89 protein-coding genes (1 of these 89 running past the window's edge) are annotated in these 115343 nt (G+C 54.8%); 39 read left to right on the forward strand and 50 right to left on the reverse strand.

The features are described from left to right. From ACYVHB_RS18925 to ACYVHB_RS19000, 16 genes are all read right to left on the reverse strand, one after another. Window positions 1–721 (reverse strand): hypothetical protein (locus tag ACYVHB_RS18925; RefSeq protein WP_461053346.1); only part of this gene is annotated, 721 nt, incomplete at its 3' end. 632 nt (window positions 722–1353) lie between these two features. Next, on the reverse strand, window positions 1354–2595 hold the full coding sequence (locus ACYVHB_RS18930; protein WP_461053347.1) for a NupC/NupG family nucleoside CNT transporter: 1242 nt from the start codon (window positions 2593–2595) through the stop codon (window positions 1354–1356). Between the two features lie 125 nt (window positions 2596–2720). Beyond that, window positions 2721–3296, reverse strand: coding sequence for a Uma2 family endonuclease (locus ACYVHB_RS18935; RefSeq protein WP_461053348.1), 576 nt, complete (start codon window positions 3294–3296; stop codon window positions 2721–2723). A 112-nt stretch (window positions 3297–3408) separates the two neighbouring features. Continuing rightward, window positions 3409–4233, reverse strand: coding sequence for a class I SAM-dependent methyltransferase (locus ACYVHB_RS18940; RefSeq protein ID WP_461053349.1), 825 nt, complete (start codon window positions 4231–4233; stop codon window positions 3409–3411). A 98-nt stretch (window positions 4234–4331) separates the two neighbouring features. Then, window positions 4332–6596, reverse strand: a complete 2265-nt coding sequence (ppk1, locus tag ACYVHB_RS18945; RefSeq protein WP_461053350.1) for a polyphosphate kinase 1 — start codon at window positions 6594–6596, stop codon at window positions 4332–4334. Window positions 6597–6765: 169 nt separating this feature from the next. After that, window positions 6766–8766, reverse strand: a complete 2001-nt coding sequence (gene gyrB, locus ACYVHB_RS18950; protein ID WP_461053351.1) for a DNA topoisomerase (ATP-hydrolyzing) subunit B — start codon at window positions 8764–8766, stop codon at window positions 6766–6768. A gap of 428 nt (window positions 8767–9194) precedes the next feature. After that, window positions 9195–9599 (reverse strand): hypothetical protein, encoded by a 405-nt coding sequence (locus tag ACYVHB_RS18955; protein WP_461053352.1) that lies wholly within the window; start codon window positions 9597–9599, stop codon window positions 9195–9197. A gap of 104 nt (window positions 9600–9703) precedes the next feature. Next, the gene (locus tag ACYVHB_RS18960; RefSeq protein ID WP_461053353.1) at window positions 9704–10915 is read right to left on the reverse strand and encodes an alanine dehydrogenase; all 1212 of its coding nucleotides are present in this window, start codon (window positions 10913–10915) and stop codon (window positions 9704–9706) included. A 123-nt stretch (window positions 10916–11038) separates the two neighbouring features. Continuing rightward, on the reverse strand, window positions 11039–11476 hold the full coding sequence (gene tsaE / locus ACYVHB_RS18965; protein ID WP_461053354.1) for a tRNA (adenosine(37)-N6)-threonylcarbamoyltransferase complex ATPase subunit type 1 TsaE: 438 nt from the start codon (window positions 11474–11476) through the stop codon (window positions 11039–11041). A gap of 266 nt (window positions 11477–11742) precedes the next feature. Then, on the reverse strand, window positions 11743–13134 hold the full coding sequence (locus ACYVHB_RS18970) for a RagB/SusD family nutrient uptake outer membrane protein (RefSeq protein WP_461053355.1): 1392 nt from the start codon (window positions 13132–13134) through the stop codon (window positions 11743–11745). Then, on the reverse strand, window positions 13080–14249 hold the full coding sequence (locus tag ACYVHB_RS18975; RefSeq protein ID WP_461053565.1) for a TonB-dependent receptor domain-containing protein: 1170 nt from the start codon (window positions 14247–14249) through the stop codon (window positions 13080–13082). Before ACYVHB_RS18975 ends, ACYVHB_RS18970 begins: the two co-directional genes overlap by 55 nt. Before the next feature lie 272 nt (window positions 14250–14521). After that, complete coding sequence (locus ACYVHB_RS18980) at window positions 14522–16282, reverse strand: phospho-sugar mutase (RefSeq protein ID WP_461053356.1); 1761 nt, start codon at window positions 16280–16282, stop codon at window positions 14522–14524. 67 nt (window positions 16283–16349) lie between these two features. Continuing rightward, complete coding sequence (locus tag ACYVHB_RS18985; RefSeq protein ID WP_461053357.1) at window positions 16350–16583, reverse strand: DUF2442 domain-containing protein; 234 nt, start codon at window positions 16581–16583, stop codon at window positions 16350–16352. A gap of 227 nt (window positions 16584–16810) precedes the next feature. Then, window positions 16811–17287 carry an RES family NAD+ phosphorylase gene (locus tag ACYVHB_RS18990; protein ID WP_461053358.1) on the reverse strand — a complete coding sequence of 159 codons (477 nt, stop codon included), beginning with the start codon at window positions 17285–17287 and terminating at the stop codon, window positions 16811–16813. After that, window positions 17288–17698 carry an antitoxin Xre/MbcA/ParS toxin-binding domain-containing protein gene (locus tag ACYVHB_RS18995; protein ID WP_461053359.1) on the reverse strand — a complete coding sequence of 137 codons (411 nt, stop codon included), beginning with the start codon at window positions 17696–17698 and terminating at the stop codon, window positions 17288–17290. A gap of 113 nt (window positions 17699–17811) precedes the next feature. Then, a complete protein-coding gene (locus ACYVHB_RS19000; protein ID WP_461053360.1) occupies window positions 17812–19029 on the reverse strand; it encodes a DUF4249 domain-containing protein in 1218 nt (405 codons plus the stop codon). Window positions 19030–19222: 193 nt separating this feature from the next. Here ACYVHB_RS19000 and ACYVHB_RS19005 point away from each other — a divergent pair, with 193 nt between their 5' ends. The 9 genes from ACYVHB_RS19005 (at window position 19223) to ACYVHB_RS19045 (ending at window position 34180) form a co-directional block, all read left to right on the forward strand. Further along, window positions 19223–21619, forward strand: a complete 2397-nt coding sequence (locus tag ACYVHB_RS19005) for a TonB-dependent receptor (RefSeq protein WP_461053361.1) — start codon at window positions 19223–19225, stop codon at window positions 21617–21619. A 75-nt stretch (window positions 21620–21694) separates the two neighbouring features. Further along, window positions 21695–22471 carry a DUF5958 family protein gene (locus ACYVHB_RS19010; protein WP_461053362.1) on the forward strand — a complete coding sequence of 259 codons (777 nt, stop codon included), beginning with the start codon at window positions 21695–21697 and terminating at the stop codon, window positions 22469–22471. Between the two features lie 19 nt (window positions 22472–22490). Next, complete coding sequence (locus tag ACYVHB_RS19015) at window positions 22491–23807, forward strand: DUF4249 domain-containing protein (RefSeq protein ID WP_461053363.1); 1317 nt, start codon at window positions 22491–22493, stop codon at window positions 23805–23807. A 21-nt stretch (window positions 23808–23828) separates the two neighbouring features. Next, complete coding sequence (locus ACYVHB_RS19020; protein ID WP_461053364.1) at window positions 23829–25124, forward strand: DUF4249 domain-containing protein; 1296 nt, start codon at window positions 23829–23831, stop codon at window positions 25122–25124. 22 nt (window positions 25125–25146) lie between these two features. Then, the gene (locus tag ACYVHB_RS19025) at window positions 25147–26400 is read left to right on the forward strand and encodes a DUF4249 domain-containing protein (RefSeq protein WP_461053365.1); all 1254 of its coding nucleotides are present in this window, start codon (window positions 25147–25149) and stop codon (window positions 26398–26400) included. A gap of 111 nt (window positions 26401–26511) precedes the next feature. Next, entirely contained in the window at window positions 26512–27732 is a 1221-nt protein-coding gene (locus ACYVHB_RS19030; protein WP_461053366.1) for a DUF4249 domain-containing protein, read from the forward strand. A gap of 24 nt (window positions 27733–27756) precedes the next feature. Next, window positions 27757–30237, forward strand: a complete 2481-nt coding sequence (locus tag ACYVHB_RS19035) for a TonB-dependent receptor (RefSeq protein WP_461053367.1) — start codon at window positions 27757–27759, stop codon at window positions 30235–30237. Window positions 30238–30346: 109 nt separating this feature from the next. Continuing rightward, window positions 30347–31657 (forward strand): DUF4249 domain-containing protein, encoded by a 1311-nt coding sequence (locus ACYVHB_RS19040; protein ID WP_461053368.1) that lies wholly within the window; start codon window positions 30347–30349, stop codon window positions 31655–31657. Between the two features lie 126 nt (window positions 31658–31783). Continuing rightward, window positions 31784–34180 carry a TonB-dependent siderophore receptor gene (locus ACYVHB_RS19045; protein WP_461053369.1) on the forward strand — a complete coding sequence of 799 codons (2397 nt, stop codon included), beginning with the start codon at window positions 31784–31786 and terminating at the stop codon, window positions 34178–34180. Between the two features lie 36 nt (window positions 34181–34216). Here ACYVHB_RS19045 and ACYVHB_RS19050 read toward each other — a convergent pair whose 3' ends face one another. From ACYVHB_RS19050 to ACYVHB_RS19060, 3 genes are all read right to left on the reverse strand, one after another. Then, window positions 34217–35866, reverse strand: a complete 1650-nt coding sequence (locus tag ACYVHB_RS19050; protein ID WP_461053370.1) for a D-alanine--D-alanine ligase family protein — start codon at window positions 35864–35866, stop codon at window positions 34217–34219. Between the two features lie 187 nt (window positions 35867–36053). Then, window positions 36054–37589, reverse strand: a complete 1536-nt coding sequence (locus ACYVHB_RS19055) for a RagB/SusD family nutrient uptake outer membrane protein (RefSeq protein WP_461053371.1) — start codon at window positions 37587–37589, stop codon at window positions 36054–36056. 28 nt (window positions 37590–37617) lie between these two features. Beyond that, window positions 37618–40692 (reverse strand): SusC/RagA family TonB-linked outer membrane protein, encoded by a 3075-nt coding sequence (locus tag ACYVHB_RS19060; RefSeq protein WP_461053372.1) that lies wholly within the window; start codon window positions 40690–40692, stop codon window positions 37618–37620. Between the two features lie 439 nt (window positions 40693–41131). On the opposite strand from ACYVHB_RS19060, the gene ACYVHB_RS19065 reads away from it, so the two are divergent. From ACYVHB_RS19065 to ACYVHB_RS19090, 6 genes are all read left to right on the forward strand, one after another. Beyond that, the gene (locus ACYVHB_RS19065) at window positions 41132–44353 is read left to right on the forward strand and encodes a SusC/RagA family TonB-linked outer membrane protein (RefSeq protein ID WP_461053373.1); all 3222 of its coding nucleotides are present in this window, start codon (window positions 41132–41134) and stop codon (window positions 44351–44353) included. 22 nt (window positions 44354–44375) lie between these two features. After that, window positions 44376–46232, forward strand: a complete 1857-nt coding sequence (locus ACYVHB_RS19070) for a RagB/SusD family nutrient uptake outer membrane protein (protein WP_461053374.1) — start codon at window positions 44376–44378, stop codon at window positions 46230–46232. Window positions 46233–46375: 143 nt separating this feature from the next. After that, complete coding sequence (locus tag ACYVHB_RS19075; RefSeq protein ID WP_461053375.1) at window positions 46376–47089, forward strand: hypothetical protein; 714 nt, start codon at window positions 46376–46378, stop codon at window positions 47087–47089. Window positions 47090–47123: 34 nt separating this feature from the next. Beyond that, window positions 47124–50573 (forward strand): VCBS repeat-containing protein, encoded by a 3450-nt coding sequence (locus ACYVHB_RS19080; protein WP_461053376.1) that lies wholly within the window; start codon window positions 47124–47126, stop codon window positions 50571–50573. Next, a complete protein-coding gene (locus tag ACYVHB_RS19085; protein WP_461053377.1) occupies window positions 50573–51895 on the forward strand; it encodes an McrC family protein in 1323 nt (440 codons plus the stop codon). The genes ACYVHB_RS19080 and ACYVHB_RS19085 overlap by 1 nt, the downstream gene beginning before the upstream one ends. A gap of 13 nt (window positions 51896–51908) precedes the next feature. After that, on the forward strand, window positions 51909–53228 hold the full coding sequence (locus tag ACYVHB_RS19090) for a gluconate:H+ symporter (RefSeq protein WP_461053378.1): 1320 nt from the start codon (window positions 51909–51911) through the stop codon (window positions 53226–53228). 22 nt (window positions 53229–53250) lie between these two features. On the opposite strand, the gene ACYVHB_RS19095 is transcribed toward ACYVHB_RS19090, so the two are convergent. Next, window positions 53251–56397, reverse strand: a complete 3147-nt coding sequence (locus tag ACYVHB_RS19095) for a PA14 domain-containing protein (protein WP_461053379.1) — start codon at window positions 56395–56397, stop codon at window positions 53251–53253. A 391-nt stretch (window positions 56398–56788) separates the two neighbouring features. Between ACYVHB_RS19095 and ACYVHB_RS19100 the strand changes: the two genes are divergently transcribed. The 4 genes from ACYVHB_RS19100 (at window position 56789) to ACYVHB_RS19115 (ending at window position 61034) form a co-directional block, all read left to right on the forward strand. Next, the gene (locus ACYVHB_RS19100) at window positions 56789–57778 is read left to right on the forward strand and encodes an alpha/beta fold hydrolase (protein WP_461053380.1); all 990 of its coding nucleotides are present in this window, start codon (window positions 56789–56791) and stop codon (window positions 57776–57778) included. 131 nt (window positions 57779–57909) lie between these two features. Further along, window positions 57910–58935 (forward strand): SDR family NAD(P)-dependent oxidoreductase, encoded by a 1026-nt coding sequence (locus ACYVHB_RS19105; RefSeq protein ID WP_461053381.1) that lies wholly within the window; start codon window positions 57910–57912, stop codon window positions 58933–58935. Between the two features lie 30 nt (window positions 58936–58965). After that, window positions 58966–60441, forward strand: a complete 1476-nt coding sequence (locus ACYVHB_RS19110; RefSeq protein WP_461053382.1) for a carotenoid oxygenase family protein — start codon at window positions 58966–58968, stop codon at window positions 60439–60441. 8 nt (window positions 60442–60449) lie between these two features. Then, a complete protein-coding gene (locus ACYVHB_RS19115) occupies window positions 60450–61034 on the forward strand; it encodes a class I SAM-dependent DNA methyltransferase (RefSeq protein ID WP_461053383.1) in 585 nt (194 codons plus the stop codon). 104 nt (window positions 61035–61138) lie between these two features. On the opposite strand, the gene ACYVHB_RS19120 is transcribed toward ACYVHB_RS19115, so the two are convergent. From ACYVHB_RS19120 to ACYVHB_RS19155, 8 genes are all read right to left on the reverse strand, one after another. Beyond that, the gene (locus ACYVHB_RS19120; protein WP_461053384.1) at window positions 61139–62218 is read right to left on the reverse strand and encodes a glycosyltransferase family 2 protein; all 1080 of its coding nucleotides are present in this window, start codon (window positions 62216–62218) and stop codon (window positions 61139–61141) included. A gap of 205 nt (window positions 62219–62423) precedes the next feature. Continuing rightward, window positions 62424–62999, reverse strand: coding sequence for a phosphatase PAP2 family protein (locus ACYVHB_RS19125; protein WP_461053385.1), 576 nt, complete (start codon window positions 62997–62999; stop codon window positions 62424–62426). Window positions 63000–63092: 93 nt separating this feature from the next. Beyond that, window positions 63093–63665, reverse strand: coding sequence for a pentapeptide repeat-containing protein (locus ACYVHB_RS19130; RefSeq protein ID WP_461053386.1), 573 nt, complete (start codon window positions 63663–63665; stop codon window positions 63093–63095). 40 nt (window positions 63666–63705) lie between these two features. Then, entirely contained in the window at window positions 63706–64635 is a 930-nt protein-coding gene (locus tag ACYVHB_RS19135; protein WP_461053387.1) for a sugar phosphate isomerase/epimerase family protein, read from the reverse strand. A 122-nt stretch (window positions 64636–64757) separates the two neighbouring features. Further along, window positions 64758–65753 (reverse strand): tryptophan--tRNA ligase, encoded by a 996-nt coding sequence (gene trpS / locus ACYVHB_RS19140; protein ID WP_461053388.1) that lies wholly within the window; start codon window positions 65751–65753, stop codon window positions 64758–64760. A gap of 1 nt (window position 65754) precedes the next feature. Further along, on the reverse strand, window positions 65755–68022 hold the full coding sequence (locus tag ACYVHB_RS19145; protein WP_461053389.1) for an NADP-dependent malic enzyme: 2268 nt from the start codon (window positions 68020–68022) through the stop codon (window positions 65755–65757). Window positions 68023–68115: 93 nt separating this feature from the next. Then, window positions 68116–68415 carry a hypothetical protein gene (locus tag ACYVHB_RS19150; protein WP_461053574.1) on the reverse strand — a complete coding sequence of 100 codons (300 nt, stop codon included), beginning with the start codon at window positions 68413–68415 and terminating at the stop codon, window positions 68116–68118. Next, window positions 68372–68893 (reverse strand): DUF6932 family protein, encoded by a 522-nt coding sequence (locus ACYVHB_RS19155; RefSeq protein WP_461053390.1) that lies wholly within the window; start codon window positions 68891–68893, stop codon window positions 68372–68374. Before ACYVHB_RS19155 ends, ACYVHB_RS19150 begins: the two co-directional genes overlap by 44 nt. Window positions 68894–69026: 133 nt before the next feature. Between ACYVHB_RS19155 and corA the strand changes: the two genes are divergently transcribed. Both corA and ACYVHB_RS19165 read left to right on the forward strand, forming a co-directional pair. Further along, window positions 69027–69977 (forward strand): magnesium/cobalt transporter CorA, encoded by a 951-nt coding sequence (gene corA / locus ACYVHB_RS19160; RefSeq protein ID WP_461053391.1) that lies wholly within the window; start codon window positions 69027–69029, stop codon window positions 69975–69977. 66 nt (window positions 69978–70043) lie between these two features. Continuing rightward, complete coding sequence (locus tag ACYVHB_RS19165; protein WP_461053392.1) at window positions 70044–70499, forward strand: hypothetical protein; 456 nt, start codon at window positions 70044–70046, stop codon at window positions 70497–70499. Window positions 70500–70566: 67 nt separating this feature from the next. Here ACYVHB_RS19165 and ACYVHB_RS19170 read toward each other — a convergent pair whose 3' ends face one another. After that, the gene (locus ACYVHB_RS19170; protein ID WP_461053393.1) at window positions 70567–71679 is read right to left on the reverse strand and encodes an SMP-30/gluconolactonase/LRE family protein; all 1113 of its coding nucleotides are present in this window, start codon (window positions 71677–71679) and stop codon (window positions 70567–70569) included. Between the two features lie 181 nt (window positions 71680–71860). Between ACYVHB_RS19170 and ACYVHB_RS19175 the strand changes: the two genes are divergently transcribed. Further along, window positions 71861–72958 carry an L-dopachrome tautomerase-related protein gene (locus ACYVHB_RS19175; RefSeq protein WP_461053394.1) on the forward strand — a complete coding sequence of 366 codons (1098 nt, stop codon included), beginning with the start codon at window positions 71861–71863 and terminating at the stop codon, window positions 72956–72958. A gap of 116 nt (window positions 72959–73074) precedes the next feature. On the opposite strand, the gene ACYVHB_RS19180 is transcribed toward ACYVHB_RS19175, so the two are convergent. Both ACYVHB_RS19180 and ACYVHB_RS19185 read right to left on the reverse strand, forming a co-directional pair. After that, complete coding sequence (locus ACYVHB_RS19180; protein ID WP_461053395.1) at window positions 73075–73485, reverse strand: DoxX family protein; 411 nt, start codon at window positions 73483–73485, stop codon at window positions 73075–73077. A gap of 35 nt (window positions 73486–73520) precedes the next feature. Next, window positions 73521–74162, reverse strand: coding sequence for a methyltransferase domain-containing protein (locus ACYVHB_RS19185; RefSeq protein WP_461053396.1), 642 nt, complete (start codon window positions 74160–74162; stop codon window positions 73521–73523). A gap of 101 nt (window positions 74163–74263) precedes the next feature. Here ACYVHB_RS19185 and truA point away from each other — a divergent pair, with 101 nt between their 5' ends. The 4 genes from truA (at window position 74264) to ACYVHB_RS19205 (ending at window position 77965) form a co-directional block, all read left to right on the forward strand. Further along, the gene (gene truA, locus ACYVHB_RS19190) at window positions 74264–75028 is read left to right on the forward strand and encodes a tRNA pseudouridine(38-40) synthase TruA (RefSeq protein WP_461053566.1); all 765 of its coding nucleotides are present in this window, start codon (window positions 74264–74266) and stop codon (window positions 75026–75028) included. A 55-nt stretch (window positions 75029–75083) separates the two neighbouring features. Continuing rightward, window positions 75084–75548 carry a RidA family protein gene (locus ACYVHB_RS19195; RefSeq protein ID WP_461053397.1) on the forward strand — a complete coding sequence of 155 codons (465 nt, stop codon included), beginning with the start codon at window positions 75084–75086 and terminating at the stop codon, window positions 75546–75548. Between the two features lie 55 nt (window positions 75549–75603). After that, window positions 75604–77019: a glucuronate isomerase gene (uxaC, locus tag ACYVHB_RS19200; protein WP_461053398.1), complete on the forward strand. Its 1416-nt coding sequence runs from the start codon at window positions 75604–75606 to the stop codon at window positions 77017–77019. Window positions 77020–77110: 91 nt separating this feature from the next. Then, the gene (locus ACYVHB_RS19205) at window positions 77111–77965 is read left to right on the forward strand and encodes an alpha/beta fold hydrolase (protein WP_461053399.1); all 855 of its coding nucleotides are present in this window, start codon (window positions 77111–77113) and stop codon (window positions 77963–77965) included. Between the two features lie 297 nt (window positions 77966–78262). On the opposite strand, the gene ACYVHB_RS19210 is transcribed toward ACYVHB_RS19205, so the two are convergent. The 3 genes from ACYVHB_RS19210 to ACYVHB_RS19220 are packed head-to-tail and all read right to left on the reverse strand — an operon-like array spanning window position 78263 to window position 81295. Further along, window positions 78263–79729, reverse strand: coding sequence for a hypothetical protein (locus ACYVHB_RS19210; protein WP_461053400.1), 1467 nt, complete (start codon window positions 79727–79729; stop codon window positions 78263–78265). Continuing rightward, window positions 79698–80285, reverse strand: a complete 588-nt coding sequence (locus ACYVHB_RS19215; RefSeq protein WP_461053401.1) for an RNA polymerase sigma factor — start codon at window positions 80283–80285, stop codon at window positions 79698–79700. The genes ACYVHB_RS19210 and ACYVHB_RS19215 overlap by 32 nt, the downstream gene beginning before the upstream one ends. 38 nt (window positions 80286–80323) lie before the next feature. Next, window positions 80324–81295 carry a hypothetical protein gene (locus ACYVHB_RS19220; RefSeq protein ID WP_461053402.1) on the reverse strand — a complete coding sequence of 324 codons (972 nt, stop codon included), beginning with the start codon at window positions 81293–81295 and terminating at the stop codon, window positions 80324–80326. A 300-nt stretch (window positions 81296–81595) separates the two neighbouring features. Between ACYVHB_RS19220 and ACYVHB_RS19225 the strand changes: the two genes are divergently transcribed. After that, on the forward strand, window positions 81596–82792 hold the full coding sequence (locus ACYVHB_RS19225) for a hypothetical protein (RefSeq protein ID WP_461053403.1): 1197 nt from the start codon (window positions 81596–81598) through the stop codon (window positions 82790–82792). A 209-nt stretch (window positions 82793–83001) separates the two neighbouring features. Here the strand turns inward: ACYVHB_RS19225 and ACYVHB_RS19230 are convergent, their stop codons facing one another. The 3 genes from ACYVHB_RS19230 to ACYVHB_RS19240 form a co-directional block, all read right to left on the reverse strand. Then, a complete protein-coding gene (locus tag ACYVHB_RS19230; RefSeq protein ID WP_461053404.1) occupies window positions 83002–84279 on the reverse strand; it encodes a metal-dependent hydrolase family protein in 1278 nt (425 codons plus the stop codon). Window positions 84280–84361: 82 nt separating this feature from the next. Continuing rightward, complete coding sequence (locus tag ACYVHB_RS19235) at window positions 84362–84790, reverse strand: hypothetical protein (protein WP_461053405.1); 429 nt, start codon at window positions 84788–84790, stop codon at window positions 84362–84364. 56 nt (window positions 84791–84846) lie between these two features. Next, window positions 84847–85302, reverse strand: coding sequence for a DUF4920 domain-containing protein (locus ACYVHB_RS19240; RefSeq protein WP_461053406.1), 456 nt, complete (start codon window positions 85300–85302; stop codon window positions 84847–84849). 61 nt (window positions 85303–85363) lie between these two features. Between ACYVHB_RS19240 and ACYVHB_RS19245 the strand changes: the two genes are divergently transcribed. After that, window positions 85364–87415, forward strand: coding sequence for a M13 family metallopeptidase (locus ACYVHB_RS19245; protein ID WP_461053407.1), 2052 nt, complete (start codon window positions 85364–85366; stop codon window positions 87413–87415). 62 nt (window positions 87416–87477) lie between these two features. Here ACYVHB_RS19245 and ACYVHB_RS19250 read toward each other — a convergent pair whose 3' ends face one another. Further along, window positions 87478–88536, reverse strand: coding sequence for a spore photoproduct lyase family protein (locus ACYVHB_RS19250; protein ID WP_461053567.1), 1059 nt, complete (start codon window positions 88534–88536; stop codon window positions 87478–87480). 286 nt (window positions 88537–88822) lie between these two features. Between ACYVHB_RS19250 and ACYVHB_RS19255 the strand changes: the two genes are divergently transcribed. Then, window positions 88823–89350 (forward strand): DinB family protein, encoded by a 528-nt coding sequence (locus tag ACYVHB_RS19255; RefSeq protein ID WP_461053408.1) that lies wholly within the window; start codon window positions 88823–88825, stop codon window positions 89348–89350. Window positions 89351–89416: 66 nt separating this feature from the next. On the opposite strand, the gene ACYVHB_RS19260 is transcribed toward ACYVHB_RS19255, so the two are convergent. The 4 genes from ACYVHB_RS19260 to ACYVHB_RS19275 all read right to left on the reverse strand — a co-directional run bounded on the left by ACYVHB_RS19260 (window position 89417) and on the right by ACYVHB_RS19275 (window position 94513). Then, a complete protein-coding gene (locus ACYVHB_RS19260) occupies window positions 89417–90208 on the reverse strand; it encodes a YtxH domain-containing protein (protein WP_461053409.1) in 792 nt (263 codons plus the stop codon). Between the two features lie 164 nt (window positions 90209–90372). Continuing rightward, window positions 90373–91446: an aminotransferase class V-fold PLP-dependent enzyme gene (locus ACYVHB_RS19265; RefSeq protein WP_461053410.1), complete on the reverse strand. Its 1074-nt coding sequence runs from the start codon at window positions 91444–91446 to the stop codon at window positions 90373–90375. Window positions 91447–91526: 80 nt separating this feature from the next. Then, a complete protein-coding gene (gene serA / locus ACYVHB_RS19270) occupies window positions 91527–93446 on the reverse strand; it encodes a phosphoglycerate dehydrogenase (RefSeq protein WP_461053411.1) in 1920 nt (639 codons plus the stop codon). A 17-nt stretch (window positions 93447–93463) separates the two neighbouring features. Beyond that, on the reverse strand, window positions 93464–94513 hold the full coding sequence (locus ACYVHB_RS19275) for a YheT family hydrolase (protein ID WP_461053412.1): 1050 nt from the start codon (window positions 94511–94513) through the stop codon (window positions 93464–93466). Between the two features lie 223 nt (window positions 94514–94736). Between ACYVHB_RS19275 and ACYVHB_RS19280 the strand changes: the two genes are divergently transcribed. From ACYVHB_RS19280 to ACYVHB_RS19295, 4 genes are all read left to right on the forward strand, one after another. After that, a complete protein-coding gene (locus ACYVHB_RS19280; RefSeq protein ID WP_461053413.1) occupies window positions 94737–95624 on the forward strand; it encodes a sugar phosphate isomerase/epimerase family protein in 888 nt (295 codons plus the stop codon). 227 nt (window positions 95625–95851) lie between these two features. Beyond that, window positions 95852–97042: a glycosyltransferase gene (locus ACYVHB_RS19285; protein WP_461053414.1), complete on the forward strand. Its 1191-nt coding sequence runs from the start codon at window positions 95852–95854 to the stop codon at window positions 97040–97042. Further along, window positions 97035–97685: a glycosyltransferase gene (locus ACYVHB_RS19290; RefSeq protein ID WP_461053415.1), complete on the forward strand. Its 651-nt coding sequence runs from the start codon at window positions 97035–97037 to the stop codon at window positions 97683–97685. The genes ACYVHB_RS19285 and ACYVHB_RS19290 overlap by 8 nt, the downstream gene beginning before the upstream one ends. A gap of 68 nt (window positions 97686–97753) precedes the next feature. Beyond that, on the forward strand, window positions 97754–98983 hold the full coding sequence (locus ACYVHB_RS19295; protein ID WP_461053416.1) for a glycosyltransferase family 4 protein: 1230 nt from the start codon (window positions 97754–97756) through the stop codon (window positions 98981–98983). 78 nt (window positions 98984–99061) lie between these two features. On the opposite strand, the gene ACYVHB_RS19300 is transcribed toward ACYVHB_RS19295, so the two are convergent. Continuing rightward, complete coding sequence (locus ACYVHB_RS19300; RefSeq protein WP_461053417.1) at window positions 99062–100900, reverse strand: ABC transporter ATP-binding protein; 1839 nt, start codon at window positions 100898–100900, stop codon at window positions 99062–99064. A 78-nt stretch (window positions 100901–100978) separates the two neighbouring features. After that, complete coding sequence (locus ACYVHB_RS19305; protein WP_461053418.1) at window positions 100979–102031, reverse strand: glycosyltransferase family 4 protein; 1053 nt, start codon at window positions 102029–102031, stop codon at window positions 100979–100981. A gap of 392 nt (window positions 102032–102423) precedes the next feature. Here ACYVHB_RS19305 and ACYVHB_RS19310 point away from each other — a divergent pair, with 392 nt between their 5' ends. Then, window positions 102424–103362, forward strand: coding sequence for a glycosyltransferase family 4 protein (locus tag ACYVHB_RS19310; RefSeq protein ID WP_461053419.1), 939 nt, complete (start codon window positions 102424–102426; stop codon window positions 103360–103362). 77 nt (window positions 103363–103439) lie between these two features. Here ACYVHB_RS19310 and ACYVHB_RS19315 read toward each other — a convergent pair whose 3' ends face one another. Together ACYVHB_RS19315 and ACYVHB_RS19320 are read right to left on the reverse strand one after the other, a co-directional pair. Next, entirely contained in the window at window positions 103440–104279 is an 840-nt protein-coding gene (locus tag ACYVHB_RS19315; RefSeq protein ID WP_461053420.1) for a S41 family peptidase, read from the reverse strand. Between the two features lie 177 nt (window positions 104280–104456). Next, window positions 104457–105083, reverse strand: a complete 627-nt coding sequence (locus tag ACYVHB_RS19320; protein WP_461053421.1) for a hypothetical protein — start codon at window positions 105081–105083, stop codon at window positions 104457–104459. Between the two features lie 108 nt (window positions 105084–105191). Here ACYVHB_RS19320 and ACYVHB_RS19325 point away from each other — a divergent pair, with 108 nt between their 5' ends. Next, on the forward strand, window positions 105192–106532 hold the full coding sequence (locus ACYVHB_RS19325) for a DUF4249 domain-containing protein (protein WP_461053422.1): 1341 nt from the start codon (window positions 105192–105194) through the stop codon (window positions 106530–106532). Window positions 106533–106739: 207 nt separating this feature from the next. Here ACYVHB_RS19325 and ACYVHB_RS19330 read toward each other — a convergent pair whose 3' ends face one another. Beyond that, window positions 106740–107153 (reverse strand): DUF2267 domain-containing protein, encoded by a 414-nt coding sequence (locus ACYVHB_RS19330; RefSeq protein WP_461053423.1) that lies wholly within the window; start codon window positions 107151–107153, stop codon window positions 106740–106742. A 14-nt stretch (window positions 107154–107167) separates the two neighbouring features. After that, entirely contained in the window at window positions 107168–108601 is a 1434-nt protein-coding gene (locus tag ACYVHB_RS19335) for a GH1 family beta-glucosidase (protein ID WP_461053424.1), read from the reverse strand. A 172-nt stretch (window positions 108602–108773) separates the two neighbouring features. On the opposite strand from ACYVHB_RS19335, the gene ACYVHB_RS19340 reads away from it, so the two are divergent. After that, the gene (locus tag ACYVHB_RS19340; RefSeq protein WP_461053425.1) at window positions 108774–109796 is read left to right on the forward strand and encodes a hypothetical protein; all 1023 of its coding nucleotides are present in this window, start codon (window positions 108774–108776) and stop codon (window positions 109794–109796) included. Between the two features lie 184 nt (window positions 109797–109980). On the opposite strand, the gene ACYVHB_RS19345 is transcribed toward ACYVHB_RS19340, so the two are convergent. Together ACYVHB_RS19345 and ACYVHB_RS19350 are read right to left on the reverse strand one after the other, a co-directional pair. Next, on the reverse strand, window positions 109981–110397 hold the full coding sequence (locus ACYVHB_RS19345; RefSeq protein ID WP_461053426.1) for a hypothetical protein: 417 nt from the start codon (window positions 110395–110397) through the stop codon (window positions 109981–109983). 271 nt (window positions 110398–110668) lie between these two features. Further along, window positions 110669–113992 (reverse strand): methylmalonyl-CoA mutase family protein, encoded by a 3324-nt coding sequence (locus ACYVHB_RS19350; RefSeq protein WP_461053427.1) that lies wholly within the window; start codon window positions 113990–113992, stop codon window positions 110669–110671. A gap of 230 nt (window positions 113993–114222) precedes the next feature. Here ACYVHB_RS19350 and ACYVHB_RS19355 point away from each other — a divergent pair, with 230 nt between their 5' ends. From ACYVHB_RS19355 to ACYVHB_RS19365, 3 genes are all read left to right on the forward strand, one after another. Further along, complete coding sequence (locus ACYVHB_RS19355; RefSeq protein ID WP_461053428.1) at window positions 114223–114480, forward strand: helix-turn-helix transcriptional regulator; 258 nt, start codon at window positions 114223–114225, stop codon at window positions 114478–114480. Further along, a complete protein-coding gene (locus ACYVHB_RS19360) occupies window positions 114477–114908 on the forward strand; it encodes a hypothetical protein (protein ID WP_461053429.1) in 432 nt (143 codons plus the stop codon). The genes ACYVHB_RS19355 and ACYVHB_RS19360 overlap by 4 nt, the downstream gene beginning before the upstream one ends. Before the next feature lie 95 nt (window positions 114909–115003). Continuing rightward, on the forward strand, window positions 115004–115343 hold the 5' end (the start) of the coding sequence (locus ACYVHB_RS19365; RefSeq protein WP_461053430.1) for a TraB/GumN family protein. The gene runs 527 nt beyond the window's last position; 340 of the gene's 867 nt are visible here — the first part of the coding sequence; its start codon is at window positions 115004–115006; the stop codon falls past the right edge of the window.

The raw sequence follows: 115343 nt of genomic DNA on the forward strand, positions 1-115343 counted from the left end.
TGCCTTCGGGGGATCGGTAGCCGATGCTCAGGGGGTAGGTGCCCGCCGTGGTGACGTTGATGGTGACGGTGCGCACCTCCTGGTTGTTGCCCGAGCAGACCGGTGCAAAGCTCGTGCAGCCGCCAACCGCGTTAGTAACCACGATAGTACTGTCTTCTTCTGTCGAATTCAGCGATGAGCGCACGCGTAGTTGGGGTGTGCTGGCCTGTGACCCGGAACCAGTACGCGCTTTAGGCGAGGAAGGGGACAGCGTTCCGGGTTCCGTAGTGAGACACAGGGTCGCTTTGGTTTCAAATAAACTCTGCGCGTTAGCCTGCTTACTACCGCGCAGAAGCCGGAAACAGGTTCTGTCAGCGGCAGCGGTGAAATAGCCCTTAACCTGATACGTAGCCGTTGCTCTGGTCGGGTAGGTCAGTTCCCCGCTGACCAGTTCCGACAGGTCGCTTTCCGTCTGCTGAAACCCTTCCGGAGCTAATAGTTTAAGGGAATAGCCAGTGGCACCGGGCAGGAAAAACATTAAATTAGGCGGGATGTCGAGTAGCTGCGCTGTAATAGTTAAGATAATCGGCTCACCAACCGCAATTTGCTGTTTGTTGCAGGTTAGCGTGAAACGGATCGGGTCAGCGCTGGGACGATCCGTTGGAATGGCTGGCAGCCATTGTGACTTGTAGGAACGGACAACCGATAGCGAAGACTTCCCCGGAGTAGATGTGTACCGCAAACCTGGGCCGTCGGTTGGAGAAAAAGCATGCCCGGACTGGAGCGATAGTAGGACTGTAAGTGGACAGAGTAGCCAGTTAAAAAAAAGTATACATTGTTTCATAAGTACCGCTGAAGTCCTGCTAAAAGATGGATATAGAGTAAGCTATTCGCTCAGTTAATCCCGTAGCAAAAGGTTAGCCAATTAGTGAAAAGAATATACAAATAGTATAAATAATGTGTATTTAACGGTCAATACGGTATGTATTATGACGAAATATGGTACTTTTCGGTGGATTTTAGGGGGCGGCATTTGCATAGAACAGCACTCGGCATCCAACCCATCGAATGTTGCATTAGCTACCGCGAAGGCACGACACGTAGATAAATGAGGTAACTGGCAACAGGAGTCTGCTGAATTCGGAGGGGTATCAGAAGCTGGCGGTGACGAACAGCGCTGTTAATAACCGGTCAAAAAGTACGTCGGGCGGGTCGCCGGGAACTACAGGCGTGTTGTTAACCTGCTCAGGAATGGAGGCTTAAGCCTGTTCTGTTTTGAGTGGCCTGTAGGGGAAATTGAACGGTATCAGTACCGTAGCAGCGACAACGGTATGCGGGGCCTTTTTGAGTAAATATGTAGTTGGTATTACTTCACTACAGCAATAAACCCGCTAATGTGGCCGACATATAGCTGGCTAAGGTACCGCAGATCAGGGCTTTAAAGCCTAAACGGGCGAGGTCGCTCCGGCGGCTGGGGGCCAACTCGCCGATACCGCCAACCTGAATAGCAATTGAGCTGAAGTTGGCAAAACCACATAGGGCAAAGGAAACAATGGCGATGGTTTTGGGATCGAGCGTCTGCTTAATTTTGACCAGATCGAGGTAGGCCACAAATTCATTCACGACCATTTTGGTGCCCATCAGCGCCCCGGCTGCTTCAATGTCTTTGCTGGGTACGCCCATTGCCCACGCAAACAGGGAAAAGAATTTGCCGAGTATCAGGTTCAGGCTTAGGTTGCCCATTCCGAAGACGTAAAAACCGACGCGAAACAGTAAACTATCGACTAATGCGATGAGGGCGATAAATCCAATGAGCATGGCAATGACATTGAACCCAACTTTGAGCCCCTCGCTGGCACCGGATGCAATGGCGTCGAGCAGATTGGCATGCGTTTTTTTGATCGCGATCTTCACGGTTCCCTGCGTCTCCGACACCTGTGTCTCCGGCATCACAATCTTGCTGATGACCAGCGCTCCCGGTGCGGCCATAATGCTGGCTGCCAGTAGGTAAGGAGCCGGTACGCCGAGCGAAATGTACACCGCCAGTACCCCCCCCGCAATGCAGGCAAACGAGCCGGTCATACTCGCCAGCAGTTCAGAGTTGGTCATGCCACCGAGGTACGGCTTAATCATGATCTGGGCCTCGACCTGCCCCACAAACGTACTGGACACGTTCGACAGTGCTTCGGCCCCACTTACGCCCATGAGCCACTTCATGGCCCGCGCCATCACCGCTACCACACGTTGCATGATGCCGAGGTGGTAGAAAATATTGACCAGCACGGCCACGAAAATGATGGTCGGAATGACTTTGAAAAAGAAGATGAAACTGTTTTCGGGGCCAAAAGTCCGCGTCAGTAGCTCGGTGTTGACTAAGGGCGAAAACACGAACTCCGCACCTTTATTGGCTTTCTGGAGCAGCCGGTCCACGTAATAACCCAGTCCCTGAAAGAGTTGACGGCCAATGTCGGTCTTGAGCACAAAGACTGCCAGTCCGAATTGAAGGGCCAGCCCAACACCAACAGTACGGTAATTGATCGCTTTGCGGTTGTCGGAGAGGGCATAGGCAATGCCCAAAATTAAAACGATGCCAATCAGGCCGGTAAAACGATCCATTCAGTGAAGACGCAGTCAGGGGTGACGAGGTGCCAGTTAGGTGGCGAAGATAAGTAAAAAAGGGTGCAAGTGGCTGAAATAAGCACGTACACCCGCTTCACTTGCCGTACAAACCCGCCCTTGCTTCAGCCCAGCGTCGTTAGGTCGAGACTGAAGCCCGGCAGCACGTCTTCACCGGATAGCTGCCCTAAGCCATTAACTTCCGCTGTTTCCTGACCGGGGCGGTAGATATACGTCTTTTGCTCGTCGGGATCAATTAGCCAGCCTAACCGGCACCCATTGGCCATCCAGTCGTCCATTTTCTCTTTCGCATCTTTCATGCGGTCGTTGGGTGATTTCAGTTCGAGCACAAAATCAGGGCAAAGCGGTACAATTTTCTGGCGTTGCTCCGGCGTCAGCAAGTCCCAGCGGGCCTGCGCAATGGCCGACACATCGGGCGACATAATGGACGTGTCGGGAAGCCGGAACGCCGTTGACGAGTCGAAGAACTTACCAAATCTGGCTTGCCGATTCCAAAATGCAAAGTCAGCACTGATCTCAAAGTTTTTGTTGCCCGTTACTCCACCCGTGTTTGCCATAAATACAATATCACCGTTTTTTCGGCGCTCAAACTTCAGGTCCGGGTTGTCCTGACAAAAGCGGGTGAACTCGTCATCGTTCATGCGCATATCTTCCGGCAAATGCACCCGTATCGATTCCATATGATAAGTGGACTAATTCTCCTACGTGTAAAGATAGGGATAAATAAAACAGACGGAAGCCCGAAACAGAAGCTCTGAAGGACTCTGTTTACCCCTCCGCCGTCGCTGTAAATTACGCTTTCTGCTTCCAGGTAGCAATCATCAGCGGCCAGGCACCTGTGTAATAATCACCATCATTGGCCTGCTGGGGCAACTCCCTGAAAAAACGCTCACTTTGCTCCTGATTCGTGACGCCAGCTTGTAAGGCAATGGGTAACAGGCTCTGATAAACCGCCGTAAGCATCGGGTGTATCCGTTGCAACTGGTCGATAATACCGTAGACGTCGGTTCCGGTGGGCGGTCCAATGCCAGCCTCAACGAACAGCTGGGGCATTCGGCTCCCAATCCGGTAGTCTTTTCCGCCAGCCTCGAAGGTGCGCAGCAACACATTCTTAAACTCCCCGAAGGCCCAGGTCGTGGGATACATGTGCATGAAACTCATGTCATAATCCTGAATCAGCAGCGTACCGCCCGGTTTCACGCAGGCCCACAAACGGCGTAGCGCGTCGACCGGGTTTTTGAGGTGAATCAGCACTAAACGTGCGTAAACCAGGTCATAGGGAGCGTTGGGGAACCCGGTTGCCGTTTCCAGGTCCATCGCATGAAAACTAAATTGACGGCCAGCCGTTGCGGTTAGAACACGAAGCGCTTCTTCACCGACGGTCGAGTCGACGTCGATGCCCGTCACGTGGCCCGCTGGCCCTACCCGGCTTCCCAACAACCGCATCACTTCGCCGGGGCCGCACCCCGCATCTAAGCAATTCATGCCCTGCTGAATGCCGATGGCGTCTAAAGCCCGCACCGTGGAGGCTTCCCAGACGGCGGCCTGAACCCGTAATCGCTGATATTCGGCTGAGGTGTGCCCCATCAGGTAGGCACTGGTGAGCGTAGTTTCCATGAGGATTGAGGTGGTTTTAGCAGTAGTTGATCCGCTTACTACTGCTAAAGTTACCGTCCCAATCCCAGGCTGATTGCATCGACTGTGTAAGCGGTTGATCACATATCGGCAATGGCACGCTCGGCACCTTCCTGATACTCTTCCTCGATCTCGGCGATCTCGGCTGGTTTGACAGTCGGGTCAAATAACCGCGCGTTCGTAGTCTCTTTCTCGGTCACCTCGAAGAACCGCTCGTGAATATCAAACGGCTGGCTACCGGCCGGAACGGCGCACTTCTTAAAATCACCGTCTTCTTTCAATTCGTAGGCGTTGACGTTGTCGCGCAGATTGTATGCCAGAATTAAAATAGCCTGCTGTTTTACGCGCGGATCGGCCAGAAAAAACAACGATTCGATGCGCCGGTCGAAGCTCCGCACCATCACGTCGGCGCTACCCCCGTACACCTTGGCGTCGCCGTTGTTATGAAAATAATAAATTCGGGTATGTTCCAGAAAATCGCCGACAATCGACCGCACCGATATGTTTTCGCTCAGGCCCGCCCGCTGCGGGCGCAGGCAGCAGATGCTGCGAATGATGAGCCGCACAGGAACGCCCGCCTGCGACGCTTTGTAGAGCGCGTCGATCACCAGCTTGTCTTCCAGTGAGTTTGCTTTGATGCAGATGCCGCTGGGCAAACCGTGCTGGGCATTATCCGTTTCCACCTGAATCAGCCGCAGTAACTGCCCGCGCATGTCGCGCGGAGCCGTAATGAGATACTGGTACTCGTTGGGCAGTGAGTGGCCGGTGATGACGTTAAAAAACTCCGAGATGTCGTGCGTATACGTTTCGTTGGTCGTCAGCAGGCCAATGTCGGTGTAGAGTTTCGAGGTGTCTTCGTTATAATTACCCGTGGCCATGTGGGCGTAGCGCACCACGCGGCTCCCTTCGTTGCGCACCACCAACAGCAGTTTGGTATGGGTTTTGAAGCGGCTGATACCGTAGATAACGAAGCAGCCCGCTTTTTGCAGCCGCTGGGCTTCGCGGATATTATTTTCCTCGTCGAACCGCGCTTTCACCTCAAACAGCACTGACACGTGCTTGCCATTTTCGGCTGCTTTCAACAGCGCTTCCGTCACGCGCGACCGTTTGGCTAAGCGGTACACGGTTATTTTGATTGCCAGTACGTTGGGATCTTCGGCCGCCTGTTCGAGCAGTTGCAGCACCGGCTCAAAGTTATTGTAGGGGTGATGCAGCAGGAGATCACGCTGTTTGATGACCTCAAAAATGTTGTCGTTTTTGTCACGGCCGAACCCCAGGGGCGGCACTGGCGCGTGCTGCCGGGGCATGTCGTCCTTAAACTCAGGGTTGCCAATGATTTGCCAGAACGCCGAAAAGTCCAGCAGGGTATGCGACTCAAAAATATTAAGATCGTCGATCTCCCACCGCTTTTTGAGCAGGTTCAGCATCCAGGGTGATCGCACGCCACCGCTGCCGTCGGCTTCAACTTCTACGCGCGTCACCCGGCCGAGCCGCCGGTTCTTAATTTTCTGGCGTACCTCGTCGATAAAATCAACTTCGTCGTCGTCGTTCTCGTCGAGCGTAAAATCGCCGTTGCGCGTGATACGGAACAGATTGACCGACGTGATCTCGACGTTGCGGTATAACTTTTTGATGTTCTCCCGGATAATGGCCTCGATTGGTAAAAAGACAATCTGAGATTCGCCGACTTCCTCCCGCTCAAATGACAGAAAGCGCGGCAGGTTGGCCGGAATCTGAACGAACGACAGCCGCTGCCGGTCGTCTTCATCCTCCGAGCGCAGGCTTTGCAGGTCGGCTCCTTCGGGGTTCTGGGTAACAACGCCAAAGATCAGCACCTTCGCCAGCAGCACCGGAAATGTGTGCGTGTAGTCGTACAGCATCGGCGTCAGCGTCGGGTAGATGGCCCGGTCGAAGTAGTTTGTCGCTTCGGCCTGCTCGTCGGGTGTCAGATCAGCGTAGCTGCCCAACTGAAGTCCGTTCTCCGTAAAAAGTGGCAGCAACTGATCGGTAAAAACAGTTTGCTGCTCCTTAAAAAACTGCTGCGACGCGCTGAACAGCGCTTTCCGGAACGGTATCTCGCGCAGGCCGGAATAATCGACGCGCTGCTTATGGTAGTCGAGATAGTTGTACAGGCTACCGACGCGAATCGAAAAAAACTCGTCGAGGTTAGACGCTGAAATCGCCAGAAATTTAAGCCGTTCCATGAGCGTCCGGTCTTCCAGCGGAGCTTGCTGACTGCGGGCCTGGTCGAGTACGCGCTCGTTAAATTTCAACCAGCTCAAATCGCGGCTCAGGTAATTGCTCTGGTCAATGACCGTGCTGACTTTTTCGCTAACCTTAGCCATTTTGTCGGATGGTATTGTGGCTTTATCGGGCGTACGCTGAGTAAATCGTGAAACGAGGTTACCTAATAGTGTACGGTTCGGGTTTATGGAATAACGCATACGGATAGCAAAGGACGTTGAAATAGAACAAAAAAGCGGGCGTTTCGGCCCGCTTTCTGTTATCATTCGGTTAAATATCGATCTTGGCGTATTTGGCGTTTCGTTCGATGAACTCACGTCGGGGCGCTACGTCGTCACCCATCAGCGTCGAGAAAACGTGGTCGGCGTCGGCGGCCGATTCCACCGTCACAAGTTTAAGGCTCCGGCGGTCGGGGTCCATCGTCGTGCTCCAGAGTTGCTCAGCGTTCATTTCGCCCAGTCCCTTGTAGCGCTGCACGTTCACGTTTTCCTCCCGGCCACTACCGGCTAATTCTTTCACGGCTGCTTCGCGCTGTGCTTCGGTCCAGCAGTACCGTTCTTCCTTGCCTTTTTTAACGAGGTAAAATGGCGGCTGAGCAATGTAGATGTAGCCATTGTCAATCAGCGCCTTCATGTTGCGGTAAAACAGCGTCAGGATGAGCGTCCGAATGTGGCTGCCGTCCACGTCGGCGTCGGTCATGATAATGATCTTGTGATAGCGAAGCTTATCTAAGTTCATCACCGTCTCGTCGTCTTTCTTTTCGAGCCGGATGCCGAGGGCCGTCCAGATGTTCTTGATCTCTTCGTTCTCGTAAATCCGGTGCTCCATCGCTTTTTCGACGTTCAGGATTTTACCACGCAGGGGCAAAATGGCCTGAAACGCCCGGTTGCGGCCTTGTTTGGCTGTGCCACCGGCCGAGTCCCCCTCCACTAAGTACAGTTCGCACTTTTCGGGATCGGTGTCGGAGCAGTCGGCAAGTTTGCCGGGCAGACCCATGCCACCCATGAAGTCCTTGCGCTCGGTCATGATGCGCTTGTAGGCAAGGTCGGCGGCAATCCTGGCCTGGGCTGATACGAGCACTTTCTTGACGATGCCTTTGGCGGTATTGGGGTTTTCCTCCAGCCACGTTTTCAGCAGGTCGGCCATAGCCTGGCTCACCGCACTAACCACGTCCTGGTTACCCAATTTGGTTTTGGTTTGCCCTTCAAACTGCGGCTCGGCCACTTTCACCGAGATCACGGCGGTCAGGCCCTTGCGGAAGTCTTCGCCGGTAAACGTCACTTTACCCGAGTTCTTTGGCAACACACCGGGATTCTTGTCGGCGTACTCTTTCAGCACCCGTGTCAGCGCCGAGCGGAAGCCCTGCACGTGCGTACCCCCTTCAACGGTGCTGATGTTATTGACGTAGGACATAACGTTCTCACCGGCCTCGTAGTTGTACACCAATGCCACCTGCACGGGCGTCGGCCCTTTGAGGTTTTCCATGTACACCGGCTTCATGCCGTCGAGCGCGGGGCGCGTCTGGTCCAGGTACTCCACGAACTCAACTAAGCCACCCTGCGAGTAGAAATCGTCTTTGTTGGTCGGCTCGCCGTTTTCGTCCAGTTCGCGCAGGTCGTTCAGGAAAATGTGGATGCCTTTGTTCAGGTAAGCCAACTCACGCAAGCGACCGGCTACCGTGTCGTATTTATAAACGCTTTCGGTGAAGATGGTATCGTCCGGCTTGAAATGAACCGTGGTGCCCGAGTCGTCGGCGTCACCAATAACGCGAACGTCATACTGCGGAAAGCCGGTTTTGTATTCCTGCTCAAAGACTTTACCGTCGCGGTGCACTTCCACGCGAAGGTCGGTCGAGAGCGCATTGACGCAGGATACGCCCACGCCGTGCAGACCGCCGGAAACTTTGTAGGTGTCTTTATCAAACTTACCGCCAGCGTGCAACACGGTCATCACCACCTGCAGCGCCGAGACGCCCATTTTCGTGTTAATGCCCGTCGGGATGCCCCGGCCGTTATCCTGTACGGTAATGGAATTGTCGGGGTTGATGGTAACGGTAATCTTGTCGCAGTAACCCGCTAATGCTTCATCGATAGCATTATCGACAACTTCCCAGATCAGGTGGTGAAGCCCGCGAATACCCACGTCGCCAATGTACATGGCAGGGCGTTTGCGAACGGCTTCCAAACCTTCCAGCACCTGGATGTTGTCGGCACCGTAGTTGCCTAATGCAACTTCAGCGGGGGCGTCTGCTTCAATCAGTTCGTTGGTCATATCAAAGGTCAAATAATGTCAAAAAAATCGGTAGCAAAGCGGCACAAAACGGTGTGTGCGTATATGCGTATGCAGATTGTAAAAATACAAAAATTTCTCGTCTTTTCCTACCCGTCCCGGTAAGATTCAATTAATATAAATAAAAATGAGCCACTGGCCAAACGTTGGTCTATACGTTGCCTGTGCGGGGTTTTATGGCTGTGCAAACCGGACCCTGCGCCCCGCGCCACCCCGCAGCCGGATAGGCGTAAACAGGTTACGGAGACGATGTTCTTTCCGGAGGACGTTTCCTCAAAAAGTATTATTGTTGACACCGAAAAACCAGCGATTCGCCTTCGTTGCGGAGGTTGCTGCCGAGCCTGAATACGTACTGCAAAAAAGAAGCCGAACCACATTGATTCGGCTTAAAAAATAAACCCGGAGCAAGGCTAATCTTCGGGATAAGGAATGTAAACAAAACCGGCAAAGTCACCATGAACAACAAACAGGCAACAGTATTCGTCGGGCTTTTTATAGTTCTCTTTCCACAGTTCGACCGAGTCCGGCCCAATAAGCTCTCGCTGAATGAACTCGTCTAAAAACGACGCCTTATAATTCCACTGGTTGTCCATCTCCGTGGCTCCGATGAGCAACTGGCCTACGGGAATATCGCGACGCGACGCCACAAATACCGGGAACTCCGAAAAGCCTCGCGTCCTGATCTGGTACGACGCATCCTTGAGTTGATCGGACACTTTTATGAAATCCGACGAAATCGCACCCATCAATTGCTTATTGACATCGTACGAGTTGGCATCGTCGAGCAGGGTATTTTCGTTGCTGTGGTTAATCATGATTCAGTTAGTGAGTCGATGAGTTGGTCAGTCCGTTAGTCCATCCGGTGGGATTTTGCGTCAGCTACTCACTGACTGACCAACTTATCAACTGGTCGACTGTATTAAAATCGAGCAGCCAGCAACAGGTCTAAATCTTTGAAACGCAGGTTGAACTTGCGGGCGATGTAGGCGTTGGTAAGCGTACCCTTATGGGCATAAACACCTTTCATAAACCAACGGTTCGCATACATCATCTGTTCGATGCCGCCCGTGGTGCCGGTTTCCAGCAAAAACGGCAGGAAGATGTTGCTCAGGGCCATGCTGGCGGTGTAGGCCACGCGGGCCGCAATGTTAGGCACGCAGTAGTGAATGACACCCATGTGCTTGAAGGTGGGGTGCTTGTGGGTGGTCATGCGCGAGGTCTCGAAGTTGCCACCCTGATCGATGGACACGTCGATAATGATCGAGTCGGGTTTCATCCGGCCCACCATTTCCTCCGTCACCACGATGGGGCTGAGACCATCGTCGGCCCGCATGGCCCCAATCACAACGTCGGCCCGCTGAATGGCTTCGGCCAGCGTATCAGAGTCGATGATAGAGGTATACACATGCTGCCCAACGGCGTATTTAAGTCGCTGTAGTTTATAAAGCTGCTTATCGAACACCTTTACGTCGGCCCCCATGCCGAGGCAGGTACGAACGGCGTATTCGGTAACGGTGCCCGCGCCGAGCATCACAATCTTCGTGGGCGGAACGCCCGTGATGCCACCCAGAATGATGCCCCGCCCGTTGTCGGCATTGGTCAGGTACTCGCCCGCAATGAGCATAACGGTACTACCCGCAATTTCACTCATGGATCGGATGATGGGCATGCCACCACCCTGATCTTCAATGTACTCGTAGCCGAAGACGGTCAGGTTCTTTTCGTTGATTTTCTCAAAGTAGGTGCGTTCGTGCGCGGGTAGGTTGAGCGCCGAAATCACCGTGCTGCCCGACTTGACCATCTCGAATTCACCATCAACGAGCGGTTCTATTTTCAGAATAAGATTTGCTTCGTAGACCTCGTTGGGCGAGTAGGCAATTTGCGCCCCGGCTTCGCTGTACTCGTCATCCGGAAATTTAGCTTTCTCACCCGCTCCCTTCTCCACGATCACCTCATGACCGTTACGAACCAGAATGGACACCGCTTCGGGTGTGAGCGCAATGCGGTTTTCCTGAAGCGACACTTCTTTAGGCAAGCCGATAAGCAGGTTGTTCCGGCTGGTTTTTACGGCCAACGGCGATTCTTTCGGGTATAGGGCCGTTTGCTTGGCCAACTCTTCAAATCCGGTCACTTTACATACGTTTGTAAGTTTGTGGTTTGTAGTTTGTGGTTTGTGGTTAGCTGACCGCACCGGCGGACCGGCACGATTAATTTCGCGTCAGCTAACCACAAACCACAAACTACAAACCACAAACTAATTAACTAACTCCGTTTCAACCGTTCGACTGTCATCTGTTTCAACCCGTAGGCGAATCTGATAATAGGCAGCGGGCCATAATGCACGAATGCGTTCGGGCCACTCAACAAAACAGTGAGCTCCCGAGTCAAAGTACTCTTCAATGCCAATGTCCAATGCCTCCGCTTCATTACGAAGTCGGTAGCAATCGAAATGGTACACGGGTTTGCCTTCATGCGTGGTGTACTCATTCACAATGGAAAACGTAGGGCTTTGCACTAAGCTTATCACGCCTAATGTTCGGCATAAGGCTTTAATAAGCGTCGTTTTGCCCACGCCCATGTCTCCCTCGAACAGCCACACCCGCTGACCTGCTGCGCCGGACCGTCGCCCCTCCGTCAGCAGCCGGTGGGCTACGGTATCGAGTTCGTCGAGTTGGTGGACGTGCAGCGTCATTCGTTTGGGCTCAATGAAGCCGCAAAGATAGCAATTTTTAGACGGACCACTTGTTTCGCACGGGGCGGCTGAGCAGCCGGTTGTTATGCATTACAGTAGCAAAAAGTGGGCAGTCGACAAGCTATACTTGCCCACTGCCCACACGTGTATTTGAGTTTGTAGGTTTATAGCTGGCTAACGCCTGGAGGCTTGTGCCGGGTCACTGACGGTCGGCCGCTGTCGTGCGGTCAACCAACTACAAACGCTCACCCAACGAACTCAGTAACTTAATAACCCGGATTCTGCTTCAGCGTCGCTTTCCCGTCGAGGAAGCTGTTGTTGATTTCATCGACGGGCAGCGGGAAATACTCGTGCTTGCCTTTAACAAACGTAGCCCCGTTCAGATACGGGCGTTTCTTCGACTCAACGGCTAAGTAGCCATTGACGTAGTCGCCTGCAATACCCCACCGAACCAGGTCGAAGAACCGGTGGCCTTCCATCGCAAACTCCAGGCGTTCTTCGTGCCGAACCGCTTTCAGGGCTGAAGCTTTAGACGCAAAAACGGGCGAACCAGCCGGGTATTCGTTGACGACGTAATTAGCCGCCGGTTTACCATCCGGCAGGGTGACCATCGTGCTGGTTTTGGCCCGTTTGCGGATTTGATTGACCAGTTCGCGGGCTTTGTCCGGGCTTTCAACTTCGGCCAGCCACAGCAGTACGTGTGAATACCGAATCATGCGGTAGTTGTTGGCAACCCGGCGTTTGTTGGTCGAGTGGGAGTTGGTGCCTTCTTCGCCCTTGTAGTACATCCATTTTTTGCCTGTGTACGGCCCGCCGTAGTTCTGGTCGCGCACCCAGGTAACGCCCTGCATCAGGCCCCAGTCGAGGAAGGGAATACCCCGGCAACCGACCGTATGATCCAGACGCGGATCGACGGGGGTTTGCATGTCCGGCGTGTAGGCATCCGTAATTTTCAGGCCCTGATCGTTTTTCAGGTCGGTGTCGTTGTAGGTATCCAGCAGCGGCAAACCGGTCGCGTCGGTCTTGTAGGCATTGACTAAGTTGAGCGAAGGCTGATAGAAGCCGCAGCAGCCGCCCCCCGGTGCCCCGGAGAAGTACGGCCAGTTCAACTCATCGCCGGTGTTCCCGTTGTTCCCGTTTGTTCCATCATTTACCGAAAACTGTATCTCGAAAATAGACTCCGCGTTGTTGTTGGTAGCCGCGCGATGGTTGTCTAAGAAGTCGACTAACCGGTACTTTCCACCCGCAATAATACCTTCCAGCAACGGTTTGGCTTCGGCATATTTCCGCTGAAATAGATACGCCTTTGCCAGGAAAGCCTGCGCTGCGTATTTAGTCGCCCGGCCTTTTTGCGTCTGATTGACCGGCAGATTGTCGGCCGCGAATTTGAAATCGGCTTCGATGTTTGGCCAGATGTCTTTATCATTCGGTACTTTGGTTGAGCTGGGATCGGTAGCCTTGTACGTTTTATCGTCGATGTACGGCACCATGTTCCACATCTTTTTGGCTTCGAAGTGATAGTGACCGCGCAGGAAACGGGCTTCGGCAATAACCTGTGTTTTATCGACATCCGGCATATCCGTCGCCAGCGCCACCGTCTGAATCACTTCGTTGGTGCGCGAGATGGCGTCGTACACATGACGCCACTTGCCGCGCATGCCGGATACCCCACTTTGGTGGCGCTCATGGCGGGCAAACGGGTCGCAAACCCAAACTTAATGGAGTTCGGGTCGTTGTTAATTTTTAGCACTTCGTTGCGGTACGTCGAGAAGTTACCACCGACTGAGTACCGCAAATTGCCACCGGCTGCCTTTCCGTTGTAGTTGATAATCAGGTAAATGCCTTTGTTCTGCATGTCGCCGATGTTCGTAAACGGAACGGTAGCAATACCCTGCGTCTGGGGAATGTCAATCTGCGTCAGCATATCGGTCGTCTTCTTGATGTACCAGTCGAAAACAACCTCGATTTTGTTGTTCAGTAGGCTGGCATCCAACCCGATGTTGGTGGATGTTGTGGTTCCCCATTTCCCGTTCGGGTTGCTGAACTGCACCAGGTCGAAGCCCGGCACGATGGACGATTTCGCGCCGTTGATGTCGTAGTGGTTCTCAATGGGCCGCGATTCATACAGCGTATAGGCATTGTAGATGTTCGGGATGTTCTGGTTGCCCGTGGCACCCCAGCCCGCCCGCAGTTTCAGGTCGGAGATGAAGTTGATGTTTTTGATGGCTGGAATCTCCGTTAACCGAACGCCCACGCTGGCCGCCGGAAAAACGGCATAGCGGTTGGCGGCACTGAAGCGCGACGACCCATCGCGACGCAGCGTGAAGTCAGCCAGCAAAAACTCTTTGTAGGCGTAGTTGACCTTGCCGAACAGCGAGAACAGCCGGGTGCGGTTAGCGCCCCGACCACTGTTTTGCAAGCCTAATGGGCTGCCCGCGTTCAGGTAGCGGTAGTCGAGGTCATCGAAGGCGTAGCTGCTCCGGGTGGCATCGAAAATGAAGTCGTACGTAGCTACTGATTCTGTACCGCCGAGGATATTGACCGTGTGGTTGCCAAACGTCCGGTTGTACGTCAGCGTGTTATACCACGTCCAGGAATTGTCGTACCGGTTTTCCGAGCGGAAGCTATTGGCATTCCGGGCTTCGGTCGATTCGGGGTCGCGGGGCGTAAATTGATCGAAGTTGTAGGTGTTGTACTCAACCCCAAAACTGGTTCGGAACGTCAGGCCCTTATCCGGCGGTCCTGAGAATAAGCCCCCGTGTACAGCAGTCAGCTAAGTAAAAGCAGAGGGAAATTATGGTACGCTCGTTGTAAAGAGTTTATGTAATAATTTGATTATAAGTTAGTTAGAGTTGTTTTTAAGTAAATACTATTAAGTAATTATGCTTAAAGCTGTGTTGGTGCTGTTTCTAATCAAATCTTTTCTTGAATTCGTGATAAGTAGATAATCTGCCACTCAAAAAAGGCCAGTCCTATACCCCATAAATGGAGCACAGGACTGGCCTTTTTTGAGTGGCGCTTACTGTTAGGTGCTGAAAGAAAAATTTACACTAATTGCAATTCGTCAACCACACGCTGCACTTTGGCTTTCAACTGAGCATACGTTTCGTCGAAGGCGTCTTTGCTGGCGAGCGGCTCCACTACGCTGACGTAGAACTTGATTTTGGGTTCGGTACCGCTCGGCCGGGCTGATACTTTGGTGCCGTCGGCGGTGAAGAACTGAAGCACGTTGGACGATTCGATACCCATGCTGCCCGATTTCATGGCCGTCGACTGTCCGGTTTTGGCGTCTAACCGCATTAGGCTTTTGTAGTCGTCCACCCGCACCACCGGCGACCCGGCAATTTCTTTAGGCGGGTTGGCCCGGAAGTCGGCCATCATCTGCTGAATGGCTTCGGCTCCCTCTTTGCCTTTTTTGGTCAGCGACACGAGCGCTTCGTAGTAGAATCCGTTTTCCTGGTACATCGCCATCAGCAGGTCGAACAGGCTCAGACCCCGGTCTTTGGCCGACGCCGTCAGTTCGGCAATCATGGCGCAGCTCGCAATGGCGTCTTTGTCGCGCACGAAATCGCCGATGAGGTAGCCGTAGCTTTCTTCGCCCCCGCCAATGAACTGCTCCCTGCCTTCGAGTTCGCGGATGACCTCGGCAATGTATTTGAAGCCCGTGAGTGTGTTGTAGCACTTGACGCCGTAGCGTTCGCACATTTTGTCGATGAGGTCGGTAGTGACGATGGTCTTGGCCACGAATTCCTTGCCCGTCAGCTTGCCCGCATCCTTCCAGGCGTTGAGCAGGTAATAAATTAGCAGGCTGGCCATCTGATTGCCGTTCAGCAACTCAAACTCACCGTGGTGATTGCGGGCACCCGCACCCACGCGGTCGGCGTCGGGGTCGGTGGCCATCACCAGGTCGGCGTTGAGCTTGTTGGCTAAGTCGAGGGCAAGCTGCATGGCGGCCCGCTCTTCGGGATTGGGCGATTTCACGGTCGGGAAGTTGCCGTCGGGCGTGGCCTGTTCTTCTACAATATGCACGTTGGTGAAACCGAGCGCTTCGAGCGTACGCGGCACGAGCGTGATGCCGGTGCCATGAATGGGCGTGTAGACGATGTTCAGATCGGCCTGCCGCTTAATCACGTCGGGGTTGACGGCGTTGGATTTGAGCCGTTCTACGTAGGGCGCGTCGATTTCCTCATCGATCATCTGAATGCGATCTGGTACACCGGCAAACTTGATGGCATCAATCGACGTGATTTTATTCACCTCGGCAATAATGGCTTTGTCGTGCGGGGAGACCACCTGACCACCGTCGTTCCAGTACACTTTGTAGCCGTTGTATTCGGGCGGGTTGTGCGAGGCCGTGACGACGATCCCACTCTGGCAACCCAACTGCCGGATGGCAAACGAGAGTTCAGGCGTGGGGCGCAGGGCAGAGAACAGGTACACTTTGATACCGTTGGCGGTGAAAATATCGGCCACTAACCGCGCAAATTCGGGACTCATCCTTCGGCTGTCGTGGGCAATGGCGACGCTGATATCCTCACCCGGAAAAGCCGCGAGTATGTAGTTAGAAAGTCCCTGGGTGGCGGCTCCGACGGTGTAGCGGTTCATGCGGTTGGAACCCACGCCGAGCACACCCCGTAGCCCGCCCGTCCCGAACTCGAGGTCGCGGTAGAAGGCGTCGGTGAGTTCGGTGGTGTTGCCTGAGTCGATTAGGTGCTGAATTGATGCTTTGGACTCTGCGTCGTAGGGGCCGCTGAGCCACTGGTCAACGCGCTGCTGGGTTGGAGAGTCGAGGGTTTGGGTTGTCATCTGTTTGATATGAAATATATTACGGGCAACGATGTGTATTTATTGATGCCACCGTTTTGATTGAAAATTAGTGCGAAAACGTCAGAAATCCGTTAGCCGTCAGGTCTTCATCTAACTCCTCCCAGTGAATGCCACAGCCACCGGCAACCAATTCGTATCGGTTACGTTGCTCGGACGTAGCCTGTTGTAAACGTGGAAACCAGGCCAGCGGACTACCAACCACCCGGCCATCGTTTAGTTCGACGTACACCCGCGTCTCGTCAAACCACACGCGCTGGGCAGTAAACTTGTCGGTTTGCATAAAAGCTTACTGACGATGGATGTTATTCCGCCAAAATTACGATTACGTCAACGTCTTACAAATCTTCATAGTAGATTCATCCGGTGCTCTGCTCCGTTGCGGTATTCTGAAAATCGTATCTCTGATTAACAGCCAATAACCGCTCAGATGGGAGCCACTGACCGTTGCCGAGTTCCACCGCATGTACTTTAGGACAATCATTTGTTGGCTGTTTAGGGTCAATTGCTCTAATTGCCCCGGCGCGATGGGTCATAGAGTCGTTCGTCGATCCCAAACAGGTCAACGCTGACGACCTGACAGCCCGAAAAAAGCGGATGGCGCGGGTTGATCAGGTAATTGACCATCATGGGTACAACGGAACTGGGTACTTCGACGATTAAGCAATCCGGTTCGCGTAACCAGTCCAGCAGAAACAGTTGAGAAGGTGCAGGCTGAGCGCTGCCGGTGGCCCGCCATTCAGTCGGTAGTTCATCGGCCCGGTATGAACGGATCGAGTCCGGTACGTCGAGGGTAACCAGGTAATACTGCGGAATACGTTTCGGGTTGATATGGACTAGCACTTCCAACAAGCTCAGAGCCGGTGATTCGGTCGTGTAGAGCAATGATACCCCTTTGGGATTCCAGCGACCGCCGTACAGAGCCGCCCCTTGTCCTGATAGTGGTTCCTGACGGTAAGCGGCCTGGAGCAGTCGATAAACCAGCATCTAAAAAAAGATGCCGTGCTCAATCCGGCCTAAAACATCGTTGACCTGCGTAAAGCCAGCGATGGTGGTCAGGGTTTGCAACGCGGTTCGCCCGTCCAGTTCCCCTAATGGGTAGCGCAACCAGTCCTGCAAGGCTATCTCATCTCCGCCGTAAACGCGTAACCCATGCTGAATGACCCCGTTCAACAACTCCATCCGCTCAGCAGTGGGGCCGGTTAGGGTGGTTTGCCGCCGTAGCCGGTGGAGGGTGCTTTCCGAAACCTGAAGCAACGGAGCCAGTTCTTTCAGGGTAACGCCTAACTGGTGAGCTAACTGATTGAGCTGCGCATCCAGTTCAGTGGGTTTAATTCGGACGGGCCTCCGGGCAATCGGACCGGTGGAGTGGGTGCGTAGCTGATGAGTGACTTTCATGGTTGTATAATTAGCAACTGACAATTATATAACAATCAATTGGTCATTGCAAGTTCTTCCACGTTAACGGGTAATCGACAGCGAAGCGGAAACCCACTCTGTTCTTTTACTGGTTAATCCCGCCAGCCTTCGGGTTTATTCGGGGTGCGGGTATCGCTGTCCACGCAAACCGCCGTTGGCGTTGGACGGAACGTCGCATTCGGTTTCTGTGTCCCCGTATTGGGATCTATATTTAGATCTTCCGGTGAGGGGAGTAGACCATTGAGTCCCAAAAATAGACCCGGTGGCCTACCCGTATTCTGTTTTCGATCTAACCAGTAACGCACGGGCGCAATCGCTGAAGCTGCGAAATAACCGACAACGTTCTCCCGACTGTTGGCCAGATTACGCACATTACCAACCAATGCAGTAGGGGGCGAATCGGCCAAGCCACCACTACGCTGGGTTTGGTCCTGCGCCAGTTTGTAGTACAAATAAGCCGGTTGAGTGAGGGACGTTTGCCGAATCTCGACCAGACAACCATTGGCGCTGTAATACGGAATCTGAGCGACCCGACGTCGTTGAATCAACCCGCCGTTACTAAGCTGATCATCGAATAAATTGAGATCGAAATTGCGGATGATCTCCCAGCAGGCGGTTCGACAGGCGTATTCATTCACGAAATAGCCATTCTTTCCCTGGTCGTCGGGGAAGCAAGCCTCGTACGGCTTATTGTTGATTGGACTGTTGACGAAATAGAATCCTTGTGTGCAGGTGTGGCACCAGTCCTGTTTCTCCCAAAGCTTCCAATCCCAGCGGTAGTAGTTGTGCTGGTCGGCCGGGTCCTGCCAGTCCACAAAAAAGTCGTTAGCGCCCCGGTACGGATTATAGCTACCATTGTAAAGTTGAGCGGGCAGGCTGGTCGGATCGAATCGGGTGCTGACGTTGGTGATGGGTGACACGGCGGGCATCACCTCGGGAGCAGATGCATAGCGGCTACCATCCCTGAGGGAAAACTGTAACTGGTAACTGTGCCCTACCTGCCCCGCAAAACCGACTGGTGCCTGATAGCGACCTGGCTCCGTTTCGGTCATTGGAACGACCTGTGAGGAATCAACAAGGATGACTACGATGGCCTCGGTCAAGGGCAACGTCCCAAAACGCCCCGTTAACGGATCAGATTTAGAGCGATTAAGCCGGACCACCTGCGGCTCGTCCAGGTTCGTAATCGTGCCGTCGACCACAATGACATTCACTCGTTCGCGCAGAGTTACATCGAGCGGGTCTACGCAGGCTGTCATTAAGAGCACTAAGACGAGGCCGATACGGGTGAGATCAGGAGGTACACGCATGGGTCACGAAAACGGGAATCGTTGTGCTTGTGCTGGCTAATGCTGTTCAGCCAAACGGTATAAACGTACTATTCTGAGCGGTAGATTAAAAAATGAACGTTTTTCAGTATTTCACATCAATTTACCGTTTATCTTGACAGAAGCTAAGAATTAATTCATAAAGTCTAAAACGGACATTCACTCACTCAATTTTATGAACCGACTGGTACTCGTTACGCTGCTGCTGGCGTTGTTAGCGGCTCCTTCCTTTGCTCAAATTACCTACACGCTTTCCGGCGTCGTGCGAGATTCGGCTACCAACCAGCCCCTTAGCCGGGCCGCCGTGGTGCTCAACTATGAAAAAGCCACCACCGGCACCTACACCGATGCGAACGGCGCGTTTTCGATCAACCTGCGGTCCGGGTCCAACGTTGTGGTGGTGCGCCACGTGGGGTATCTGACCTTTCGCCAAACGATTCGTATCCGGGGCAATACCACCCTCAACGTGCGGCTGCCCAGTGTAGCGAGTCAGTTGGAAGAAGTGATCGTGACCAGCAAGGGCTACGACCGCAACGTTCGTCAGCCGCTGCTGGGCGTCAGTCAAATCAACATCGCCACGCTCCGGCGAATGCCCGCAGCCCTGGGTGAGATGGATATTCTGCGCAGTTTGCAAATGTTGCCCGGCGTGACCAGCGTGGGCGAAGCGGCCAACGGCGTTAACATCCGGGGCGGCACCACCGATCAAAACCTGATTCTGTTGGACGACACGCCCATTTTCAACCCGACGCACATGTTTGGCTTGTTTTCGGTGTTTCCGCCCGATGCCGTCAGCGGGCTGGACCTTTACAAAGGCAACGTCCCGGCCCGCTACGGCGGTCGGGCGGCCTCGGTGCTCGACATCAGCCTGCGCAACCCCGACCTGAACCGGACGCAACTCAACGCGGGCATCAGCTTAGTGGCCAACCGGCTGACGGTCGAAACACCCATCGTCAAAGGCAAACTGGCCCTGTTAGTGTCGGGAAGGGGAGCGTTCAACGACTTTCTGCTGCGATTAGTCTCGCCCCGGTTCGACAACATCCGGGCCAAGTTCGGCGATGGTACGGCCAAGCTGTTCTGGCGCGTCAACGGCAACAACACCGTCACGGCGATGGGCTATTATAGCGCCGACCTGTTCCAGACCAACCTGCTGGGCAGCTTAGCCAATATTAACGCCACCGGAACGCAGTATCAGCAGGAAACCGCCAACGGGATGGTCCGCTGGTTTCACGCCTTCACGCCGAAAGTCAACCTCCAGACCACCGCGCTGGTGGCCCGCTACGTTCCGAAGATTCTGTCGATTGAAGACAGCACGAATAACAAGGTCGTGCTGAAGCAATCGCTGCTGCAACGGCAGGTGAAATCGAACCTCAACTACCAGTTGGCCAATCAGAAAATTGAAGCAGGCGTCAGCGCCACGCACTACCAGCTCAACCCCGGCGAGTTGATACCGGGTAACAGCTTGGCCGTTAACGCGCAGCGCACCCCGCCCGAAAACGCCCTTGAACTGGCCCTGCACGTGGAAGACGAATGGAGCGTGTCCGATCAGTTGGCCGTTTCGGCGGGGCTGCGCTACTCGCACTTTCTCAACCTCGGCCCGTCGGTGGTGCGCCGATACGCGAATGGCGAAGCCGCCGACGCCACGACGGTGGTGGATTCGGTGCGCTACGGAGCCGGGCAGGTGACAGCGCGGTACGGCGGGCTGGAACCCCGGCTGGGCCTGCGCTACTCGCTGGGGCCAAACGCTTCGGTGAAGGTGGGTTATAACCTGATGCGGCAGTATTTGCAGGTAATTACCAACACGACGACGCCCCTGCCCACCTCCCGCTGGAAAACCGCCGATGCCCACATCCGACCCCAGATCAGCGAGTTGCTGTCGGCGGGTTATTTCCGAAATAGCCCCACCAATATTTACGAGGTGTCGGCCGAGGTGTACTGGCGCCGGACGCAGAACGTGCTCGACTACAAACCGGGGGCCGACTTTCTGTTGCAGCCCTATCCCGAAACGCAGTTGCTGTCGGGCCGCAGCCGCGCCTACGGGGTGGAAGTGATGGTGGCCCGCAAAAAAGGCGAACTGACCGGCTGGGTCAACTACACCTACGCCCGGACGCTGAATCAGGTGGACGAAGGGGCGGATTTCCGGGAGCGTATCAACGGGGGAGCCTGGTACGCGGCTAATTACGACCGGCCGCACAGCCTGAACATGAGTCTCAACATCAACCAAACCCGCAACCACAGTTTCTCATTCAACTTCGCCTACAGCACCGGTCGGCCCTACACCGCCCCGGAAGGCTTCATTCGCTACCAGGGCCGCACGTACCCGTACTACAACGAGCGCAACCAGTACCGCCTGCCCGCTTACCACCGGCTCGATTTTGCCTGGAACATCTATAATCCCAGCATGAAAGCCCGTCGCTGGCAAGGTCACTGGACGTTTACGGTGTATAACCTGTACGGCCGCAAGAACGCGTATTCAATCTTTTACCGCACCGAAGGGCAGGCCACCAACCCTTACCGATTAGCCATTTTTGCCGCGCCCATCCCCAGCCTGACCTATAATGTCGAGTTCAAGTAGGGGTAGAGTTAGTTACGTCTGAAAGCAGGCCAACAGGCGTTTGTTGACACAGTTGCCACTTTAGACAACAGAAAAATGAGCTTAGAAGAGGAAATAACGATCAACCAGTTTGGGCAGGGAGTCCGTTCGGTTGCCGATCTACTCGGTCAATTTACCCAGGTGGATGAGCTTCAACGAAGAGCACAGTTCTTTGATTTATACTGTCACGTATGGGGATCGAAGCTGGTCGACTCCGACATTGAGCAGGCACTTGCTGATTGCTCGGTAACGGCTGCGGATGCGACGTACGATTACCTGAATCTCCATCGGTTAAGGGCGGGTTCAAAGAGTATGCTCTGCATACCGGATACAAGCAATCCGCCCGAAGGTACGCTTGAGAAACCTTATCAATTGCTGCTGTACCTGTTCAGGGCAGACTACCAACGGCGCTTTGCGTTGGAGAAGGAAAACCCGACTACCTGGTGGTATTGGGATTTGTCGGATACTGAAATCGCCCAGGGCATCCTGACAAGACATCAGGAATTAGTTGACGAAGTATACGCGACCCCCGGCTTTCGGAGCGAATTTGTCAGTCTGGCAAAACTGCTGCATGAGCATATGGGTTTTCCTCCGGCCCGATCCCCGAAACCCGCTCCCGAGCATCAGGACCAGTTTAATTTCCTGACGTATGACGAGATGATAACGGAGTTCGTGCAGGGTAGCAAGTATATGCGGGCGATAGTGCTCCTGCGCAATTCATTGGAGAAGGCACTGTCAATACGGTACCGATTGACTGCTGACGAGGCAAGGCGGTTAACCCTGGACGTCATTAACAGACATTCACAGGAAACCTACAATGCCGACCTTTTTTAATTTCCATCTAAGACTGCCAATGCGCTCATCACTTCTGCTATTACTGGTCTGTTTGGTTGCTTTTCTGGTTCCCGTCGCCTGCGTCGATCCACTTGAGTTGACCCTACGCGGAATCGTAGATATCGTAGTGGTCGATGGCGCGATTACCAACGTAGCCGAGCCGCAAATTATCCGCCTTAACCGTTCCAAAGCCGACCCGCTTACGGGCCGTTTCGGCTCGACGCCCATTACCGAAGCAGTGGTTGACGTAATAGAAGACTCAGCGCGGATTATTACCTGCCACGAAACAGTGGACGGGACGTACCAGTTGCCCAGTGATTTTAAAGGACAGGCAGGCCACGCGTACCAGTTGCGCTTTACGCTGGACGACGGAACGCGGTACGCATCGAATCAGCAGGTGATACGGGCGGTGCCGCCCATTGACAAGGTCGCTTCGCGGTTTAATCTAAAAAGTGTTTTTCCGCCGTTGAATGGCTTCTATACGGCTGGGCACGACCTGCTCATTGATTTTCAGGACCCGGCTCAAACCCGTGATTATTACCGCTGGGACTGGAGACTCTACGAGAAGCAGGAGTTCTGCCGGACGTGCTATCAGGGCATTTATTCGGTGTATAGCGTCACGGCTGAGTTATTTAATGGAGGGCCTCCCATTTATAATTATTATAGCTACCGATCAGGCACACAGTTACTGGAAGACTGCTACAAGGAGTTGGAACCACCACAGCCCTCGGCCAGATCCCCGCTGCCTCCCTACACTTATGATTATCTATGCCGAACTCAGTGCTGGGAAATTATTTATGGCTACAGCATCAATCTCTTCGATGACCAGTACACGAATGGAGGCCTGATAACCGGACGGACGGTAGCCCATATTCCTTACTACACGCATGGTCCCGGCTTGGTTGAAATTCGGCAAAGTTCGCTCACGCCCGATGCGTACCGGTACGTTCAACTGTTCCAGCAACAAACCCAAAACACGGGCGGGCTGGCCGATACACCCCCGACTGCGCTGATTGGTAATATTCATAATGTGGCGAACTCGAAGGAAGCGGTTGTGGGCTATTTCACCGCGTCCGCCGTTGCCACTCTGCGTTACTGGCTTGACCGAAAAGATGCTTCTGGCATTCCGTTTGGGGCTACCGACACGGTAAATCCACCCCAGTCGGTCGGTGAAGAGTTGTTTTATGCCCTCAACCTGCGCCAACCGATACAGGAGCCGCGTCCTCCGCAACAACCCCAGGTTCAGCTTCAAAGCGGTCCGCCCCGACCCCCCACTGCCATCTGCGTACCCAGCGAGAGCCGGACGCCGTTCAAGCCCGAAGGCTGGCGGGATTAATCAGTACCAAAAATACCCGTTATGAATACGTTCCTATCAACCAACTATTTTTTTAGACCGCTGAGCCACGTTGCGTTAGCGCTCCTGCTGGTCGGCTGCGTCGATCCGTTTGAGCCGGATGTCACGAGTACGGTCGATGTTGTCGTGGTGGATGGCACGATTACGAACTTAGCCGAGCCGCAGGTTATTCGGCTCAATCGGTCGAAAGCCGATCCTTTCACCGGCCGTTTCGGGACATTACCCATTACCAAAGCCACTGTCGAAGTGGTGGTAGACTCGGCGGAAGCCATTGCCTGTCACGAAACGATTGACGGCAGTTATCAACTGCCCAGCGATTTCAAAGGGCAGGTGGGCCACGCGTATCAACTGCGGTTCACGCTGCCCAATGGCATCCGCTACGCATCAAATCAGCAGGTTATTCAGGCCGTGCCACCCATTGACCGGGTGTATGCGCAGTTCAACCGCCGAAGCCTGCCGGTTCCGCTATCGGGATTCTACACCGCCGGTCACGATATTCAAATCGACTTCACCGACCCCGCCGACCAACATAACTACTACCGCTGGGACTGGAAACTTTACGAACCGCAGGCGTTTTGCCGAACTTGCGTAAATGGCTACTACTCGGTTTACGAACCCATTGAAGTGCGTGCTCCCAGTGGATTTTATAGATCTGGTGAAGCACTTCTTGAGGACTGCTTCTATCCGCCTAAAAGACCCGGTATGCTAACTGAAGACTTTAAATTTGACTATTTCTGCCGGACGAAGTGCTGGGAGATCCTGTACAGTTATTCGCTCAATTTGTTTGATGATCAACTCAGTAACGGCGGGTTGAACGTAAAGCGAACGGTGTCGCAGATTCCCTTCTACCAAAATAGTCCCTGTTTAGCTGAAATCCGCCAGGGATCGCTCACCAAAGACTCGTATCGGTATTACAAATTATTTCAGGATCAGACTCAGAACACGGGCGGGCTGGCCGATACGCCCCCCACGGCCCTGATTGGTAACGTACGGAACGTGGCTAACCCGGACGAGGCTGTCATTGGTTTCTTTACGGCGTCGGCCGTATCGACGAAGCGATACTACATTGATCGCAAAGACACCGAGGGCATTCCATACGGATCAAGCGACTCGGAAAATCCACCTCAGTCATCGGGAGAACAACTATTTTACGCTTTGAACCTGCGTAAACCTATTCCAGAACCGTCTCCACCGAGGGAGATACGTTTATTCGTTGATGGTACGCAACGGCCACCCACCGCCATCTGCGCACCGAGTGTGAGCCGAACGCCGTTCAAACCCGAAGGCTGGCCGGATTAAGCTATTGGTTGACGATTTCACTATGAAAAGCTACATTCCGGTTGTGCGTTGGTTAGCGTTGTTAGTTGGGAGCTTAACCGTTGGTTGGCTGCTGCTTAGCTGCGTTGATCCATTCGACCGAACGTTGCGCGGCACCGTCAACGTAGTGGTGGTCGATGGTATGATTACGAATTTAGCCGAACCGCAGATTATCCGGCTCAACCGCTCCAGAGCCGACTCGCTGACGGGTCGTTTCGGCACGCTGCCTATCACTAAAGCCATCGTTGAGGTGGTCGTTGATTCAGGGCAGGTCGTTGCCTGTCACGAGACGGTGGACGGCAGCTACCAACTACCCAGCGATTTCAAAGGGCAGGTGGGCCACGCCTATCAACTGCGGTTTACGCTGTCCGACGGCACCCGCTACTTATCGAGTCAACAGGTTATTGCCGCCGTGCCGCCCATCAGCCAAATTTCGGCCCAATTCAATCCGACCAGTTTGTCACCGCCCCTGCTCCAACTTTATGCGGCCGGTCACGACGTGTTCATTGACACGCAGGACCCTGTTGATGAGCACAATTACTACCGCTGGGAATGGAAACTGTGGGAGAAACAAAACTGGTGCCGGACGTGCGTGAATGGCGTATACGCGGTAAACAACGTGACCATTCCGTACAACGGGTATTATGTGTCGGGCGATCAGCCTTATGAGGATTGCTTTAAGCCGCCGTACAGTCCAGCTACCCAGGCGTTACCTGACTTTACGTTTGATTATCCGTGCCGCACCCAATGCTGGGAGATCCTGTTCAGCCGGGATATTAATGTTTTCGATGATCTGTACACCAATGGCGGGTTGATTGCAAATCAGAGCGTGGGGCACATTCCGTTTTATCAGGAGAGTCCCTGCTTAGTCGAAATTCGGCAGCTTAGTTTATCGAAGGACGCGTATCGCTATTTCAAGCTGTTTCAGAATCAGACGCAGAATACGGGCGGCCTGGCCGATACACCCCCAACGGCGCTGGCGGGGAACGTCCACAACCAAGCCAACCGGCAGGAAATCGTAGTCGGGTACTTTACTGCGTCGGCGGTGGCAACGAAGCGGATTTTTCTGGATCGCACGGATACACAAGGCCGACCACCGGGTTTGTTCTATGGGCTGAATGACCGCATCCCGATACCCGAAACGATAAGTTCCTTTATTGGTATCAACATCGTTGGTGGTCCCGTCCGCCCGCCAACGGCCGTCTGCGGACCTATTGACCAGCGAACCCCGATTAAACCCGAAGGCTGGCGGGATTGAAAAGTACCTGAAAACGAAGAGATTCGCTTGTAAGGATAAAAACGACAGTGAGGCTGTTCAGGATACAACCCAACCGCTAAACAGTTTTATAGAATACAACAACAAGCCACTATGAATGTATTCTGGTCGAACTTTACTACTGTGCCATTGATACGAATTTTCTTTTCAAAGGTGTGGCTGTCAGTCGCCGTGACCGTCACGCTCTACGCCTGCGTGGATGCTTTCGAGCCGACGCTCGATCTAAATTCCAGCTTAGTGGTTGTCAACGGCATCATCACCGACCAGCCCGGCCCGCAGGCCATCAACCTGCGCCGGTCCCGGTCCACCAACGACAGCAGCATCGTTACCCGGCCCATCCGGGGCGCGGCCGTGCAGGTGCTCGTCAACGGAACGACGTTACTTGAACTGACCGAAACTGATTCGGGCCGCTATGAGCTGCCAGCGGGTTTTCGGGGGCGGGTGGGCGATAGCTACCAACTCCGCTTTACGACGGCCGAAGGCGCTTCGTACCAGTCCAGCGTTGAGGTGATGCCGTCCGTACCAGCTATTCAGCGGGCTTATGAGCAATACAATCCCACCGGCCCCAGCCTGACGGCCAACCGGTTGCCCACGCCCGTCAGCGACGTGTTTGTCGATTATCAGGACCCGGCGGGGCAGACCAACTTTTACCTCTGGCGCTGGACACTCTACGAACCTCAACAATTCTGCGCCACCTGTCGACAGGGCCGCTACCAGCTTACCGATACGGGCACGGGCCTGACCGGAGCCTGCGTACCCGATCCTAAACTGCTTACCTATGACTACTTCGACTATCCATGCTTAGGTTTCTGCTGGGATATTTACCGCAGCCAGCTTCTGAATCTGTTTGCTGACCGCTTCACCGATGGGCAACCCCAAACTGGCCGGTTGGTCGCCCAGATTCCGATCTACCAAAAAGACCCCGCCCAACTCGACATTGAGCAGTTATCACTGACGGCCGGGGCCTATCGGTACTACAAGCTGTTCGCCGACCAGACCCAGAATACGGGGACGCTGGCCGATACGCCCCCCGCACCCACGGCCGGGAACGTGCGTAACCTGAACGATGCCCGTGAAGACGTCGTCGGCTACTTCTCGGCCTCGTCGGTCGCCATTAACCACTACCGGCTCGACCGCCGGAACGTACCCGCCAATATCGGCCGGTTCGGCGGGCTGTTTTACGCGCAGAACGGTCGTTCGCCTGTGAACGAACCCCCGCGCGGGAACCCTAACGTGCCGGGTTCGGGCGTACCCTCCGCCGTGTGCGTTCCCAGCGCGAACCGCACCGACAAACCGCCCACCGGCTGGCGTTAGCTGAACTGACTCACTCGTTCCATTATGAATCGATTTTACTCCGCACTTTTTGTCCTGATCTGTTTGCTATGCCACCAGGCCAACGCGCAGTTCGTTCGTCTGAGCGGCACCGTCCGCGATTCGGCCACCAATCAGCCGTTGGTGAAGGCGGCTGTCATTATCGACTATCGGAAGTCTCTGACCGGCACAACCACCGACGCGCGGGGACGCTATAGCCTGATGCTCACCCCCGGCGAACACCTGATTGTGGTGCGCTACCTCGGCTACAAACCGTTTCGAAGGATTGTCCAACTGGAAGATTCCGTAACGAGCGTAGACGCCCGGATGGCCACGCTGGCGAGTCAGTTGGAAGAAATTGTCGTGCTGAGCAAGGGGTACGACCGTAACGTCCGCGAACCGCTGCTGGGCGTTAGTCAGATCAGCGTCGAGACCCTGCGTAAGCTGCCCTCGGCCCTGGGTGAAGTCGATCTGCTGCGGGGATTGCAGATGCTGCCGGGCGTAACGAGCGTGGGTGAAGCGGCCAACGGGGTCAACATCCGGGGCGGCACCACCGACCAAACGCTGATTCTGTTAGACGACACGCCCATTTTCAACCCCACGCATATGTTTGGGCTGTTTTCGGTGTTTCCGCCCGACGCCGTTAGTGGACTGGACCTTTACAAAGGCAACGTCCCGGCTCGCTACGGTGGTCGGGCGGCATCCGTGATGGATATTCACCTGCGCAATCCGAGCTTAGACCGGTTTCGGCTCATGGGTGGAGTTGGCTTAGTGTCGGAGCGGCTAACGGTTGATATTCCGTTGGTTAAAGATAAACTCGGGCTGCTGGTGTCGGGGCGGGGTGCCGTAACGGATTTTTTGTTGCCGTTGGCTTCGGCGCGGCTGGATAACATCCGCGCTAAGTTCGGCGACGTGGTGGCCAAGCTGTTCTGGCGCATCAACGAGCGCAACACGCTGACGGCGATGGGCTACGTTAACCGGGACGTGTTCCAAACCACCTTGCTGGGTACGTTTGCCAACGTTAACGCCACTGCTAACCGCTACGACCACCAGACGGCCAATGGCATGGTTCGCTGGCTCCACGTGCTCACCCCCCGGCTGAACCTGCAAACGACCGCCATTTACACCCGCTACGTGCCCAATATCCGGCTACCCGAACTGGGTTCGACCAACGAAGTGGTGCTTCGGTCGAGCGTGTTGCAGCGACAGGCGAAGGCGAATCTAAACTATCAATTACCCAATCAAAAGATTGAGGTTGGCGTTAACGCAACGCATTACCGCGTAGAGCCGGGAACGCTGTTGCCCGGTCGCAGTACCAGTGTCAACTACCTTACCACGCCCAATGAAAACGCGCTGGAACTGTCCGTTCACGCCGATGACGAGTGGAGCATTAGCCCCCGGCTGGCCCTTTCGGCCGGCCTGCGCTACTCCCGCTTTCTGTCGCTGGGGCCGGGCGTTGTGCGGGGCTACGCAGCGGGCAGCCCGGTCGATGAATTTTCGGTGGTGGACTCGGTCCGCTACGGGCGGGGGCAGGTCACCCAGACTTACGGCGGTTTCGAGCCGCGTTTGGGCATCCGGTACGAACTTGGTCCCAACGCGTCGGTCAAATTGGGTTATAACCTGATGCGGCAGTATTTGCAGGTGGTTACCAACACGACAACGCCCCTGCCCACGGCCCGCTGGAAAACATCGGACCAGCACACGAAGCCCCAGATCAGCCAGTTGCTTTCCGTTGGCTATTTCCAGAACCTAAAAAACAACGTCTACGAACTGTCGGTCGAAGCCTATTACCGGGCCACCCAGAACGCGCTCGATTATAAACCCGGCGCTAATTTTCTGCTGCAACCGTACCCCGAAACGGAACTGTTACAGGGACGGGGCCTGGCCTACGGTATCGAAACGATGATTGCCAAGAAGAAGGGCGAGATCACGGGCTGGGTCAACTACACCTACGCCCGCACCCTGAACCGGGTCGATCAGGGCAGTGGTATTCAGGAGCGCATTAACGGCGGCAACTGGTACCGGGCCAATTACGACCGACCGCACACGCTCAACGCATCGACCACCATCGCCATCGACAAACACAACAGCTTTGGGTTCACGTTCGTCTACAGCAGCGGTCGGCCTTATTCGGCTCCCACCGGCTACGTGTCGTTCGAGACCATCACCGATCCGTACCAGGGCACCCTTACCCCGTTCGTGGTGGTGGGGAGCGGGGAGGCCGTGCTGGGACCGATTCAAACCAGCGTGTACCCGTATTTTGGGGTGCGAAATCAGGCACGGTTACCGGCTTATCACCGGCTCGACTTTTCGTGGAATATCTATAATGCAACGATGAAAAACCGACGCTGGCAGGGCAACTGGGTCTTCACGGTGTATAATTTGTACGGCCGCAAGAACGCGTACTCCGTCTTTTTTCGCACCGAGAATTACAAGACGAATGCGTATAAGCTACAGATTTTCGCGGCTCCCATTCTGTCACTGACGTACAATTTCGTGTTTCAGTAAGTGTAGTATAGAAGCGGGTAGAATAGATGTTGAACCGTATTACGTCCCAGTCAAACCAGAAGGTTGGCGGGAGTAGTTGCTACTGGATTTGTTGATTAATTAACTCACTATGCGTTCATTCATTCTGCTTTTATTGGTTTGCTCAGGTGCTTTTCTGGGTCCGGTGGCCTGTGTGGACTCGTTTGATCCAACCCTGAGGAGAACCGTAGATATACTTGTGGTCGATGGCAGGATCAGCAATCTGGCTGAGCCGCAGGTTATCCGGCTCAACCGTTCCAAAGTTGACCCATTTACCGACCAATTTGGGACTGTGCCTATCACCAAAGCTAACGTTGAAGTGGTGGTTGATTCTACGCAGGTTATCGCTTGTCAGGAGACGATTGACGGCAGTTATCAACTGCCGAACGATTTTAAAGGGCAGGTGGGCCACGCCTATCAACTGCGTTTTTCGCTGAGCGATGGAGCACGCTACGTCTCCAGCCAGCAGGTTATCCAGGCGGTGCCACCCATCAATAACCTGGTAGTTCAATTCAATCGTACCAGTCTGCCCGCTGGCTTATTGGAGGGGGACTTTCGTTCAGGGTACAATCTGCTGGTGAATACCCAGGACCCCGCCGACCAGCGCAACTATTACCGCTGGGACTGGAAACTCTATGAGAAGCAGGACTGGTGCAAGAGTTGCACCCAAGGCTACTACATGCCTAATAAACTAAGGATAGTGAGCAGTTACCCCGATATACTCATTTACCAAACGCAGGCTGATGTATTGGAGGATTGCTTTCCGGCACCTTCTGAACAACTGTTCGGTGGAGCCTATACAAAACTCCCTCTTTTCAGCAACGCCTACGTTTGCCGAACCCAGTGCTGGGATATCATTCCTAACAGCACACTCAGCCTGTTCACTGATGCCAATAGTAACGGTGGTTTAATTGCAGGCCGGAACGTTGGTCAAGTGCCTTACTATACGCAGAATCAGGCTTTGGTGGAAGTGCGCCAAAGCAGCTTGAAGGCGGATGCATACCGCTATTTTAGCTTGTTACAACAGCAGACTCAAAACACGGGTGGGCTGGCGGATACACCCCCAACCGCGCTGATCGGGAACGTCCACAATGTGGCTAATGAGCAAGAAAAGGTAGTGGGTTATTTCACGGCGGAAGCTATTTCTACTGTACGCTACTGGCTGGACAAAAAGGATGCTACAGGCATTGCTTACGGTGGAGTTTATTATGATCCAATTGATAAGATTACTAAACCAGTACCGGGTGAACAGCAACTATTTTTTGCTTTGAATCGAGACTTACCAAAGTCCGAAACCTCGTTAAACTTTACCATTTTAGGGGGAAGCAACCGGCCGCCCACCGCCATCTGCGCACCCGGCGACAGTCGAACGCCGTTCAAGCCCGAAGGCTGGCGGGATTGAATGGAATCAACCCGCTGACGAAAGCCCTCCGTTAATTTATTTCCACAAAAGCTTAACTCTTATTTGGATAAATTCTAAACAGGCCTCACCTTTGTGCAGTCAAGAATTAATCTAAATAAGAATTGTATGCGTTCCCCATCTATACTCGCTCAACTGCTGCTCCATTTCTTTGCCATAACACTATTTATCAACTTCACCTACGCCGATGATGGCGATGCACCATCCGGCTCGGTTCGCGGGCGTATTAAAACGAGCGATGGACAGCCCGCTTCCTTCGTCAACATCACGCTGAAAGGCACGAACAAAGGCACCCTGTCGGCCGAAGACGGTACGTATGTGCTCCGGCATTTGCCCGCCGGTCCGCACACACTCGTCGCTACGTTCGTGGGCTTGCAGCCGCAGGAGCAGGTCGTTATCGTAGCCGATGGGCAGGTGACGGAGGTGAGTTTTGCGCTAACCGAAACGGCCCGTCAATTAGGTGAGGTACAGGTGCGGGCCTTCAAAAGCGACAACCAGAAACCCATTACGTTGGGTAAAGTAGCCATCCGGCCGATGGATTTGCCGCAGGCGGTGGCCGTGGTGGAGCGCGAAGTCCTCGAACGCCAGCAGTCGCTGCGCCTGAGCGACGTGCTTATGAACACCAACGGCGTGTATGTGATGGGAAACACGGGCGGGTCGCAGGAGGAACTGGCCGGGCGCGGTTTTGCCTTTAACAGCAGCAACACGTTCAAGAACGGTGTCCGGTTCAACAACGCGGCCATGCCCGAAATCAGCGCTCTGGAGCGGGTGGAAGTGCTTAAAGGTTCCAGCGCCATTCTGTTTGGTAACGTAGCGGCCGGGGGCATCATCAACTTAGTCACCAAAAAACCGCAGTTTCAGTCGGGTGGGTCAGCGTCGGTGCGGCTGGGCAGTTTTGGGTTTGTCAAGCCGTCGTTTGATGTCTATGGCGGGATTGGTAATAGCCAGCGTGTTGCTTACCGGCTGAACGCGACCTACGAACAGGGCAACAGCTTCCGCGATGACGTGCAGAGTAAGCGGTTCTACGTGAATCCGTCGTTGCTGGTCAATCTATCCAGCAAAACGAACCTGCTCATCGAAGCCGATTATCTGAACGACGACCGCACCCCCGATTTTGGAACGGGTGCCATCAACTACGCCATTGCCGACGTACCGCGCAGCCGCTTTCTCGGCGTATCGTGGGGTTACAATCGCATCGAGCAACGGAGCGCAACCGCCACGCTGACGCACCAGATCAACCAAAACTGGACCGTGCGGGCGGTGGGATCAGCGCAGGGTTTCACCAGTGACCTGTTTGCCGCCACACGGCCGAACGCCGGTCAGTTTATCCAAACGAACGGTAACTGGATTCGGGGAATACAGCGGACGCAGGTCGACGAAACGTACTGGATCGGGCAGCTTGACCTGACGGGTCAGTTCACGACCGGGTCAATCAAACACACGCTGCTTGTGGGTGCCGACGCCGATCAGTACCGCACCAACACCACGGCTTACAATCCCGTAGCCCGCTACGACACCATCAACGTCTTCAATCTGGGCCAGTTCCGTCAACGGAGTGACATTCCTACGCTGACGGCCCGGACGCTCACCAACGCGCCCATTGACCGGGCGGGCGTGTACGTGCAGGACCTGATTTCGTTCTCCGATAAAATCAAACTGCTGGCTGGTCTACGCTACAGCTACCAGCAAACGGGTAGCGACGTGCTGACCTACGCCGACAATAAAACGACGTCGGTCACCAACTTCGCCGATGCTGTAACGCCCCGCGTTGGCTTCGTCTACCAACCCGTGCCAACGACCTCGCTGTTTGTGAGTTATGCCAACTCGTTCAACACCAATACGGGCGTCGACGTATCCGGTAATGCGCTGGCTCCGTCGTTTATTGACCAGTACGAAGCCGGTATCAAAAACGATCTGTTCAGTGGGTTCCTGTCGGCCAACGTCACGGCGTACCAGATCAAAAACAGCAACCTGGCCCAAACCAGCCTGGCGGGTGGCAACACGAACAGCAACATCCGGGAATTAGCCGGGGAGGTTACGAGCCGGGGCATTGAAGTGGACCTGAAAACGAAGCAGTTGGATGGGTTTTCGTTCCTCGGTGGCTATAGCTACAACCAGACGAAATACACCGCCAGCAACATCTACATCGTTGGCAGCCTACTGCGCTATAACCCGAACCACACCGCCAATGGCAGCGTGTACTACGCTTTCCAACGGACGGGCGGGTTGCGGGGCCTGAATCTCGGTCTGACCGCCTTCTACATGGGCGAGCGTGTGGCGGGTCGTTCCACGCGCCTGACGATCAATAACGATACCTATCGGCTGATCTCGGTTCCGGCCTTCACGCAGATCGACGCGTCGGTGGGCTATTCGCTGGCCCGGTTTGGCGTCCGGGCGAAGGTGTCAAACGTGCTCAATGTGCTCAGCTACCAGCTTCACGACGACAACAGCGTGAATCCCATTGCTCCCCGAATGCTGTCGGCAACGGTATCGTACCGCTGGTAATGTCGGTTGGGCATCCACGTCCGACCGACACCAACCTTACACGTATCGTTCCGTGATGTGCGCGGCCCGTTCCGCCGTTTCGAGTACCAACGGGTGACGCGGCTGGCTTAGGGCTATTTCTAATTCCTCAATAGTGTCTTTGAATAACAGATAAACCGGGACCTCGTTGCTCTCGGTTTTATTTTTTATGTACATCAGCGAGGGCCGTACCGTGCCCGATGCCGCCAGATGGTGGTATTGCTGCTTAGCTTGAGCAAAGTGTTCGTCGCTTTCGCCGAACGAGACGACGCGCTCCGGTAGGGGATGGGCTTTGCGGTGAGCAAGCTGCGCGTCGAGGTCGGCGAGCAGGCGCTTGAGGTGGAACGTGTCTTTGCCCGTACGGATGCGTTCGCGCAGGGACTGACGAATCAGATACGTCAGGGAATGACACAGATTCAAGCCGATTTCGGCCATTTGTTTGAAAATCAGCGACGACGGCGACATACCCGGAATCGTGTTTGGATCGTGGAGCAGCACGTCACCGGCGGGCGTCAGAAACCCGTCGATGCGGGCGTACACGTTGATGCCCAACCGTGTAAATACCTCGGCAACGGCTAATTGAATCTTGCGGTTATTCTCCAAACTCGTCTCGACCGGAATCCGCTTCTTGGCCACGTTGGTCTTGTATTTTGACTCAAAATCGAAGGACGTTAGATTATATATTTCGGTGGGGGGCAGCGCAATTGCCGTTTGGTCGTCGTCCTGAATAACCCCGCACGAAAACTCCTGCCCGCTGATAAACTCCTCGAACAGCACCTCGTCTTCGGCGTTCACTGACGCCAGCGTAATGCTCCCGTTCCCCGACAAGGCATCCATTTTCTGGATGAACTCCGCCGGATGGTTAATTACTTCGCCGGTTTGTTCGATGACGACCGGGAAGCTGATGCCTGAATCCAGGCTGACCATTTTCTGCGCCAGGTCGTGCTTATCTAAGGCCGACAGGCTTGCCCATTCGCCCAGCTTGCTCCAACCGTCGGGCTGAACGCTCATCGTAAAAAAGCACTGCTCCACCCCCCGGCAGAACTGCGCGAGATCAGCTTCGCGCACGATCACGACGCCAATGCTCGATCCCTGGTGGGGCGCTTTGATAACGATGGGCAGGCCGAGATGGGCGGTCAGCGACCCGAAAAACTGCGCTTTGTCGGCCCGTTCGTAGGCGTCGCGGCTGATGGTGGCGGTTTTCTTCTGCTGCCCATTGGCGAGAGCAATCAGTTCGTTTTGCAGAATTTTGTTGATCCCCACCGCCGACCCAACTAATCCCGGACCGGTGTAGGGCATCTTGTACCATTCCAGCAGGCCCTGAATGGCGCCATCTTCGCAGTCGGGACCGTGCATAGCCAGAAACGCGAGGTCGAAATGCTGACGGAAGTGTTCGGGCCGGAGTTCAGGCAGGGTCTTCTCGAGGGCGTCGGCCGGGAGCGACTCATCGTAAACCGAAAAGCCGGAACCATCCTGGGGCAGGGCCTCGCGCAGGATGGGAGCCTGTAGAAAGTCGGTCGTGACGAGCCGAAACCGGCCGCGCCCATCGACAAACACGAGCACCGGCTCGAACAATCCTTTGTCCAGATTAGCGAGGGCTGTTCGCCCGCCTGCATACGATACCTCACGCTCACGCGCCGGGCCGCCGAAGAAAATGCCTATTTTCACTGAGTAAAGAATTAGGATGCTGCCTGCAAAGAAACAAAAAAACGCCCGGTTCGGCGTTCTGAACGTTCCTTAGAAAGTAAATCCCCGGCTAACTGAGCGAAAACAGCAAGGCCGTTAGCGGGCAATTCGGTAACCGAATTGCCCGCTAACGGCCTTGCCAATGGGGGACGAATAAGCCCCTGATCTACTACCAGCCCGTGTTTTGCTTCACGTTCGGATTGGCGTTGACTTCCACAAACGGCAGCGGCAATACCCGATAGCGGTCATTGCTGACGGTGCGGCCGGCGTATTTGCTGATTAACTCGGCCGTTTTGTTGAACCGGCGGGCGTGAGCAAATGCCCAGCCCTCACCCGCAAATTCATGCATCCACTCGTTGAAGACAGCCTCGCGCATGGCCGCTTTGTCTAAGCCAGCCAAAGGGGCCAGCCCCGCCCGTGCCCGAACGGCGTTGATACCCACGTAGGCATCACCCGTTGCGCCCGCATTAACGGCTTCTGAATGCGCTAAGTACGCGTCGGAGAGCCGCAGCAACACAAAGTTTTTCTCCGTGCGGTCCCAGTTGGGCAGGTTCGGCTCGATTACTTTCTGAATGATTACGTTGTTAAACGTCCGCTCCGGGCTGCCCGATGCCACAAACTGCGACTTGGCATCTTTGCTGTACTGAACGACGGCCCCGCCCGCATTCTTCGAGCGGTACTGCGTCATAAACGTTACCGGAACCCGCTTGTCACCAGTCTCGAACGACTCGCGGAACGGAATAGCACCTACAATCCAGGCGTCGGCCCAACCGGCGGCCGTTGTGCCGTTACCCGCTGACAGCAGTTGCGGATCGCCCCCGTCCCAGTCGGTGGGGGTGAAGTGCGCGTGCATGTTGTTATAAATCTGGGTGGCTGATTTGGAGAAGCTATTCTGAATCTCGAACAGCCGCTCGTTCATGTTCTCGTGCGCCACGTCGAAGGCGAAGGAGAAATCGGGGTAGAGCGTCAGGCCACTCTGATCGATCACCTCTTTGGCCTTGTCGGCCGCTGCCTGATACGTTCCTTGCTCCAGATACACTTTGGCCAGCAGCGTTTTAGCCGCCCATTTAGTTGGCCGTCCCATATCGGCACCGGTGAAGGCGGCCGGAAGGTCAGTCTCGGCCGCTTTCAGGTCGGCAATCATCAGTTCGAGGGCTTTCTGGTTACCCCCTTCGTTGCCTTCGTAGTTGCCCAATTCTTCGGTCGGCTTGTCGCGCACCGGCACGTTCTCGAAGAACACGTACAACTGGTAGTAGTACATCGCCCGCAGGAACTTCGCTTCGGCAACGATCTGCTTCTTAACCCCCGCCGTTGCTTCGTTACTGGTTTCGGCGGCTCCCGGAGCGCGGGCAATCACGGCGTTGGCGCGGTTGATGCCCCGGTAGTTCTGCGCCCAGTATGAGCCAATGTAATCGTCGGAAGCTACGTAGCCACCCTGCTTATAATACTGCGGGCCTTTTTCGTAACCCGACTGGATGCCCAGCGCACAGTCGAAAACGGAGCGGTTGTAGAACGTGTTGAACCATTCGCCGTTCAGTTCGCGGTAGGCCCCGTTCAGAGCCGCCGTCAGGTCGCTGTTGTTGCGGTAAAAACTGCCCGGACTCACAAAGTCCGGCTGTTCGGTCAGGGTAGGGCTACAGCCCATGTCGCTGACACTGAGCGCCCCGGCAACAGCCGTTACTAACAGGGCGCGGGAGAAATTCATCTTCATCATTGCGGTTGTTTTACTGTTGTTAAAGTCCTACCTGTAAGCCAATAGTAACGGTGCGCGGACGCGGATAGGCGTCGTAGTCATCGCCCCGGTTGAGGTTATTCTGCCCCTGGTTGTTCACCTCCGGGTCGAAGCCCCGGTATTTCGTAATCAACGCTAAATTTTGGCCACTCACATACACGCGGGCGTTGCGCAGGCCCTTAATGGTAGGGAGCCGGTAGCCCAGCGCCACGTTCTGAAACCGGATAAACGAGCCATCTTCAATGAAAAAGTCCGACCGGCGGTAGTAGTTGGCGAAGTCGCGGGTAGCGTCGATTACCGGCCGGGTCGCGCCTGTGTTGGTGGGGGTCCACGAAGTCGACAGGATGTCGTACGCCTGGTTGTAATTGCCCACGCCATCGGCCATTTCGGACTGCTGGAGGTTACGAACCTTGCCACCCTGACTACCGCGAATGAACAGGTTCAGGTCGAGCGGGCCGTAAGCGATGGTGTTGTTCAGGCCCCATACAAATTTGGGGTTCGGGCTGCCGAGGTACGTCCGGTCGCCCTGGTCGAGAATGCCGTCGCCGTTCACGTCCTGGTAGCGTGGGTAGCCCGGCTTATCGCCCACTACGCTGGGGCTGCTGGCAATTTCCTGATCCGTTTGCCACAGACCGATGTATTTATAGCCGTACCACGAGCCGATGGGCAGACCCACCTCAACGCGGCTGCCGTCGACGCCGAGGTGACCGCTGGTGCTGGTGGCGTAGAACGGAGCGCTGGGTCCGATGCTGGTGATTTTATTGGTCAGAAACGAGATATTGCCGCCGATGTCCCAGCGCAGTTTGTTCTGGTTAATAGCTACGCCGTTGATGGCCAACTCAAAACCGGTGTTCTGCAGCGAACCGGCATTCTGGAACGCCGTGCTGAAGCCCGTGCTGGTGGGCAGGGCTACGTCGAGGAGCAGGTCGGTGGTTTTGTTGAAGAAATAATCCGCCGTCAGGTTAAGCCGGTTGTTGAATAACCCGATGTCGGTGCCCACGTTGAACATTGTCGTTTGTTCCCACCGAAGGTTGGGGTTCGCCACGCGCGACTCGGCCAGCCCCGACACCTGGTTGTCGCCCAGCACGTAGTTGGCGACCGACAAGCCCGCCAAGGACCGATACAGCGGAATCTCGGAGTTACCCGTCAGGCCGTAGCTGACGCGGAATTTGGCTTCGCTGATTTGTTTGATGTCCTGCATGAAGGCTTCGTCTTTAATGCGCCAGCCGAGGGCCACCGACGGGAAGTTGGCCCATTTGTTGTTGGCCCCGAACTTGCTGGAGCCGTCGCGCCGGACGGTCAGCGTGAGCAGGTAGCGGCCGAGGAGGTTGTAATTGACCCGGCCCAGCAGCGACTGCAGCCCCCACTGGTAGCGTTGTGAGTTCGGCGTCAGTGGCTTCAGGCCGTCCTGTAAGTTGGCCGTCTGAAAGTTGTCGACCGTAAACTGCTGCGTCGTGATGTTAAAGAAACGGTTGTCGTCCGTTTGGTACGTGTAGCCTACTACAGCGTCAATGGCGTGTTTGTCGCCAATGCGGGTTGAGTAGTTCAGCGTGTTTTCGTTCAGCAGGTTCACCACGTAGCGCGACCCATTAAACAGCCGGACGCTGTTTTGCCGCCCCGCCACGGTTTGCAGGTTGTCGAACCCGACCGTGTTGGTATTTACGATGTCGAAGCCGAGCGTGCTGCGGAGACTGAAATTCTTCGTGAAAAAGTACTGGGCGTAGGTGTTGGCCAGCAGCCGGTTTTTCTTCTCGTTGTCCTTCGGCTCAACCACCTGCGCCAGCGGGTTGGTCAGAAACCGGCCGTCGTAGGGTTCGAGAAAGTAGCTGCCGTCAGCGTTATACACGGGACTGATGGGCGACTGACCGAGGGCCGTGATAATAGCCGCCGAACCCGGTCCGCCCCGGTCCGTAGCGACGCTGTTGGTGACGCTGCGCGAGAAGAACATGCTCGTGCCAACCCGCAGCTTATCGCTCAGGAAACGCGAATCTAAGTTTAGGCGCAGGCTCAGGCGTTCAAAATCGGTGTTTTTTATGATACCCGTATTTTTGAAATAGCCGCCTGCAATGGCAAACTGGGTTTTCTCGGTGCCGCCCGACAGCGTCAGGTTGTGGTTGGCAATGCCGCCCGTGCGGGAAATTTCGTCCATCCAGTTGGTGCCTTCGCCCAATTGTTCGGGGTTGGGGAAGGGAACGGTCTGGTTCCGCGACTGCGCCCGCAGGTTCTGATACCGGGCGTAGTCGGTAGCGTTGAGCACCTTCACCTGCCGGGCAATGGTCTGCACCGACTGCGAGCCGTCGTAGTCGATGCGGGTCGCGCCGTTTTTGCCGCGTTTGGTCGTAATCAGCACCACGCCGTTGGAGCCGCGCGAACCGTAGATGGATGTGGCCGAGGCATCCTTCAAAATCTCCACCGACTCAATATCGCTGGGGTTAATGCTCGACAGAGCGTTGGTGGCCCGCCGGTCGCCCCCGGCGCTGAGGGCGTCGTTGCTGGGGTAAATGGGAAATCCGTCCACGACGTAGAGCGGCTCACTGCCCGAATTGATCGAGTTGGCCCCCCGGATGCGAACCGTGACACCCCCGCCCGGTGCGCCCGACGCCTGTGTGACGTTAATACCCGTGGCCCGCGCCGACAGCGCCTGATCGACTGAGGCTACCGGGAACGCTTTGATTTCTTTGCTGCCCACTGTGGCTACCGAACCGGTCAGGTCGCTTTTCTTCACCGTGCCGTAGCCGACAAACACCACTTCCTCCAAGGTCTTGGTGTCAGTTGCCATCGTTACGTTCAGTGTTGAACGGCTGTTGATGGGCAACTCCTGCGAGAGGTAACCAATGTAGGACAGGACTAAGGTGCCGTTGCCGTTCGGTACGGACAAGGTGTAGTTGCCGGTCGCGTCCGAAACGGTTCCGGTCGTCGTGCCTTTGAGCAGGACAGTTACGCCCGGCAGGTCTTCACCGGCATCGCTGACAATTCGGCCTTTGACCGAAAAGTTCTGGGCAAAGACCGTTGAGCCAACAAGCAGGAAACTGAATAGCAGGCTGTGGGTCAATCGTCGGAGAGTACTGTTTTTCATACGAGTTGATTTGTTAAGTAAGTGAGAGGATACTGAAGCCGTAGTTGACTAACTGCCCTGTTGACTGGACCGTTGCTGTTCATAAGCTACCGAAAGATTATATGATTTTATGCGTCAAAAAGTGGGCTAACATCTTAACTCTACTGTTCTGGTAGAAACATATTTTAGTGCTGCTTATCGCTTCATTGAGTAGATCTGATCACCCTTGTTTTCTGCCCATTTGAGTAGTTAATTCGGAAATAAATAGAATTTCCTTATCGAGCGAACATAGTCAATGCTGTCTATCAGTAATTTACGTTCCTCATCTGTGAGAAAATGGCCATACTATACTTATTGTATTATAGTTAAGAAAAATTAAAGTATAAGTAGATTCAGCATAGTAGATAAGAACGGTGCCGTCGCTTTGTCCCATGATTCAACCAATCAATCGGACAAACCTATGCGAACAGAGTTTACCACAACTGTTTCAGGCCGGATACGGCAGGAGACGTCAACCCCCGGCTGGTTTCATGGAGGCCGCTTTTGTGCATCCTGGCTTGTCTTGCTGTTCTGCACAGTAAGCGCCTTTGCCCAGTCGAAGATTACAGGTCGCGTCATCGACGATCAGCAGCAGGGCTTACCCGGTGTAAGTATTTTAGTGAAGGGAACCACCACCGGTTCGGTTACCGATGCTGAGGGGCGTTATACCGTGAATGCACCCACCAAAGCGACAACGCTGGTGTTCTCGTACATTGGTTACCTGAGTCAGGAGATACCCATCAGCGGGAAGTCAACGGTCGATATCACGCTGGCCGTCGATTCTAAATCGCTCAACGAGGTCATCGTCGTGGGCTATGGTGTACAAAAGAAAGAAACCGTAACGGGGTCGGTAGCGGCCGTGAAAGGAACGGATCTGGTGAAATCACCGGCGGTAAACCTGTCCAACTCACTGGCCGGACGACTGCCGGGGGTGTTTGCCGTAAACCGAAGCGGTGAGCCAGGGGCCGATGGCTCGAACATCCGTATCCGTGGTTCTAACACGCTTAACAACACCGCAGCCCTGATCGTTGTCGATGGGATTCCCGGTCGCGAAGGCGGTTTGGACCGGATCAACCCGGCCGACATCGAAAGCATCTCGGTACTGAAAGATGCCGCTGCGGCCATTTACGGGTCACGGGCGGCCAACGGGGTTATCCTGATCACAACCAAGCGGGGTAAAACCGGTAAGCCACAACTGTCGTACACGTTCAATCAGGGGTTTTCGCAGCCCACGGTCATTCCAAGACTGACCAACGCGGCTCAGTACACCGGTATGCTGAACGACTTAGACGTGTATGGATTGCCCGTTGGCGAGTGGTCTGCGGCCACGCAGGCGTACAAAACGACCGGCTCTTACACCCGGCCCGATGGTACGATTCGGAAAGCACCGTATGCCCCGGCCGACATTCAAAAGTACGCCGACGGCTCCGATCCCTGGGATCACCCCAACACTGACTGGTACAAGGCAACCCTCAAAACGTGGTCGCCCCAAGTGCGCCACAACATGCAGATAACGGGTGGTACCGACAACCTGCGGTACATCGCTTCGTTGGGCTACCAGAATCAGGATGGTTACTACAAGAACTCCGCAACCGGCTATAAGCAGTATGACCTGCGGATTAACCTGGACGCTAATGTAAACAAGTACGTTCACGCAAGCATCGGCATTTTGGGCCGTGAGGAAGACCGTTCACGTCCAACCCGTAGTGCGGCTGCCATTTTTCGGATGCAGATGCGGGGTAAACCGCAACAACAGGCCTATTGGCCCAACGGCTTACCCGGACCCGATATTGAAAACGGCGAAAACCCGGTTGTCATCACAACCCCTTTGAGCGGAGAGTTCCGAGAAAAAACGGATTTTATTCAAACCAACGGTCAGCTTGATTTTCTGATTCCGGGCGTGGAAGGTCTCAAAATTACCGGTACAGCCGCCGTTGATAAGCGCATTAGAACCGGTCGGAACTGGGAGATCCCCTGGTATTTGTACGAACGCGGGGTTGGTTTTGAAGCCGATGGCGTGACGCCCAAACTGATCCAGAGCAAGCGCGGTCAGCCGGAACCCCGCCTGAGTCAGGGCAATAATAACCGGGTCAATATCCTGTTGGGGGGCGTAATTAATTACGACCGTAAAATTGGTGAGCACGGCCTGACCTTTCTGGCCGGTGTCAACCGGGAAACCATTAATGAAGACGGCTTTACCGGGTTCCGCCGGTACTTTCTTTCCCCGGCCGTCGATCAGCTATTTGCCGGTGGTGCGTTGGAGCAGAGCACCAATGGTAGTGCCTTACAGAGCGCCCGTCTGAACTATTTCGGCCGGGTTGCCTACAACTACAAAGAGAAGTACTTAGCTGAATTTCTGTGGCGGTACGACGGCTCCGACATTTTCCCGAAAGAAACGCGGTACGGCTTTTTTCCCGGTATCTTAGCGGGCTGGGTAATCTCGGAAGAAAACTTCTGGAAGAATTCAGTTCCAGCCGTTAACTTCCTGAAGTTGCGGGGTTCGTACGGTCAATTAGGAAGTGACCAGGTGTTTTTGCCTAACACCACCGATGTATTGGCTACGTACCAGTACCTGTCCACGTACGGTTTCAACTCGTATATAATCGGTAATACGGAAGCCAAAACGCTGTTTGAGACCCGAATTCCAAATAAGTCGATTACGTGGGAAGTGGCTACCAACGCGAACATCGGTCTGGATGGTCAGTTGTTTAACGGAAAGATCAACTTTGAGTTTGACGTCTTCCGCAACAAGCGGACCAACATTCTCTGGTTCCAGAACGCGTCCGTGCCGCAAAGTACCGGTCTGACACTGCCCGCTCAGAATCTTGGCGAAGTGCTCAATAAAGGCTGGGAGTTCAACATCGGTTACCGCAACCAGATTGGCGAGTTCAAGTACAACGTCAGCGTCAATGGTGGCTACGCGCAGAACAAGATTCTCTTCTGGGACGAAGCCCCCGGTGCGCCCGAATGGCAGCGCACAACCGGTCGGCCAATTCGTACGTATCAGGCGTATATCTACGATGGTGTTTTCAAAGATCAGGCGGAGATTGATGCGAACCCAATCAATTACAAAGCGCTCGTTAATCAACTGCGGCCCGGCGACATGAAGTACCAAGATTATAACAAAGACGGCAAGATTACGCCCGACGATCAGGTTCGGACCAACGCGACCAACATTCCGCTGTTTCAGGGTGGCGCGAACTTGGGCGCTTCGTTCAAGAACTTCGACCTGACAGTGCTGTTCCAGGGCGCGGCCGGTGCCAAGCAGTACATTGGCACGGGCGAAATGGGTAACATTGGCAACTATCTGTCGGACATTTACGAAAACCGGTGGACGGTCGAGAATCCCAGCAGTGTTCACCCGCGCATTGCTAACCGGGCCGACCAGTATTTCTCCGGCAATAACACGTACTGGCTCAGAAGTTCGGACTACATCCGCCTGAAAAACGTAGAGTTTGGCTATACGATCCCGTCCACATTGGGCAGTAAGATCGGAATCAGCAACCTGCGGTTTTATGTGAACGGGCTTAACCTGTTTACGATCAATAAGCTAAAGGTGTACGACCCCGAAGTTGACCAGGTGAACGGTCAGTACTATCCGCAGGCGAGAATTGTCAGTGGCGGTTTATCGGTGTCCTTCTAACGCACACTAATCATCGAATTTCATGAACAACTTTAAAAACATATTCTTAGCCGTCGTCCTCGCTTCAGTAGCGGTTACGGGTTGTAATGACGATTTTGTGGATACCAAACCACTGGATCAGGTGCCGGAATCCGCCGTTTGGTCGGATGCTGCCTTAGCCGAAGCTTTTGTTACGAACATCTACGGTGGCTTAGGAAATGGCGGACTGGACGAGCAGATGCTGGCGTCGCTAACCGATGAAACCATTTTCACCCACCCGGGTCGGAACATTACAACGATTACGGAATCCCGTTCAAACCCGGCCGATCCGGGCTGGATCAATAATACGATTGACTGGCAACAGATGTATCTGCGCATCAGGGCGTCGAACCTGGCACTCAAAAATTTGGAGAAGCCCCAGTTTAACGATGCAGCGATGGTAGACCGCTTACGGGGAGAATCTCTGTTCATGCGGGCCTATTATTACCAGCAGTTGGTACGCTATCACGGGGGTGTTCCCCTGATCGACCGCCCGTATGACCTGGGTGAGGCCGATTACTTAGAGCCCCGCAACACGATGGAAGAGTGCATCAACTTCATTGTGAAGGACTGCGACGAAGCGGCCAAACTGTTGAAAGGCAAAACGCTGGCAGCGGGCCGGGCAAACGAAGCGGCTGCGCTGGCCCTGAAAGCACGTATCCTGACGTATGCCGCCAGTGATTTGTATGATGCGGCCACGGCTAAGGCAAAATCGACGGCTCACGCGGCTTTCGCTAAACCGGAATTGGTTAGCCTGACGAACGGAACCCGCGCCGAGCGCTGGCAGAAGGCGAAGGACGCGGCCAAAGCCGTGCTGGATCTGACTAACTACGGGTATCAGTTGACGCTGACTGCCCCGGCGGCTAAGGAAGAGGCAACGATGAATTACATGAACGCGTCGCTGTCGAGAAACGGGGGCGAGAAAGAGTTGCTGTTTGCCCGCTACTTTATTAATTCCAAGCAGGAAGGCGGAGGGCGGCAGGGCCTGTTCAACGGTCCGAATGGCTACCACAACTGGGCGGGCAACTCACCCATTCAGAACTTCGTGGATGACTACGAGATGATGGATGGCACTAAGTTTAGCTGGAGCAATGCCCAACAGGCCGGGACGCCCTACGCGAACCGTGACCCGCGCATGTATGCGTCGATCATGTTCGACGGAGCCACCTGGAAGCCCCGCACGGCCGATGTCGCGACCAAAGACCCGGTGAACCAAATTCAAACGGGTACCTATGAGGTTGTGGATGCTGCGGGTAAGAAGGTGACGCATTTCGGACTGGACACCCGCAAAAGCACCGTCGAGGACTGGAACGGCAGCTACACCGGCTACTACATGCGTAAGTTCACCGACCCCACGCCAACGCTGGTCGATCAGAGTGGATTTCAGCAGATTCCCTGGCCGTTTCTGCGCTATACCGAAGCCGTCATGAACTACGCCGAAGCCTGCATTGAGTTAGGGCAGGACGCCGAAGCCCGCACGTGGCTCAACAAAGTCCGTTTCCGGGCGGGGATGCCCGCCTTCACCGAATCGGGCGCGGCCCTGCGGGAACGCTACCGCAACGAACGCCGGGTGGAGATGGCTTTTGAAGAGCAGCGGTATCACGATGCCCGTCGGTGGATGATTGCGCCGACAACGTTGGCACGGAAAGCAAACTACATCAGCATCAATGGGACGTTGAAGCCCGGCAAATCGGTTAGTTTGTATAGGTACGATCCTATCAATTATGATTACAGTTATCGGGTAGTCGAAATTGATCCGGGTAAGGAAAATCGTCAGTGGGCCGACAAGATGTATTTTCTACCCATTCGCCGTGACGAGATAAACCGGAACAATAAATTAGTGCAGAATCCGGGGTACTAAGCGCTGGCTGAATTGAAAAGCAGGGTAATTATCGTAGTCGTCGAATCTATTTCGTCTGCGTTGATTACCCTGTTTTTTATTGGGTGACAAGCTGTAAATTGCCGTACTATAAAAAACCTTTGTCAACTCAAACGAACTGAAAAATGAACACGATCAGAACAAACAACGCCTTACTTACGCTGCTCTGCCTGGTAACCTTCTGCACCGGAGTGCAGGCGCAAAAACAGATGCGGGTCAAGGCAGGCGATAACATTGCAAATGCCATTCCCATGGCCGACCGGTATCGCTATCCGCAATTTACGACCGGTACTGTCGTGTACCGAAACGGCGTGTCGGGGGCGGGTCAGCTCAACTACAATCGACTGCTGGGCGAGATGCAATTTATTGACCCAAAAGGCGATACACTCGCGCTGGCCGATGAACAGAATGTTGCGTATGTCACCATCGGCACCAACCGGTTTTATGTCAATCCGGGAAAAGGATGTCCCGAAGTGATTGCCGACCATGGATCGGTCAAATTGGCGAAGCAGGTGGTTATAAAGTCAATGCGTACCGAAAAAAAGGTGGCTTATGGACAATCGTCCGGGGCATCGTCGGTAGCGACCGTTCAGCCGTATTCAAACAACAGTTCAATGCACCGCATTGGGGCGACCGGCGATCAGATGATTCAGGAAGAGGTTTCTTATTTCGTTGTGGATCAGAATGACCGGTATTATCTGATTAATAAATCCGCTATTTTTAAAGTCTTTTCAAAGCACAAACGGGCCATTGAGACGTATTTAAACGAGAACCCGGTTCAGTTTACGGAAGAAGCTGATTTGAAAAAACTGATTCAATTTTGTAGTGAACTATCGTAACGTAGCGGCTTGTGCTTCAGGAATTTTACACTACATGAATTCAATATACTCTTTGTTTAAGCACCCGTCATTAGTACTGTTATCCCTTATCGTCATCGCCGTCGCTGGCGGTTGCCAACAGAAATCAACCGACGAATCCCCAATTGAGAAGTCTGACATCCCCCCACTTTTTACGCTGCTCTCGCCCGATCAGACCGGCGTCGTGTTTGCCAATAACCTCACCGAAGGGCTGAACACCAACGTGCTCATGTACGAGTACTTTTACAACGGCGGGGGCGTGGCGGTCGGCGATCTGAACGGCGACGGATTGGACGATATCTACTTCACGGCCAACATGGTGCCCAACCAGTTGTACCTCAATAAGACCGCTCCCGGCCGGGGGCCAATGAAGTTTACCGATGTCACGGCCGTGGCGGGCGTGGCCGGGCGCGAGGGTCCCTGGAAAACCGGCGTCACCATGGCCGACGTCAATGGCGACGGGCGGCTCGATATTTACGTCTGTCATTCGGGAGCCGTCCGTCCCGAGAACCGCATACCCGAACTGTTCATCAACGACGGTCCCGACGCGCAGGCTATTCCGCACTTTACGGATCGAACGGCCGAATTTGGGCTGGATAAGCCCGCTCAGACCACGCAGGTTGTGTTTTTCGACTACGACCGCGATGGTGATCTCGACTTGTTTCAACTCAATCACAACCCCCGGCTGCTGCCCATTCTCGACGTTGCCGCTACGTTGTCGCTGCTGAAACAGGCAAATCCGGAGATTGGCGTTCGACTGTACCGCAACACGCGCAACCGGTTTGCCGACGTAACGGAGCGGTCAGGACTGAGCAGTTCCGTATTGAGCTATGGGCTTGGCATTGGCGTTTCGGACCTGAACGCCGATGGCTGGCCCGATCTGTACGTGTCGAATGATTATGGCGTCCCTGATTATTTATACATCAACAACCAGAATGGGACATTTACTGATAAGCTAAAAACGAGCGTCGGCCATACCTCTAATTTCTCGATGGGCAACGCCGTGGCCGATGTCAACAACGACGCCCGCCCCGATATTTTCACCCTCGATATGCTGCCCGAAGACAATCGGCGGCAGAAACTGCTGCTGGCTCCCGACAACTACGAAAAGTACGCCCTCAGCGTCGCATCGGGGTTTCACCACCAGAACATGCGGAACATGCTGCAAATCAGCAACGGCGATGGGACCTATCAGGAAACCGGGCAATTAGCGGGCATCTCAAATACCGACTGGAGCTGGGCACCACTTTTTGCCGACTATGACAACGACGGCTGGAAAGACCTGTACGTGACCAATGGGTACGTGCGCGACTATACCAATCAGGATTTCCTGAAATACATGACGGATTTTATGCAGAACCGGCCCTCGAATCCCAGTCGGGAAGATGTGCTGGAACTGGTGAAGCGGATGCCGTCGTCCAATGTCGTTGATTACGCATTCCGTAATCGGGGTGGTTCGGGCGATGTAGGCTTTGAAAATGCTGGCCCGGCTTGGGGACTGACGCAGGCGTCCAACAGCACCGGGGCTGCTTACGCTGACTTAGACAACGATGGTGACCTGGACCTGATCGTTAACAACACGAACCAACCGGCCTTTATTTATCGGAACGAAGCGACCAAACAGCGCAAAAATCATTACCTCGCGCTGAAGCTAATGGGCGCTGGAGCCAACACGCAGGGAATCGGGGCAAACGTGACGCTGTACCGGAACGGCAAACGGCAGTACGTAGAGCAGATGCTAACCCAGGGCTACCAGTCGAGCGTGTCGCCCCGGCTGCATTTCGGGCTGGGCACCGATGCGGGTATCGACTCGTTGCGGGTGGTGTGGCCGACCGGTAAACAGCAATTGCTCACCACCGTAAAAGCGGATCAGATGCTGACGGTACGCGAAACCGACGCCCGCCAGAATTACCGCACTCCCCGGCCCCAACCGACGTTGTTCCAAGAGACGAAAGCCCCGCTGGCTTACACTCATCCGGGCAGCACAACCAACGACTTCAAGCGGCAAACGCTGCTGGTTACTGCACTGTCGTTTAGTGGACCGTGCATGACCAAAGCTGATGTCAACGCCGACGGGCGCGAAGATGTGTTTGTGGGTGGGAGCAGCGGACAGGCCGGGAGCGTACTCGTGCAGCAGGCATCGGGTCAGTTTATCCGCCTGCCGCAACCGGCTTTCGAGCTCGACAAAGCAGGCGAAGACACCGACGCCATCTTCTTCGATGCGAACGGCGACGGCGCGTCCGATCTGTACGTGTGCAGCGGTGGCTACGGCGATTTTGGGCCCGACGACCCGCGTTTGCAGGACCGGCTTTACCTGAACGATGGGAAAGGTAATTTTACCAAAAGTCCCGACGCACTGCCCGTGATGCGCACCAGTAAAAGTTGCGTTCGGGTGGCTGATATCAACGGCGACGCCCGCCCAGATTTGTTCGTGGGTGGGCGCGTGGTGCCGGGTCGCTACCCCGAAACGCCCCGCAGCTACCTGCTCATCAACGACGGCAAGGGGCAGGGCAGCCAACCTCATTTTACGGATCAGACAGACCAGTTAGCCCCGACTTTAGCCCAAATTGGTATGGTGACGGATGCGGCCTGGACCGATCTCAACGGCGACCGCAAGCCCGAACTCGTTGTGGTGGGGGAGTGGATGCCCGTTACCGTATTTGGTCTGGTAAATGGAGCCGGAATCAAACTCACGAACCAAACGACGGCTTTCCTTGGCAAACAATACCGGGGCTGGTGGAATAAACTGCTGGTCAATGATCTGAACGGCGACGGTCGGCCCGATTTAGTCGTGGGCAATCAGGGACTAAATACGCAATGCCGGGCCAGCGACCGTGAACCGGCCGAATTAGTGTACAAAGACTTCGACAATAACGGCAAAGTAGACCCGGTTTTGTGCCTGTACGTGCAGGGTAAGCCTTATCCGCACGCCACCCGCGACGAACTGCTCGACCAGATCGGGATGCTCCGCAAACGCTTCATCAACTACGACAGCTACGCCAATGCCACGCTCACCGACGTGTTCACGACCGACGAACTACAGGATGCCAAACGACTAAGCGCCAACCATTTCCAGACGACCTGTTTCATCAGCACACCCGCTGGTAAACTGACCGAGGTGCCCCTGCCGATGGCTGCGCAGGTCGCGCCGGTCTTTACGCTGACATCGCTGGACTACGACCGGGACGGCCACAGAGACCTGCTGCTCTGCGGCAATACTACCCAGGCACGGCTGCGCTTTGGTCGGTCGGATGCCAACAGTGGTGTGTTGCTGCGGGGTAATGGCCGGGGCGGATTCACGGCAGTTCCCCAGGCGGAATCGGGTTTCCGATTGTCGGGCGACGTGCGGAGCGTACTGTCCGTGGGCAACACACTGCTGATCGGCATCAATCAGCAACCGATTCGGGCGTATCAACCGGTCGGAACAAAACCTACTTTAGACAATCGTCCGTTGGCTCGTAACTGATGAAAAGCCTGTTGATCAGTGAATTTGGCTTAATTCGTAAGCAGTCTGACTTTCTGGATGGCCTTAGCAACCTCGCTGAGTTATTCGTACCAGATGAGACGTTTGGGCAATTGAAGCAACTGGCTTTTGAGGGGAGCAGTGCCGACGGGTTACTGACTTTTTTTGTGCAAAAGGGCCGCGAAATCATCCGCGTTCACAACTACGCCGGACTGCTGGAATTATCGGACGGGACGCAACTTGAAATTTTGCCCAAAATTGGAGCGACTGATGTGGCCCGGCCGGTGCTGCTTTCCATGCTGCGTCACCTGCGGCACAGTCCCTTCCAAACCCTGACGCCCGCTCATACCAAAGCTACCCGCCTGCCGCTCTGGGAGGTATTTATCAGTTTATTTCTGGATGCGCTGGAATCGCTGGTTCGGCAGGGGCTGCAACCCACCTATGTGTCCGTTGAAGAAAATGAGCGTTTCTGGAAAGGCAAGTTTCAGGCGACCCGGCACCAGCGCGAAAACGCCCACCATGCCGAACGATTAGCCGTGGCCTATGACCGGCTAACGACCAATATACCCGCCAACCGGGTTCTGAAAACGGCCCTGGCTTACGTGCAGAACCAGCCCGTCAGCGCAACAACGCAGCAGCGCATCCGGCAACTGCTGTGGGCGCTCGACGAAGTGCCCGCGTCCCCGTCGCTGCCCGACGATTTAGTTGCCATTCAGCAACGGGCTGGCGTTTCGGCGTCCCGCCTGTTTCATCGGTACAAACCGGCACTGCGGTGGGCGGAAGCATTGCTCGGCGGTCGGGCCTTTGGCGTAACCCCCGCTCAAACCCATTCAGGACAGTTCGTTAGCCCGTCGCTGCTGTTTCCCATGCAGCGGGTGTTTGAAGATTACATCGCCCACGGTGTTCGCAGCTACTGGCCCGGTGCCGGTGTCGTGACGGTGCAGGAATCATCGGCCCATTTGGTCGATGCGCACAGCGGACAACCTAAGTTCAGACTCCGACCCGATATTCTCATCCGGCAAAGCGGTCGAACGCTGGTGCTGGACACCAAATGGCAGCAGGTAAACGGTCAGGCGCTGGGCGCGACTCCGGCCACCGGCAACTACGGCATCGAGCAAGCCGATCTGTACCAACTGTACGCCTACGGCAAGAAGTACGCGGCTAATGATTTGTTCCTGATTTATCCGGCCAACGACACCTTCCGCGAGCCGCTGCCCGTGTTCGAATATGACGCTGCTACGCGGCTGCACGTTGTGCCTTTCGACCCGGTGCAGCCGCTGGCTGATGAAGTAGAAAAACTGGCCCGGTACGCTTTGCCTTTTTAAACCCTACCGTTTCATGCCGCTCATTCTCACGCTCATTGGCATTCTCACCCTTGTTTTCTTAGTTGCCTTTGTCCGCTTAGATACGTTCATTTCCTTCGTTATTGTTGCCCTGGGGATCGGGCTGGCGTCGGGTATGGACGTTGTCGCCGTTGGTAAGTCAATCCAGTCCGGTATTGGCGGCACACTCGGCGAACTGGTGCTGATTATCGGTTTCGGAGCGATGCTGGGCCGGTTGGTGGCCGAAAGTGGAGCTGCCCGGCGGATTACTGATGTGTTGATTGGCTGGTTCGGCATCAAAAACATCCACTGGGGTCTGGCTCTGGCGGGTTTCGTTATTGGTATTCCCCTGTTCTACAATGCCGGGTTCATTATTGTGGTGCCGCTGATTTTTACCATCGCGGCCTCTTCCCAGCTGCCCCTGATGTCGGTGGCGGTGCCGATGCTGTCGGCCCTGTCCGTCGCCCACGGCTATTTGCCGCCCCACCCGTCACCGTCGGCCGTGGCGGGCCAGCTCAACGCCAATATTGGGCAGACGCTTATCTATGGAATCATTGTCGCTATTCCGGCCATCATCATCGCCGGGCCGTTATTCGGCAAAACACTGAAGCACATCAAGGCGAGCCCCAACCGCGACCTGTTCAATATTCGTGAAGTCCCCACCCAGAACTTGCCGGGGACGGGTGTTAGCTTTTTTGCGGCCTTGCTGCCGGTGTTGCTGCTGACGACATTCGGCCCGCTGAAAAATGCCCTACCCCCCGGCGAATCGCCCCTGAGAACCGTCGTCACGCTAATGGCCGAGCCCTACATCGGTATGCTGCTGTCCGTGCTAACGGCCATGTATCTGCTGGGTATCCGGCAGGGGCAGACCATAAAAGCAATTACCAAGGACCTCGAAGAAGCCGTGAAAGCCATTGCTCCGATTCTGTTGGTCATTGCCGGGGCGGGGGCACTGAAGCAGGTCTTCAGCGACAGCGGCACCAGCAAGTACATTGGTAGTTTACTCGCCGACGTGGCCATTCCGCCCTTGCTATTGGCCTGGGGCATGGCCGCTTTCATTCGGGTTTGCGTGGGTTCGGCAACGGTGGCCGGTTTGACGACGGTCGGTATTATTCTGCCATTAGTGCAGTCGCAGGCCATCAAGCCCGAATTGATGGTGCTGGCTATTGGTTCGGGGAGCCTGATGTTTTCGCACATCAACGACGGGGGCTTCTGGCTCTTCAAGGAGTACTTCAACCTGAGCATCGGCCAAACTATCCGCACCTGGTCGCTGATGGAAACCATCGTGTCCATCGTTGGGCTGCTGGGTGTGCTGGCCCTGAATCTGGTCGTGTAAGTGGGCAGGCAAATCAGGATGCTCAGTCCGTAAGCACGATTTTGCGCGTTGTCCGCTGTTGACCCTGTAGCAACGTTAGTAAGTACATGCCGCGGGGCAGGTCCTGCACCGGAACACGAAGTAGATTCTCACCCCGAACGACTGAGTACGTTTCTCGAAGAACCGGACGAGCGGCCGTGCTAATCAGTTGCAACGTCACGTCGCCCGCAGCATCAGCGAGGTAGCGCACCCGAACTTCGTCGCGGGTGGGAACGGGATACACCACCACTGCCGCGTCGGAACCGAACGCGCCGGACGCAACGGCGGCTACCCGACCACCGCTGCCAGCCGGATGAAGCTGCCGCTGGGGAATGGCCTGCCGACCCTGACCCGGATAGTCCCACAACAACTTCGCTACGGCACCAACCGGCCCCTCGAAATACTCCATCCGAATGTCGTAGCGCTGACCGGCAAGTAACGCCATAGATGGTCCGGTATTGGTCGTTGGGGCATGGCCCGTCCAGTTATTGATGAGCAGCGTACCATTGACCCACAGCCGTACGCCATCGTCGGAGCGCGTGGCGAAGGTGTAGTTGCCGCTGACCGGGGCCTGAACCTGACCCGTCCAGCGAACTGAAAAATTGTCGGCGCTGATGCCGGGAGCCGGTGAATTGGTGCCCCAGTCGAAATCCACTGTGGCATCAATCCGGCTTAGGACAATGGGTGCCGTCAGGCTTTGATTGTTATAATACTCCGCCCGCAGGCCCGTGCCTGTTCCTCCGGCTGGATCTCCAGCAGAGATGCGGAAAAAAGCAGTTGTTGGAACGACCTGTTTGTTGAGGCCCGGCCCGCTGTAACTCAGCGTCAGCGCCTGCCCACCACCCCGCTGTAGATAAAGAACAGTGAACGCATGCTTCCCCGCCTTCAGGCCAACTACTCCAGACTTTTCTACTACCGGATGAAGCCCGTCGTTATTAACTACTTCGGCTGAGCCGATGAGCAGTTTGCTGCCATCGTCGGAAGCCGTATAAAATGTATAAACCCCATCAGCAGGTACATCTATGTAGCCTTTGTAGCGGAGCGCGAAGTTAGTGTCCCGGCTGCGAATGGCGAGGTCAGCACTGGCAATCGTACCGGTCCTGGCGGGCGTCAGGGCGTCGAAGGCAGGCAGGTTGTCCCAGGTTCCTTCGTAGTACTGGTAGTCCAAACCCATTGCTGCATCGGCCGGATTCTCCGGGTCACGCAGTGCCACGGACGGTTGCGCGATCTCTTTCAGCAAAACCACCGACGAAAACGCCGGTACCGTCACCTGACCGCTGTGGGCGTTGTTACGTGCATCGCGATACCGGCCACTCAGCGAAAACTGAGCCGGATTAGCCGTTGGGTTTACCAGGTAGTTGATGTAGTCGTCCGGGTTGCCGGAAGGGTAGGTGATAGGGCTGTTGACCGACGTCGGGTCTTTGCCATACCGGTTTTGCCACTCGGCCAGCGAAAGGGCGGCTCCGGTGGTTCGGTTATAAACGGCTAAAATCTTGCGCGTATCCTCGAACGGCCGGGCATACACGTTGTTGTCGAACTGACCGTAACTACTTAAATCATCCTGGTTCGACTCATACTTGACGGTGAACTGGTCGGCCAACCGGCTCACCAGAATATTGTCCTGAATCACGTTTGTGCGGGGCTGGCAGCCGTTGGCGCTTAGGATGGCTAACTGCCCCTCACCGTTGTTGTAAGCCGTGTTTCCGGTTAGCCTGATGTTGGACGACCCGTGCAGGTAGATGCCCGCCCCCCGGCAGTTGGACACCGAATTGCCGCTTACTTCCATGTTGGTGGTGCAATCGTCGAGGTAAATGCCATTGGCTCCGGAGTACGTACCCGCCGGTGCCCCTTCGGGAGCGCCAATGCCGTTATAAACAACGTTCGACAGAATGCGAATGTCATTCATGGGTTGCTGGTTGCCGTTCCAGATGTAAATGCCGCTGCCGTCGCTTTTGGCCAGGCAAAAGTTGCTGATCCGGTTGCGCTGAATGGTCGTGCTGGTCGAGAAATTGAGGGCGTTGTAGCCAATGTTGTCGAACACGTTATCTTCAATCAGGGTGTTGGCCGTGGAGGCCGACTGAAACCCGACGTAGGTGCCGTCGCCACTTTTGCCCCGGCCCGCAGTCAGACCAATGCGCCGGATGGTGTTGCCCCGGACGGTGACGTTCTGGTAGGCCGCTATGCCCACACCGTTGTTGTTACTGTTTTCGATCAGGTTGTTTTCCAGCACGACCTGACTGCCGTCTCCCCGAATAGCAATGCCATCCTCGCCCGACTGGGTAATTTCGTTGTTGGCAAGTACGAGGTTGGACCCATTCTCGACCAGCAGGCCGGTAGCCAGCGCCTGGGTGATGTGCAGATTGCGAATACTGACGAACGACGCGCCGGATATCCGCACCGCTTCGGCAGAGACGGTGACCGTATGCGCCTGGTCGTTCGGGTTTGTCTGGTTGTCATATAACAGAATCGTTTTGCTGGCCGGGTCGTAGTACCATTCTCCTGCCTGATCGAGGGTGGCCGGGTGATTCTGGATAAAATAGCCCCAGTTGTCGCTGATGTCATAATTCCCGGAACCAGCCAGATTCAGCGTGTTGCCCGTTTGCCCGGTAATATTGGCCCGGTTCAAAATCCAGGGCACCGGGCGGTAAACGGCCTCCCCACCCGTCCAGTTGGTCGATAACGGTTGCTGACTGGTGAACTGCGTTTTGCCCGTGTGCGATTGCACCGTCAGGTATCCTTTATTGGCGTCGCTGAGGTTGGGGTATCGGCCCAGGGGCAGGGCACTGTTATTTCGGTAGAGGCCCGTTACGCGGTCAGTGCAGCCGGAGCAGGTAGCCTGCCAGCGATTGTTTCTCAAATTAGTCCAGTTGGTCAATGGCTCGCTGCCACTCAGCACGGGTTTGGCGCCGGTGCCATACGCATCGATGACGATGGGCTGAGCCGCCGAACCGGACTGGCGAATCAGCAACTCACCCCGGAACGTGTCGCCCCGGCGCAGCAGAACCTGATCGCCGGGCTGGAGTTGAAGGGCGTTGATGCTGGCTAAACGCAAAAAAGGATGGCTGGCGGAGCGTCCGTCGTTGCTGTCATTTCCGTCGGCAGCGACGTAATAGATCGTTTGAGCGGAGACGTTTAGAGCCAACGCGCCCATCAGTAGTAATTGAGCCAGACAATAGCGTATGGGTACGGAGATTGAGACGAGATGTCTGTTTTTTAGATTGCGTACGGCTGAGGGGGTAGCAGTAACAAGACGGAGTACGTACATAGTAGATCGGTTGAAATCTACCGTACAATAAGTATGCCTTTAGGTGAATAAATAATCTGAATTGATTATACAAAATTAACTATAATCAGATTAAGTAAACTTGAAGGGTATTAGTATGAAATTTTTCACGGTCTGGTTGCTATGACTGCGCCGGACAGCTACCGTCGTGGTCTCGACGGGACGATGTTACCTATGCTAAGCGATTGATGATGCAGCCGAAAAGTAAGAACGAGAGTTGGCCCTCTTTTCTGCCCATCAGAACTAACCGTGCCAACTCATGTCCAAGTCCTTTTATTTTCTGCTGTTCCTATTTGTTTCGTTTCCTGCTTTTACCCAGCAGCGCTTCGCTGATTTGGGTGATTTTCGGCTCGAAAATGGGCAAACTATTCGGAACTGTCGCATTGGTTATCGAACCTACGGTCGGTTGGCCGCCAACCGTTCCAACGCTATTCTGGTGCCAACCTGGTTCGGCGGTACGTCGGCGGGGAAAGCATTCGTGGCGAATCCCGGCGGCTTAGCCGACAGCACGATGTACTTCACCATTGTGGTCGATGCCATCGGTAATGGGGTTTCCTCGTCGCCTTCCAGCAGCACCGCCCAGCCGGGGGCGCAGTTTCCCCAATTTAGCATCCGCGATCTGGTCCGGTCGCAGTACGAGTTGGTGACCAAAACGCTGAAGCTGACCCATCTATACGCCGTTACGGGTATTTCGATGGGTGGGATGCAGTCGTTTGAGTGGGCCGTGTCGTACCCGGATTTTGTCGATAAAATAGTGCCCATTGTCGGGACACCTAAGCAAAGCAGCTATGACAAATTGTTTTGGGGAACGCAGTTGACGATTCTGGAGCGCGGCAACTTCTCGGCCGAAGCCATGCGAACGGTGGGCGACCTGCACGAACTCAATCTCTCAACGCCCGGCTATTATTTAAGCCATCTGAAAGCTGAAGATGAACCGGACTTTGTCCGAAAAGCAGAGATGCGCTACGGCGGTCTCGATCCGTTCAACTGGGCGTCGCAGTTACGGGCCATGATTGGGCAGGACATCTACCGGGGCCGCACTCCCGCCGAACTGAAATCAACGATCAAAGCCAAACTGATGATTATTGTGGCGACGCAGGACCACATGGTAACGCCCGGCCCGGCTACCGAACTCGCCCGCGCTCTACAGGTGCCGCTGGTCGAACTCACCGGGGAGTGCGGGCACTTAGCCACCTCCTGCGAGGAAGCAAAAGTCCGAACGGAGATTAGTAAGTTTTTGGGTCAGTAAGTGCGTTCCCCATCATCTGGTCGGTGCTGACCCGCACACGGTACGAACTGCGCGACACGCCATATACTCGAATCTGCTAACCTTCGGCCCGACTGTTGCGTTACGTAGTCTCATTAACGGTATGGAAACCCATGAGTATCGTAACAAAAACAATCGGATGGACGCTGATCGGCGTTGGTGCCTGGGCGGCTACAAAGCTCCTGCTGGGGCAGAAACGGAAACTTGATTTTCAGAACAAAACGGTACTCATCACCGGCGGCTCGCGCGGGCTTGGGCTGGAACTGGCCCGTCAATTAGCCGCCGAACAAGCGAATATCGCCATCTGTGCCCGCGACGCGGATGAACTCGACCGCGCTCAGTCCGAATTGCAACAGTACGGCATCGACGTGTTTGCTCAGGTCTGCGACATCACCGACAAAGGGCAGGTGGAGCGGTTTGTTGAAGCCGTCCGGCAGTCGGTGGGGCCGGTCGATGTGCTCATCAACAACGCCGGGACCATCATCGTGACGCCCTACGAACACGCGACGGAAGACGATTTCCGGGATGCGATGGACGTTAATTTCTGGGCGGCTTTTCACATGATTAACGCCGTGCTGCCGCAGATGCTCGCACGCGGGGGCGGGCGGATTGTCAATATCGCGTCGTTCGGGGGCAAAGTAGCGGTGCCGCACCTGATGCCGTACTCGACCAGTAAGTTCGCGCTCGTTGGGTATTCGGAAGGGCTACGGGCCGAACTGCTGAAAAATGACATCTACGTCACCACCATCTGTCCGGGCCTGATTCGCACGGGCAGCCCACGCAACGCTATTTTCAAAGGCCAGAACGAGAAAGAGTACGCCTGGTTCAAGATTGGCGATTCGTTGCCGCTGTTTACCATTGCGTCCGACGACTGCGCCCGCGAAATCATCGACGCCTGCCGCCACGGTGAAGCCGAACGAATTATTACGTTTCCGGCCAAATTCGGCGCGGCCCTTCAGAATGTAGCCCCCAATTTAATGGGTGAGTTGATGGCGGTGGTGAACCAGACGCTGCCTGACCCCGGTGGCATTGGCGAACAACGCGCGTATGGCCGGGACAGCGAAACGGCTCTGTCGGAATCGTTCGTGGCGCAACTGACCGACGAGGCTGCTGAACAGAACAACGAAACAGTTCGTTAGCGTCGATACTACTCATTCCGCCGTATCGCCATGCCTGTTCAGCATTATTCCATTCTGCACGACTACGTACAGACCAATCGTTGTGTTACTGATGAATACGACGATATAGTACTGGAGTTGGTGGAAGGAGCGTTGCCTGCCGATCTCCTTGGGGCGTTGTATCGCAACGGAAATGGCCGTTTTGCGCACCAGGGCGTCTGGTACGATCATCTGTTCGACGGCGACGGGATGATCGCCAAATTCACGTTCGATGGGCAGTCCGTGCGTTATCGTAACCGCTACGTGCGCACGGCAGAGTTTGTCGAGGAAGAAAAGGCCGGACGAATGCTGTACCGCAGTTTTGGGACGAACATTCCGGGTGGCTTCCTAAAAAACGCCTTCAAACTCCAGTTCAAAAACACGGCCAATACCAGCGTCATTTGGCACGGTGGTCAGATGATGGCCCTGTGGGAAGGTGGTTTGCCCCACCGCATCAATCCCGACACGCTGGCCACCATCGACCGGTATGATTACGGTGGGGTGCTGCAAAATCGTTTCTCGTGGCTCGACGGACGCATCGCCCCCGAACTGTCGTTTTCGGCGCACCCCAAACTTCATCCGACAACGGGGATACTGTATAATTTCGGGACGGTGCCGGGCGTGAAGCAACGGTTAGTATTGTACGAAGTCAGCCCCGACGGAAACGCCCGCATCACGCAGGTCATCCTGATGGACGACATGACGTTTGCCCACGATTTTGTCCTGACCGAAAGTGGTCACCAGATTTTTTTTCTGACGCCCGTTGCCTTCGATATGTCCCGTGCGCTGACGGGATTAACTTCCCCGGCCGCGTCGATCCGCGTAAACCGCGCCCATCCGACGCTGGTGCTGGTGGTTGATCCGTCGGGCACCATTCACCGGCTCCAGACGGATTTCTGTTTCGTTTTTCACTTCATCAACGGGTACCAGACCGACGATGGGACGTTGGTAGTCGACGGGCTGAGACTGACCGATTATCCCGAATCGGCGGCTATGAAGGCGTATCTGGCGGGCAACGTTCCCGACGATCAACCCATGGCCCGGTTTGTCCGTTACCGCATTGACCTGACCAAAAAAACCGTCGACTGGGAACCCTTAGCCGAGTATGAGGGTGAACTGCCCGAAACTCACCCCGGTCTCACGGGTCGTCCGTATCGCTACTCATGGAGCATTGGCCGTCCGCTAACATCGGGCAGTCCATTACTCGATCACATCGTGAAAATTGACGTGCAAACGGGCAAAGGCATTCACCGCCACGATGCTGACACGCTCACAAGTGAACCTATCGTGGTGCCCCGCACTAACAGCGCGGCTGAAGATGATGCTTATCTGCTGTACCTGCGCTATCATGCCCCCTCCCGAACGACGGATTTGGTCGTGGCCGACGCCGTTGATTTGCGACCCATTGCCCGGCTGCGATTACCACACAACATACCGCTGGGCTTTCATGGTCTATGGCTTCCCGAAGGCACTATCTATACTAATTAGCTGTATTTATGACCAGCCTACCAACAACCTATTTCGACGACGTTTATAAGGCAAATGAAGATCCCTGGGCGTTTGCGACGAGCCCCTACGAACGGACAAAATACGAAGCAACCATGGCCGCTTTGCCGAAGGAACGGTACACTAATGCCTTCGAGATTGGCTGCTCCATCGGCGTACTGAGTGAGATGCTGGCCGGGCGGTGCGACCGGTTACTGTCGGTGGATGCCAGCGAGTTACCCCTAAAAACGGCCCGGCAGCGGCTGGTTTCGTACAACCACGTCACAATTGGTCAGATGAGCATTCCGGCTCAATTTCCCGACGACCGGTACGACCTGATTCTACTGTCGGAGGTGGGGTATTATCTGATGGAGGCCGATCTGCAACGGGCGCGGCAACACATGCTCGACCGCCTGAATTCGGGTGGGCAGTTACTGCTGGTGCACTGGACGCCCGTCGTACCCGACTACCCCCTCACCGGCGATCAGGTCCACGAGCAGTTCATGGCCGTATCGGGCGATGGGCAACCGCTGACGCATCTGTTGAATCAGCGCACGGATAAATACCGGCTGGATCTGTTTGAGAAGAAGGGGTAGGATTAGGTCGTATGTATCCTGGACGTCCACGTCCGGGCGAAGAATATGTTTTTTCGCCCGGACGTGGACGTCCAGGATACGCACCACCAGGATACCGCATTAGACTACGTCCTTAAAAAGGTCCGCAGTTCCTGAATAGCCGTTGTGATGGGAACAGGACGCCACGTTTTAGCCCAATCGCCCGTGATCATTTTCTTTTCGATCTGTTCCCACAATTGCCCGAAGAATGCGCTTTTGTAGATCATGCGGTGCAGCCATTCCGGGTCGAGCAGCAGGTCGGTGGCGATGGGCAGCAACGCATCGGTCTGGTCGGCCTGGTCGCGTGCATTCCAGCAGGTTCGCAGGCGCTGCCGGTTACGCAGCCGCGTGATAACGGCTTCGGCTGGTTCGGTAACCTGATCTTTGTTCAGCCGAACCATGTTGGACCAGTACCGCAACTGCTCCGAGAAGCCAATGGCCACCCGGCCCTCCGTCCGGGTTGACGTAATTACCTTAACATGTGGGCTTTGCCGTACTTTGGCATCCGTCCGCAACAGCGCTTTGTAAAACGCTTCATCTTCTAAATATGGTTTCTGGGGCAGCCCACCCGCCTGGCGGTACATCTGGCAGGTGACGGCAATGCTGGCTCCGAAGTGTTGAAAATGACGCGGCCAGGGGTCGTGGGGGCGGGGGTCCAGCAGGGCTTCCGTCTGGGCAATGAGCGTTCGGTACAGCACGTCGCGCAGGTGATACAGCCGCATTTGACTGCCATCGGGCTGGGTCAGAATTCGCCCCCCAACGGCGTCGTTCCCTCTGCTGATTTCGAGCATGATGTAATGCACCCAGCACTGGTCCACAACGGTGTCCCCATCGGTGGAGGCAATGATACCGCAGCCGCCGTTTATGCAGGTCAGCCGTCGGAACGCTTCGTCCATGAGCAACCGCCGGACGGTGCCGATGTTGGCTTTATGAGGGGGGAGCTGAATTTGGGCAACGTGCAGGGAGAACGCCGGGTAGCGCTGCTGATACCGGAGAGCCACGGCATAGGATTGATCGGTGCAGTTGTTGGCCAGCAGCAACACTTCATACGTAGCCGGATTAAGGGGCTGCCCGTCCGGGTGACGCTGGTTGCGCAGCGCGTCGAGCGTCTGCACCAGATGATGGGCTTCGTTACGCACCGGAACAACAACGCTGACAGACAGCACTGATGAAGGTGGGGTTGTGTCAAATAAATACTGTCTACTTATTGGGTACGCTGCTGGTCGGTCAATATCGGGTTGCATACGGGCATTCGACTCCTGAGAAATGGGTTGTACTCGCGGAGTATGATAGCATGTATAACCAGGTGTATTGGATGAATGTTGGCCTGATTCAGATCAATTACGGGAAAGCCTTCCTGAACGACCAGTACTACAGTAGGCTTTGTAGACTAAGCCGCCTGCGCAGTCGACGGTGAATGGCCGTGCAAACGACAGCCGCCAGTACCCCAACCCCCGCCCCCGCCAACACATCCAGCGGGTAATGCGCCCCAACGTAGATTCGGCTGTAGGACACGATGAACGCCCACCCGAAAAGCCATTTCGTTAGCGGATACTGCTTGCCAGTCAACAGCCAAAGTCCCGTTGCCAGCGCGAACGTATTGGCCGCGTGCGACGAGGCAAAGCCGTATTGCCCGCCACAATCCAGCATGGGATGAATCAGCTTTTGCAGGGCCGGAACGTGGCAGGGTCGCAGCCGGAGCGTCAGCGGTTTGAGCAGGGCCGATGCCGTCTGATCGCTGATGACAATGGCTGCGACCAATGTCAGTATAATCCAGATGGCTTGTTTGCGGTATCGGAACGCGAGCCAGCCGATGAGCAGGGCATAAAACGGAAACCAGCTATTGCGCTCCGTGGCGAAGATCATGAGCGGGTCGAGCCAGGGCGCAAAATGGCCGTTGAGCCACAAGAAGAAATCGGTATCGAGTTGGTTGAGGGTTTCGCGCATGGGGGCGAAAAGATAGGGGAAGAAAGGAAACGGTAGATACTGAGTATTTCGCTCGGTACTAACCCAACATATTGCCTGTCGTTCAGCTATGTTTTACTCTATTTCGATCTCATACTTTCCCAGAAGGCCACTGATGCCCGACCGCGAAAACTTCGCTTTCTTCAGGCGGTTCAGTTCGGGGTCAATTGTATAATTGTAGGATGTCCTAAGGTCTGCCTTCTCTAATACAGTATATACAAAAACCGCCCTCGTTAAATCGCAGTTGTCGAAAGTTGACTGACTCAAATCAGCTTCCGCAAAATCTACACCTTGGAGACTGGAGTTGAGAAACTTCGTCTTTTTTAGTTTTAGTTTGAAGAAAGACGATTGATGTAGGATACAACTGTCAAAATGGACCTCAAACAGAAATGCGTTGCAATGCTCGAATCGAAGTCCTGTCAACGCACAGTCGTTGAACCAGACCGTTTTAAAAGACGCCTGATTCAACGTCGCTTTACTCAAATTACAGCGGTTGAATGTGCACTCCGCAAAACTGATGTGGGATAAATCGGTATGAGCGAAGTTACAATCCGTGAATGTGCAGTACTCATAATCGCCCCTGGCGAATCCAGTTTGCATGAAGTCTATTTTCTCAAAACCTTTTTCTTCAATGTGAACTCGCTCCATGGAGAGTGCCTTTTGTTAAAACTTTTTCGCTGTGAAATCGTCACAGCGCCAGAAATTGACTCAGGTAGTTACGGGCGGTCAGAATGGCGGTTCTGACGTCGTCGGGGGAGCTTTCGTACGCTTTGTCTTCGACCTCAATGCAGACCGGTCCTCGGTATCGCACGTCGGTTAAGGCCGCGAAAAACGCCCCCCAGCGTACGTCGCCCAAGCCCGGCAGTTTAGGTGAGTGGTATTCCAGCGGATTCGCCATGATGCCCACGTGGTTGAGTTTGTCGGGGTAGAGTTTCGCGTCTTTGAGGTGAATGTGGTGGAGCCGGTCGCGGTAGTCGTAGATGGGCCGCACCTCGTCCATCATCTGCCAAATCAGGTGGCTGGGATCGTAGTTCAGGCCCAGCGCCCGCGATGGGATGATCTCGAACATCCGGTCCCAGACGGCGGGCGCGGTGGCGAGGTTTTTGCCGCCCGGCCACTCGTCATCCGTAAACCACATCGGGCAGTTTTCGATGCCGATTTTTACGTTATTTTCTTCCGCCACTCGCACGATACCCGGCCAGTGTTCGGCGTATAGTTTCAGGTTGGCGGTCATGCTAAGCGACGGGTTGCGGCCAATAAACGTGTTAACGACCGGAACCGCATCGGGGGACCGGCCCAGCTTAGCAGCCGCCCGGATAATTTTTTTGAGGTGATCCCGGTGAAACTCGGCCTTCTCCGGGTTCGGGTCGAGCGGGTTCGGATAGTACCCTAACCCCGAAATCGACACGCCATATTCGGTTATCAGGGCGTGAATGTGCGCCACATCGAGATTGTCGACGTCGATGTGCGTGACCCCGGCATACCGGCGTGCGTCGGCGTTGCCCGATGGCCAGCACATCAGTTCGACGCATTTGAAGCGCTGCTCCGAGGCAAATTTGAGAACGCTGTTAAGGTCGTAATCGGCCATGATCGCCGATACAAAGCCAAGGTTGAGCATAGGGTTTAGTTAACGCATCCTGGTGAGTTGTGTATCCTGGACGGCCACGTCCGGGCGAAATAAAGTCTATTTACGTCCGAACGTGGCCGTCCAGGATACACAACTCACCAAAATGTCACATCTCAACTGAATCCCAACTTCTCCCGAACCCGCTGAATGGTCTGTCCAGCCACGGCGCGGGCTTTTTCTTCCCCAGCCTGCAACTCAGCTTCGAGGGCGTCGTTGTTATTCATGTAATAGTTAAACGTCTCTCGCTCAGTAGCAAAGCGTTTCAGCAACAGTTCGTAAAACGCTTTTTTAGCTGTACCGTAGCCGTAGTTGCCGCCTTCGTACAGTCCGCGCATCTCGGCAAGCTGTGTCTCCGACGCCAGCAGCGAATACAACCGGAACGTAATATCCGTGTCGGGATTTTTGGGCGCTTCGAGGGGCGTCGAGTCAGACTTGATCTTTTTGACGACCTTCAATAACTCGTTTTCGGGTAGGAATATGTCGATATAATTGTTGTACGACTTGCTCATTTTGACCCCGTCAATACCCGGAATAACCATCAGCCGTTCGTCGATGCGTGGTTCGGGCAGTACCAGAATAGACTCGCCCACGGCCCGGTTCACGGCCCCGGCAATGTCGCGCGTCATCTCGATGTGCTGCCGCTGATCCTTGCCGACGGGAATGATTTCGGCGTCGTACAGCAAAATATCAGCCGCCTGCAACACCGGATACGTGAACAGCCCCGCATTGATGCCATTGGCAGAACCCCCTTCGGAAGCTAATTTAGCGACCTTGTCTTTGTACGACGTGGCATTCTCCAGCATTGGCATTGGCGTGAAGCAGTTCAGATACCACGCCAGTTCGGTATGCTCCGGCACCCGCGACTGCCGCCAGAACGTGGTCCGGCTGGTGTCGAGGCCAAACGCTAACCAGGTTGAGGCAATGGCCCGGACGTAGTCCCGGCGCGTATTACCGTCGCGCAGGCTGACCAGCGAGTGAAGGTCGGCAATGAACAGGAAAGAGTCGTTGCCGGGCAGCAATGACAAGTCGATGGCGGGCTTGATGGCCCCCAGGATATTGCCCAGATGCGGTCGTCCGCTGCTTTGGATACCGGTTAAGATTCGTGCCATATTATTTCCCCTGTGCTTCCACCACTGCTATCGCGACCATGTTGACAATTTCGCGTTCTGACGAGCCTAATTGCAGAACGTACACCGGTTTTCGGATGCCGAGCAGGATGGGGCCAATGGCGTCGAAACCGGCCGTTTCACTCATCAGGTTGTAGGCAATGTTCGACGCCGACAGGTTCGGAAAAATGAGCGTGTTGGCTCCCTCGTCCACTAATTTGCTGAATGGGTGATTCTCCTGCAATAACTCTCGGTTAAAAGCCAAATGCGCCTGAATTTCACCGTCCACAATCATGTTGGGGTGTTTGCGCTGGAGAATGTCGACGGCCCGGTTCATTTTATCGGCGTCTTCGCCTTTCGCGCTGCCGAAGTTGGAATACGTCACTAAGGCGATGCGCGGCCGGATGTTGAAGCGTTCCACCGTGCGGGCGGTCATCTCCGTAATTTCGACAATTTCCTCGGCCGTGGGGTTGAAGTTAACGGTCGTGTCGGAGAAGAACAGCGGCCCTCGTTTGGTGAGCAGAATGTACATCCCGGCCACTTTCTGAACACCCGGCTCTTTGCCGATGATTTGTAGGGCGGGCCGGATGGTGTCGGGGTAGGAGCGTGTCAGTCCTGAGATAAGCGCGTCGGCTTCGCCCGTCTCGACCATCATGGCCCCGAAATAGTTGCGGTAATACATCATCTTGTGCGCTTCGGTCGCGCTGGTGCCCTTGCGTTGCCGCTTGGCAAAATAGATCTGACCAAACCGCTCAATCAACCCTTCCTGCTCCGGTGAACGCGGGTCAATGATCGGAATCTGACCCAGATCGAGGCTGTTTTCCCGAATCATCTGCTGAATCCGGTCGGCGTTGCCCAGTAGAATCGGGTGCGCAATGCCATCGTCGCGCACCTGCTGGGCGGCCTTCAGCACTTTCAGGTTCTCGGCATCGGCGAAAACCACGCGTTTGGGGTTCGTTTTGGCCTGGGTCAGAATCACCCGCGAAATCTGATTGTCCTGACCCAGTCGCCGGGCGAGCTGCGTTTCGTAGGCTTCCCAGTCGGTAATGGGCAGCCGGGCCACGCCCGACTCCATGGCGGCTTTGGCCACCGCCGGAGCAATGGTCGACAGCAAACGCGGATCGACGGGTTTGGGCAGGATGTACGTCCGGCTGAAAATCATGTTCGATTCGCCGTAGGCTAAATTCACCAGATCGGGCACGGATTTCTTGGCCAGATCCGCCAGGGCGTACGTAGCGGCCAACTTCATGGCTTCGTTGATTTCGGTCGCCCGCACATCTAAAGCACCCCGGAAAATGTAAGGGAAACCCAGCACGTTGTTGACCTGGTTGGGGTAGTCCGAGCGGCCCGTTGCCATAATAATGTCGGGCCGGGCAGCCATTGCGTCTTCGTAGCTGATTTCGGGCGTGGGGTTGGCCATCGCAAACACAATGGCGTCTTTCGCCATCGACCGAATCAGGTCGGGGCCGACGATGTTGCCTTTGGACAAGCCCACGAATACATCGGCGCCGTTGAAGGCATCAGCCAGCGAATGAATGTCGCGGCTCGTGGCAAACGGCTGGGTGATGGGCGTGAGGTCGGTGCGGTCGGTGCGGAGCGGACCAACCACGTCGAACATAACGATGTTTTCGCATTTGGCTCCGAGCGCTACGTACTGGCGCGCGCACGAGATGGCGGCTGCCCCGGCTCCCAGAAACACAAACTGCGCCGATTCGATCTGCTTCCCGACCAGTTCGAGTGCGTTGAGCAGAGCGGCAGCGCTCACGATGGCCGTGCCGTGCTGATCGTCGTGCATGACCGGAATGTTCATGTCCCGCTTCAGTCGTTCCTCGATCTCGAAACACTCTGGTGCTTTGATGTCTTCGAGGTTGACTCCGCCGAAGGTTGGCTCCAGAATCGTGACTGTGCGAACAAATTCCTCAATGTCTTTCGTGTTCAGTTCAATATCGAACACGTCAATATCAGCGTAGATTTTGAACAGCAGCCCCTTGCCTTCCATGACGGGTTTGCTGGCAATGGCACCAATATCGCCCAGCCCCAGCACGGCCGTACCGTTGCTGATGACCGCGACGAGATTGCCCTTGGCGGTGTAGATATAGGCGTCGTCGGGGTTGGCTTCGATGGCCAGACAGGGTTCGGCCACGCCCGGCGAGTAGGCTAAGGAAAGGTCGCGCTGGGTGCTGTATTCTTTGGTGGGGATGACTTCGAGTTTGCCCGGTCGTCCTTTGGCGTGGTAGTCGAGGGCATCTTCACGCCGGATCTTTTGCTGCATACTGGTTGAGTTACTTGTGCGGGTTGTTGTACGGATTCGAGGGGCGAAGGTACGGAAAGGGCACAGAGGTACGAAACTAAAGAGTTGCGGAGATTAAGCGGCTAAAGCGAGACGTTGTAACTCGGCCCATTCGTCTGAGAGGGGTAACGAAGCCGGTTTAGATCCGTAATGTTTTTCAATAAGCTGCCTGACAAGCTGGTAACTGGTCGAAGAAGCCAGTCCGGGTTTGGCCAGCATGGTGAGCAACCTGGCAAATAACTTGTCTTTAAGGGCCCGATACTGATCTGTCATAAACGTGTCGCCCGACAAGTGCTGATGCCTGTTGAGGAGTATATCAACTTCCTGAAGCTCACGAATAAGATCGTAAACTTTTAATAGCTGCGCGTTCTTCATCCTGATACATTAGCTCAAGAAATCCTTTTCGATGAACAATACCCAGACGACTTCTTTCAGTTTTTGTAAATCTATCTAACCAATACGCCCGCTCACCAACATACAGTGCGAACAGGCGATGTTCAGGTGGGAAAACCCGGACAAGGTAAGCGTCCATGCTATAACTAAGCGACTCAGGATACTTAAACGGATTTAGGGCGGATCCCAATTTGTCCACTACGTCAAAGTTAAGAAACGTCACAGTGTCAATGTCATCGGGATGTTGCTTCGCTGTGGTAAAACTACCGTTAACCCACTGCGTAAAGTGTTCGTCGCCCAAACAGGCACATAAATCGCCCATGTAGTTGAGGTAACCATCAAATAGAGCAGTACGTCGGGGTGTTTGTCTGTCTCTTACAAAGACGGTCGCTAACTCCAGAACAGTCGACGGAACGTTATAATCGGGTACGATCAACCCTTTTTGGTTCAGTTCTATCAAATTGGTGCCAGCTTAGGTATAGTGATTTATCCGTAACGGTTGGTTCATGGCATATTCATTAAGCGTGCTATGGGCAAATTTAGTGAATTCAGCGAACTTCGCGGCCGAATCAGCCCCCGTACCCGCCACCGTTATGATCCGTATCTTCCAGCAGGACGAAGCCGCCGTCCGCAAAATCCGCGACATCGACTCGTTTTTAGATACCGAACGCACGCTCTGGGTCGACTTGCAGAATGCGACGCCCGCCGAGATCAAAAGTGTCGAAGAAAAATTTGATGTCGATTTCCTGAGTCAGCAGGAGCAACTGGAGATCGAAAGCTCGTCGCGCTACATCGAAGAGGATGATTACCTGATTGCCAACTCCAACTTTTTGGTGCCCGACCCTGAGCAGCGCTACGTGACGGTGCCGGTGAGTTTTATTCTCAAAGACGACACGCTGTTCACCTACCGAAACGCCGACCTGAAATCGTTTGCCGACATGGTACGAAAAATTAAATCGAAACGGTCGGTTTTTGCCGATGGCGGCCAGATTATGATTGCCATTTTCGAGTCGCGCATTGACTACGACGCCGACCTGATCGAACTGGTGTCGGGTGAGATAAAAGCCATTAACCGGATGCTCGATTTAGACGCGAACCTGGACCGGGAAATGCTGCTGAATATCAACGATTACCAAGAGTTAACGATGAATATTCGCGAAAATGTGGTTGATAAACAGCGGGTTATATCCGCGATGATCCGGTCGGACGGCTGGTTTACGGAGGGTGAACAAGGACGGTTGCGGACGCTCATCAAAGACATTAACTCGCTGATCGACCACACGAATTTTATTTTTGAGCGCCTGGAGTTTTTGCAGAATACCTACCTCGGCCTGATTGACCTGGAACAGAACCGGATCGTCAAAATCTTTACCGTTGTCTCGCTCATTTTCCTGCCGCCCACGCTGCTGGCCAGTATATGGGGCATGAACTTCGAGCAAATGCCCGAATTGCACTGGAAATGGGGGTATCCGGTCGCTTTAGCGCTGATTGTACTGTCGTCGCTGCTGACGCTATTTATCTTCCGGCGCAAGAAATGGCTTTAGGTGAATTTCTTTACAAAACAACGCCAGAGGAAGTGGGTTCTAACGGAATACACTTGTTGCAACGCTATGGCTAATTCACTCGATTCTACGCTACCCCAGTCCCTCATCAGCGGTCTTGCCGGAGCCGTTGCCCTAAACATCCTCCACGAAATCGTTCGGCAGTTCGTGCCCGAAGCGCCCCGCGCCGATATTCTCGGTATGCGCAGCATCAAAAAAGGATTTCGTAAAGCCGGTGAGCAACCCCCAACCGGCGACACGTTGTACGGACTGGCCATACTCGGTGATGTCACCTCGAACGCGCTCTATTACAGCTTGGTCGGCGTCAGCCCGAAGCAGCCGCTGCTGGCTGGTGCCGTGCTGGGTGCATTGGCGGGCGTGGGGGCCGTCACATTGCCCGGTCCGATGGGCCTGGGCGAAACACCGACCACCCGCACCCCGGCCACCGTCGCCATGACCATCGGCTGGTATCTATTCGGCGGATTGGTCGCGGGGGCGGTGCTCTCTCAATGGCGAAAGAGATAAAGAGCGAAATCGGACCGCCGAAGCGGAGTGATGCCGGATGGCTCTCGCTCTTTATCTCTTCGCTCTTTCACCTTTTTATCTCAACCACCGACAGCGTGTGTGGCGCGTCGAACCGCTGGTTTTTAAACGCCGGATCAGGTACGTCGTAGTTGGCAATCAGCAACTGGCGGCCTTTCAGTAACACTTCGGCGGGTTGATCGAGCAGTCCATTGCTGCCATTGGTATCGCCATTCTCCGTCAGGGTGCTGACCTTTCCGTCGGGAGTAACGATGCGGATGGCGTTTTTCTCGGCGTCGCACACGTACAGGCGGTCGGTGGTGCGGTCAATGACTAAGCCGTCGACGCAGGCTAAGGTGGCAAACTTCGTTTTCTGAGCCAGCGTACCATCCGGTTTGAGCGTCAGCTTGTACAGAATACCGTCGCCGAAACCACCCGTGAACAAATTGCCTTTGCTGTCGTAATCAACCCCATCGACGCCGTTGTCGAGCGCGTTCGGGTTGTCCTGCGTCGTAAACGTCGTCAGCACGTGCGGGTCGGGGCCGGGCTTGAGTTTTATCGGTGTCCCGGTTAACTCAGATAGCGAAAACCGTAGAATGGCGCTCTCCCGTGGCTTATCGGGAGTATCCCACTGGCTGTCGGTGACGTAGATCGTGTTGCCTTTCCACAGCACCGCATTCGCCAGCCGCAGCCCTTCAACAACGGGTTCGGCTGTGGTGGGTTTGCCGTTTTGCATTCGGATGCGCATCAACCGGGACTTGCGCTCTTTGCTGTACTGCCACTGATTATCGGCATAATACAGGTTGCCGTCGGGTCCGTAGGCCAGATCCATGGGAGCCGCGTGTTTGGTGTCGGGGTGTTTGGGCGGGGCGAAGAAAAAGCCAATGGTATCATTTGCCATGCGCAGGAGCACCGCCGGATACGTCGGATTGCCGAAGTTGGGCACCGACACAATTACGCTGCTGTCGGGCGCCAGAGCCAGTCCATCGGGTGTGTTGTATTGCTCCGGGAGCGAGTGGAGCAGCGTGGCCCGGCTGCTGCCGGACACTGACGTGTCGGCCGGGTTTGCCGCCGATGTGCTGTCGCCCGTTTTTTTCTGCTGATTTGACTGGCAGCCGGTCGCCAGGCCGACGATCAGCAGGGCATTGATAAAAAAGTATTTCGTGAAGTCGTTGCGTACCATTATAATGAATTATGTCTCCCTCCGTAACAGCAGGCCGTAACGAATGTTCGGGAACGTTATCGTACCCGGTGGGTCGACCCTAAAACCAACCCCGTCCGATTGGGCAATGTGCCCGTACGGTAGCGTTGATGAACCTTCCGGCGGACACCGGGTTAGAGTGGGCAGTTATAACGCAACGCATATGAAAATAACGTATAAACCCGCTGTTCAACTGCTTACTCTGTTACTGGCGATTAACCTGACCACGCAGGCCCAGCAGACACCCATGGAATCGGTTTTCAAAGACAACACGTACCAACTGACGGGAGTGGCCGTGTCTAAATCCGGTCGGCTGTTCGTCAATTACCCGTACTGGACCGACACGTACAAATATGCTCTGGTCGAAGTAGCCAAAGACGGGTCCGTGAAGCCGTACCCTGATGCCGCCTGGAATAGCTGGAAAATGGGTCAGGATCCTACCAACCGCTGGGTGTGTGTGCAGTCGGCTTTTGTGGACGACAAAGACCGGCTGTGGGTAATCGACCCGGCCAGTCCCAAACAGGAAGGCGTGTACCGCGATGCGCATAAGCTGGTGTGTATTAATCTGACTACTAACAAAGTAGAGCGTACGTATCCCATGAAAGGCGTGGTTGGGCCGGACAGCTACCTCAACGACATCCGCGTCGATACGGGTCGCGAAATCGTATACCTGACCGAATCGCAGCAGGGCGGTATTGTGGTGGTCGACATTAAAAGCGGTAAGTCGCGCCTGACGCTGCAAAACCATCCATCAACCAAGTCGGACCCGGCTTATAAATTCATGATCGACGGTCGCGAACTCCGCGATCCTAAAGGCCCCGTCAAGTTCAACTCCGACGGCCTGGCGCTTACGCCTGACGGCAACGTGCTGTATTACAAACCGTTAACCGATGATAAGTTGTATCGCATTAAAACTGAGTTCCTGCGCGATTCGACCGTGTCGGACAAGGGCGTGGGAGCCAAAGTAGAAGATCTGGGAAAATTCACCTCTACCGACGGCATGATCATCGACCCCGCTGGTAACCTGTACTTAGGCGACATTCAGAACTACACAATGTACCGCCTGAACACCACTGCCAGTCTGAAGCGCGAAAACCTGCTCACCGACCGCACCCGGCTGCAATGGCCCGACAGCTACGCCATTCAGAATGGCTACCTATACATTACCACTTCGCACATCGACCACATGGCCAAGCACAACGGTGGTAAATCGACTCGGAAAGGACCGTATGAGGTGTTCAGGATGAAGATTGCGAAGTAGACAACTTTGAGATTTGTCATTCCGACGCAGGAGGAATCTCAAGCTTGTGCACTAATCAAGCTTGAGATTCCTCCTGCGTCGGAATGACAAACTGCCGCTGAAAATTAAAATACACTCTATAAATCGCCCCGCCGACCGTCCACCGAGTACTTGCCTGGTCCGGTGAAAAACAACGTTGCGTACACCAGTGCGTAGAGCATGGGTAGCTTCCTTTTGCCAAATTCATCGGCTCCGTGTACGATAAAGAAAGCCACCAACATCGTGAACAGTAGCGGCAACGTAGCGAAGCGGGTGAAAAGACCAATCAGGAGGAGCACCGAACAGACAACCTCGGCGAAAACGGTCAACGCCAGCGACAGCGCAGCGCCCAGGCCGAGCGGATCGCCGAACTCCCAGTTGCCGACCAGGATTTTCTGCAATTTGGGAATGCCGTGCGTTAGCATCATACCGGCAATGGCAATACGCAACAGGAATAACCAGCCGTGCAGGGCTGCGGGTGACGCGACGGATTTAAACCAACGATTCATGTAGAATGCTCTCGTTTGTAATGGGCAAAGTATGGTCAGAACAGCGCGTTTACTGCTTTTACGTCGCTAATCCGCCGGCCGACTACTGCATACAAGGGGTCGCTCCACCGGCTCGGACTGCGGTCGAGTACCTCAATCTGGTCGAACAGACCGGTTTCTTCGTAATACCGGCGCACCAACTGCTGATGGCCCCGGTCGTCGAGCGATTGCCAGATTGCCACGGCTTTGGTCGGGAACATGCGGTTAGAAAACACGGTGATGAACGGCGCTCCCGGCCGCAACACCCGCGCCACCTCGCGGTAAACCGCTACTGGATTTGTTAAATACTGCACCGAAACCGTGACCATGCCACCGTCGAATGAGCCGTCGGGGTAAGGGAGTTGCGGGTTCTGATTCAGGCTTTGCACAACGAAATCAGATAGCTGGGGATTGGCCCGCAGTTCGGTTTCGTTCATGCCCAGCCCTGCCACTTGGTTGTAGTTTACGTCTTTGGGCAAATGGCTCACCCAGCTACTCATCAAATCCAGAATGGCGCCGTTGGCGGGCAGATACTCGCGGAACAGCTCGGTGGTGGCACGAATGGCCTTGTCGTCGATGTGGTTGACTAAGCGCGGCTGTACGTAAAAATCGGCATCGTCGGTTTCGTCGTACCGTTGAAAGGGGTCGTTGGCAGTCATGCGTAACGGGTTTGCTGATGACGGGTCAACGACGCGTTTGGGGCGAAGGTTTTGTAACCTTCGTACCGACGAACCCCGCCCGCATGGTACTTTTGCCGACCATGCGTTATTTCATTGAACTCTCGTACCGAGGCACGGCCTACCACGGCTGGCAGGCGCAGGCCAACGGCATCAGTATCCAAACCACCATCGAAGCGGCCCTGTCGCAGCGGTTTGGTCGGCCGATGTACATCCTCGGCAGCGGCCGTACCGACGCGGGCGTTCACGCCGAACAGCAGTTTGCCCATTTCGACGTACCCGAGCCGCTGCCCCTGTCCGATTCGTTAATTTATTCGCTCAACTGCATCCTGCCCGACGACATTGCCATCCGTACCATCTTCCCTGTCCGACCCACGGACCACGCCCGGTTCTCGGCCACGTCGCGCTATTACCAGTACCACATCACCCGCCACAAAAACGTATTTGAAACCGGCCTGACGTATCATTTCCGACCGGAGTTGAACGAGGAACTGATGAACGAAGCCTGCCAGCGACTGCTCCAGACGACCGATTTCAAGAGTTTCAGCAAGGCCCGCGCCGACGTGACTAACTTCCTGTGTCGGCTCGATATGGCCCGCTGGCAGCGCATTGGCGACCGGTTGACGTTTCACATCCGGGCCAACCGGTTTTTGTGGGGCATGGTCCGCACCATTGTCGGGACGATGGTGGAGATTGGGCAGGGACGGATGAGCCTCGACCAGTTTGACGCCACCATTCAGGCGAAAGACCGTACCATAGCGGGCCGGGCGGCTCCGGCCAATGGATTGTATTTAGTAGAAGTGACCTACCCAGCGGAGGTTTTGGCAGGGCGGGTAAGTATTGAGTAAACCGACGCTGTTTCCAACTTAAAACGTCATCTTTCAACCCAAAATCAACAGTAACATGACAACGCCCGACGAAAACTTTAACGCACTCAATCTCGAACTGCCCCCCGCCCCCGCGCCCAAAGGCGTCTACAAACCCTGCCTGACCGTCGGTAACTTCATCTACGTGTCCGGGCACGGACCCTATATGCCCGACGGCAGTTTAATGACGGGCCGGATTGGGTCAGAGGTCGATATGGAATTCGGCAAACAGGCCGCTCAGCAAACGGGTTTAGCCATTTTGTCGACGCTGAAAGCCTCGCTTGGCAGCCTGAACCGGATAAAGCGCGTTGTTAAAGTGCTGGGCATGGTGAACTGCGTCGATAGTTTTCAGGAACACCCCACCATCATTAACGGCTGTAGCGAATTGTTTGCTAAAATCTGGGGTGAGGAGCATGGGGTTGGGGTACGAAGCGCCGTCGGTATGGGGTCGCTGCCGAGCAATATTTCGGTGGAAATCGAAGCGATGTTTGAACTTGAATAGTTAAGATAAACCCGGACGAGTCGGGAGAAACGGATTCAGTTTTGCTTTCATAATCATGAACACACTCGCATCGGCTCCCACATTCCTCTCCGAGGATTTCCTGCTCCAGACCGAAACCGCCCGGCGGCTCTATCACGACTATGCCCGGTCGATGCCCATTATCGACTACCATTGCCACCTGCCGCCCGACCAGATTGCCCAAGACCGGCGCTTCGACACCATCACCCAGCCCTGGCTCTACGGCGACCATTACAAATGGCGGGCCATGCGCACCCACGGCATCGACGAACGCTACTGCACCGGTGATGCCACCGATTGGGAGAAGTTCGAGAAATGGGCCGAAACCGTGCCTTACACCCTGCGCAACCCTCTCTACCACTGGACGCACCTCGAACTCAACAACCCCTTTGGCATAACCGAACGGCTGAGTCCGGCCACGGCCCGGCGTATCTATGACACCTGCAACGAGCAGCTACCGCACCTGACGACCCGGACTTTACTTCAGCATTTCGACGTGCGCGTGGTCTGTACTACCGACGATCCGCTCGACTCGCTGGAACACCACGACCACATTGCCAACGATGGATTCGCCGTCAAAATCCTGCCCGCGTTCCGGCCCGACAAGGCAATGGCCGTCGATGATCCTGGGGCGTTCCGGGCGTATGTGCATAAAACAGGCGAGGTCACCAACCGCGAGATTACCAACCTAACTGACTATCTGGACGCGCTCAAATCCCGGCACGATTACTTTGCCGAGCGGGGTTGCCGCCTGTCTGACCACGGGCTGGAATACGTGTATGCTGATGCGTATGCCGAAAGTGATGTCGAAACGATTTTTGATGATTTGATGGGCGAGAGGCCGATGATCAGCCCGGCTGACGTGTCGATGTTTAAGTCGTTTATGCTCGTGCAGTTCGCCGAATGGGACCATCAAAAAGGTTGGACGCAGCAGTTTCACCTCGGCGCCCTGCGCAACAACAACCGCCGTCGGCTGCGCGACCTCGGCCCCGACACCGGCTGGGACAGCGTCGGCGATTTCCCGCAGGCGGCTTCACTATCCCGGTTCCTGGGTGGATTGGACGACCGCGACCGGCTGGCCAAAACGATTATTTACAACCTCAACCCCGCCGACAATGAGGTAATGGCCACCATGATCGGCAACTTCAACGACGGCTCGGTGCGGGGCAAGGTGCAGTTTGGCTCCGGCTGGTGGTTTCTGGACCAGAAAGACGGCATGGAACGCCAGCTCAACGCCCTCTCCAATATGGGTCTGCTCAGCGCGTTCGTCGGAATGCTCACCGACTCGCGGAGTTTCCTGTCCTACAGCCGCCACGAGTACTTCCGGCGTATTCTGTGCAACCTCTTCGGCAACGACGTTGAGAACGGCGAACTACCCACCGACATCGACTGGATCGGGCAGATCGTGCAGGACGTCTGCTACCGCAACGCCGACCGGTACTTTGGGTTTTAGCGTTAGTTTTTGAGTGCGTAAGTGTACAAGTGTTTGAGTTTTAAAACTTGCACACTCATACACTTACGCACTTATACACTCACTGTGCTCCATGACGCACACGTTCATCAACACCAACGGCATCACGCTTCACGTTGTGCAGGCGGGGCCGGTCGATGGGACGCTGGTGATTTTGCTGCACGGATTTCCCGAGTTCTGGTACGGCTGGAAACGGCAGCTTTTACCGTTGGCGGCTGCGGGCTACCGCCTTTGGGTGCCCGACCAGCGGGGCTACAACCTCAGTGACAAACCGGATGGAATCAGCGCCTACACAATCGACGCGTTAGCCGCCGACGTGGTTGGCCTGATCGATGCAGCGGGTGAGCAAAAAGCGGTGGTGGTGGGGCACGACTGGGGCGCGGCTGTGGCGTGGTGGGTGGCGGCTACCTACCCGGAGCGAGTGGAGCGCTTAGTGGTGCTGAACGTGCCGCATCCGGCTGTGATGAAGCGGTTCGCCAGCCGAAACCTTAGTCAGCTACTGCGAAGCTGGTACATCGGATTCTTTCAACTGCCGGTGCTGCCCGAAGTACTGTCCCGGTTGGGCAACTGGTCGGTTATGGCCCGGACGCTCCGCAGCAGCAGCCGACCGGGCACGTTCTCCGAGGCTGACATCGCTCAATACAAGCAGGCCTGGGGTCAGCCAGGCGCGTTCCGGGCAATGGTGAACTGGTACCGGGCCGCCCTGCAGCAACCACCCACCCGCGACACTGCCATTAGAATTGCGGTGCCAACGGTGCTCATCTGGGGCGTTCATGACTGGTTTCTCAAACGCGAAATGGCCCAACCCAGCATCGACCTCTGCGACAACGGCCAACTCATATTCTTCGAAAACGCCACCCACTGGGTGCAGCACGAAGAGGCCGAGCGGATAACGAAATTGATTCTGGACGAGCTACGAGGTTGTTGAGTGCGTTGAGAAATGAGCGTTTAGTTAATCGCAATATTTTATGTCAGCGCGATAGGTTTGCTGCTTCACAATGGGCTTTTGTAGATTAGCCTACTGTCGCATCTGAGTCGGCTGCTGCTTTAGCCATTACGTCACCGGCACTCGCCGGGTCAGTTTCACCCAAAGGGTTACCTGAGAGGGGTGGGTTGCCCTGCCTGTTGCCACTACTGAAAAGCCTGCCATTGCTCACAGACGATTAAGAAGGTTGCGAGGTTATGCTGACGAGTGATCAACGAGGGCTGCCGACTATCGACAGCCTTACTGAGTTGATCGAGACTGAATCCGGACTCCAATGCCGACCATCAACGGATGAATAAAGAGGTGCTGCTGTTCACTCAGGAGCGGGTTCAATCCGTATTCGGCCGTTAAGCCGACTTGCAACTCGCTACGCTGGCTCAGCATCAGCCGTCGGCCAACTCCCCCCCGCAGGCTCAGTAGCGCCTGGTCACTGGTCGGTAGATACGACACCTGTCCCCTAACTTCAACGGTGTAGCGGCCCTGCGCCAGGAGCGTCTGTTGGCTCAGACCAGCGCCGATCATCGGCAACGCCACATTTTCAGCCACGCTCTGCATTTCCCGCACCAACTGATGGGGGTCGGTCGGGCTGGGCGCAACCCGGTACCGGTTTTCGTTAACCGTGTAATAGGCCCAGCGTCGGAGTTGACCCAGCGACAGATGAGCGTGCCAGCGCCGGAAGCGAATACCACCGTTGATCTGATAGCCCCAGGTAGTCGGTGAAAACGCCCGCGGGGCGCTGACGGGCGAGAGGTAAGCGGTTGAGGCCTGTGGGGTATTCATCCATTGAAAGCTACTCTGCGGCACGACTTCAATAAACCAGCGTGGACGGGAGCGGGCCACGGCGGCTTGTGCCGGGTGGACAGCCGCCAAAGCGAGGGCGGGGAGTTGGCCGGGCAGGGCGCTTAACTGGCTGGGCAGAGACGAAATTTTAATTGGTCTGAGCCGCGTCCAAACGACGGACGTAGCATTGGCGGGTGGCTGGATAACCGACAGGGGAGGGACGGGTAACGGCCTGTGGCTAACCGACTGCCCCGCCGGGGCCGTTATCGGTTCATCACCAACGGTTGCGGCCGAACCAGACGACCCAACGGGAAAGCGCGTGCGGACGGAACGGGCCGACTTAGAAAGTACCTGATTGGCGAATACGGAGGTAGACCGTACCCTCAATCCCGGACGAAGTTTAACTGGGCCAGCGGGCAAGTGTCCAGCCGGGGTGGGTCGCCCGGCTACTATGTTCACCCTGGAGTCTTCCCCCTTGGGGGCTTTTAGGGGGACCTCCGCCACTTCAGAAACCGTGGTCGGAGGAACCGGTAGTTGCCGAACGGCAATGGCCTCATCAGCCGGTGGGTCAATCATGGGTAGACCGCGTAGTTCCAACCGACCGGTCGGGGCGGTCAGCGGACGAACACGACCAGTTGGCAGCGGCTGGGCTGGCGTAGCCCGCCGGACCGTGTTGGCATTGCCATGTCCTGACCATGGGTGTTCGCCCTGGCGGACTACGTAAACTAAACCAGCGCTGAGCAGCAATAACAATCCCGCCCCTGCCAGCCAGCGCGTGGGTTTGCGCCGACGCCCGGTCGGTAGCTGGCCGAGGATGCGTCGGCTTAGCGACGAGCGGGGCTGGACTTCAAAGTCGGCAAACACCCGCTGCCAGCGCAGTCGCTCGTCGGGGTCTTCATCCCAGGAATTCATGTCGTTGGATGCCATGTTGGTGAACAAAGGTAAGTAGTAGTTGGCGGCCCCGGCTGAAGCGGGAGCGTATTGTAGCTTCGGGAACCAGGAGTAACTGGGCGATCTCGGCGTGGGTATAACCTTCGATCAGGTACAGATTAACCACCAGCCGGTAGGCGTCGGGCAGGCGGGCCAGCAGGCCCAGCAGGGCTTCCTGATCGTACCCTGCCAGCAGGTGCAGGTGATCATCACTGGCGGGTGGCTCGCCGATGGCCTCGTAGTTAGTGAGGTTTTCCTGGGGGCGGGTGGTGCGATGGTAGTAGTTGATGGCCGTACGCACCACCACCGCTTTAACCCAACTGTCGGCCGACTCGGGTTTAGTCAGGTCGTCGATATGGGTAAACACTTTGAGAAAGGCTTCCTGAAAAATATCTTCGGCTTCGGCCACCGTACGCGTGTAGCGGACGCAGACCCCCAACATGCGGGCCTGGTAGCGTTCGTAAAAGGCCCGTTGCGCCCGGGGCTGCCGTTGCTGACAGCCCACGACCAGTTCGGTGAGGGTTTGATACGACTTACGACCAAATAACGCCATGTAAAGACGGGTCAGGGATGAGGGCCTTTAGCAATTGGTCAGAAGGACCCGTAAAGCTGGAAATCTCGACTAATCAGTTGGCCTTCGTCCGAAAACGTCATCACCCAGGCTTGTTTGTCTTTTTCCACAGTCACCGCGTAAGTAGTCAGCGAGCCGTAGGTGTGACGCCTGAACCAATTGGACTGGTGAAGGCTAAAGCCCGCCAGTTCGGGCCGCTGGAGATATTGCCGAATGGCCAGGGGCAGTTGGTCAAGTTCTTTGAAATGATAGGCGGTTCCGTTGTTCATAATGGCCAGTAGCTGCTCATCCTCGTCGTAGTCGAGTTGCCAATACTGACCGGTCGGCAGAGCCGACGGCTCCTGGACGTACAGCGTGTAGCGTCGCTTGCCAGGGGTTCCCACCTGAATCAGTGCATACCTGAACCTCAAGCCCAGCCGGTCCAGATCCGCCCGTAACGATTCAGGTATGTCGGTCAACGTTTTGGTTTGATAGTCACCTTGCCGGAAGGGCAGCAGGTGAAGATTATAGAAAGGTCTACCGGTGGGTGGCCAGGCAAGGGACCAGTAAACCGTGTAAGATTGCTGATGCCAGGTGTAGTCGGCGTATAAGTACACCAATCGCCCATTGGGGTGAACCACAGTACGATGCCATTCATAATGTCGCAGACGGAAGTTACTGAACGTGCCGCCAGACACCACGGTCGGTGCCAGTAAGCGGGTAAGCGAATCAGGCAAGGGGCCATCAACTAATTGGTCTGCGGTCAGCAACTGCGCGGGGCTGGTCAGGGCCTGGTAGCGCTGGCGTTGCTGGGTGAAGGTAGACCGCCAGAGCTGGTTGGGCACGAGGGTGGTAAAGAGGATGTCCTGCGCCTGAGGATACCGCTGGGTCAAGGCCTGAACGGTACCGGCCGGGGGGCCGTGGTCGGGCGTTGGCTGCTGGTCGATAAAACGGTTGCAGCCGCTCCCGCTGAGTAGCAAGCCAAGCAGGACGAGTGGTTTTAGCTGGTTCATAAACGGGTAGCCGGATAGGCGCGACTGCGGACCGGCTCGTCCCTGCCCACGCCCCGGCCGTAGGTATAGACACTAAATGAGCGCCCATTTGTTGCAGCAGTCCCCGTTTTCTTTACCATCAGAATGAATATTGGCTGGCGTCTGAAAAATTAGTCGTCGGTCTGCAACATCCCCTGACTTTATGCGTGTCTGTGTCCTCGACGGGCGATTGATAGCGTTGTGGCCCAGTGCGGCACAACTCGTCGACGTTTTCTTTGTTTGCTTAACCAATTCTTGTTCAACGTTTAAACGCTTACCGCTATGCGCTTAACCCCTGCTACGGTGTGCCTGAGCACGCTTCTTTCCCTCGCCCTTCTGGCCTGTCAGCCTCCCGATCTGCGCCAGGAACCGGGGCCCACGGCTAGCCCAGGGGCCAGCCGAACCGATTCGTACCTGTTTACCGGCACCCCCGGCATTCGCACAACCCGACTGGTGGACATCACCGGTACCCTGACCGGCACCATTGGCGGTCAGACCATTGCCTTCGGACCCGATGGGGCTTTCCCGGTGCGGGCCGCCCAGGGGTACGATCTCTACAGCCGCAACCCGTCTTATTTACTGATCCAGGCCCGGAATGAGCAGTATAGCGTCACGCTGGGCTTTAACGGCCCCTTCGAGACCGGCCGTAGCTACCGCGTCTACAACCCGGCCGATGATGGTGGGGAGGGTAAGTTTGACGCCTACATCGTCCAGGCCTTTATCCGAACCCCAGTCGATCTGTCTGCCCGGGAGATCAACGACCTGTCCCGCGCCGACAAGCAGGTACGGATCACGGCTATCACCCCCGACTACATCGACATTGAGTTTGACTTCACCCTCAAACAGGCCGGGGCTGTTCCCGAGCGCATTGCCGTGCGGGTCAAAAACGTGCTGAATGAAAACCGCAACCTGCGGACTCAGTCGGAAGGCGAGCCTTATTGGGACTACACCGGTGTAGAGCGAATGATCGAAGGCTGGGGCTACCCTACACCCCCCAGTGGCTATCCTACCACCACGCGGGTGCGGATTGACCAGCGCCAACTTACCACACCCGGCACCGACTTTAGCTACGAGGGCAAAACCGAGCAGGCGAATAGCCAGTGGATTTCGCTGACTCAACTGAAAAGTCCCCGGAAGGAGACTAACGTTGAGTACAGTTTCGGCACCAATTGGTCGGCTGCGGGCTGGAAACAGACATATATTACCTGGCCGGATTTCACGGGCGTCGGTACGTACACGGGCGATCAGGTCGATCTTTCGTTTACCAACGACCAGGGGGCAGCGGGCTACTGGCGGGTGCGACCCGGCCGATTAAGCAGTCCAGCAACGAAATGGCAGGTCGATGTGCAGCGCGTCACGCCCGACGTCATTGAGGGTACCTACACCATCGTTGACGCTCCGCTCTATTCGCAAAAAGGATCGTCCCTGCCCACTTCGGTGAGCGTGAGTGGCCGCTTCAGAGTCATCTATCCCCGGTAGAGGTAGCCTGGGCCATTGACCGGACAGAGCCTCATTTCTGATGCGGGATAATTCCAAAATTGACGTATCGACGCGCCGGAAGGATGATTTCCTGAAACGCGTTCAGCTCGGGCGGTTTTTAATAGTCAGTAAGTGGTAAGTGGGTAAGTAGTTGACGCAGATGTATTGTTTCTGCATCAGCCATTTACTACTTACCCACTTACCACTTATCACTGCTTATACACCTTGCCGTCTTTCATCACGAACCGGACGGTCTGCAGCGTTTTGATGTTCTGAATCGGGTTTTCGTCCACGACGATGATGTCGGCGAATTTGCCCGTTTCAATGGAACCGATTTGTGTCTCCATACCGAGCAGTTTGGCATTAGTCATCAGGGCCGACTTAATGGCTTCGATGGGCGGCATTCCGGCTTCTACCATGTACTCGAACTCCCTGGCATTGTAGCCGTGAATGTAAACGCCCGCGTCGGTGCCAAACGCGATCTTAACCCCTGCTTTGTACGCTTTGGCAAACGTAGCCTGGATTTTTGGACCGATGGCCAGCGCTTTGGGCGTCACTAAGGCCGGATAATAGCCAAAGCGCCGGGCTGAGTCGGCGGCTGTCTTGCCCGCAATGATCGTTGGAACGTAATAGGTGCCGTATTTCTTGAATAACTCAATGGCTTCATCGTCCATTAGGGTGCCGTGTTCAATGGTCTGCACACCCGCCCGGATGGCACGTTTCATGCCTTCGGCTCCGTGTGCGTGGGCAGCTACCGGAAAGCCGTAATCTTTGGCCGCGTCGACAACGGCTTTTACTTCTTCCTCCGTAAACTGAGCGCCGGACCCATCTTTGGCATTGCTCAGCACCCCACCGGTAGCCGTGATTTTGATGAGATCAGAGCCATCTTTGTAGCGCTGCCGAACGGCCTTGCGGGCGTCTTCGGGACCATTTATAACGCCCTCTTCCGGGCCGGGATCACCCATCAAATCTTTGCGATAGCCGTTGGTTGGGTCGGCATGACCGCCGGTTGTGGCAATGGATTTGCCAACTGTCAGCACACGGGGACCATCCACCAAACCGGCATTAATGGCATTGCGGAGGGACACGTTTACCCCGGAGCCGCCAAGATCACGCACGGTGGTGAAACCCGCTAACAACGTCGTTTTGGCGTACTGAGCGGCCTGATAGGCGACATCGGCGGGGTTCCGGGTGAAACCGTCGATGGCCCCGCCCCGGCGCGTCTGACTTTCGAGGTGGACGTGCATGTCAATCAGGCCGGGCAGCACGGTTTTGGTTTTCATGTCCACCAATCGGTCCCCAACGGCGGGGGCGGTGAATCCCTTTTGCACGGCCGTAATTTTAGTGCCTTCGACCACCACCGTCATCTGCGGCTGAACGGCGTTGCCGATACCGTCGAAGAGGTTACCACAGTGAATGAGCGTGCGTTGAGCGAGGAGGGGCGATGCCAGCAGCGAGAGGCCCGCCAGCAGGTACAGTTTCTTCATGGTTGTATTGTTGGTTGGGTACGAAAAAAGCCGCAACGGTTGGTTGCGGCCTGAAAGTAGCGAAAAGTTGCCGAAAACGCCGTTACAGGCGGGAAACTTGGATGATTGCCTGTTGTACCGGCCTTAGATTCTTAGATGATGGATAGGGCGTCACATCCCGCAGAATGAGTTTATAGGCAACGTTTCTAACTTGAACGGTTATTGAATCTCGCCGGTCTTTATAAGTCCATCCAGCAATCAATCTTTGTTTTTGAGAATTTGCTTCTGTTCCGACTGTCACCGAAGCAGAAGCCCAACCGGCAATCAAACAATTAAAGCCTATCGGACATCGACTGTCACTTATTGAATCGACGCGCACGGTAAGTCCCGACCCAAATTGTGCTGATGCACCAGCCTTAATCGCTACATAGTCGGGCGGAAGTCGGGGGTCTACATTCCTCGGCTGACACCCGTAAAGACAGCAGGCGGCTATGGATAAATAAGCGAAAGCTAATTTGAGATGACGTGACATACTACTGATCGTTTTAAGCAAGACCCGCCATCTGAAAAAAGCGTTGGAAACGGGTCTTACTTTTTCACAATTACCCCGTCGGCCACGAACGTGAGCGCTTTTTCGGGTTCGGTGATCTTCTCTACTTCTTCCTTCGACTTACCGGCATCCTCGGCGTAGTGGCGCAGTTCGGATACGGGCGTAGTGGTAGTTTCGGCGGTGCCTTCCAAGACAACGGTTTTGCCGACGATGTCTTTGGGGACGAAGAAACCGTAATCCTTGAAACTAACCCGCATCACCTGCCCGTCGCCGGTTTTGACTTTCATCCAGCAGCCCTTCATCTTGCAAACGTCTTCAACGGTGCCTTCCACTTTGGCGGGCATCTTGTCTTTTCCGCCCATCTTCGTCACTAACTGCGTGGCTGGGATAGCGCCTTTCTCGGAAATCTTTTTGCCGTGGTAGCTCACGTCCGTTTGCGCAAATGCGCCAAAAGACGCGCTCAGAATCAGGCCTATAATCAGGAAGTTTTTCATTTGATGAATGCGTTATATTTACCCCAAAAGTACCCATTCAAACGCAGATTTAAAATTAGTTATGATACGCAGTACGCAAATTATGGGGTTCGGGTTGAGCGTGTTAAGCCTGATAGCCTGCCAGAAAAAAGACGATGCCGCCGAAGCAACGATTCGTCGCACGTCGTTCTTCGATAAATCGGGAATGGATACGACCGTTAGTCCTGGTGATGATTTTTTCACGTATGCAAATGGTACGTGGGTAAAGAAAACGGCTATTCCTGATGACCAAAGCAGTTGGGGGGCTTTCAATGAAATTTACCAGGCCAACCTGCTGCGGACAAGATCCATTCTGGAAGAAGCGGCCAAAGCTGATGCTAAAACCGGGAGTGTGGAGCAGCAGGTGGGCGATCTGTATACGAGCGGTATGGACACCGCGACCATCGACAAACGCGGCTACGAACCCATAAAGGCTGAACTCGCCAAAATTGACGCGCTCACCGACTACAAAGGGGTATTGAACTACATGGCCGCCGACGAAACCAACCGGGGTGGGGCACTGATGGGGCTGTACGTCGGAGCCGATGACCGGCAGAGTTCCCTAAACCGGATCAACTTCGGTCAGGCGGGGCTGTCGCTGCCCGAGAAAGAGTACTACACCCGAACCGATGCACCAACGAAGAAAATACGGGCGGCTTTTCTAGTTTACGTGGCCAAACTGTTCACCCTGACCGGGGTCGATTCGCTGTCGGCCCAAACCAAAGCTGAATCCGTCCTGGCCTTTGAAACAGCGCTGGCCCGCTCCCACAAATCGCCCGCTGACCTGCGCGACCCGGTCGCTAATTACAATAAGCTGGCCGTAACCGATTTAACGAAGCAGATGCCCAACCTCAACTGGCGGACGCTGCTCAATACCATGAGTCTGGAGAAAATTGATACCGTTCTGATTTCGCAGCCCGGCTATTACCAGGCATTGGATAAATCGTTGCCAACTACGCCCATCAGCGTACTGAAAGACCGGCTTGCGTTTGACGTGCTGGATCAGAATGCGACGCTGCTCAGCAAGCCGTTTGAACAGGCAAGCTTCGAGTTTACGAACAAAACCCTGTACGGTCAGCCGCAGCAGCAGGCCCGCTGGAAACGCATTGCCAGCCGGGTTGACCGCTCACTGGGCGAAGCGCTGGGACAGGTGTGGGTAAAGAAATATTTTCCGGCCGAAGCGAAAGAACGGATGCTGACCTTAGTCGATAATCTACAGAAGGTGTATCGGGAACGCATCGATAAACTTGACTGGATGGCACCCGAAACCAAAAAAGTAGCCTTGGTGAAGTTAGATAAGTTTGTGAAGAAGATTGGCTACCCGGACACCTGGAAAGATTATTCGGACGTGGACATTAAGCCCGACGATTATTTTGGAAACGTGCAGCGGGCCAGAAAGCACTATTTCGCCGAGGAATTTGCCAAAATCAATCAGCCCGTCGACCGCGCGGAATGGGGCATGACACCCCCCACGGTGAATGCCTACGCGAATCCGACGAATAACGAAGTTGTGTTTCCAGCCGGGATTCTGCAATTTCCGTTCTTCGACAAAGACGCCGACGATGCCATTAACTACGGTGGTATCGGCATGGTCATCGGCCACGAAATGACCCACCTCTTCGACGATCAGGGCCGTCAGTACGACGCCAGCGGGAATTTGAGTGAGTGGTGGACGAAGCCCGACGTCAAACGGTTTACGGACAAAGTTCAGGTTGTGGTGAAGCAGTACAGTGATTATACCGTGCTGGATAACCTGCACCTGAATGGCCAGTTGACGCTGGGCGAGAACTTAGCCGATCTGGGCGGCATCACCTTAGCCTATCAGGCCTTCAAACTAACGGAACAGGGCAAAGGCAGCGAGAAAATTGACGGATTCACGCCCGACCAGCGGTTTTTTCTGGGCTTTGCGCAGGTCTGGCGCGAAAAAATCCGCCCCGAAACCGAACGCGTCTCGGTTCAGACTGATCCTCACTCACCTGCCAAATTCCGCGTCAACGGCCCGCTGACTAACTTCACGCCGTTCTACCAGGCGTTCGACGTAAAGCCGGGGCAGAAGCTATATAAGGAGGCAGTGCAACAGGCGCAGGTGTGGTAAACGCCCTCACCCCGGCCCCTCGCCCCAAGGAGAGGGGCCGGGGTGAGGGAAACAAGAGAACACTACGTCCAATACAGCACCGGCGCATTCAGGAAGCGCTTCTGCCACTCGGCGTAGAAAAACGCTTTCATCTCCTTCATCACGGCGGGTAAATACACATACTTGGTGCCGCCGAACTTGTTTCGTTTCTCGGCGCGGGTCAGTTCGTCCATCTCCAGTGAGGTGTTCGGATACCACTGCATGAGCACGTCCTTCGAGCCGGGTGTGAAGCGGTGACTGATTAACTCGGCGTTCATGTCAACCGGAAAGTCGAAAAGCTCGGCAATGCGGTCGAGCAGGGCCGTGTAGTGTTCGCGCCAGTCGGGAATAGGCATGATGGGGGCGATAACCAGACCGATGGGGTAACCGCCACCGCCCTGCGCCTTCGGCATGGCCAGCTTGCGAATGCCCTGCAACCGGGCTTCGACCGAGGCTGTACCACCCTCTAAGCGCCGGGCCACTACGTCGGCGTTCAGGCTGACGCGGGCGCGGGTCTGACCGTTGTGCGGCAGGTTAAGCAGGCTATCAACATTACCGTACTTCGTCACAAAACGCAGTTGGCCCATCTCTCGGGTCCCATAGTAGCGAATACACTCGGCCAAACTGCCCGTCAGGTGCTCAATACCCAACACGTCGGTGTAGCAGCTTACTTCAAAGGTTGTCGGGCGGTTGGCATCGGTAGGCTGCCAGCTCCGGTTGGGTGGGTAGGTGCCTTCGTAGGTTGCCGTATGTTCGAGCATTTTGGGCAGGTTGGCGTAGGCCCGCACCACCGGTGGCCCCGACAAACTACCCGCTAAGTAGCAATAATGACAGTGGGCCGGGCACCCTTCGGCGAGGTTCATCTGCCAGTCGGCCGAGGGCGGTATGGGCTGGAGCCTGAACGCACTCGGTGGCGCATTGACGATAGCCAGCGTGTTCTTGGCAATGCGGTATGTCTCGCGTTCGTCGGCCCCGCGCAGACCCGTGATGCGGTTATTCTTGGCAATTTCAATCGGCAGATTCAGCGCCGATATGCGTTCGTACATGGCCTCGCCGAACGGCTCGTTCAGAGCATCGGGGGTGAACACGACGCGCTTCGGCATCCACAGCTTCGGCGATTTAAGAAGGGGTTCGGCGACCGCACGGGTCGTTGGCGTAGACTGGACTAATGGGTTGGATTCAGCGATCATAACGAGTGTAGAAAAGCAAGGACAGCAGCGACGTAAGTAGCTAACCGGTTGCTCTTAGTAAACACAAAATGGGCGTAGATGGGTCCATATATGTCAGTTATCTCGGAAGATAACTGACTGCAAATCAGAATGATGAAAATAAACTTGAAGCTACTTCTGATGTGTTGCAAACTATTCGTAACGTTGTAAAAAAACGCTTATGACTTCCGTCAACCTAACGCCGATAACCCAATTTTTAACGTCTGGTCGGGCTTTTGTCAACTTCGCCAACGGCCTGTCGGAGGCTCGGTTCAGCCAGCAGGCCAACGGAAAATGGTCCGTTGGCGATACGATGCAACACCTGTTTCTATCGGCCCGGCCGGTGGCGCGTCTGATGACCGGGCCGCGCGACGCGTTCCGGCAGTGGGGCCACTCCGACGGCTCGTCGCGGTCTTACGACGAGATAGCCGACTTGTACCGCCGGACCTTAGCCACGGGCCTTAAATCGCCAGCCACTCTGTCGCCCCGGTCCGACGATGTGCACACCGACCGGGCAACGGTTGTCGCCCGTTTTACGGATGCCTACGAGTCGTTGGCGACTGCCGCTGGTGGCTGGTCGGCCGATGAGTTGGATCGGTACGTGATGCCGCATCCAGCGCTGGGCATAGTAACCGTTCGGGAAATGCTGGATTTTACGGACATTCATACCCGGCACCACCTCAGCATCGTTCAGGCGCAACAACTGTAAACGCAGTCGGCCAGCCCCACGTGGAGTTGGCCGACTGAACAGGGAACTTACACACACAACTTAAAACTACCGACCGACCTTGCGCAAATAATAATTGACACCGAGTCTAATCCGGCCTCCCCGGTTGCGGCCCGCCAAGGGGTTGCTCCGGTCGTAGTAGTTCGTTTCCAAGCTACCCTCAATGCCTAAATTTTTCAGTAGATAAAACTGAGTACCGATCTCCAGATTGATGCTGTTGAACCGGGCTTTCTCGTCAGCGGCTACGTTACTGGCCCGCTCGCGACCGAAGTTGTAACCAGCACCCACGAAACTGCTGATGCGCGTGCGAAACGGATAGTACCGCGCAAACAGCCCGAACTGACGGGACCGGAAACTACTGCCCAAACGCCGGTCGTATCCCAGGCGAACGCCCCCCATGAAACCCGGCTGGAAAAAGTAGCCAATGCGCGGATCGAGTGCAATGTAAGTGCCTTTGCTGCCGCCCAGGCCGAAACCAAGCGATCCCCCCACGAAAACGCTGCCCCGATCATACCAGGGCAGGCCATACCGGTCGTTGCGGGCACGGGCCGGTTCAACGATTCTGTCCTGAACCTCTACCTTCACATCCTGAGCGGCATCTTTCACCTGCTGCCCGGTTTCCCGCAACTCCTGCTTTACTTCGGGCGCTCGTTCCTCAGCGCGTTCCCTTAGTTTTTCGGCCCCCTCCTGAACGTTTTCTTTCACGTCCTGAGCTTTATCCCGCACTTTTTCCTTTGTTTCTTCCTTGATGAGCGGCCGATCCCGGGGTCGTTCATTCTGAGCCAGTGCCGCCACCGACAGCATCGTCAGCAGGGTTGTTGTAGTAAGTAGATTTTTCATATCTCGCTGAGTTGATAATGCACTTGAGTGCTTGTCACCCTATTAACTATCGAGGCAAAATAAGGTTTTTACGAAAATGATGCGTTTGTGGAAATAGTACAACAATAAAGCGCCCCTCCTGTTAGTGAAGGGGCGTTGACTCGTAAAAAGACTAAAAAAGAAGCTTATAGTTTTAACGCACCCAGCAGCACATCGACCTGATCTGCCGAGACGGCTGGAAAATTGGCAATCCGAATCTGGGAATCTTTGAACTTGCCGTACCCGCTCCCAACCAGCATACCCGCCTGTTTAGTAGTTGCCAACACGTCGGCCGGATGTCTGGTTGTCGCTACGATGACCGTCTGTGAGCGATGCCGGTCCTGTTTAACAAACGGCTCGTATCCGGTTGAGTCGTCCAGAAACTTGTAGAGGATACGGGCTTTTTCTTCGGTCTGTCTGCGGATGGTGTCGATGCCGATTTTGTTGAAATCTTCGGCAATTTTACCCAGCAGGTAAATAAACAGCACGTTCGGCGTAGCGGGCGTCTCGAAAGTTTGGTAGTGTTTCCAGAGTGTTGGCAGGGTATGATGCGCACCGGTGGTCATGGACTCGTACTTCTGGAGCCGCTCGGCCTTGGCTAAACACGCCTGATTGGCAATCCAGACCCCTAAACCGGCAGGCATACCAAACGCTTTCTGCACCGAAAAAAACGCCGAGTCGATCAGGCCAAAGTCGAGGTTCGGGTGCGGAGCCGACGACACCATGTCGACAACGAACAATTTCTTCGGGTATTTGCGCTTCAGTTTGTGCATGTCGGTGGGCCGCATCTGCACCCCCGACGACGTTTCGTTGTGCGTCAGACACACTAATTCAGCGTACTCCGGCACCTCGATGTCGGCGAAGTCGAAGCCTTCGCCGAAGGGCTTTTCCAGCACGTGTGCGTACTTGTGGAGGCTGCTGGCGTAGTCGAAAAACTTGCGCGAAAACGAGCCGTTGACGAGGTGAAAACTCTCGTGCTCGACGCAGTTAAGCAGCACCCGCTCCCACACTTCCGAGGCCGAGCCGGTGAAGAAAATGCCGTGCGTGGCCGGAATGTTGAGCAACGTCCGTAACTGCTCATCGGTGAACTTATAAATATCCCGAAACCGCTGACTCCGGTGCGAAATCGACCCGATCTGCTCGTTCATCGCCGTTTGCAGGTGCTGAGCGAACGTCGGGTATAATTCGGCCGGGCCGGGGGTGAAGTAGGTGTGTTTCATAGGTAGTTAGTCAGTTGGTCAGTCAATGAGTTAGTCAGAACGAAGTACTCACTGACTTATCGACTGACTAACTCGCCGACTCAATAAAGTAGTCTGAACTTGATGGTCTGGTCGATGCTGCGCAGTTCGCCGATTACTTCGTCGGCGTACTCCTTGTCGATGTCGGTGATGACGTAGCCGATCTGTTCGTTGGTTTTTAGGTACTGCCCCTGAATGTTGATGTGGTGACCGGCGAGGATGTTGTTTATTTTGGCCAGAATGCCCGGTACGTTATGGTGGATATGCAGCAGCCGATGTGAATCCTTGAGCAGGGGTAGTTGCAGTTCGGGAAAGTTGACGCTGCCGTAGGTGCTGCCATTGTTCATGTATTCGAGCAGTTTGCCCGGCACGAACTGACCAATATTGGCCTGCGCTTCCTCGGTGCTGCCGCCGATATGGGGCGTCAGAATCACGTTAGGCTGGCTACGCAGGGCGTTCATAAATTCCTCGTTGTTGGTTTTTGGCTCCTGCGGAAACACGTCCACCCCCGCGCCGATTACCTTACCCCGTTCAATGGCGTCGACTAAAGCGGGAATGTCGACGATGTGCCCGCGCGACAGGTTCAGGAAAATAACGCCGTTTTTCATCAGCCCGAATTCGCGGTAGCTGATGAGGTTCTTATTCTCTTTACGGCCGTCGGTGTGCAGGCTGATAATGTCGGCAATGGCCAGCAGTTCGTCCAATGACCGGCACTTGCGGGCGTTGCCGAGGGCCAGTTTGTCGACGGCATCATAGAAATACACCTCCATGCCGAGGGCTTCGGCCACCACCGAAAGCTGCGTACCGATATTGCCATAGCCGACCAACCCCAGTCTTTTGCCGCGTACTTCGTAGCTGTTCTTGGCCGATTTGTCCCACGCGCCCTGGTGCATCAGATTGCTCTTAGGCACAATTCCCCGGATCAGCATGATAATTTCGCCGATAGCCAGTTCAACCACCGAGCGGGTGTTGCTGTAGGGGGCGTTGAACACCGCAATGCCGCGCTCGGTGCAGGTGCTCAGGTCGATCTGGTTGGTGCCGATGCAGAACGCGCCGACGGTCATAAGCTTGTTGGCGTTTTCGAGCACCCGGCGCGTCACCATCGTTTTGGAGCGGATACCCAGAATCGACACGTCGCGGATAGCTTCGATGAGTTCGTCTTCGTCCAGCGCTCCTTTGCGAATTTCGACGTTGAACCCTTCCTGCTCAAACAACTGCACGGCGATGGGATGGACATTCTCCAGCAGCAGCACTTTAATCCGGCTCTTCGGGTAAGACTGACTGCGGCTCAGTTTGTTATCGAACAGAAAATCGTCGAGCGACGGGGTAATGTGATCCGCTTTAGCCATCACTTTCGCTCGTGCCACGTTCTCGGTGAAGGCGTAGAACTTGTTGGCCAGACCCGCTTCCCGAATCTCATAGTCGGTGTAGCCGTCGCCGATTACGTACACGTCGCCGTCGAGGTTGAGGTTGCGCATCAGCTTCACCTTGCCCCCGTCCGAGGCCAGTGGATTGGCGAGGTCGCAGCCGATGATGTTACCCGCCGGATCGTAGGTGAATGTATTGGCAAAGACGTGGCTTTCTTTGACGCCCAGCGAGGTGACAATCGGCACAATAAACTCCTGGAATCCGCTCGACACCACGTAGATGTAATCGGCGTTTTCGGTGATGAACGCCTGGTTGCGCTGGAACGAGTCGGAGATTTTTCCCATCAGCGTTTCGATGAGCGCGGGCAAATGGTCGCGGTGGGCGTTAAGCAGTTTCAGCCGCAGGGCCAGCGAATCGGCCAGGCCAATCTCGCCCGACATGCCCCGGTCGGTAATGACTTTAATCTGATCGAGCACGTCGTCGCGGTCGGGGCGACCAATAAGCGATATTTCGCCCAGCACGTCTAAGGCCTCGACTTTTGTGAAGGTGCTATCGAAATCAATGATGTAAAACGTCTGTTCGGCGGGGCCGGGGATTGCGGGTTGGGTGAGCATGATTTCAACAAAATTTATTATTCTCTTAGAAACGACACTGCCCGCTCCTCCGACCAGTACGGTCGGCCACTGTTGATGCCGGATGTCTTGGATGCAAAACCGCAGTGGCCGCCCTGTTCAGGGAACTCCATCCAGACGTTGGGTAGTTCCCGCGCCATGGCTTCGGGAAAACACTCGGGCGACAGAAACGGGTCGTTTTTGGCGTTGATTAGCAGCGTCGGCACGGTGATACTGGGTACGAATTGCAGCGAACTGCTGCGGGTGTAGTAGTCTGTTACGTCGCGGAAGCCGTTCATGGGAGCCGTAAACAGCGCATCGAACTCGCGAACGCTGCGCGATTTGCTGATGGCTTCGGTTTGAAAAACGCCCGGCATCAGAGCCGCTTTTTGTAGTACTTTACGCTTGAGGGTCCGGTTGAAACGGTAGTTATACACCAGACTGTCCCACCGTTCGAGCCGCCGGGTAGACCCGATCAAATCGAGCGGCACCGAGAACGTAACCGCCTTTTTAATGGCCGGATCAACCGTTTTTTCCTGTTCGCCGAGGTACTTCAGCGTAACGTTGCCGCCCGCGCTGAAGCCAATCAGGTAAATGGTCTGGTAGCCTTTGGCGACGGCGTGTTGAACAACGTGGTGTAGATCACTCGTGTCGCCGATATGGTAAAAGCGCTGCTGCCGGTTCATTTCACCACTGCACGAGCGGGCATGCCAGGCTAAACAGTCGAACCCGCTGTGGTTCAGGTGCCGCACCATCCCCGCCAGATACGTACTCGTTGAACTGCCCTCCAACCCGTGGGAGAGAATCACTAAAGGGAATGATGAATTATTAATGATGAATGATGAATGATTTTCGCTGTATTCATCATTCATCATTAATAATTCATCCGCTTCGGCGGACCGATTAGAATAAGCCCAATCCAGATCCAGAAAGTCGTCGTCGGGCGTGTCGATGCGCTCCCGGACGTAGTTGACCGTGACCTTGCGAAACAGCGAGGGAATGATGGTTTGCAGGTGGCCGTTCCACAAGCGGGCGGGTGGCTCATAGGTCGACGGAGCAATGAGGGGCATTACGGGGTGCGGTCGATTTTACCCCGCAAAGGTAGGCGAAAAGGGTGCAGACTGCCCGTGATTGTGGGCTAATTAGCGGTTTTTCGCCCTACGTTCTGGTTTCGTGTCAAGAAATTATTCGGCTGGTCCTACTTTAAACCTGAACAGGAGATTTTTGCTCTAATTACCTTTAACCCCTGATGATGGGCGCCTTGTCCGTCCTCCACTTACTTGCTTTATACCTATGAACAACACTGCCAACATGACCCGCCAGCAGTTTCTTAAACTCGGCGCATTAGCTACATCGGCGGCTTTACTGCCCAACGTCGATGCGCTGGCTGCGAAGCCCAAAACCGTTGGACTTCAACTGTATACCCTCCGCGACGCGATGGCGAAGGACGCCGACGGTACGCTGAAGAAAGTAGCCGACATTGGCTACAAACAGGTTGAATCGTTCGGGTATTCGGATGGTAAGTTTTTTGGCAAGACGCCCAAAGAATTCGCGGCTAAACTGAAAGAACTGGGCCTGACCGCTCCCAGTGGCCATTATACCACCGGCAAGGTGATGAAAAGCAAGGGAACGCTGACCGACGACTGGAAACGGGCCGTTGACGATGCGGCAACTATTGGTCAGAAGTACATGGTCTGCGCTTTTCTGTTTCCGCCCGAACGGACCAAGCTCGATGATTACAAAGAGTTTGCCGATCTGTTCAACAAGTCGGCGGAGGTGTGCCGGGCCGCCGGTGTTCAATTTGCCTACCACAACCACGACTTTGAGTTTCAGCCGCTGGAAGGGCAGGTGCCGTATGATCTTTTGCTGAGCAGCACCGATCCCAAATTGGTCCAAATGGAGATGGATATCTATTGGGTGAGTTTTGCTAAACAGGACCCTATTGCGCTGTTCAAGAAGCATCCGGGTCGGTTCCCGCTCTGGCACGTGAAAGACATGGCCAAAACGCCCGAACGCGAATTCGCCGAAGTGGGCACGGGTAGCATCGACTTCCAGCGCATTTTCGACGCCCAGAAAACGGCCGGGCTGACCAACTACTTCGTGGAGCAGGACGTTTGCAAACGCCCACCGTTGGAGGCTATCGCCATCAGTTACAAAAACGTGCAAAAGCTGAGCGTATAAACTCCTCTGCCAGGTACAAACAAGGGCTTGTCTGGCCTTTGTTTGTACCTGTATTATTTTGAGCGTCTACTGATTGAGTTGGACAGCTAATCAAATCACCGCTCCGGCGGACCGCGAAACACGGCTTCATAGTGTACATGTCCGTCTTTAACTCTGATAAAAACCATACAACCAACCTGCGATAGTTTTAATACTGTTCTTTACTTGCGTCCAATAGTGACCGGAACATGACATTTTCCTTGTTAGTAGGCTTAAAAAACAACCTGGTTTATTCGCAATACTTTTATAACCAGACCCGTATCCTTTATCCGACCATTGAGTTGGTCTTTGTCAGTTTCAATAGTACAGACGGAACCCACCAGTGGCTCGACTCCTTGCAGGATGACCACCTTACGTACTATTATGAGGAACGTGAACGCACGCTGTCTGACACCTATAATAAGTGCATTGAACTGGCCACGTCGGATTATGTAATTTTCGCGCATAACGATATGGTGCTGGCCCCCGGCTTCATTGAGCAACTGGCAGCACTCCAAACCGATCGGCGGGTGATTTTCTACACCACCGTGGAGCCCCCCATCTTTTCGGATGATCCACGCCCTGGAAAAATTGTCCAGGATTTTGGTGCCGACGTAACTACATTTCAGCGGGATGCTTTCTTTCAGTTTACGTTGGATGAACAGCAACGAAATGAACAGGCTGGCCAGACAAACGTAGTCACCAGCAAGGGTATTTTCTTCCTGGCCGCGTCCCGGCAGTTGCTGCTCGAGATGGGCGGACTGGATCCGTTGTTCAATCCGATGTTCTGCGAAGATGATGATCTACTGCTGCGGCTCAGCCTGAAAGGGCTGGAAATGGTTGTGGCGCTGAATGTACTGTGCTATCATTTCGTCAGTAAAACGTCTCGTTTTTCGGATGAGTACGTACACCGAACGAGGCAAATTGAACGGCAGTCCAATCGAAACTTTATTCGCAAATGGGGGTTCCGCAACAGTGCTGTTCGTCGGCAAAAATACGATATTGGTCTGGTGCTGACCAATGGCACGGTGGATGCGCTGCGAGAACTGGAACCGTGGGCGTCAACTATTTACACAGACCTCGATCCAGCGTCGTACATTCGGGAGGAGCAACCTTCTACCGCTATTGACCTGACGCAGAAGATAAAACCGCTGACGGCCGAGCGTACAAACGGTGTCCTGGTTTCGCTGGATGTCGGTAAGGCCGATGCGACACAATTGGAGCAGATCATGTTTCTTCAGGAGATCATACACCATCGGATTACCAAACCCCGATCTTTGTTGAAGCGACTATGGTATCGCGTCTTCCCGGTGTTTAGCTGGCGAGGGTACCGCATCCGAGTCATTAACCCGACTACGCACGAAGTGCGGTTGATCCACAAAGAACTGACGTATGTTTGACCGATTGCTTGCCCGTCGTATCCGGCTTTCGTACGGAATCACCGTTTGCAATGAAGCGGTGGAACTGGAGCGGCTGATTCTTTTCCTGCTGCTCCACAAAGATCCGCACGATCAAATCCTGGTGTTGCAGGATAGCACCCGGCCCGACGACTGGGTGACCGACGTACTGAACCGATACCACGACAAACTAACATACCAGTCTGCGCGACTCGACGGTGATTTCGCTACGTTCAAGAATAACTTGTTGACGATGGCGTCGGGCGATTACCTCGTTCAGATCGACGCCGATGAGATGCCTAATGAAACCCTGCTCCGTTCGTTGAAGAGCGTACTCCGGAAAAACCCGAAAGAGGATTGTCTGGCCGTACCCCGGATCAACCGGGTGAGGGGATTGACGCAGGAATGGGTCGATGCCTGGCACTGGCAGGTGGATGAACAGGGGCGAATCAACTACCCAGATTATCAGGTGCGTATCTTCAAGTTAAATCAGCTTATACGCTGGAAAAACAAGGTACACGAAGAGCTGGAAGGCCAGCAGAGTTGTCATTTTCTGCCGTCTGACAATGACGATTTTTGCCTTCTGCACTTAAAAGACATTGACCGGCAGAAAAAGCAGAATGACTTTTACCAGTCACTTGAATGAGTCGAGGTATCCGGCGAGATGAACCGGGAATGCACCGGTAGTCGGTTGTTATCTGTTAGCTTACTTGTATGAAGAAAATAGCGTTTGTTGTGCAGCGGTACGGCGTAGAGGTCAACGGAGGGGCCGAGTACTATTGTCGGATAATGGCCGAGCGACTCGCGAATACCTATGAAATTGACGTGCTGACCAGTTGTGCGTTGGAATACATCACCTGGGCCAACTGGTATCCAGCCGAGACTCTGACAATCAACGGGATACGGGTACGCCGGTTTGCGACGAAGCACGAACGGTTGGTCAAACAGGGGGCGCGTGCTGAACACAAACTCAAAAAATGGTCCCGGCCGGAGGAGTGGCAGGGATTGGGTCGGCTCAAGATGTGGGCTCGGGCACTGGTAGGCAAGACTATTCGACGATACAGCCGCTTATGGGCGCAATACCAGGGCCCTTACACGCCCGACTTAATCAATTACCTGAAACGCAACCATCAGCAGTACGATGCACTGATTTTTATAACCTACCTATATTACCCCACGATTGTCGGCCTAAACGTCGCGCCCCACAAGTCAATTTTTATACCGACCGCGCACAACGAAGTTCCAATCTACCTACCTGTGTTCCGACCACTGTTTCAGAAACCGCGAGCCATTCTGTTTCTCACCCCGGCCGAACGCAGCTTCGTCCACCAGCTATTTAAGAATGAATCAATCGAGAACGACGTCGTCGGCGTGGGCATTGAGCCTGCCCGTGCTCTGGCGGAACAACCGGTGAGCGAGATACTGGGCACCGATGCCGATTATCTGTTATACATCGGGCGCATCGACACGGCGAAGGGCTGCGATGCCCTGTTTGATTTCTTTATGCGTTACAAAGCGGAGCATCCATCGGCCTTAAAACTGGTGCTGGTCGGACAGGCGTTCATGCCCATTCCGGAGCATCCCGATCTGCTGCCGGTTGGATTCGTGGACGAGCCCGTGAAAGCAAGTCTGCTGCAACACGCAAAAGCGCTGATCATGCCATCGCCCTACGAAAGCCTGTCGATGGTGACGCTGGAAAGTTTTGCGGTGGGTATTCCCGTCATTGCCACTGCCGAATGCGCCGTCCTCCGCGACCATGTTGTAGGTAGTCAGGCGGGACTGCTGTACCGAAGCTACGAGGAGTTCGCAACGGCCATCGATCAGATGCTGACGCAGGATTCGTCCGAGATGGCCGAGAATGGTCGCGGCTACGTTCGGCAGTATTACACCTGGGAAACCGTGCTGGCGAAGTTTGATAAAGCGGTTAGTTACGTCGCTGGGTAAACAATGACGAACAGGTCGTACTCGGTAATAGAAGCGCTGGGATCAATGCTTCACACAACCGCCAGGTTAACGACAGGGCTACTGAAATATCTCCTGCATACTGTTCAGGCGTTTGTAAACACTGCCGGTGCGATTGATAAGATCATAGTGATTACCACGTTCGACAATCTCGCCACCCTCCATAATCAGAATCTCGTCGGCTTCCTTGATCGTGCTCAGTCGGTGTGCGATCACCAGCGTCGTGCGGCCTTCCATCAGGTTGTCCAGCGCTTCCTGAACGGATTTTTCGGATTCGACATCGAGGGCCGACGTGGCTTCGTCCAGGATGAGAATGGATGGTTTTTTGAATACGGCCCGGGCGATACTCAGCCGTTGACGCTGTCCGCCACTCAGGCGTATGCCCCGATCGCCTATGTTGGTGTTGTACCCGTCTTCGGTGTCCATAATGAACGCGTGGGCATTGGCAACTTTAGCTGCGGCAATGACGTCTTCCAGGCGGGCGTTCGGCTGACCGAGGGCGATGTTGTTGAAGATGGTGTCGTTGAACAGAATGATTTCCTGCGTCACGAAGCTCATTTGCTTTCGTAACGACTCCATGGTGTAGTCGCTGACATCGATGCCATCGATGGTGACGCTGCCCTGGGTGGGTTCGTAAAAACGGGGAATCAGATCGGCAATAGTCGATTTTCCCACGCCCGATGGCCCAACCAGGGCTATTTTTCGCCCTTTCTCCATCCGGAAGCTGATATTTTTCAGAACAGGTTTATCGCCGTACCGGAAGCTGACGTTCTCGAAGACGACATCCCGCTGAAACCGTTCCATGGGTATGGCATTCGGCTTGTCTTTAATCTCGATGGGTTTGTCGAGTAGCTCCAGAATACGCTCACCAGCGGCCTGTCCCTGCTGAATGTTCGTAATGGCCACCACCATCGCCTTGGCGGGCCGGATCACCTGGGAGAAAATGGCAATGAACGCAATGAACGAACTGGCTTGTAAGTTACTCCCGCTGTTCAGCACCAGACTACCGCCATACACCAGAATACAGGCCACCACAAAAACGCCCGATGCTTCGGAGAAAGCGGGGGCCAGCTCCCGACGTTTGAATCCTTCCAGACTGGCTTTCCGGTGAAAATCGTTTTCGAGGCTGAACCGATGGAGAACGAACGGCGTCGCGTTGAAGGAGCGAATGATCCGCATCCCCATCAGTGTTTCGTCCATGAGGGTGAGCATCCGTCCCATCGACGACTGAACGTCCTGGGCTTCTTTCTTGAGCCGCTTGGTAACGGCCGCAATACCCACGGCCGAAATCGGAATGATCACCAGTGTAAACAGCATCAGCTTAGCCGAAATGAGGAAGAGCGCCACAAAATAGCCAATCAGCATGTAGGGCTCTTTGAAGACGACTTCAATCGAACTACCGGCTACGCTCTCAATGACGTACACATCGCCGTTGAGCCGGGAAAGCAGGTCGCCTTTGTGTTCCTTCGTAAAATAGCCCAGGTGCAGGTTGTTGATTTTAGCGAACAGAGCCTCCCGCAATCGCTTGACCAGCAACGTCCGGGCCCCCAGCAGGCACTGCTGCGCCAGAAACCGGAACAGGTTGGTCAAGACCACCGCCACCACAATCATCCCCGCCAGGAAATAGAGCGCGTAGATCGGGTTCGTCGTTTTGAACTGGTAGATCAGGTGGTAAAAAATATCCTTGAAGTAATTTCCCGTCAGATGAAACTCCGGCATCGTCGCGTACTTGGCGGCATCAGCGGTGTTGATCGGATCAAACAGGAAATTAAGCAGCGGGATAATCAACGCAAACTGAAAGACGTTGAAAAATACACTGATAATGGTGAAGAAGAAGAAAGGGATAATGAATTTTCCATAAGGCTTTGCAAACGCCATCAGCCGTCTATAAACTTTCATTCGTTGGTCATCATGTGAATAAGTCCTCCAAACCAAGATGGAATGAATGGTTCTATTTGGATCGTAACTGGTGTTTTATCAGAGCAACGATTGGTAGACGTCCAGGTATTTACGGGCAGCGTCTTCCCAGTTGAACGTAGCACTGTGAGCTTTCATTGCTTCCTGGATGTGGCTGCCAGCCTTGTTGTAGTGCAACATCCCAGACTGAAAATCATCATGCATGTCGTTAGAATCTTGGAAGTAGAAGGCAAGGTCTTTGCCGATCTCTGTCATAGCCGTATGTTTCGACAAAAACACGGGCTTGCCAACGGACATAGCTTCCGTGATGGGTAAACCAAATCCTTCGGCCAGCGACGGCATAACCAAGGCCTGGCAGTTGTGGTAGTACCATGATTTTTCGCCTTCCGTTACTTCGTTTATCAGGTGCGTCCGATCCTCTACGTTTAGTTCCAATGCCTGCTGCCGGATAAAATTCGCGTAGGTTCTGTCCTCGTGCCGACCCGCCAGCACCAGCTCCATACGGGGGTTACTCTGGAGCAGTGGTAAAATTCGATGCTGATTTTTTTTACGGGCAATGACACCAATGTTGAATAGGAAGGGAACGGCGGGGCGGTATGACTTTTCTTCCAGGACAGGTTTCGTTAAATCGTTGGTACCGTTATAAATTACGTGTACAGGCCGGTTGCCGACGTCACAGTGGGTCAGTACGTTAGTACGGGTAAATTCAGAAATACAAACAATGGCGTTGCTGCGGTTGATGTTCTCCTGCAAATGACTGAGGTATCGCGCTTTCTTCCGGTCTGACTTATCCTCGTAGAGGAAATTAAGGTCGTGAATCGTAAGCAGTACTTTTATCTTCTTGTTACGGCGGGGCACGTAGTTCGAGTTCTGATATGTACAATGCCATAACTGATACTGATTAAGCGGGGGCATAAAGAACTTCTGCAAAGAGCGTTGCGGCAGCATGGATACTAAGGGTCCAAATGAGGGAGGTAAGTGACTTGGCATGAAAACCGATAGTTTTTCCTTCTCACTATTTAGCAGTAAGGCTCTCCCCAGATTGAGACAAAAGTAGTACAGGCCCGTATTGGTGTACTTCATTCGCTCGCAGTCGAAGATGATTTGGTTCATAGTAAAATCGCTTTGCTACGTTGATAAGCCGAACAGATAAGTTTAAAACAAGCTTCGTAGCGAGAAATAAATGCGTACTTACCGGAGTTCAATTAACGTGATAGTTCATGTAGGAATAGTGAGTCTGAAATCTGGTAGAAGGGTTGGAAACGGTTAACGTAATATTCTCTATATAGTAGAATACAGGCTCAAACCTGATATTGTTGCATTCGTCGACAATATATGAGGGTATGCACCCTTCAAATCTGCCGTCTCAACGTATGTCTCGTATCCTATTAGATTGCAACCTGATGAAGTATTCACATTCTGGGTTGTACCATTATTGTCAGCAACTTGGCAATCATGTTAATCAGCTGCTTAAGTCGCAGGACCAGCCACTAATGCAGATGTATATGCCCCCCCGGCGAAAACTGAAACTTCCCTCCGAGCCTTATCACTTAGTTGAGCAACAATGGCACAAGCTATTTCGGCCGTTTCTGGAGGACTGTCGGGTGTGGCATGCTCCATTTCAGTCTGGGCGTATCCTGCCCAATAAAAAGCGTTACCCCAACATTAAGGTTGTGCTGACCATCCATGATTTAAACGTACTTCACGAAGGAAAACCGGAGGATGTACAGCAAAAAAGCTTAGCGCATACGCAGTCGTTGATTAATCGGAGTGATGCCATTGTCTGTATTTCTAAATCTACTCAGAGCGACGTACTGGCCCACTGTGACGTTGGCGCCACGCCCGTGCATGTCATTTACAACGGACTCAACAAAGTACCGGACCAGGCAGGGGAGTCCACGGCTTACCGACCCACCCGCGCGTTTTTGCTGGGCATTGGATACCAGAACAAGAAGAAGAATTTTCACGTCCTGCTGCCTTTACTTCAGTCGAACTCTGACCTGGAACTACTGCTGGTGGGCCATCACGACGATCCGGCTTATGTCGAGCAGATGCGGCAGTTGGCACAAGGCCTGGGTGTAAGTGAGCGATTGCACGTGCTGGGGACAGTTTCTGAAGCCGACAAAGCCTGGTATCTGAAACACTGTAAGGCGTTTTTGCATCCCTCGCTGGCAGAAGGATTCGGGCTCCCCGTCATCGAAGCTATGCGGTTTGGGAAGCCCGTATTTCTTTCAATGGCGACCGCACTGCCCGAAATAGGGGGGGAGGCCGCCTTTTATTTCCCGAGCTTCGAGGCTGAGGTTATCCAGCACGTATACGAACAGGGCATGGCTATTTACGCGCGTACGCCAAGGGCCGAAGCCATTATCCAACAGGCTGCACGCTTCACCTGGGAAGAAAGCGCCAAACAGTATATAGCCGTTTATCAGTCACTAATGAGCTAAAGGTGGGCGGTCTTGCGTGCTCAGAATTTGAATCAAAAATTGCCTACTTGACTGTCCGGTGAAGGTTAAGCAGCACCTTACTGAAGTAGCCACGCTACGGCTCTGTCCACTGCCGTTGACGTGTATAAGGCTTCATCAGGTTGCACTTGGGTTCCGTAAAGGGTTTTGTTGCGATCAGATAGAGTTCCCTGAGTTAAATTCAAGATGGCCCCATCGCTAAGAACCTTGGTTGCATTGGCAGTGGAAAGCCCGCAGGTAGGGGCACCAAAACTGCGCGTGTTGGAGCGCCCTTTGAACGAAATAGCAATAGCTTCTCCTGAACTGGCTGTAACCCGGTTCGTTAATACCGCTACTTTAGGGGCGGGCTGGCGAAGCTTGTAAGGCGTGACCAGCTTCACGCGCTCGGTTTGATTCTCCACCGCAGATCCGTTTTGATAAGACCAGGAAGTAGTAATTCCGTCCGGTAAAATAAAATAACCGGCTATTCCTTCTCCCAAAATTGGCCCTATTCCCGCCAGCATAGGCCACATGTTGCCACCCGTGTTTTCCCGTAGATCAACAATCCAGCCCCGAATCGAATCGGAATCTGCCTGCCTGATACTCGACTGAATAGATTGGGCAAAATTAACGGCATCAGTGCCACCACCCAAAAAACCAGTTACGTTGATATACCCAATTTTGGAATTAGCCGGTACCGCAGTTGCCGTTCCGTCCGTACAAATTACCCGTCTGGTGCCAAAAATCAGCGTTCCCCCAGCGGTCGTATACGTGCTATGATTATCGCCCAACAAGGTTAGCGCAAGTTGAATCGCTGGATAGGCATCGGCAATCGTTTGGGCACCTTGCAGCTTCTCATTTACTTGCTGCTTAAAAACGGGCCAATCAATCGTTTTGCGGTTAACGGAATAGTTTTGCATCTCCCCCAGGATTTTATCAACGTAGACTTGTGCCGTTGACGAGGTGGCTGCTGGTTCCTGGTCTTTTTGACAGGAGATCAAACAGCTTAACACCAGGCAACTGGTTAGGTAGTATTTCGTTTTTCGAGCGGTCATCGTTTGCCTAAGTTCATGAAGTAATCTTGTCTTTAGGGACTCTTAGTTTACGCTGAGCGATACGTCGTCAAAATAAACGACACCTGTGGTCTTTGGTAAGTAAGCTAACAGTACGTACACGTGGGTTGTACCGGCGGGGAGGGAAGCCCACGTTAGGGTGTATTCTTTAAAGTCGTTAGTCCCCGTAATCGACGTTACCCCCTCGGTTGACGTGTAGAAAGTCGATTTGACGGCTGTAATCTGCCCAGTAGCGTTGGCGGTTGCCTGATTGCCGCCCATTGCCAGCGAGATTCCAGTACCCACAATATTGCTGGTTTTGATTTTGGCTTTTAGGGTTAGTTTGGCACCGGCTGGAATAGGTCTATCCGTTAATTTGAAAAATTGTTGCATGTACTGATACGTGGTGTCGTTCTTGACGGCATCGCTGCTAACTTTAATGGAGTGGGCCGGGGACGAAGCAGCCTCGGTAGTGTATTCGATGACATACTTGTTTGGGTTAAGCGTCGAATTTTTCCCCAGATAAGAACCCCAGTCGTTGTAAGGAGACGCTTCCATATTTCCATTGGTAAGCACATCCGCAATTGTTTGTGGCTGGGCATCTTCCTTTTTACAGGAATTTAGAAGGCTCACCGTAATTAACAGTACGAGTAGACGGCTGGAGTTTTTCATAGTGGTTGTGTATGTGGTTGAAACCAATGTTGCTATATAACCAGTTGAACTGCAAAAAAAGATAATTTAATCTACGTTAATTCAAATCAAAACTAAACAAAAAAACTCATGCGCTCACCTGCTATCTGTCTGTTGCTGTATGGAATAGCGCTCGTTTTACCGGCAGCGTGTATTGAGCTGGACGACAGCGTTCTGCTTGGCACAACCGACATTCTCGTCGTGGAGGGAACCATCACGAACCTGCCTGAGCCACAAGTTATTAAACTGAACCGGTCACAGGCCGATCGGCTGACGGGCGAATTTAGTACCGTGCCCGTTACCAAAGCCACCGTGGAAATCAGGGTAGACTCATCCCAGACCATTGCCTGTCACGAGACGCTCGATGGCCGCTATCAGCTACCCAGCGATTTCAGAGGGCAAGTCGGACACGCCTATCAGCTTCGCTTCACGCTCACCGATGGTACCCGGTATGTGTCTACCCCGCAGGTTATGCCAGCCGTTTCACCCATCGACCGGGTAAGTGCCCGGTTTAATCCCGTCAGTTTGCCCGTGCGGCAGTTAAGCGGTTATACAGCCGCTCACGACCTGTTTATTGACAGTCAGGACCCCGTCGATCAGCATAACTATTACCGCTGGGAATGGAAACTGTGGGAACGTCAGTACTGGTGTCATAGCTGCAGGCAGGGCGTTTACTCGACCTATAAAGTGTTGCCCAGGGTGTACAAAGACCGGGACTACTTCGTGACCGGCACCGAACTGTACGAAGACTGCTTTAGCCCGCAGGCGGGCAAGGCTGAGGAAGAGGCTCCCGAAGTTCCCAAAGAGGACTGGATTTATGATTATGGATGCCGGACGCCCTGCTGGCAGATTATCTATGGCTACGACGTTCTGGTTTTCGATGATAAATTCACAAATGGCGGACTTATTAGCCAGCAACGCGTGGCTCAGATTCCTTTCTATGATTACGGGCCGGGCTTAGTCGATATCCGTCAACTCTCCCTAACGGCCGATGCCTACCGGTATTACAGCCTTTTTGAGGAGCAAACGCAGCATACGGGTGGACTGGCCGAAACCCCGCCCACGGCGTTAAGGGGTAATGTGCAGGCGGTAAATCATCCTGAGGTTGGCGTAGTCGGCTATTTCTCGGCTTCGGCTGTTTCGCTGGTGCATTATTGGCTAAACCGTACCGATACGCAGGGAGCGTTAGCCTACGGAGCGACGGGCCCCGTCGATACACTCCGCCCCACGGGTTCGTACGGAGTGACTCAAGACAACTTATTCTACGCGCTCAACGCACGTCATCCCCGCCCGGAGCCGTCCCCGCCTTACTTAGGTGAACGGGAAAAGGCTAAGGTCAGACTATGGCCCAACGCCGACCGGCCTCCCCTGGCTCCTTGCCTGCAAAGCGATAATCAGACGCCTTTCAAGCCAGAAGGCTGGAAGGACTAATTGCTGGCTAAAGTCGCTAAATTGACCCCTAACGTTGTTCAGCCTGCCAAGAACACCTTAACCATCACACTCAACCAATCGGCGTTGCCCCAGTAGAACGATGGCCGGGCCACAGCGATGTCCATCCAAAGGTAACGCGCCCGTACGGGCCGGTGCAGCTACCGTCCTGCGAGACCGGCCCGTGGGGTGCATATACCAGCTTACGTTCTATTGAGGGGCGTTTTGCGCAGTTGGGACGTTCTCAAACAAGGGCGCGTAATCGTCCGAGAGCGTGATTTTGATCTTGTGCAGTTCGCCTTCGGTCACCATCGGGCCGAAAACCTGCATGAACTGATGCGTGTAACGCTTCCCCGTTTCGGCGTCTATGTCGAGCTTGTCGGCGACGCGCTCGTAGAACTCGGTCAATTTAAAGCGCTGACCCTGATCGCGTTCTTCGGGGCTGAGTTCGCGGATGATGTCTAACAGCGGAGCGGGGAGTTGGGCTCCTAAGTTGTCGGCCGCGTTACCGGCTAAGTGCTGGGTGAGCGTGTGCAGAAACGCGCGGGTAACGTCGAGTACGTCCTGCTCGGTTTCGACACCGAGTTTGGCCTTCGCTTCGTGAATAAATTCGGGGTATTGCATAACGTTTTTGTGGTTTAGGAAGAAGAACTGTTGACATAAGGGTGGGGTTTTGTAAATGTCAGCATTTCTCCAAACCACCGCCCCGACGCCTTCACGATCCGCTGCTGCGTTCTAAAATCGACGTATACCAGACCGAAGCGCGGCCGGTAGCCCTCAGCCCACTCGAAGTTGTCGAGGAATGTCCAGGCAAAATAGCCCGCTACCGGTAGGCCGTCCTGGTTGGCCTTCAGCACGTTGCGCAGGTAATTCTGATGGTACTCCGTCCGCGCCGTGTCGTTGACGATGCCGTTCTGGACACTATCGAAAAAAGCCGCTCCACTTTCGGTGATGTAGATTTTCTTGACGCCTGCGTATTGCGAGAACTGGTGAATAATGCGGTACATGCTTTCGGGATACACCTCCCAGCCCATCTCGGTAATGGTTGGTACGCTGCGCTGGAGGGGCGGTACCTCTTTGGCCCATAGGTACGGCATGAAGTAGGTATGCTCCACCACCGCCCGGAAATAGTGCTGCAAACCGATGAAGTCGAAGTCGAACGCCAGTTGCTCCATGTCGCCGGGTTTCGCCCATTTTCGGGCAATGTCTTTCAAAAACGGCAGGGTCTCGCCCGGATACCCTAAGCCGAGCGTCGGTTCGATGAAGAGCCGGTTCATGAGCGCATCTACGCGGGCCGCAGCGCCCACATTACGGGCCGACAGCGTGAACGGCTCGACGGGGGAGCATGAAAACGTGGTGCCAATCTGCGCATCGGGCACGTTCTGCCGAACCACGCGGCCCCCTTCAGCCTGCGCCAGTGTCGTGTGGTGAATAACGGGCAGCAGACTGCCGTAACTCCGTCGGCCGGGGGCGTGCATCCCCGTGAAGTAACCTAATACCGACGACGCCAGGGGTTCGTTCAGAATGATCCAGTGCTTCACTTTATGACCAAACGCGCTGGTACAGATATAGGTGAACTCCGCAAACCAGTCTACAATCTGCCGGTTGACCCAGCCGCCCCGGTTTTCGAGCGCCTGCGGCAAATCCCAGTGGTAAAGGGTAATCCAGGGCGTAATACCCACCGCCAGACAGTGGTCGATGAGCCGGTCGTAAAACGCCAGTCCGGCTTCGTTGATGCGCCCCCCGTGGCGCGGTCCGGTGCCATCGGGCAGAATGCGCGACCAGGACAGCGAAAACCGGAAATTGGTAAATCCCAGTTCGCGGTGCAGTTGTAAATCCGATTCGTAGCGGTCGTAGAACTCGCAGGCAACGTCGGCATGTTCGCCGGTTTTGATCTTACCTTTCTGCTTGCAAAACGTATCCCAGATGCTTGGCCCGCGCCCGTCGCGGTCAACGGCACCTTCAATCTGGTAGGCAGCCGTGGCGGTTCCCCAAACAAAGTCGGGGCCAAACTGGGAGCGGGTGAGGGGAGGACCGGGCGTTTGTGACGGGGTAGTGACGGGGTTCGACAAGATAAAGTCAATTGGGCTGTTCTACGTAACGAGTGAACGGCACTATCGGGTTTGTTCGTAACAAAACGTTAATATTGAGAAAAGGACTGGCCTGAGCCGCCAACCGTTATTCAATGCCGTTTACCTTTATTCCAAACCCACGCTCCGGCTATCTATCGGTAACTGATTCACTATGCCGCTGATTTCAAAGAAGAAACTCGTCTACGTAATTGGCGAACCGCTGCGGGCTTACCTGAGCCACTACAACCGCGAACACCCCCTGCCCATTCAATACGCCGATCTGCTGCGGTACGATAACTCGGCCTCGCTCTTCGACAAACGCGACCGCGACACGCTCTGGGAAACGGTATATTACCCGGCGGGCGAAACGGATGATATTCTGCTGGCGCTCAAAACGATCTATGCCATCCTGAAAGCCGACGGCGATATGTCCGTGACGGGGCACCTCGCCATCGACCGCGTGGACCTGTGCAGCTACGGGAACACCGTGCCGTTTCGGGTGCGGGTACGCAACTTGGTAAATGACAACTTCGACTATTTCTACATCAAAAAAGCTGACGCGTCTCGGGTGTATGGCCTTGAATTAGAGCACATTCTGTCGCCAAATCGCATCAGCTACCTCACCAGCGGACAAACGCTCATCGAGGAGCACATTGCCGGAATTCCGGGCGATATGTTCTTTGGCCAGCAAATGCACGATGCCGACATGAACCCCGTGCGGCTGTGCAAGGAGTTCGTCAAGTTCAACGAACGCTGCTTTGTCCGGCTCCTGGGCGACATGCACTCCAGCAATTTCGTGGTCGACATTACGCCCGACTTCGACGAGGTGTATTACCGCATCCGGGCCATCGACTTCGATCAGCAGTCCTACGAGGGGCGCAAGTCGGTGTATATGCCGCAGTATTACAAGCAGAACCAGCCCATCATCGACCTCGGCACCACCTGTCTCACGCCCGAGAGCGTCCGCCAATACCAGATTGAGGAGCGGTCATTGATGGCGGGGCGGTTGCGCGTGGAGCAAAGTCGCATCGGCGATTTAATGCACTCCATGCGCCGGGATGCCATCGCCCCGGACGGAAACGTGGAGCAGCTTCGGGCGGCCCTCAACCGCCATTACCACACGACTACGTTCAACGACTGCCGCACTATGGGGGATCTGGTCTGGCGCAGTCTGGAGATGGTTCAGACGCATTGAGTACTGGTATTTGGGTGTTTACCCCCCGCCCTGAAGAGAGCCTTGCTTGTGCGTAAGCATACTTGTGCGCAAGCAGGCTCCCTTCAGGGCGGGGGGTAAACACCCAAACCCACTAAAAATCAAAATGCCCGCCCCGGCTGACGAATCAAGCAGGGCGGGCAAGGTAATTAAGCACAGCGGTGGGTTAGCCCCGACGACCGTAGGGGGCAACACGATTGCCGCGCCGGTCATTAGAACGATTGTTTTGTTGCTGGTAGGCAAACAAACGGTCCCGTTGCGCTGAGGTCAGTACGGCCAGTACATCCTGCCGTTTCCTGAGTTGAAGCTGGCGACGGCCATCGAGCGTCATCCGGCTGCGGGCCATTTGCTGGTCATAACTCTCTTCGATCCGACGAAGCTGCTTCTCCTGTCGGCGCGACAAGCCGACAATGGCGTCGATGCGGTCGACTTTCAGTTCATCCTGAACCTGGTCGTTGTTGTAGCGGGAACCTTGCGGGTAGGAGGAACGATTGTCGTAAGGCCTTGAATAGACGCCTTGGGCAAAGGTCATACCCGTAGTGAGGGCAAATAAGGTGAGCGCGGCTGCGATTGTCTTTTTCACGATTCAGTTGTTTTATGTGTTACTGATCGTTAGAGGCAAACCGACGGGCTGCGTTTAATCAGCTACTGCGGGCTTTTACCGAATGCCGTTTTTTAGTCGTTGAGCGGGCCGAAACTACTTCCGAACATCAGGCTGCCGCAAACTCAGTAAATTGCCGGATGAACGGCGAGCGGTAAGCCAGCACGATGTGTTCTTCGTGGCGGCCCAAACTTTCTCAGCCCCTAAATCCACGTACAAATAGCGTAGTCCAAGTGCTGCCATGTTCGCAACCTTACATATTCCGCCGGTACTGTCCGCCCACGGCGTAGAGCGCGTTCGATAGCTGACCCAGCGAGCACACTTTGGCCGCTTCCATCAAACTCCCGAAGATGTTTTCGCCCGACAGCGCGGTGGCTTGCAGGTTCCTGAGTGCCACTTCGGCCGCATCTTTGTTCCGCTCCTGGAATAGACGACAGTTCTCGACCTGACCGCGTTTTTCCTCGTCGGTACTGCGGATTACTTCAGCGGGCGTGATGGTGGGGGAGCCATTGGGATCGAGGAACGTGTTGACGCCCACGATGGGTAAGTCGCCGTTGTGTTTCAGCGTCTCGTAGTACATCGACTCCTCCTGAATCTTGCCCCGCTGGTACATCCGTTCCATCGCGCCCAGCACACCCCCGCGCTCATTAATGGCCAAAAACTCCTGATACACGGCTTCTTCAACCAGGTCGGTCAACTCCTCGACCACGAACGAGCCCTGCAACGGATTCTCGTTTTTGGTCAGACCAAACTCGCGGTTAATGACCAATTGAATCGCCATCGCCCGGCGCACCGATTCCTCAGTGGGTGTCGTGATGGCTTCGTCATACGCGTTGGTATGCAGCGAGTTACAGTTATCATAAACCGCCAGCAGCGCCTGCAACGTCGTGCGGATGTCGTTGAAGGCAATTTCCTGCGCGTGCAAACTCCGCCCCGACGTTTGAATGTGGTATTTAAGTTTCTGACTCCGGTCGTTGGCGCGGTACTTGTGTTTCATCGCTTTCGCCCAGATACGACGTGCCACCCGGCCCAGCACCGTATATTCAGGGTCCATGCCGTTGGAGAAGAAAAACGACAGGTTGGGCGCAAACTCGTCCACGTTCATGCCCCGGCTGAGGTAATACTCCACAAACGTGAAGCCGTTGGAGAGCGTAAAAGCCAGTTGGGAGATCGGATTCGCGCCCGCTTCGGCGATGTGATAGCCCGAAATCGAGACGGAATAGAAATTCTGAACGCGCTTATCAATGAAATACTGCTGAATGTCACCCATCATTTTCAGGGCAAACTCAGTCGAGAAGATGCAGGTGTTCTGCGCCTGATCTTCCTTCAGAATATCGGCCTGCACCGTTCCCCGCACCTTTTCGAGCGTATCGGCTTTGATTTGCTCATATACCTCCTTAGGCAGCACCTGATCGCCCGTCGTGCCGAGCAATAGCAGACCGAGGCCGTCGTTGCCGTCGGGCAGGGGGCCGGAGTAAAGCGACCCCTCACCCCCAGGGAGAGGGGGCCGGGGGCGGTCCGACGCTTCGGTGAGGGAGGCAAGCCACTTCTCACACTGCTGGTCGATGGCTGCGTTCAGAAAAAAAGCCAGCAGCATTGGCGCGGGGCCGTTGATGGTCATCGACACCGACGTGGCCGGGTCGCAGAGGTCGAAGCCGGAGTACAGTTTCTTGGCGTCGTCCAACGTGCAGATGCTCACGCCGGAGTTGCCAACCTTGCCGAAAATATCGGGGCGCAGGGCCGGGTCTTCGCCGTAGAGCGTGACCGAGTCGAAGGCCGTCGAAAGCCGTTTGGCGGGCTGGCCTTTCGACACATAATGGAACCGGCGGTTGGTGCGCTCCGGCCCGCCTTCGCCCGCGAACATGCGCGTGGGGTCTTCGCCGTCGCGCTTGAGCGGAAACACCCCGGCCGCAAACGGAAACTCGCCCGGCACGTTTTCGGTTAGCAGCCACCGCAGCACGTCGCCCCAGTCGTGGTACCTGGGCAGGCTGACTTTCGGGATTTTCAGGTGCGACAGCGTCTCGGTGTACAGCGGTTGCCGGATAACTTTGTCGCGGACTTTGAACTCGTAGAACTCGGCTATGTAGCGTTGTTGCATAGCGGGCCATTGCTGCAACAGCACGCGGCAGTCGGGGTGAAGCCGGGTTTCGAGTTCGGCGTAGAGTTGTTGGAGTTCACCTTTCAGTGAGCCATCGTCAATAAGTTTTAGTGTCCCGTCAATCTGGTACAACTGCCGCGCCAGTACCGTTTGCTCATCCACGAACTGGTCGTAGCGTCGGCTTTCTTCCACGATCTCCGCTAAATAGCGCACCCGATCAGCCGGAATAATGGCCGACTTAGTTGCCGCATCCACGTTGCCGCTGTCAGCCATTGACCATTCTCGACCGCCCACTGAACTCATCAGTTTGGCGAATAGGGCGTTCATGCCCGGATCGTTGAACTGCGAGGCAATCGTTCCCAGAATGGGTAACTCGTTATCGGGTACGTCCCACAGGTTATGATTACGTCGGTACTGCTTTCTGACGTCGCGAAGGGCGTCCAGCGAACCACGTTTGTCGAATTTGTTGATGGCGATGACGTCGGCGAAGTCGAGCATGTCGATTTTTTCCAACTGCGTAGCGGCCCCGTACTCGGCCGTCATCACGTAGAGCGTCTTGTCCGAATGGTCCGTGATCTCCGTGTCCGACTGCCCAATACCCGACGTTTCCACGATAATCAGGTCGAACCGGGCAGACTTGCACACGTCGATGGCGTCCTGCACGTGGCGGCTCAGCGCCAGATTCGACTGTCGCGTGGCCAGCGACCGCATGTACACGCGCGGATTGTGAATGGCGTTCATGCGGATGCGGTCGCCGAGGAGCGCCCCGCCCGTTTTGCGCTTTGAGGGGTCTACCGATATAATCGCCAGCGTTTTGTCGGGAAACGTCCGCAGGAACCGCAACACCAGTTCATCCACCAGCGACGACTTCCCCGCGCCCCCCGTGCCGGTTATGCCTAAGACGGGTGTTTGGGTGTTTGAGTAGTTGAGTGTTTGGGTTATGGAAGCAAATTGATTTGGGTCGTTCTCAGCGGTAGTAATAAGCCGGGCAATGTTAGTGGAGTCATTGACCGGCGGCAATTCAAAATCACATTGCGCCAGTAAATCGTCGATCATGCCCTGTAAACCCATCGTCCGGCCGTCGTCGGGGCTGTAGATCCGGGCGATGCCGTAGCGGTGTAATTCCTCGATTTCAGCCGGTAGAATCGTGCCACCCCCACCCCCGAAAATCTTAATGTGTCTCGCCCCGCGCTCGTTGAGCAGGTCGTGCATGTACTTGAAAAACTCCAGATGGCCGCCCTGGTAACTCGTGATGGCGATGCCCTGCACATCTTCCTGAATGGCGCAGTCCACAATTTCGGCGACCGACCGATTGTGGCCGAGGTGAATTACTTCGGCTCCTGACGACTGCATCAGCCGACGCATCAGGCTAATGGCCGCGTCGTGCCCGTCGAAGAGCGAAGCCGACGTCACGATCCGTATGTTGTGGGTCCACTTCCGGCCGGTGGCGGGTTCAGGTCTGGCGGGTTGAGCAATCATTAACAGGAAGGATTTATTCGTTTGTTGATGTCAGGTCATTAAATCGTACCAAAGTTACGAAGCAAATACGAAGAGACCTTCCAGCCAACATAGCTGTCGTTTTCCAAAACAGCGTATTTACCGCTTTAGCTATAAACTGTCGGCTCTTCAGGATATGAAAAATTTATTTACTATATATTATTGTAAATTTACAACAAAACATTTTACATTTGCTCCGTAATGACCGAATTATGAAAGGGCAGAAGATCCATAATCGCATTGGGGTACTGCGGGAGGAACGGGGCTTGTCGCGAAAAGACCTGGCCGATAAAGTGGGCGTCAACTTTCAGACTATTGGCTATTTGGAGCGGGGCGAATACAACCCCAGTCTCGATCTGGCGATGGACTTGAGCGCCGTCTTCGGCCTGTCCATCGAACTGGTGTTTTCGCGGCAGCCTATGCGCCCGCTGAGTGAAGAATTAGCCATCCTTAAAAACAAACAATCATGATTCGAACCATCCCCCGTGCTCAGCGCCGGATCGCTGTTGTGCTTCAGTTAATCAGTTACCCGTTGCTCTTCTCCATCGCAAGCCTGCTGGGTATCTGGCCCAGCGTGTCCACGTTACTGGCGCTCATCGGACTCGCCGGCATATCGGCTTATCTTTACCACAATACCGGGCTTTGGCAGTTTGGCAACGCGCCCGACGATCAGCTCGATGAGCGGCAGGTGCAGACCCGCAATCAGGCCTACCGGCTTGCCTATATTGGTGTCAGTGGATTAGTCGTTCTCTTGCTGATTTATCTGGCGTTAGCCAACGATCTGCGGTTGCTTGTACCCCGTGGCTTTGACCAGGTTACTCCATTTTTCTGGACGATCTGGACGTTTGTTATGGTTCTACCCTCCGCTATTCTGGCTTGGACCGAGTCAGACGTTTAAGCAGTCATTCCTCCTACTTGCTGGCCGTTTATCCCATAGAACACCGGTTAGTCTTTATACCTGGTTAGTTTCGTACACTCATTAAACACAATTTTATGAATCGCTTACTCTCAACTGGCCTGCTCATTGCCAGTACATTCGTCAACGGCGTTAATGCGCAGGACAAGGCCCTGCTGTATGAGGTATCCGGCAACGGCCTCATGAAACCGTCGTATCTCTACGGCACGTTCCACCTGGTTTGCCCCACGGATCTGACCATCACCGACGCCATGAAAAAAGCCGTTGACAATACTCAGCAGGTGTACCTGGAAATCGACATGGACGATCCGGCGCTGATGAGCGGTATGATGAAATCCATGATGATGACCGATGGCAAAACGATAAAAGATCTGCTTAAGCCCGACGACTACACGCTGCTGGACAACCACCTCAAGC

The sequence above is a fragment of the Spirosoma arcticum genome, from assembly GCF_054779955.1.

What these genes read in the sequence shown, in the direction of transcription:
- ACYVHB_RS19075 (WP_461053375.1), top strand. Translation starts at nt 46,376, where the DNA reads ATGAACACGATCAGAACAAACAACGCCTTACTTACGCTGCTCTGCCTG.
- ACYVHB_RS19095 (WP_461053379.1), bottom strand. Translation starts at nt 56,397, where the DNA reads ATGGGCGCGTTGGCTCTAAACGTCTCCGCTCAAACGATCTATTACGTC.
- ACYVHB_RS19000 (WP_461053360.1), bottom strand. Translation starts at nt 19,029, where the DNA reads ATGCGTGTACCTCCTGATCTCACCCGTATCGGCCTCGTCTTAGTGCTC.
- ACYVHB_RS19230 (WP_461053404.1), bottom strand. Translation starts at nt 84,279, where the DNA reads ATGAAGAAACTGTACCTGCTGGCGGGCCTCTCGCTGCTGGCATCGCCC.
- ACYVHB_RS19195 (WP_461053397.1), top strand. Translation starts at nt 75,084, where the DNA reads ATGACAACGCCCGACGAAAACTTTAACGCACTCAATCTCGAACTGCCC.
- ACYVHB_RS18955 (WP_461053352.1), bottom strand. Translation starts at nt 9,599, where the DNA reads ATGATTAACCACAGCAACGAAAATACCCTGCTCGACGATGCCAACTCG.
- ACYVHB_RS19010 (WP_461053362.1), top strand. Translation starts at nt 21,695, where the DNA reads ATGAGCTTAGAAGAGGAAATAACGATCAACCAGTTTGGGCAGGGAGTC.
- ACYVHB_RS19275 (WP_461053412.1), bottom strand. Translation starts at nt 94,513, where the DNA reads ATGCCCCTCATTGCTCCGTCGACCTATGAGCCACCCGCCCGCTTGTGG.
- ACYVHB_RS18935 (WP_461053348.1), bottom strand. Translation starts at nt 3,296, where the DNA reads ATGGAATCGATACGGGTGCATTTGCCGGAAGATATGCGCATGAACGAT.
- ACYVHB_RS19300 (WP_461053417.1), bottom strand. Translation starts at nt 100,900, where the DNA reads ATGAAAGTTTATAGACGGCTGATGGCGTTTGCAAAGCCTTATGGAAAA.
- ACYVHB_RS19020 (WP_461053364.1), top strand. Translation starts at nt 23,829, where the DNA reads ATGAATACGTTCCTATCAACCAACTATTTTTTTAGACCGCTGAGCCAC.
- ACYVHB_RS19235 (WP_461053405.1), bottom strand. Translation starts at nt 84,790, where the DNA reads ATGTCACGTCATCTCAAATTAGCTTTCGCTTATTTATCCATAGCCGCC.
- ACYVHB_RS19110 (WP_461053382.1), top strand. Translation starts at nt 58,966, where the DNA reads ATGCCTGTTCAGCATTATTCCATTCTGCACGACTACGTACAGACCAAT.
- serA (WP_461053411.1), bottom strand. Translation starts at nt 93,446, where the DNA reads ATGCTCACCCAACCCGCAATCCCCGGCCCCGCCGAACAGACGTTTTAC.
- ACYVHB_RS19250 (WP_461053567.1), bottom strand. Translation starts at nt 88,536, where the DNA reads ATGCCGAAGCGCGTCGTGTTCACCCCCGATGCTCTGAACGAGCCGTTC.
- ppk1 (WP_461053350.1), bottom strand. Translation starts at nt 6,596, where the DNA reads ATGGCTAAGGTTAGCGAAAAAGTCAGCACGGTCATTGACCAGAGCAAT.
- ACYVHB_RS19165 (WP_461053392.1), top strand. Translation starts at nt 70,044, where the DNA reads ATGGCTAATTCACTCGATTCTACGCTACCCCAGTCCCTCATCAGCGGT.
- ACYVHB_RS19150 (WP_461053574.1), bottom strand. Translation starts at nt 68,415, where the DNA reads ATGAAGAACGCGCAGCTATTAAAAGTTTACGATCTTATTCGTGAGCTT.
- ACYVHB_RS19105 (WP_461053381.1), top strand. Translation starts at nt 57,910, where the DNA reads ATGAGTATCGTAACAAAAACAATCGGATGGACGCTGATCGGCGTTGGT.
- ACYVHB_RS19175 (WP_461053394.1), top strand. Translation starts at nt 71,861, where the DNA reads ATGAAAATAACGTATAAACCCGCTGTTCAACTGCTTACTCTGTTACTG.
- ACYVHB_RS19295 (WP_461053416.1), top strand. Translation starts at nt 97,754, where the DNA reads ATGAAGAAAATAGCGTTTGTTGTGCAGCGGTACGGCGTAGAGGTCAAC.
- ACYVHB_RS19005 (WP_461053361.1), top strand. Translation starts at nt 19,223, where the DNA reads ATGAACCGACTGGTACTCGTTACGCTGCTGCTGGCGTTGTTAGCGGCT.
- ACYVHB_RS19055 (WP_461053371.1), bottom strand. Translation starts at nt 37,589, where the DNA reads ATGAATTTCTCCCGCGCCCTGTTAGTAACGGCTGTTGCCGGGGCGCTC.
- ACYVHB_RS19030 (WP_461053366.1), top strand. Translation starts at nt 26,512, where the DNA reads ATGAATGTATTCTGGTCGAACTTTACTACTGTGCCATTGATACGAATT.
- ACYVHB_RS19115 (WP_461053383.1), top strand. Translation starts at nt 60,450, where the DNA reads ATGACCAGCCTACCAACAACCTATTTCGACGACGTTTATAAGGCAAAT.
- ACYVHB_RS19305 (WP_461053418.1), bottom strand. Translation starts at nt 102,031, where the DNA reads ATGAACCAAATCATCTTCGACTGCGAGCGAATGAAGTACACCAATACG.
- ACYVHB_RS19180 (WP_461053395.1), bottom strand. Translation starts at nt 73,485, where the DNA reads ATGAATCGTTGGTTTAAATCCGTCGCGTCACCCGCAGCCCTGCACGGC.
- ACYVHB_RS19320 (WP_461053421.1), bottom strand. Translation starts at nt 105,083, where the DNA reads ATGAAAAACTCCAGCCGTCTACTCGTACTGTTAATTACGGTGAGCCTT.
- ACYVHB_RS18970 (WP_461053355.1), bottom strand. Translation starts at nt 13,134, where the DNA reads ATGCGCGGCAAGTGGCGTCATGTGTACGACGCCATCTCGCGCACCAAC.
- ACYVHB_RS18990 (WP_461053358.1), bottom strand. Translation starts at nt 17,287, where the DNA reads ATGCTGGTTTATCGACTGCTCCAGGCCGCTTACCGTCAGGAACCACTA.
- corA (WP_461053391.1), top strand. Translation starts at nt 69,027, where the DNA reads ATGATCCGTATCTTCCAGCAGGACGAAGCCGCCGTCCGCAAAATCCGC.
- ACYVHB_RS19355 (WP_461053428.1), top strand. Translation starts at nt 114,223, where the DNA reads ATGAAAGGGCAGAAGATCCATAATCGCATTGGGGTACTGCGGGAGGAA.
- ACYVHB_RS19280 (WP_461053413.1), top strand. Translation starts at nt 94,737, where the DNA reads ATGAACAACACTGCCAACATGACCCGCCAGCAGTTTCTTAAACTCGGC.
- ACYVHB_RS19080 (WP_461053376.1), top strand. Translation starts at nt 47,124, where the DNA reads ATGAATTCAATATACTCTTTGTTTAAGCACCCGTCATTAGTACTGTTA.
- ACYVHB_RS19185 (WP_461053396.1), bottom strand. Translation starts at nt 74,162, where the DNA reads ATGACTGCCAACGACCCCTTTCAACGGTACGACGAAACCGACGATGCC.
- ACYVHB_RS19040 (WP_461053368.1), top strand. Translation starts at nt 30,347, where the DNA reads ATGCGTTCATTCATTCTGCTTTTATTGGTTTGCTCAGGTGCTTTTCTG.
- ACYVHB_RS19210 (WP_461053400.1), bottom strand. Translation starts at nt 79,729, where the DNA reads ATGGCATCCAACGACATGAATTCCTGGGATGAAGACCCCGACGAGCGA.
- ACYVHB_RS19325 (WP_461053422.1), top strand. Translation starts at nt 105,192, where the DNA reads ATGCGCTCACCTGCTATCTGTCTGTTGCTGTATGGAATAGCGCTCGTT.
- ACYVHB_RS18995 (WP_461053359.1), bottom strand. Translation starts at nt 17,698, where the DNA reads ATGAAAGTCACTCATCAGCTACGCACCCACTCCACCGGTCCGATTGCC.
- ACYVHB_RS19360 (WP_461053429.1), top strand. Translation starts at nt 114,477, where the DNA reads ATGATTCGAACCATCCCCCGTGCTCAGCGCCGGATCGCTGTTGTGCTT.
- ACYVHB_RS19220 (WP_461053402.1), bottom strand. Translation starts at nt 81,295, where the DNA reads ATGAACCAGCTAAAACCACTCGTCCTGCTTGGCTTGCTACTCAGCGGG.
- ACYVHB_RS19130 (WP_461053386.1), bottom strand. Translation starts at nt 63,665, where the DNA reads ATGGAGCGAGTTCACATTGAAGAAAAAGGTTTTGAGAAAATAGACTTC.
- ACYVHB_RS19315 (WP_461053420.1), bottom strand. Translation starts at nt 104,279, where the DNA reads ATGCAAAACTATTCCGTTAACCGCAAAACGATTGATTGGCCCGTTTTT.
- ACYVHB_RS19135 (WP_461053387.1), bottom strand. Translation starts at nt 64,635, where the DNA reads ATGCTCAACCTTGGCTTTGTATCGGCGATCATGGCCGATTACGACCTT.
- ACYVHB_RS19100 (WP_461053380.1), top strand. Translation starts at nt 56,789, where the DNA reads ATGTCCAAGTCCTTTTATTTTCTGCTGTTCCTATTTGTTTCGTTTCCT.
- ACYVHB_RS19265 (WP_461053410.1), bottom strand. Translation starts at nt 91,446, where the DNA reads ATGAAACACACCTACTTCACCCCCGGCCCGGCCGAATTATACCCGACG.
- ACYVHB_RS19090 (WP_461053378.1), top strand. Translation starts at nt 51,909, where the DNA reads ATGCCGCTCATTCTCACGCTCATTGGCATTCTCACCCTTGTTTTCTTA.
- ACYVHB_RS18985 (WP_461053357.1), bottom strand. Translation starts at nt 16,583, where the DNA reads ATGCAAACCGACAAGTTTACTGCCCAGCGCGTGTGGTTTGACGAGACG.
- ACYVHB_RS19340 (WP_461053425.1), top strand. Translation starts at nt 108,774, where the DNA reads ATGCCGCTGATTTCAAAGAAGAAACTCGTCTACGTAATTGGCGAACCG.
- ACYVHB_RS19205 (WP_461053399.1), top strand. Translation starts at nt 77,111, where the DNA reads ATGACGCACACGTTCATCAACACCAACGGCATCACGCTTCACGTTGTG.
- truA (WP_461053566.1), top strand. Translation starts at nt 74,264, where the DNA reads ATGCGTTATTTCATTGAACTCTCGTACCGAGGCACGGCCTACCACGGC.
- ACYVHB_RS19045 (WP_461053369.1), top strand. Translation starts at nt 31,784, where the DNA reads ATGCGTTCCCCATCTATACTCGCTCAACTGCTGCTCCATTTCTTTGCC.
- ACYVHB_RS19245 (WP_461053407.1), top strand. Translation starts at nt 85,364, where the DNA reads ATGATACGCAGTACGCAAATTATGGGGTTCGGGTTGAGCGTGTTAAGC.
- ACYVHB_RS19240 (WP_461053406.1), bottom strand. Translation starts at nt 85,302, where the DNA reads ATGAAAAACTTCCTGATTATAGGCCTGATTCTGAGCGCGTCTTTTGGC.
- ACYVHB_RS19125 (WP_461053385.1), bottom strand. Translation starts at nt 62,999, where the DNA reads ATGCGCGAAACCCTCAACCAACTCGATACCGATTTCTTCTTGTGGCTC.
- ACYVHB_RS19255 (WP_461053408.1), top strand. Translation starts at nt 88,823, where the DNA reads ATGACTTCCGTCAACCTAACGCCGATAACCCAATTTTTAACGTCTGGT.
- ACYVHB_RS19060 (WP_461053372.1), bottom strand. Translation starts at nt 40,692, where the DNA reads ATGAAAAACAGTACTCTCCGACGATTGACCCACAGCCTGCTATTCAGT.
- ACYVHB_RS19145 (WP_461053389.1), bottom strand. Translation starts at nt 68,022, where the DNA reads ATGCAGCAAAAGATCCGGCGTGAAGATGCCCTCGACTACCACGCCAAA.
- ACYVHB_RS19310 (WP_461053419.1), top strand. Translation starts at nt 102,424, where the DNA reads ATGCCCCCCCGGCGAAAACTGAAACTTCCCTCCGAGCCTTATCACTTA.
- ACYVHB_RS19330 (WP_461053423.1), bottom strand. Translation starts at nt 107,153, where the DNA reads ATGCAATACCCCGAATTTATTCACGAAGCGAAGGCCAAACTCGGTGTC.
- ACYVHB_RS19170 (WP_461053393.1), bottom strand. Translation starts at nt 71,679, where the DNA reads ATGGTACGCAACGACTTCACGAAATACTTTTTTATCAATGCCCTGCTG.
- tsaE (WP_461053354.1), bottom strand. Translation starts at nt 11,476, where the DNA reads ATGACGCTGCACGTCCACCAACTCGACGAACTCGATACCGTAGCCCAC.
- ACYVHB_RS19035 (WP_461053367.1), top strand. Translation starts at nt 27,757, where the DNA reads ATGAATCGATTTTACTCCGCACTTTTTGTCCTGATCTGTTTGCTATGC.
- ACYVHB_RS19065 (WP_461053373.1), top strand. Translation starts at nt 41,132, where the DNA reads ATGCGAACAGAGTTTACCACAACTGTTTCAGGCCGGATACGGCAGGAG.
- ACYVHB_RS18930 (WP_461053347.1), bottom strand. Translation starts at nt 2,595, where the DNA reads ATGGATCGTTTTACCGGCCTGATTGGCATCGTTTTAATTTTGGGCATT.
- trpS (WP_461053388.1), bottom strand. Translation starts at nt 65,753, where the DNA reads ATGGCACGAATCTTAACCGGTATCCAAAGCAGCGGACGACCGCATCTG.
- ACYVHB_RS18980 (WP_461053356.1), bottom strand. Translation starts at nt 16,282, where the DNA reads ATGACAACCCAAACCCTCGACTCTCCAACCCAGCAGCGCGTTGACCAG.
- ACYVHB_RS19225 (WP_461053403.1), top strand. Translation starts at nt 81,596, where the DNA reads ATGCGCTTAACCCCTGCTACGGTGTGCCTGAGCACGCTTCTTTCCCTC.
- ACYVHB_RS18940 (WP_461053349.1), bottom strand. Translation starts at nt 4,233, where the DNA reads ATGGAAACTACGCTCACCAGTGCCTACCTGATGGGGCACACCTCAGCC.
- uxaC (WP_461053398.1), top strand. Translation starts at nt 75,604, where the DNA reads ATGAACACACTCGCATCGGCTCCCACATTCCTCTCCGAGGATTTCCTG.
- ACYVHB_RS19290 (WP_461053415.1), top strand. Translation starts at nt 97,035, where the DNA reads ATGTTTGACCGATTGCTTGCCCGTCGTATCCGGCTTTCGTACGGAATC.
- ACYVHB_RS19260 (WP_461053409.1), bottom strand. Translation starts at nt 90,208, where the DNA reads ATGAAAAATCTACTTACTACAACAACCCTGCTGACGATGCTGTCGGTG.
- ACYVHB_RS19350 (WP_461053427.1), bottom strand. Translation starts at nt 113,992, where the DNA reads ATGATTGCTCAACCCGCCAGACCTGAACCCGCCACCGGCCGGAAGTGG.
- ACYVHB_RS19025 (WP_461053365.1), top strand. Translation starts at nt 25,147, where the DNA reads ATGAAAAGCTACATTCCGGTTGTGCGTTGGTTAGCGTTGTTAGTTGGG.
- ACYVHB_RS19085 (WP_461053377.1), top strand. Translation starts at nt 50,573, where the DNA reads ATGAAAAGCCTGTTGATCAGTGAATTTGGCTTAATTCGTAAGCAGTCT.
- ACYVHB_RS19215 (WP_461053401.1), bottom strand. Translation starts at nt 80,285, where the DNA reads ATGGCGTTATTTGGTCGTAAGTCGTATCAAACCCTCACCGAACTGGTC.
- ACYVHB_RS19070 (WP_461053374.1), top strand. Translation starts at nt 44,376, where the DNA reads ATGAACAACTTTAAAAACATATTCTTAGCCGTCGTCCTCGCTTCAGTA.
- ACYVHB_RS19015 (WP_461053363.1), top strand. Translation starts at nt 22,491, where the DNA reads ATGCGCTCATCACTTCTGCTATTACTGGTCTGTTTGGTTGCTTTTCTG.
- gyrB (WP_461053351.1), bottom strand. Translation starts at nt 8,766, where the DNA reads ATGACCAACGAACTGATTGAAGCAGACGCCCCCGCTGAAGTTGCATTA.
- ACYVHB_RS19285 (WP_461053414.1), top strand. Translation starts at nt 95,852, where the DNA reads ATGACATTTTCCTTGTTAGTAGGCTTAAAAAACAACCTGGTTTATTCG.